Annotated in this window: 94 protein-coding genes, 1 other RNA gene and 3 pseudogenes (1 of these 98 running past the window's edge); 64 read left to right on the top strand and 34 right to left on the bottom strand. The window is 39.8% G+C overall.

The window, feature by feature from the left end:
* Positions 1–72 precede the first annotated feature (72 nt).
* Positions 73–687, top strand: a complete 615-nt coding sequence (locus tag SANK73390_RS07685) for a trimeric intracellular cation channel family protein (RefSeq protein WP_462765154.1) — start codon at positions 73–75, stop codon at positions 685–687.
* 146 nt (positions 688–833) lie between these two features.
* The gene (locus tag SANK73390_RS07690; protein WP_462765155.1) at positions 834–2,345 is read left to right on the top strand and encodes a YifB family Mg chelatase-like AAA ATPase; all 1,512 of its coding nucleotides are present in this window, start codon (positions 834–836) and stop codon (positions 2,343–2,345) included.
* Here the strand turns inward: SANK73390_RS07690 and SANK73390_RS07695 are convergent.
* Entirely contained in the window at positions 2,342–3,049 is a 708-nt protein-coding gene (locus SANK73390_RS07695) for a response regulator transcription factor (protein WP_462765156.1), read from the bottom strand. The two genes, SANK73390_RS07690 and SANK73390_RS07695, sit on opposite strands and share 4 nt — an antisense overlap.
* Before the next feature lie 223 nt (positions 3,050–3,272).
* On the bottom strand, positions 3,273–5,726 hold the full coding sequence (locus SANK73390_RS07700) for an alpha/beta hydrolase family protein (protein ID WP_462765157.1): 2,454 nt from the start codon (positions 5,724–5,726) through the stop codon (positions 3,273–3,275).
* Positions 5,727–5,834: 108 nt separating this feature from the next.
* Between SANK73390_RS07700 and SANK73390_RS07705 the strand changes: the two genes are divergently transcribed.
* A complete protein-coding gene (locus SANK73390_RS07705; RefSeq protein ID WP_462765159.1) occupies positions 5,835–6,899 on the top strand; it encodes a CNNM domain-containing protein in 1,065 nt (354 codons plus the stop codon).
* On the opposite strand, the gene SANK73390_RS07710 is transcribed toward SANK73390_RS07705, so the two are convergent.
* A complete protein-coding gene (locus SANK73390_RS07710) occupies positions 6,896–8,104 on the bottom strand; it encodes an EAL domain-containing response regulator (protein WP_462765161.1) in 1,209 nt (402 codons plus the stop codon). The two genes, SANK73390_RS07705 and SANK73390_RS07710, sit on opposite strands and share 4 nt — an antisense overlap.
* 142 nt (positions 8,105–8,246) lie before the next feature.
* Here SANK73390_RS07710 and SANK73390_RS07715 point away from each other — a divergent pair, with 142 nt between their 5' ends.
* Positions 8,247–9,260: a site-2 protease family protein gene (locus tag SANK73390_RS07715; protein WP_462765163.1), complete on the top strand. Its 1,014-nt coding sequence runs from the start codon at positions 8,247–8,249 to the stop codon at positions 9,258–9,260.
* Positions 9,261–9,273: 13 nt separating this feature from the next.
* Here SANK73390_RS07715 and SANK73390_RS07720 read toward each other — a convergent pair whose 3' ends face one another.
* On the bottom strand, positions 9,274–10,593 hold the full coding sequence (locus SANK73390_RS07720; protein ID WP_462765165.1) for a short-chain fatty acid transporter: 1,320 nt from the start codon (positions 10,591–10,593) through the stop codon (positions 9,274–9,276).
* A 203-nt stretch (positions 10,594–10,796) separates the two neighbouring features.
* Here SANK73390_RS07720 and SANK73390_RS07725 point away from each other — a divergent pair, with 203 nt between their 5' ends.
* Complete coding sequence (locus tag SANK73390_RS07725; protein ID WP_261594597.1) at positions 10,797–11,036, top strand: hypothetical protein; 240 nt, start codon at positions 10,797–10,799, stop codon at positions 11,034–11,036.
* On the opposite strand, the gene SANK73390_RS07730 is transcribed toward SANK73390_RS07725, so the two are convergent.
* Positions 11,016–11,927, bottom strand: a complete 912-nt coding sequence (locus SANK73390_RS07730) for an AEC family transporter (protein WP_462765167.1) — start codon at positions 11,925–11,927, stop codon at positions 11,016–11,018. The genes SANK73390_RS07725 and SANK73390_RS07730 overlap by 21 nt on opposite strands.
* Positions 11,928–12,035: 108 nt before the next feature.
* Here SANK73390_RS07730 and SANK73390_RS07735 point away from each other — a divergent pair, with 108 nt between their 5' ends.
* On the top strand, positions 12,036–12,404 hold the full coding sequence (locus SANK73390_RS07735) for a YacL family protein (RefSeq protein WP_462765426.1): 369 nt from the start codon (positions 12,036–12,038) through the stop codon (positions 12,402–12,404).
* Between the two features lie 23 nt (positions 12,405–12,427).
* Here SANK73390_RS07735 and SANK73390_RS07740 read toward each other — a convergent pair whose 3' ends face one another.
* Entirely contained in the window at positions 12,428–13,132 is a 705-nt protein-coding gene (locus SANK73390_RS07740; protein ID WP_462765169.1) for a 2OG-Fe(II) oxygenase, read from the bottom strand.
* Between the two features lie 28 nt (positions 13,133–13,160).
* On the opposite strand from SANK73390_RS07740, the gene SANK73390_RS07745 reads away from it, so the two are divergent.
* Positions 13,161–13,559, top strand: coding sequence for an acyl-CoA thioesterase (locus SANK73390_RS07745; protein WP_462765171.1), 399 nt, complete (start codon positions 13,161–13,163; stop codon positions 13,557–13,559).
* Here the strand turns inward: SANK73390_RS07745 and SANK73390_RS07750 are convergent.
* Together SANK73390_RS07750 and uvrA are read right to left on the bottom strand one after the other, a co-directional pair.
* The gene (locus SANK73390_RS07750) at positions 13,540–14,559 is read right to left on the bottom strand and encodes a hypothetical protein (RefSeq protein WP_462765173.1); all 1,020 of its coding nucleotides are present in this window, start codon (positions 14,557–14,559) and stop codon (positions 13,540–13,542) included. The two genes, SANK73390_RS07745 and SANK73390_RS07750, sit on opposite strands and share 20 nt — an antisense overlap.
* Before the next feature lie 53 nt (positions 14,560–14,612).
* Entirely contained in the window at positions 14,613–17,432 is a 2,820-nt protein-coding gene (gene uvrA / locus SANK73390_RS07755) for an excinuclease ABC subunit UvrA (protein WP_462765175.1), read from the bottom strand.
* Positions 17,433–17,615: 183 nt separating this feature from the next.
* Between uvrA and SANK73390_RS07760 the strand changes: the two genes are divergently transcribed.
* The 12 genes and pseudogenes from SANK73390_RS07760 to SANK73390_RS07815 all read left to right on the top strand — a co-directional run bounded on the left by SANK73390_RS07760 (position 17,616) and on the right by SANK73390_RS07815 (position 37,493).
* Positions 17,616–18,335, top strand: a complete 720-nt coding sequence (locus tag SANK73390_RS07760) for a substrate-binding periplasmic protein (protein WP_462765177.1) — start codon at positions 17,616–17,618, stop codon at positions 18,333–18,335.
* A gap of 51 nt (positions 18,336–18,386) precedes the next feature.
* Positions 18,387–19,755: pseudogene (locus tag SANK73390_RS07765) on the top strand (MFS transporter).
* A 20-nt stretch (positions 19,756–19,775) separates the two neighbouring features.
* Positions 19,776–20,477 carry a single-stranded DNA-binding protein gene (gene ssb, locus SANK73390_RS07770; RefSeq protein WP_261594589.1) on the top strand — a complete coding sequence of 234 codons (702 nt, stop codon included), beginning with the start codon at positions 19,776–19,778 and terminating at the stop codon, positions 20,475–20,477.
* Between the two features lie 217 nt (positions 20,478–20,694).
* The gene (locus SANK73390_RS07775; RefSeq protein WP_462765179.1) at positions 20,695–21,885 is read left to right on the top strand and encodes a site-specific integrase; all 1,191 of its coding nucleotides are present in this window, start codon (positions 20,695–20,697) and stop codon (positions 21,883–21,885) included.
* Positions 21,886–21,896: 11 nt separating this feature from the next.
* The gene (locus tag SANK73390_RS07780; protein WP_462765181.1) at positions 21,897–23,465 is read left to right on the top strand and encodes a hypothetical protein; all 1,569 of its coding nucleotides are present in this window, start codon (positions 21,897–21,899) and stop codon (positions 23,463–23,465) included.
* Entirely contained in the window at positions 23,465–25,477 is a 2,013-nt protein-coding gene (locus tag SANK73390_RS07785; protein WP_462765183.1) for a hypothetical protein, read from the top strand. Before SANK73390_RS07780 ends, SANK73390_RS07785 begins: the two co-directional genes overlap by 1 nt.
* Positions 25,467–25,946 (top strand): hypothetical protein, encoded by a 480-nt coding sequence (locus SANK73390_RS07790; protein WP_462765184.1) that lies wholly within the window; start codon positions 25,467–25,469, stop codon positions 25,944–25,946. Before SANK73390_RS07785 ends, SANK73390_RS07790 begins: the two co-directional genes overlap by 11 nt.
* 1 nt (position 25,947) lies before the next feature.
* Positions 25,948–31,068 (top strand): hypothetical protein, encoded by a 5,121-nt coding sequence (locus SANK73390_RS07795; RefSeq protein ID WP_462765186.1) that lies wholly within the window; start codon positions 25,948–25,950, stop codon positions 31,066–31,068.
* 1 nt (position 31,069) lies between these two features.
* Positions 31,070–34,453, top strand: coding sequence for an AAA domain-containing protein (locus SANK73390_RS07800; protein ID WP_462765188.1), 3,384 nt, complete (start codon positions 31,070–31,072; stop codon positions 34,451–34,453).
* An 859-nt stretch (positions 34,454–35,312) separates the two neighbouring features.
* Entirely contained in the window at positions 35,313–35,747 is a 435-nt protein-coding gene (locus tag SANK73390_RS07805) for a winged helix-turn-helix domain-containing protein (protein ID WP_462765190.1), read from the top strand.
* A 203-nt stretch (positions 35,748–35,950) separates the two neighbouring features.
* Complete coding sequence (locus SANK73390_RS07810) at positions 35,951–36,637, top strand: TolB family protein (protein WP_462765192.1); 687 nt, start codon at positions 35,951–35,953, stop codon at positions 36,635–36,637.
* Positions 36,638–36,677: 40 nt separating this feature from the next.
* Positions 36,678–37,493, top strand: coding sequence for a hypothetical protein (locus tag SANK73390_RS07815; protein WP_462765194.1), 816 nt, complete (start codon positions 36,678–36,680; stop codon positions 37,491–37,493).
* Between the two features lie 317 nt (positions 37,494–37,810).
* On the opposite strand, the pseudogene SANK73390_RS07820 reads toward SANK73390_RS07815, so the two are convergent.
* A pseudogene (locus SANK73390_RS07820) lies at positions 37,811–37,984 on the bottom strand (ISAs1-like element ISPsesp1 family transposase); the annotation flags it as partial.
* Positions 37,985–38,624: 640 nt separating this feature from the next.
* Here SANK73390_RS07820 and SANK73390_RS07825 point away from each other — a divergent pair.
* The 12 genes from SANK73390_RS07825 to SANK73390_RS07880 all read left to right on the top strand — a co-directional run bounded on the left by SANK73390_RS07825 (position 38,625) and on the right by SANK73390_RS07880 (position 52,689).
* Complete coding sequence (locus SANK73390_RS07825; RefSeq protein WP_462765196.1) at positions 38,625–38,978, top strand: hypothetical protein; 354 nt, start codon at positions 38,625–38,627, stop codon at positions 38,976–38,978.
* Positions 38,979–39,115: 137 nt separating this feature from the next.
* Positions 39,116–39,304 (top strand): helix-turn-helix transcriptional regulator, encoded by a 189-nt coding sequence (locus tag SANK73390_RS07830; protein WP_462765198.1) that lies wholly within the window; start codon positions 39,116–39,118, stop codon positions 39,302–39,304.
* Between the two features lie 263 nt (positions 39,305–39,567).
* Positions 39,568–39,750 (top strand): hypothetical protein, encoded by a 183-nt coding sequence (locus tag SANK73390_RS07835; RefSeq protein ID WP_462765200.1) that lies wholly within the window; start codon positions 39,568–39,570, stop codon positions 39,748–39,750.
* Between the two features lie 194 nt (positions 39,751–39,944).
* A complete protein-coding gene (locus SANK73390_RS07840) occupies positions 39,945–40,118 on the top strand; it encodes a hypothetical protein (protein ID WP_462765202.1) in 174 nt (57 codons plus the stop codon).
* 82 nt (positions 40,119–40,200) lie between these two features.
* The gene (locus tag SANK73390_RS07845) at positions 40,201–41,223 is read left to right on the top strand and encodes a radical SAM protein (protein ID WP_462765204.1); all 1,023 of its coding nucleotides are present in this window, start codon (positions 40,201–40,203) and stop codon (positions 41,221–41,223) included.
* Positions 41,224–41,229: 6 nt separating this feature from the next.
* On the top strand, positions 41,230–41,937 hold the full coding sequence (locus tag SANK73390_RS07850; protein WP_462765206.1) for a hypothetical protein: 708 nt from the start codon (positions 41,230–41,232) through the stop codon (positions 41,935–41,937).
* A 5-nt stretch (positions 41,938–41,942) separates the two neighbouring features.
* On the top strand, positions 41,943–44,042 hold the full coding sequence (locus SANK73390_RS07855; RefSeq protein ID WP_462765208.1) for a peptidase domain-containing ABC transporter: 2,100 nt from the start codon (positions 41,943–41,945) through the stop codon (positions 44,040–44,042).
* Between the two features lie 44 nt (positions 44,043–44,086).
* Positions 44,087–45,316: an efflux RND transporter periplasmic adaptor subunit gene (locus tag SANK73390_RS07860; RefSeq protein ID WP_462765210.1), complete on the top strand. Its 1,230-nt coding sequence runs from the start codon at positions 44,087–44,089 to the stop codon at positions 45,314–45,316.
* 10 nt (positions 45,317–45,326) lie between these two features.
* Positions 45,327–46,037, top strand: coding sequence for an ABC transporter ATP-binding protein (locus SANK73390_RS07865; protein WP_462765212.1), 711 nt, complete (start codon positions 45,327–45,329; stop codon positions 46,035–46,037).
* Positions 46,031–48,439, top strand: coding sequence for an ABC transporter permease (locus SANK73390_RS07870; protein ID WP_462765214.1), 2,409 nt, complete (start codon positions 46,031–46,033; stop codon positions 48,437–48,439). Before SANK73390_RS07865 ends, SANK73390_RS07870 begins: the two co-directional genes overlap by 7 nt.
* A complete protein-coding gene (locus tag SANK73390_RS07875; RefSeq protein WP_462765216.1) occupies positions 48,432–50,870 on the top strand; it encodes a S9 family peptidase in 2,439 nt (812 codons plus the stop codon). Before SANK73390_RS07870 ends, SANK73390_RS07875 begins: the two co-directional genes overlap by 8 nt.
* Positions 50,871–51,072: 202 nt before the next feature.
* A complete protein-coding gene (locus tag SANK73390_RS07880; RefSeq protein ID WP_462765218.1) occupies positions 51,073–52,689 on the top strand; it encodes an EAL domain-containing protein in 1,617 nt (538 codons plus the stop codon).
* On the opposite strand, the gene SANK73390_RS07885 is transcribed toward SANK73390_RS07880, so the two are convergent.
* Positions 52,675–53,589 carry a 1-aminocyclopropane-1-carboxylate deaminase/D-cysteine desulfhydrase gene (locus SANK73390_RS07885; RefSeq protein WP_462765220.1) on the bottom strand — a complete coding sequence of 305 codons (915 nt, stop codon included), beginning with the start codon at positions 53,587–53,589 and terminating at the stop codon, positions 52,675–52,677. The genes SANK73390_RS07880 and SANK73390_RS07885 overlap by 15 nt on opposite strands.
* 214 nt (positions 53,590–53,803) lie before the next feature.
* Here SANK73390_RS07885 and SANK73390_RS07890 point away from each other — a divergent pair, with 214 nt between their 5' ends.
* The 9 genes from SANK73390_RS07890 to tldD all read left to right on the top strand — a co-directional run bounded on the left by SANK73390_RS07890 (position 53,804) and on the right by tldD (position 66,475).
* Positions 53,804–55,840: an SUMF1/EgtB/PvdO family nonheme iron enzyme gene (locus tag SANK73390_RS07890; RefSeq protein WP_462765222.1), complete on the top strand. Its 2,037-nt coding sequence runs from the start codon at positions 53,804–53,806 to the stop codon at positions 55,838–55,840.
* Between the two features lie 69 nt (positions 55,841–55,909).
* Complete coding sequence (locus SANK73390_RS07895) at positions 55,910–56,953, top strand: rod shape-determining protein (RefSeq protein WP_261594585.1); 1,044 nt, start codon at positions 55,910–55,912, stop codon at positions 56,951–56,953.
* A complete protein-coding gene (gene mreC, locus SANK73390_RS07900) occupies positions 56,953–57,795 on the top strand; it encodes a rod shape-determining protein MreC (RefSeq protein ID WP_462765224.1) in 843 nt (280 codons plus the stop codon). Before SANK73390_RS07895 ends, mreC begins: the two co-directional genes overlap by 1 nt.
* On the top strand, positions 57,788–58,267 hold the full coding sequence (gene mreD / locus SANK73390_RS07905; RefSeq protein ID WP_462765226.1) for a rod shape-determining protein MreD: 480 nt from the start codon (positions 57,788–57,790) through the stop codon (positions 58,265–58,267). The genes mreC and mreD overlap by 8 nt, the downstream gene beginning before the upstream one ends.
* Positions 58,267–58,848, top strand: coding sequence for a Maf family protein (locus tag SANK73390_RS07910; RefSeq protein ID WP_462765228.1), 582 nt, complete (start codon positions 58,267–58,269; stop codon positions 58,846–58,848). The genes mreD and SANK73390_RS07910 overlap by 1 nt, the downstream gene beginning before the upstream one ends.
* Positions 58,838–60,310 carry a ribonuclease G gene (gene rng, locus SANK73390_RS07915; RefSeq protein WP_462765230.1) on the top strand — a complete coding sequence of 491 codons (1,473 nt, stop codon included), beginning with the start codon at positions 58,838–58,840 and terminating at the stop codon, positions 60,308–60,310. The genes SANK73390_RS07910 and rng overlap by 11 nt, the downstream gene beginning before the upstream one ends.
* Positions 60,311–60,326: 16 nt before the next feature.
* On the top strand, positions 60,327–64,184 hold the full coding sequence (locus tag SANK73390_RS07920) for a YhdP family protein (RefSeq protein WP_462765232.1): 3,858 nt from the start codon (positions 60,327–60,329) through the stop codon (positions 64,182–64,184).
* A gap of 34 nt (positions 64,185–64,218) precedes the next feature.
* Positions 64,219–65,043, top strand: a complete 825-nt coding sequence (locus SANK73390_RS07925) for a carbon-nitrogen hydrolase family protein (RefSeq protein ID WP_261594579.1) — start codon at positions 64,219–64,221, stop codon at positions 65,041–65,043.
* A complete protein-coding gene (tldD, locus tag SANK73390_RS07930; RefSeq protein WP_462765235.1) occupies positions 65,036–66,475 on the top strand; it encodes a metalloprotease TldD in 1,440 nt (479 codons plus the stop codon). Before SANK73390_RS07925 ends, tldD begins: the two co-directional genes overlap by 8 nt.
* Before the next feature lie 62 nt (positions 66,476–66,537).
* On the opposite strand, the gene yjgA is transcribed toward tldD, so the two are convergent.
* Positions 66,538–67,059: a ribosome biogenesis factor YjgA gene (gene yjgA, locus SANK73390_RS07935; protein ID WP_261594577.1), complete on the bottom strand. Its 522-nt coding sequence runs from the start codon at positions 67,057–67,059 to the stop codon at positions 66,538–66,540.
* Positions 67,060–67,191: 132 nt separating this feature from the next.
* Between yjgA and pmbA the strand changes: the two genes are divergently transcribed.
* Positions 67,192–68,541, top strand: a complete 1,350-nt coding sequence (gene pmbA, locus SANK73390_RS07940; RefSeq protein ID WP_462765237.1) for a metalloprotease PmbA — start codon at positions 67,192–67,194, stop codon at positions 68,539–68,541.
* 360 nt (positions 68,542–68,901) lie between these two features.
* On the opposite strand, the gene mgtE is transcribed toward pmbA, so the two are convergent.
* From mgtE to SANK73390_RS07995, 11 genes are all read right to left on the bottom strand, one after another.
* Positions 68,902–70,260 carry a magnesium transporter gene (gene mgtE, locus SANK73390_RS07945; RefSeq protein WP_261594575.1) on the bottom strand — a complete coding sequence of 453 codons (1,359 nt, stop codon included), beginning with the start codon at positions 70,258–70,260 and terminating at the stop codon, positions 68,902–68,904.
* A 174-nt stretch (positions 70,261–70,434) separates the two neighbouring features.
* Positions 70,435–70,707, bottom strand: coding sequence for an HPr family phosphocarrier protein (locus tag SANK73390_RS07950; protein ID WP_261594574.1), 273 nt, complete (start codon positions 70,705–70,707; stop codon positions 70,435–70,437).
* Between the two features lie 4 nt (positions 70,708–70,711).
* Positions 70,712–71,557 (bottom strand): RNase adapter RapZ, encoded by an 846-nt coding sequence (rapZ, locus tag SANK73390_RS07955; protein ID WP_261594573.1) that lies wholly within the window; start codon positions 71,555–71,557, stop codon positions 70,712–70,714.
* A gap of 18 nt (positions 71,558–71,575) precedes the next feature.
* Entirely contained in the window at positions 71,576–72,028 is a 453-nt protein-coding gene (ptsN, locus tag SANK73390_RS07960; RefSeq protein WP_261594572.1) for a PTS IIA-like nitrogen regulatory protein PtsN, read from the bottom strand.
* Between the two features lie 2 nt (positions 72,029–72,030).
* The gene (hpf, locus tag SANK73390_RS07965) at positions 72,031–72,318 is read right to left on the bottom strand and encodes a ribosome hibernation promoting factor (protein ID WP_261594571.1); all 288 of its coding nucleotides are present in this window, start codon (positions 72,316–72,318) and stop codon (positions 72,031–72,033) included.
* Between the two features lie 27 nt (positions 72,319–72,345).
* Positions 72,346–73,857, bottom strand: coding sequence for an RNA polymerase factor sigma-54 (locus SANK73390_RS07970; protein WP_462765241.1), 1,512 nt, complete (start codon positions 73,855–73,857; stop codon positions 72,346–72,348).
* Positions 73,858–73,913: 56 nt separating this feature from the next.
* Entirely contained in the window at positions 73,914–74,639 is a 726-nt protein-coding gene (lptB, locus tag SANK73390_RS07975; RefSeq protein ID WP_261594569.1) for an LPS export ABC transporter ATP-binding protein, read from the bottom strand.
* A 2-nt stretch (positions 74,640–74,641) separates the two neighbouring features.
* Positions 74,642–75,169 carry a lipopolysaccharide transport periplasmic protein LptA gene (gene lptA / locus SANK73390_RS07980; RefSeq protein ID WP_462765243.1) on the bottom strand — a complete coding sequence of 176 codons (528 nt, stop codon included), beginning with the start codon at positions 75,167–75,169 and terminating at the stop codon, positions 74,642–74,644.
* Positions 75,159–75,713, bottom strand: a complete 555-nt coding sequence (lptC, locus tag SANK73390_RS07985) for an LPS export ABC transporter periplasmic protein LptC (protein ID WP_462765245.1) — start codon at positions 75,711–75,713, stop codon at positions 75,159–75,161. Before lptC ends, lptA begins: the two co-directional genes overlap by 11 nt.
* A gap of 143 nt (positions 75,714–75,856) precedes the next feature.
* Positions 75,857–76,828 (bottom strand): KpsF/GutQ family sugar-phosphate isomerase, encoded by a 972-nt coding sequence (locus SANK73390_RS07990; RefSeq protein WP_462765247.1) that lies wholly within the window; start codon positions 76,826–76,828, stop codon positions 75,857–75,859.
* Positions 76,829–76,839: 11 nt separating this feature from the next.
* Positions 76,840–77,796 carry a calcium/sodium antiporter gene (locus SANK73390_RS07995; protein WP_462765249.1) on the bottom strand — a complete coding sequence of 319 codons (957 nt, stop codon included), beginning with the start codon at positions 77,794–77,796 and terminating at the stop codon, positions 76,840–76,842.
* A 181-nt stretch (positions 77,797–77,977) separates the two neighbouring features.
* Here SANK73390_RS07995 and SANK73390_RS08000 point away from each other — a divergent pair, with 181 nt between their 5' ends.
* Genes SANK73390_RS08000 through murA form a run of 7 tightly spaced genes read left to right on the top strand, consistent with a single transcriptional unit; the run spans position 77,978 to position 82,653 of the window.
* A complete protein-coding gene (locus SANK73390_RS08000) occupies positions 77,978–78,820 on the top strand; it encodes an ATP-binding cassette domain-containing protein (RefSeq protein ID WP_462765251.1) in 843 nt (280 codons plus the stop codon).
* Positions 78,820–79,596, top strand: coding sequence for a lipid asymmetry maintenance ABC transporter permease subunit MlaE (gene mlaE, locus SANK73390_RS08005; RefSeq protein WP_462765428.1), 777 nt, complete (start codon positions 78,820–78,822; stop codon positions 79,594–79,596). The genes SANK73390_RS08000 and mlaE overlap by 1 nt, the downstream gene beginning before the upstream one ends.
* Positions 79,597–79,611: 15 nt before the next feature.
* The gene (mlaD, locus tag SANK73390_RS08010) at positions 79,612–80,154 is read left to right on the top strand and encodes an outer membrane lipid asymmetry maintenance protein MlaD (protein WP_462765253.1); all 543 of its coding nucleotides are present in this window, start codon (positions 79,612–79,614) and stop codon (positions 80,152–80,154) included.
* A 2-nt stretch (positions 80,155–80,156) separates the two neighbouring features.
* Positions 80,157–80,834 (top strand): MlaC/ttg2D family ABC transporter substrate-binding protein, encoded by a 678-nt coding sequence (locus SANK73390_RS08015; RefSeq protein WP_261594561.1) that lies wholly within the window; start codon positions 80,157–80,159, stop codon positions 80,832–80,834.
* Complete coding sequence (locus SANK73390_RS08020; RefSeq protein WP_261594560.1) at positions 80,821–81,120, top strand: STAS domain-containing protein; 300 nt, start codon at positions 80,821–80,823, stop codon at positions 81,118–81,120. Before SANK73390_RS08015 ends, SANK73390_RS08020 begins: the two co-directional genes overlap by 14 nt.
* 5 nt (positions 81,121–81,125) lie before the next feature.
* The gene (ibaG, locus tag SANK73390_RS08025; protein ID WP_261594559.1) at positions 81,126–81,383 is read left to right on the top strand and encodes a BolA family iron metabolism protein IbaG; all 258 of its coding nucleotides are present in this window, start codon (positions 81,126–81,128) and stop codon (positions 81,381–81,383) included.
* A 10-nt stretch (positions 81,384–81,393) separates the two neighbouring features.
* Complete coding sequence (murA, locus tag SANK73390_RS08030; RefSeq protein WP_462765256.1) at positions 81,394–82,653, top strand: UDP-N-acetylglucosamine 1-carboxyvinyltransferase; 1,260 nt, start codon at positions 81,394–81,396, stop codon at positions 82,651–82,653.
* 76 nt (positions 82,654–82,729) lie between these two features.
* Here murA and SANK73390_RS08035 read toward each other — a convergent pair whose 3' ends face one another.
* The 3 genes from SANK73390_RS08035 to SANK73390_RS08045 form a co-directional block, all read right to left on the bottom strand.
* Positions 82,730–83,815 carry a trypsin-like peptidase domain-containing protein gene (locus SANK73390_RS08035; RefSeq protein ID WP_462765258.1) on the bottom strand — a complete coding sequence of 362 codons (1,086 nt, stop codon included), beginning with the start codon at positions 83,813–83,815 and terminating at the stop codon, positions 82,730–82,732.
* Between the two features lie 89 nt (positions 83,816–83,904).
* Positions 83,905–85,257, bottom strand: a complete 1,353-nt coding sequence (locus SANK73390_RS08040; RefSeq protein ID WP_462765260.1) for a DegQ family serine endoprotease — start codon at positions 85,255–85,257, stop codon at positions 83,905–83,907.
* A gap of 125 nt (positions 85,258–85,382) precedes the next feature.
* A complete protein-coding gene (locus tag SANK73390_RS08045; protein WP_261594555.1) occupies positions 85,383–85,841 on the bottom strand; it encodes a Z-ring associated ZapG family protein in 459 nt (152 codons plus the stop codon).
* 155 nt (positions 85,842–85,996) lie between these two features.
* Between SANK73390_RS08045 and zapE the strand changes: the two genes are divergently transcribed.
* The 8 genes from zapE (at position 85,997) to SANK73390_RS08085 (ending at position 92,432) form a co-directional block, all read left to right on the top strand.
* Entirely contained in the window at positions 85,997–87,085 is a 1,089-nt protein-coding gene (gene zapE, locus SANK73390_RS08050) for a cell division protein ZapE (RefSeq protein WP_462765262.1), read from the top strand.
* A gap of 260 nt (positions 87,086–87,345) precedes the next feature.
* Positions 87,346–87,774: a 50S ribosomal protein L13 gene (rplM, locus tag SANK73390_RS08055; RefSeq protein ID WP_261594553.1), complete on the top strand. Its 429-nt coding sequence runs from the start codon at positions 87,346–87,348 to the stop codon at positions 87,772–87,774.
* Positions 87,775–87,785: 11 nt separating this feature from the next.
* Positions 87,786–88,175, top strand: coding sequence for a 30S ribosomal protein S9 (rpsI, locus tag SANK73390_RS08060; protein WP_261594552.1), 390 nt, complete (start codon positions 87,786–87,788; stop codon positions 88,173–88,175).
* A gap of 527 nt (positions 88,176–88,702) precedes the next feature.
* Positions 88,703–89,293 (top strand): ubiquinol-cytochrome c reductase iron-sulfur subunit, encoded by a 591-nt coding sequence (gene petA, locus SANK73390_RS08065; RefSeq protein ID WP_261626814.1) that lies wholly within the window; start codon positions 88,703–88,705, stop codon positions 89,291–89,293.
* Entirely contained in the window at positions 89,293–90,558 is a 1,266-nt protein-coding gene (locus tag SANK73390_RS08070; protein WP_261594550.1) for a cytochrome b, read from the top strand. The genes petA and SANK73390_RS08070 overlap by 1 nt, the downstream gene beginning before the upstream one ends.
* The gene (locus SANK73390_RS08075) at positions 90,555–91,292 is read left to right on the top strand and encodes a cytochrome c1 (RefSeq protein WP_462765266.1); all 738 of its coding nucleotides are present in this window, start codon (positions 90,555–90,557) and stop codon (positions 91,290–91,292) included. The genes SANK73390_RS08070 and SANK73390_RS08075 overlap by 4 nt, the downstream gene beginning before the upstream one ends.
* Before the next feature lie 97 nt (positions 91,293–91,389).
* Positions 91,390–92,016, top strand: coding sequence for a stringent starvation protein SspA (gene sspA, locus SANK73390_RS08080; RefSeq protein ID WP_462765268.1), 627 nt, complete (start codon positions 91,390–91,392; stop codon positions 92,014–92,016).
* Entirely contained in the window at positions 92,016–92,432 is a 417-nt protein-coding gene (locus SANK73390_RS08085) for a ClpXP protease specificity-enhancing factor (protein ID WP_462765270.1), read from the top strand. The genes sspA and SANK73390_RS08085 overlap by 1 nt, the downstream gene beginning before the upstream one ends.
* Before the next feature lie 75 nt (positions 92,433–92,507).
* Here the strand turns inward: SANK73390_RS08085 and SANK73390_RS08090 are convergent, their stop codons facing one another.
* From SANK73390_RS08090 to SANK73390_RS08105, 4 genes are read right to left on the bottom strand one after another with little or no spacing between them, the layout of a single operon-like run.
* Positions 92,508–93,074: a BON domain-containing protein gene (locus SANK73390_RS08090; RefSeq protein WP_462765272.1), complete on the bottom strand. Its 567-nt coding sequence runs from the start codon at positions 93,072–93,074 to the stop codon at positions 92,508–92,510.
* Complete coding sequence (locus SANK73390_RS08095; protein ID WP_462765274.1) at positions 93,074–93,661, bottom strand: SIS domain-containing protein; 588 nt, start codon at positions 93,659–93,661, stop codon at positions 93,074–93,076. Before SANK73390_RS08095 ends, SANK73390_RS08090 begins: the two co-directional genes overlap by 1 nt.
* A gap of 1 nt (position 93,662) precedes the next feature.
* Complete coding sequence (locus SANK73390_RS08100; protein ID WP_462765276.1) at positions 93,663–94,028, bottom strand: YraN family protein; 366 nt, start codon at positions 94,026–94,028, stop codon at positions 93,663–93,665.
* Between the two features lie 11 nt (positions 94,029–94,039).
* Positions 94,040–95,926, bottom strand: coding sequence for a penicillin-binding protein activator (locus tag SANK73390_RS08105; RefSeq protein WP_462765278.1), 1,887 nt, complete (start codon positions 95,924–95,926; stop codon positions 94,040–94,042).
* A gap of 62 nt (positions 95,927–95,988) precedes the next feature.
* Between SANK73390_RS08105 and rsmI the strand changes: the two genes are divergently transcribed.
* Positions 95,989–96,849, top strand: a complete 861-nt coding sequence (gene rsmI, locus SANK73390_RS08110) for a 16S rRNA (cytidine(1402)-2'-O)-methyltransferase (RefSeq protein WP_462765279.1) — start codon at positions 95,989–95,991, stop codon at positions 96,847–96,849.
* Positions 96,850–96,889: 40 nt separating this feature from the next.
* Positions 96,890–97,250, top strand: an RNA gene (gene rnpB / locus SANK73390_RS08115) — RNase P RNA component class A.
* A 776-nt stretch (positions 97,251–98,026) separates the two neighbouring features.
* On the opposite strand, the gene SANK73390_RS08120 is transcribed toward rnpB, so the two are convergent.
* A complete protein-coding gene (locus tag SANK73390_RS08120) occupies positions 98,027–102,088 on the bottom strand; it encodes a hybrid sensor histidine kinase/response regulator transcription factor (protein ID WP_462765282.1) in 4,062 nt (1,353 codons plus the stop codon).
* Between the two features lie 330 nt (positions 102,089–102,418).
* Here SANK73390_RS08120 and SANK73390_RS08125 point away from each other — a divergent pair, with 330 nt between their 5' ends.
* The 3 genes and pseudogenes from SANK73390_RS08125 (at position 102,419) to SANK73390_RS08135 (ending at position 105,269) form a co-directional block, all read left to right on the top strand.
* Complete coding sequence (locus tag SANK73390_RS08125) at positions 102,419–103,102, top strand: hypothetical protein (protein WP_462765284.1); 684 nt, start codon at positions 102,419–102,421, stop codon at positions 103,100–103,102.
* Positions 103,103–103,291: 189 nt separating this feature from the next.
* Positions 103,292–103,564, top strand: a pseudogene (gene tnpA / locus SANK73390_RS08130) (IS66 family insertion sequence element accessory protein TnpA); the annotation flags it as partial.
* 232 nt (positions 103,565–103,796) lie between these two features.
* Positions 103,797–105,269, top strand: coding sequence for a serine hydrolase (locus tag SANK73390_RS08135; RefSeq protein WP_462765286.1), 1,473 nt, complete (start codon positions 103,797–103,799; stop codon positions 105,267–105,269).
* Positions 105,270–105,628: 359 nt separating this feature from the next.
* Here SANK73390_RS08135 and SANK73390_RS08140 read toward each other — a convergent pair whose 3' ends face one another.
* The gene (locus tag SANK73390_RS08140) at positions 105,629–108,175 is read right to left on the bottom strand and encodes an Ig-like domain-containing protein (protein ID WP_462765288.1); all 2,547 of its coding nucleotides are present in this window, start codon (positions 108,173–108,175) and stop codon (positions 105,629–105,631) included.
* 318 nt (positions 108,176–108,493) lie between these two features.
* Here SANK73390_RS08140 and SANK73390_RS08145 point away from each other — a divergent pair, with 318 nt between their 5' ends.
* The 3 genes from SANK73390_RS08145 to SANK73390_RS08155 all read left to right on the top strand — a co-directional run bounded on the left by SANK73390_RS08145 (position 108,494) and on the right by SANK73390_RS08155 (position 113,225).
* The gene (locus SANK73390_RS08145) at positions 108,494–109,870 is read left to right on the top strand and encodes a DEAD/DEAH box helicase (protein ID WP_462765290.1); all 1,377 of its coding nucleotides are present in this window, start codon (positions 108,494–108,496) and stop codon (positions 109,868–109,870) included.
* A 268-nt stretch (positions 109,871–110,138) separates the two neighbouring features.
* Positions 110,139–111,332: a cation:proton antiporter gene (locus SANK73390_RS08150; protein WP_462765292.1), complete on the top strand. Its 1,194-nt coding sequence runs from the start codon at positions 110,139–110,141 to the stop codon at positions 111,330–111,332.
* A gap of 234 nt (positions 111,333–111,566) precedes the next feature.
* Positions 111,567–113,225, top strand: coding sequence for an alkaline phosphatase (locus SANK73390_RS08155; protein WP_462765294.1), 1,659 nt, complete (start codon positions 111,567–111,569; stop codon positions 113,223–113,225).
* A 144-nt stretch (positions 113,226–113,369) separates the two neighbouring features.
* Here the strand turns inward: SANK73390_RS08155 and SANK73390_RS08160 are convergent, their stop codons facing one another.
* From SANK73390_RS08160 to SANK73390_RS08170, 3 genes are all read right to left on the bottom strand, one after another.
* Positions 113,370–114,068 (bottom strand): transglutaminase-like domain-containing protein, encoded by a 699-nt coding sequence (locus SANK73390_RS08160; RefSeq protein WP_462765296.1) that lies wholly within the window; start codon positions 114,066–114,068, stop codon positions 113,370–113,372.
* A 120-nt stretch (positions 114,069–114,188) separates the two neighbouring features.
* The gene (locus SANK73390_RS08165; protein WP_462765298.1) at positions 114,189–114,914 is read right to left on the bottom strand and encodes a helix-turn-helix domain-containing protein; all 726 of its coding nucleotides are present in this window, start codon (positions 114,912–114,914) and stop codon (positions 114,189–114,191) included.
* Positions 114,915–115,126: 212 nt separating this feature from the next.
* Positions 115,127–115,343, bottom strand: partial view of a manganese-dependent inorganic pyrophosphatase gene (locus tag SANK73390_RS08170; RefSeq protein ID WP_462765300.1) — the final stretch only. It continues 704 nt past the right edge of the window; the window shows 217 of its 921 coding nt (coding positions 705–921); the start codon falls outside the window, past its right edge — the gene reads right to left on this strand; the stop codon is at positions 115,127–115,129.

Consider the following 115,343-nt stretch of genomic DNA (forward strand, 5'->3'; position numbering starts at 1 on the left):
ACGATAAAACACTTCTCGCTTTGCATCGTTTAAATTAATATTCTTAAATTAAATTTTATGTAGGGGATATATATGCCAGAATTGATCCATTGGTTTGATTTATTGGGGGTAATGGTTTTTGCGATTTCAGGAACATTGATTGCGCATAGCAAACACATGGATGGTTTTGGTGTGGTGGTTTTAGCTACGGTGACAGGAATTGGTGGTGGTACATTACGAGATATTATTTTGGATGTTCCAGTTTTTTGGTTAAATGATACTCACTATTTTATGGCAATATTTGGCGCTATTTTTATTTGCGTTCTATTTTTAAATAGTCAAAGAACGATACCAAAGCAAATGCTGCAGGTAGCTGATGCCTTTGGGTTGGCATTTTTTGCTGTTATGGGTGTTAAAAAGGCCTTGGATATAGGTATGCCAGATACGACAGCGATTATTATGGGAGTTTTAACAGGGTGTTTTGGAGGGTTAATACGTGATGTGTTAGCTAGAGAAATTCCACTCCTTTTAAAAGGCGAGCTTTATGCAATTACTTGTATTGCTGGAGGTATTGTTTATACACAAATGATATATTGGTCATTTTCGTTAGAAGTAACGATGCTGTCTGCTATGGCGGTTACACTATCTCTTCGGCTATTGGCTATGCGTTTTAACTTTGTACTACATATTTTTAAATATTCTGAATAGTCATAGGCGTTCAATTGATAATATGAACTTCGTTAGCAATTTTTGATAAGTTAATAGCAAAATTAGTACTTTGTTGTAGAGTGGACTTGCTTTCTTTATAAGGTAGTACTTAACTACGCTGGTTGGTATAAAATTAGGACAGGGATATGTCACTTGCAAAAATATATACACGAGCCCAAGTTGGGATCAGCGCGCCACAGGTATGTGTTGAGGTGCACCTTAGCAATGGTTTACCTGCTTTTCATATTGTGGGGTTACCTGAAACTTCAGTGAAAGAGGCGAAAGAGAGAGTTCGCTCAGCCTTAACCAATTCTCGCTTTTTGTTTCCAGAGCAACGTATAACCGTAAATTTGTCTCCTGCAGATTTACCCAAAGAAGGCGGTCGATATGATTTAGCAATTGCAGTCGGGATCCTTGTTGCATCTGGGCAACTAGTAAGTAAAGAGCTAATGCATTACGAATTCTATGGCGAGTTGGCGCTGAGCGGTGAAATATTAGGAGTTCAAGCCATTTTACCAAGTGTATTGGCGGCACAAAATGTAAAGCGATGCTGTTATCTGCCAATAGAAAATGATGCATTAGCTAGTTTAGCGCCGAATGTGAATAGAAAAGCAGTGGCATCGCTCGAATCGCTTTGGTTGGATATGCAAGGTCAGCAACCTTTGCCGTTAAACTTACAATATCAACAAGCGACCCCTGCAATGTTAAACGATATTGATATGGATGAGGTGAAGGGCCAAGCAAGCGCAAAAAGAGTACTTGAGATTGCAGCAGCTGGCGGTCATAACTTACTTTTTCTGGGCCCTCCAGGTACAGGGAAATCTATGCTGGCGCAGAGAATGCCTACTATAATGCCAGAGCTTTGTGCTGAAGCTGCGCTAGAGACTGCGTCTGTTTATTCACTAGTGGGCAAGCGCATTGACACTGATAATTGGCGCAAGCGTCCATTTAGAAGTCCGCATCATACTTGCTCAGCTGTAGCTTTAGTAGGAGGTTCTTCAAAACCCAAACCAGGAGAAATTTCTTTAGCGCATAATGGTGTATTGTTTTTAGATGAGTTACCTGAATTTGAAAGGAAAGTACTTGATTCGTTAAGAGAGCCTATGGAAACAGGTCTCGTGACTATATCGCGTGCGGCTCAGCAAGTCGACTTTCCTGCACGCTTTCAATTGATAGCGGCACTTAATCCAAGCCCAACTGGGAGCTATGATGATAAACGAGCTACATCAGAACAAATTTTAAGATATTTATCAAAAATATCAGGGCCATTTATAGATCGTATAGATTTACAAATTGAGCTGCCGCGCTTATCAACGGCACAATTGCAAAGTGAACAGGCAGAAGAAACAAGCGAAGCGATTAGGCTGCGTGTTGAAAAGGCTAGCTCTATTGCATTAAAGCGACAAAATAAAAATAACGCGATGTTGAGTAACCGTGAGCTTGCATACTACTGCCATTTAGCGGAGAAAGAAAAGCAGTACTTGGCCAAAGCAGTTGATAAATTACAATTGTCTCCACGTTCTTATCACCGAATTTTAAAAGTTGCACGTACCATAGCTGATTTAAACAGCGAACCAAATATTACTTTAAATGCATTAAAGGAAGCGTTAAGTTATCGAGCATTTGAGAGGTTACTCAGTCAGCTAACGCGCTATTAGGCTGAAAGCATATAGCCTTTACCACGAACCGTTACAATTCGTTTTTGATCTTTTTCATCACCTAACTTTTTACGGAGCCGACCAACCAGTACATCTACTGTTCTATCGTTGGGGCTCCAATCTGGTTGGCCAATATCCTCTGATATTTTTTCTCTTGATGTGGCTTTACCTGCGTTCGCTATTAAGCAGATAAGAACTTTATGTTCAGCCTCTGTTAAACGTGACTCTTCACCATGTTGATTTATTAGCGTTCGATTATCTGGGTGTAGTTTAAAATCAGCATATTCAATAAATTCTTCTGATTCATCTTCCTCTTCAGAGTTTTGTGAAATACGTTTGTAGAGTGCGCGTACTCTAAGTTCAAGCTCAAGCAAATCTACAGGTTTACAAACATAATCATCCGCGCCTTGAGCTAGCCCTGCAATGCGATCAGCCTGTGAATCGCGACTAGAAAGCATGATCACACCTATATCTGTTAGTGTATTAATTTCTTTGGCCAGCTCTAATCCATCAGTAGCAGGCAATACAATATCAATGATTGCTAAAGAGATCGGCGTGTCCGTGCGGCCAGCTTGATGAATATGTGAGAGTGCATTTGCACCGGTATTATCAACTTTTATTGTAAATTCTGTCTGTGCGAAATGGCTTAAAATACGTTTCGCTAATAGCGCATCGTCTTCCACTAATAATACTTGAATACTCATAATGTCGTTATCTATTCAATAATTACGTTTATATTAGCACTGTAAAATCATGACTGAGAAGCTTAAGGTGATTTTTTTGCAATAAAAAGCGTTAAAAACATGCAATTGAGAAAATTTATAGTTATTTAAGGAGTGTTTCAGGGAGGTGCGTCCGAATAAGTATGCGAGCTTCAAATTAATGAGTAAATATGAAAGTGGCGGTGGCCACTTTCACAATACTTAATTACTTTTGATAAATGTGTTGCCACCATTGAGGTTGATTCTTTAGGTGCATATCAAAATAGGCGAGCATGGTGTCCCACCACTGAAATCTGCGGTCACGGGCCAAAATTTGATGGTTTGCGCCTTTGTATTCTATTAACTCTACATCCTTACCCAAAAGTTTCAATGCAGTATACATATTATGGCTTTCACCTGGTGGTACGTTGGTATCAGCATCGCCATGTATTAGTAGTAGTGGCGTTTGTATCTTGTCTGCGTGAAATACCGGACTATGCTGAGAATACAGAGTTGGGTTATTCCAAGGGAAGCTGTTTTTCGATGCTTCGCCAGAGTAGCTGTAGCCCCACCAACCCTGCCCCCAGTAAGAGGTAAGATTTGAAATACCTGCATGGGCGATAGAGGCACTAAACATATTTGTTTTTGTTGCCAATAGCATAGTCATAAAGCCACCATATGACGCCCCTAAATTACCTATACGCTTCGGGTCTACAAATGAATAGGCTTGAGTGAATGCTTTGGTACCATCGATGATATCTTGCGCCGTATATTCTCCCCAAGCGTTAACATGCTTTGCCGAAAATGCTTGACCAAAGCCTGTGGCGCCGGTTGGTTGTAACACATATACAACGTAACCATTTGCAGCCCAGAGGTTAAAAGGGTAACGACCAGTAAAAGCTCTAGATACGGGTGATGTGCCTCCATAGTAATAAACAAGCGCAGGATATTTTTTAGTTTTGTCTAAGTTGTTTGGAATATATACTCTGCCTGTTATCTCAACGCCGGAGCGATTAGTAAAGTTGAACTCTTCTAAGCTAGCTATGCTTGTGTGCTGGTATGCTAATTCTTTGGAGTTCCATAATTGCTTGGTATTATTATTTTTTAAAGAGATACGCTTTAGCTGTTGTGGAGCAGAAGCCTGCGTGCCTTTGACCAATATGTCAGCGTGTTTTGTATGTGTTACAGCAAAGTCTTCAACAACGTCTAAATCAGTTTTAATGTGTTTATAATGAGATTTACTTTCATCAAATAAATACAACTGCTTAGTATCCTTATCAGACACATACAAGATCAAGTCATCGTTATCTAGTATTGTAATATCACCGACCGCAGGATCGAACGCTTTACTTAATGCCTTAGCGTTTTGCCCTTGACGGTCTAACCAATAAAGTTGTCCATCATAATTGTTGGCAAGTGTGCCTTCAGGTAATGCTCTTCCTAGACCGTTCGCAAAATCTGGCCCTGCTACAACATAGAGGCCATTACTGGCGTATTGTGCTTGATTAAAGGTTCGATAAGCGCCAATGGGTATTTTTTTACCATCATTTAAGTTAATTTCAATGAGCTCTGTGAGCATATGAGGGGGGGCTTGATAGTCTTGTGGATTACGACTTACTAAAATAGTGTTTCTTTGTGCATCATGATCTTGAAGATAATGACTTAACTTCCCTTCAGTAAGCCCGTTAATCAGCCCTGAGCGAATATCGAGCAAGTATATTTGACTGTTGGTACGTGCATACGACCACCTATCTTCTAAACCTTGGTAGTGCTTAACAAGTGATTTTGAATCTGATGGCTTTTTAGACCAAGAAAAAATTAACGTATCGTCGTTAAAATATTCAAACCCGCTGGCACCTTCAAGCGCTGATGTAATAGTGTTAGTGGTTAAATTTTCAAGATTGAGTACTTTGAGTTGCTGCTCTTGCATGTAAGCGAGTTGTTTAGAGTCGCTGCGCCATGTAATACTATCAGCAGTAACGCCATCGAAACGATAGATAATCTTGTTATTTCTATCTTTAAGCACCGTCTCTGTTATTGGTGTGTTCCCACTATTATCTGAATAGTGTCGCTCAGTGGTAATATAAAAACGACCATTAGGTGACAAACCAATAGCGCTTATTGTTGGCGCATCAAATAATTGCTTTGCCGAGAGCGAAAATGGCTTATTGTTATGTAACGCGATACTATCGTGCTCAGAATTAGGCGTGTAGTCAATCTTTACCACATGCCAGTTATCTACTTGTTCAGCCACGATGATTAATTGATGGTCACCTGTAGTGGCATGAATATCATAGCTTTCTTTTCCAGAGAGAAGTTCTCCATTGAGAAATACCTGCGCCTTTTTAATGCCACTGAGACTTAACTTACCTTGTATAAAACGATTCGCTGCGAAGTTAAATTTGAGTACTTGGATACCAGCCATAGTCAACGCATCAACATCAGCCATGCGTTGCCATTTTAAATCATTTCCAAAAATCGTTAGTGCTTTTGTTTGCTTTTGCAAGCTGGGCAATAGCGATTCGATTATTTTACTCTGATGTGCGGTATTATTAGGTTTTATACTGTTATAAGTCGGAATTGGACCAATAAACTGGATTTTCTTTTCATCTAAAGGTGCTGCATTCAGTTGCATTGCGAGTGTTGAAAAGAGTAAAGTGGCTGCGGTGCGTGAAATCATGTCTGAGCCTATTGTAGGTAAATATTTTGACCCAATATAGCATATATATTGGTCACGTCAGCAAAGTTGCGATTAGTGTCGATTCATTATTAAGTTAAGGAGTTTAGGTTGTTTTTATTGGTTACGTATATGGTGTTAGCCATTGGTATTTCATTTTTATGTTCAGTGATGGAAGCGGTGTTGCTCAGTATTACACCCAGCTATGTTGCTGTTCTAAAAAAAGACAAACCTAAACTAGCTAAACGAGTCCAGCAATTGAAAAGTAGTGTGGATAAACCGTTAGCGGCTATTTTAACGTTGAATACAGTCGCACACACTGCTGGTGCAGCGGGTGTAGGCGCGCAAGCCGCAGTGGTATTTTCTGATACTGCGGTAGGAATTGCCTCTGCAATCATGACTCTACTGGTGTTAGTATTATCAGAGATTATCCCAAAAACACTAGGTGCAACCTATTGGAGAGCACTCACTCCAGTCGTAGCTGGCGCTTTAGTATGGTTGGTGAGGATACTGAAACCATTTGTCTTACTCTCTGATATGCTTACGCGTTTAATGGGGAAAAAGGAAAGCGAAGCTCACTACATTCGTCAAGAGATAGAAGCGATGGCTGAAATAGGTTCAGAAGCAGGGGCATTACAGCAAGAAGAAACGGAAACCATAAGAAGTTTGCTACGCTTTCGTCATGCAAAACTAGAACACGTTATGACGCCTCGTACAGTGTTATTCAAAGTGCATAAAGATTTAACAGTAAACGCATATTTATCTGAGCATGGATCAGTTGCTTTTTCGAGAATATTAGTTTTCGATAAAAATAGTGATGATATTGTCGGTTTTGTACATAAAAACGATATTATGTTGGCTTATCACAGGCTTGGTGAAGATTATAAAATAGGTAAGCTAGTAAGGTCGTTGTACACCGTACCAGAGACACTTGATGCGCCGTCACTATTTCAAACGTTACTAGAGAAGCGTATTCATATAGCGTTAGTTATTGATGAGTATGGAGATATTCAAGGGATCGTAACGTTGGAGGATATGCTTGAGTCGTTGATGGGAATGGATATTATTGATGAACGCGAACAATCAACTAATATGCAGCAGGCGGCCAAGCGAAAATGGCGCGAGCGCGTTGATGCGCATAGCCACCTAATCGAAACTGATAAAGAAGATAACTAGGAATTTGAGTTCATCATACGAAGCCAAGAGTGGATCCAGCGAATGAATTCAGTCTTGGCTTTTGGTTTACTTATCAAAAAGCCTTGCATTAATAAGTTATGTTTATACCTATCTAAGTATTGTAACTCTTCAATGCGCTCAATGCCCTCAGCAACAATGCCAATTTGCTCACTTTGCGCAATGTCTATTAGGCTATCTACAATCACTTGAGAAAAACGATCTGAATCGATATGAGTTATTAATGAGCGGTCTATTTTTATTTCGGTAAATGGCAGTGTTTTTAACTGCTGAATATTGGTAAACCCAGTACCAAAATCGTCTAATGAAATAGAAAAACCACGCATTCTTAGTCGATTGAGTGTTTCAAGTTGCACACTACTGTTCAATGGTGAATGCTCAGTTATTTCTAAAATAACATCTTCTGGTTTTAAGCGACTTAGCTCTAAGATTAATGCTAACTTATTTGGACAATTAATATCATCAAGCTGAACGGGTGAAAGGTTAAACGCGAGAGTTACGTTATTGGGTAGCTCCGTTCTTATCTCTTTAAATTCTTCTGTTGCTTTTTCAAATAGTTGAAAGGTAATTAAATTTATCAGGTCTAAATCTTCGGCTAATGTAATGAATTGCTCAGGCAAGATAGTATGAGTATGCTCAGGGGTTATGATTCTGGCTAACACTTCTACACTGTCGATAGATTTATTTGCACGATTTACTTTTGGTTGATAGTAAGGAGTGACCTGGCGATGGCTGATCGCATGAAGCAACTCAGACTGAGTAATAGGTGCAATATGACGTTTTTCAGGTGCAATAAAAGACTCTAATTTTTTAAGTAATCTAGCAACTTCTTTTAGCTGTACAGGTTTAGAAATATTACCAATTAGATGGGCATTTGACTGGCGAGCTAAGTTTGCAGCAAGGTCGATGATCTTGGTATCCATATCAGAGATGATGACAACGCCACCTGGATATTTTATTTCACCCAATTGGCGAATAAACTCCATCCCGTCCATTTCAGGCATATTCAAGTCAGTGAATATGGCATCAAAACGGCGAGGGGCTTGCACTACTTTCTCCATTGCTACTATGGCGCTGGTACACGTGGTAATGTTATTAATTCCTAACTCAGTTAGCATTGCCTGCATGACCATAAGAATTGCCTGTGAGTCGTCAACGACCATCACTTGCCTTGTTTCTGTAGTCATATTCATATCCTTTAATTCACACACACTTCATTCAAGTCTAGTACACAGATATAAAATGTGCAGACGACAAAATCGGTAAATGTATCGTTTGTCAGTATCATTATTAGCTGGGATAATACAAAAAAAGCTAACGTTTAAGATCATGACGAGAATTGAATTTACTGTATTAAGCCAAACATTTTCAGTGTTGTTGCACGGTGAGCAGCTAGTACAAGTGTTTTGTGAACAACAGGCCTTGCCTATAGATAAGCAGTCACCAGAAGTTGTTCAGTGTGCTTATGAACAAGGTATTTTGCAGTTTGATGTAACGCAATTAAAGCAGCAGCAATTAGGCGTATCAGTCGATGGTGCAACTTGGCAATGGTTAGCACTGCCAGCACCGCATAGTGAAAATAAAAAAAGTCTTATTGGACTTGCCGCCTTGGGCTTTAAAGTTTTTAAAAGTGCGAAAGTCATAAAAGCAGCATTGGCAGGCGCATCGGTTGCGGGATATGCCTGGTTATTCTCTTGGCCTTTTGCATTAATGCTAGTGGCATGTTTGGTAATACATGAATATGGTCATGTTCGTGCTATGCAGTATTTTAATATTAAAACGAAAGGTATTTATCTTATTCCGTTTGTGGGTGGCCTTGCTGTTAGTGATGACAAAATCACGACTCGTTGGCAAGACGTCGTGATATCTCTAATGGGTCCTGCGTTTGGCTTGATCACCTCTGTTTTGGGCGTGGTGTTGTATTATGCTACGGATATGGAGATTTTTGCTGGAGTTGCAGTACTTAGCGCATTGCTTAACTTATTTAACTTATTGCCTATTTTGCCGTTAGATGGCGGACACGTTTTGAAAAGTATTAGTTTTTCGATGAAGTCTTGGGTAGGCTTAACTGTTTGTATGGCAGGTGTTTTATTTGGCTTGTGGATAAGCTACATATTCGGTTTAATGTTGCTGGTATTCTTTTTATTTATTGGTAGCTTTGAAATACTATTTGAATGGCGTGCTCGACATGCTTCGCATTTATTACCGTTAGATAGGTATGGACAGGTGTTTTCAGCGATAATGTATATATTGGTTGCTACTGGGCATATCGCTGTAATGATGCACTTTGCAGACTCAGAAAACGTGATTTTGAGTCTGCCTATGAAACTACTTTCTAGTTAAGCAAGGTTCGCAGCTATGCCCAAGTGAGCATAGCTGCAATGACAATGCCACTGAAAATTAGCTGAATCAAACAAAACCCCATAATGTCTCTGGCTTTTAAGCCTGCGATAGCGAGCACGGGCAGGGCCCAAAAAGGTTGGACTAGGTTGGTCCACGCATCACCCCAAGCTACCGCCATTGCCACGCGTGCTATATCGGCATCTAACATTTGTGCTGCTGGTATCACAATAGGGGCTTGCACTGCCCATTGACCACCTCCTGATGGCACAAATATATTAACTAAACCAGCACTAAGAAAGCTCCAAAATGGTAGTGTTTCAGCATTACTTATTGAGACAAATGCAGAGGAAATTTGTTGCGCTAGTCCTGATTCAACCATAACAGCCATAATACCTGCATAAAAAGGAAATTGGATCACAATACCGGCCCCACCAGCAATGGCACTATGTAAACTTGCCAGCAAACGCGCAGGGGTTTGATGTAGCAAAATAGCTAAAAATAAGAAGATAGTAATCACGCTATTTAAATTTAATTTACCACTGGCAAACACAAAGTAATGGAATAGGTATGTACATCCTAAAATCCCAACAAGGACGCCCAACAGTTTACTGTGTTCAAGTTTTTGAGCTGGAGTTAAAGTGCCCTTAATCTTGGATTTTTGCCCTGTTTGTTCTGTTAACTTGGCTTTTTCTATGAGCACTTGCTGCTCTTTTGGTGGCAATAGTAGCGTATTCAAAATAGGTAAAAATAGTAATAACAAAGCTAAAATGAGTAAATTAAAAGGCGAAAATAATGTACTTTGCGTCGTGATAACGCCAATATCTGAGTATGAAAAGTGACCTTCACTAGCAATAGTTAGTGGTACTGAACCAGACAGGCCACCATGCCAAACAATAAACCCTGAGTAGGCACTAGCAACTAAAACTCTATAATCTACTAAAACATGCTTTGCTAGCGCTTTGGCAAAAAGCGCGCCCACAACTAACCCAAAACCCCAGTTTATCCAGCTTGCGAGCATGGCGACAACGGTGATCATGATGATAGCAATAACCGGGGTTTTGGCTTGTTTGGCTAATGTGTTTAATGCTGCTATACACAAAGGAGCACTGGCAAGCATATATCCTGCAAGTAAAATTAGCAGCATTTGCATGGCAAAGCTAAGTAGTTGCCAAAACCCTTGACCCCAAACTTGTACTGTTTGCATTGGTGATAATGGGGTGACGATACTGGCTAAAGCGAGTACGATAATAGTTAACAACAGTACAAAGATGTATGGATCGGGCAAATAACGCTCTACGAAATTACTGAGCGGGCGAGTAATACGGTATAACATAGGTCATCCTAGTCTTATTTTTGTTCAATGATAACTAACATTTACACCAAAAGTTAGCCTTTTAGGCTAACTTTATAATTAGATAGGAAGGCTGCTTTTTTATTAGTTGTTGATTTTTAATCAAATTAAAATTGGCATAGTAAGTGTATTGAATTAGTCAGAAATATAATTTTTAGATTTAGTAAATAACAAGAGAGGATGCCATGGCAGAACAAGGTTCAGGCGGTAACGTAATTGCGGCCATTTGTAATATATTTTTTCCTGGTTTAGGCCAGTTGGTACAAGGGCGCATTTTAGCGGCGTTGATTTTTGCAATTGTTGTGTTTGGTGGTTATGCCTTATGGTTTTTAGTTGTACCGCCAGTCATTGGCGCAGTGGTACATTTGTGGGCAATTATTGATGCGGCTAAATATACTCATTATTCAAGTTACGAGCGCCGTTAACCATGCGGCTAGCGTAAATATACTTAATACGGTTGATAACACAACACTACTTGCCAACACTGCCTGTTGGCATTTTAGTTGGCGAGCGACTAGGTAGGCATTTACGCCCAATGGTGACGCACTCATTAAGGTCAGCACTGCTACGTGTTTTGAAGGAAGTTGCATTGCCCACTTGGCCATGACAAATACAGTTAATGGTAATAAAACCAATTTAGTTAAACTGATAAATAAGGCACTTTGCCACGCGTGTTTTATTGAGTAATTGTTTAAGCTTGCTCCCAAAGCAAATAAAGCCCCAGCGATTGCGGGTTCAGATAGTAACGTTAGGGCTGTTTGAATGGTATCTGAAATGGGCATACTGAGGTAATTACATACTAAGCCTAAGCTAATACTCATAACGATTGGATTCAGTAGTAAGGGCTTAATGGTATCTATAAAACGACTTTGAAAGTTGCTCGCAAATATAAAAGTACAGCTAAATAATAAGGCACTATGAAAGGTAATAATCATAAATACCATGGCGCCATATTCGGCACCTAGGCTTGAAATAATGACAGGCAAACCAACTAATATGGTGTTTGAGTAAGTACTTGCTAACGCAATTGTAGCACTATCCGCTAGGCTTTTATTCATAAGCAGTTTTAAGACGCCACAACTTATCAAGTACACCGCGAATACAGGTAGGTAAAAACTCAACATAACCGAACCCGATAATGCTTGGGTAAGATCAGCCTGATACATGTTGATAAAAAGAAAAACAGGTATTGCTAAGTTAAATATGAATTGCCTTAATCCATCTAATGCTGAGGTACTAAAGATGTTTAGCTTGGCACAGGCATAACCACTAAATACAACGAATATGATTGGAAATAGAATACTAAAAGCGGTCATTATTTGACTCATTAATAATAAAGAAAGCACATTATCCTAGTTTGCGTAGTATGTCTCAAGGTTAGCAGCGTATAATAAGGAATAAACAAAACTAGATTGAGTGGTATTTTGGAGTATCAATTTATTCGCGACCCAATCACAGGGTTTAAAATTAGAGTGAGTGATGAGCATGCATTGGTCGGACGTTGGCTTAATGAGGAGCTTGCATATGACGATGTATTATCGCTTATCAATTTAGCAAAGGCATTGCCTCAAAATAAACAAACATTAGTGATCGAAGGTACTGAAGTGCGCCTTACGCTCTCTTGTGAAGAGGCATTATTTGAAGCACATGCATTGTTTCACCAAGCAGATGATATCAGTCATTATGCCGATGACGCGCTTGAGCTTGACGAGCATGGTTTAGTCAGTGGTTGCGGCTTTGAGGACTTTATGGACTTATTACAAGCGTGGTACCAGTTCATCAATCGTATTTAATTTAGGTACCACGATTTTATTTGTTAGCTCGTAGGGGCTCCGTATATTTGTTCAGCCTGGTTGAATAATACCCAAGATGTTAGGATATACTTATCATTTGAAACTGGCTTATTACCTCGGTGGGTATGGGTAAAGTAGCCTGGGGCGATAACCATAGAGCCTTTCTTTGGTGCTATTTTTTTCTGTTGATAATAAAACTCGGTTTCACCGCCTTCGCTCACATCGTTAAGATAAAACATAAATAGCAGCACTCGGTGTAGCGCGTTATTGTGATCGTGTTGTGGGTAGACTTCACTGTGCCAATAAGGGTATCCACCTTTGTTTATTTCATACTTTTGCGCTTGAATGTTACCAAGTCGAAACAGCTGCTGAATTAGTACAGGTAATTGCGGCTTACCAACCTCAGCAAAGTTCTCAAAGGTGACATCAACAGGCTGCCCGGTTTTTGGGTGATATACTTTGAGGCCAAATGCACCAATGATCATAAATAAGTGCTCTTCAATGTATTTATACACATGCTCGGCGGTAACTTGTTGTATATGCTGAAGAGGCTGAGCATACTCTTGGTAGGAGTTTAAATACAGATCTTGGCTCACTTTTTTGGTAAGGTCGACACCGCCTGAGGTTGTCCCTTGTTTTAAATGTGGACTTTGCTCAAAAAGGTCTATGAATTGATCGCAAAATTCAGCGCTTAGCGCATTGTCATAAACGCGTATAAAATCTGTCATTCTTTTACCTACAGTTATTGGAATTATTATGTTGTCTGAAAAATTGATGCCGCGATTTAGCGAAACCGATGTACTTGGTCATATAAACAATACCGTACTCCCCGTGTGGTTTGAAGCGGCAAGAGTGCCTATTTTTAAAATATTCACCCCAGATCTTAATCCACATCAATGGAAATTGATTGTCGCAAAGGTTGAGGTACTCTTCAAAGGCGAATTATTTTATGGCCAAGAAGTGGAAATTAAAACCGCCATTGAGCACATCGGTAATAGCTCTTTTGTGATAGTACAGCAAGCATGGCAACATGGAGAGTGTTGCGCTGAAGGAAAAACCGTTATGGTGCGTTATGATTTTGCAGCTAAGCGCTCTAGGTCTTTGTCAGAGCAGGAGCGCGAGCCGTTATCTGGTTTTATGGTTTCTGAGGCTTAAATTGATGGCCGATAGCGGCTGAGATGCAAGGCTTAACTTGGTAAGTATAGTGTGTATCTTCAGTCGTATTGTGCCTTATAATTTCAAGTATTTCATAGTCATTAAGCTCAATAACTCGACTGCCCTTGGTATGATCACAGCGAGAATATAAGTCGGCTTCGTGATCAAAAATAAAGTGACTTAAAATGTTGGTAATCTTTTGCTCATAGGCAGTGGCTCGTTGACTCAATACGTCATTTTTTGCGTTTAATTCAGACAACGTTGTTGCTAACTCTGGATTTTCTTTCAACGCAGAAGCTTTCTTTTGTGCTGACGGGACTAGTATATTTACAGTTAAATCTGTCTCAAGGCCATTGATTATATTAGTTACGGTTTTACTTACTTCCTTTAAAGCACCTGTATAGGTAGATAATAAGGCTAATTGTACAAGCAAAAATAGACCCGCACCAAAGCGAATGAGTCCCGTGATAATTGCAAAGCGATAATTCGGTGCATGCCACATTGTATGTAAACCAAAGGGACGCAGTAGTAGCAGGAGAAAAATGTAGATAGGAATCGCGAATTGAATAATAAGCAATACGACTAAGCTGGTTATAAAAAACCACACAGGTACTGAAATGAGTACGGCTAAGTTATGAGTATAGGGCAGGTGTTCTGCACTGACTCCTGCAATGTTGTTAACTGCGCCTGACGCTTGAACTAAAGCGTAATTTGCAACAAAACCGTAAAATAGCAAAATAATAGCCTTACCTGGCAAACTATCCCAAACTTGAGCAAACCTAGGCCAAAACTCGCTGATCATTGCAACAAGTACCAAAGTCGTTATAGCCGTTATCAAAGTGGTGCTTGGTGTATCACTTTTAAGGTAAAGTATGCTGCAGAGTATAGCGAGAAAGTAACAGCGCTGAGCTAAGTTGAGCGATGACCAGAATACGGTTAATTGCTGATGGTAGTGTTTTAGTTTATCTTTGAGAGAGAAATAATGAGGTAGCTGTGACATAAATTATTGTTATTGTGGAAAAGGAATGTAGTTAAACTACATTCCTTTGCTAATTAAAGTAAAGGCTTTAGGTAAGTCCCTGTATGCGATTGCTCACACGATGCTACTTCTTCGGGTGTACCTGCAATGAGTATTTCCCCGCCTCCGGCACCACCTTCAGGCCCTAAATCTACAATCCAATCAGCCGTTTTGATCACATCTAAGTTATGCTCAATAACTACGACCGTATTGCCGTGGTCACGCAGCCTATGCAGTACCACGAGTAGTTGCTGAATATCGTGAAAGTGAAGACCTGTCGTTGGTTCATCTAAAATATAGAGTGTTTTGCCAGTATCTCGTTTCGATAGTTCTCGCGCTAATTTAACACGTTGCGCTTCACCACCAGAGAGAGTGGTCGCAGCTTGCCCTAAACGAATATATGATAAACCAACGTCCATTAACGTTGTTAGCTTGCGATTGATCGCAGGGATTTTATCGAAAAACTGTTGTGCATCTTCCACTGTCATTTCTAACACTTCGTGGATATTTTTGCCTTTATACAGTACCTCTAATGTTTCACGATTATATCGTTTACCGGTACATACATCGCAAGGAACATAAACATCAGGCAAAAAGTGCATTTCAACCTTGATCACACCATCCCCTTGGCAAGCTTCACAGCGGCCACCTTTTACGTTAAAGCTAAAACGACCGACCTTATAGCCGCGAGAACGAGCCTCTTGTGTGCCAGCAAACAGTTCACGAATAGCGGTGAAAATACCGGTGTATGTGGCTGGGTTAGAACGAGGCGTTCGGCCTATTGGGCTTTGATCTATATCGATCACTTTATCAAAATGATCCAGCCCTGAGATTGATTTATGTGCTGCTGGTTCTGCGGTGGTTGCGCCATTGAGTGCAGTATGGGCAAGTTTAAACAGGGTATCGTTGATCAAAGTTGATTTACCAGAACCTGAAACCCCTGTAATACAAGTCATTAGCCCAAATGGAATACGCAAGTCAACATTTTTTAGATTGTTGCCTGACGCGCCAAAAAGCTCTAGCCACTTATCGTTGGTTTGATGGCGTTGCTTTGGTACATCAATGGCTTTAACACCACTGAGATATTGCCCGGTGAGAGAGTCTGGGTTATTTACAATGTCATCTCTGCTACCTTGTGCGACGACATAACCACCATGTACACCTGCTCCAGGACCAATGTCGATAATATGATCAGCAGCTCGAATGGCATCTTCATCGTGTTCAACCACGATAACGGTGTTACCTAAATCGCGTAAATGCGTTAAAGTGCTTAATAATCTGTCGTTGTCTCGTTGATGTAAGCCTATTGAGGGTTCATCAAGTACGTACATTACCCCGACCAAGCCTGCGCCAATTTGACTGGCTAAACGGATCCGCTGAGCTTCTCCACCAGATAAAGTATCAGCACTGCGATCAAGTGATAGGTAGTTTAAACCGACATTAATCAAAAAAGACAAACGGTCACGTATTTCTTTGAGTATTTTATCAGCAATTTGCGCCTTTTGACCCTCTAATGTGAGTGTTTCAAAGAGGTGCATTGTTTCACCGATACTCATGGTGGTCACTTCAGGTAAAGTTGTTTGACCAATAAATACGTTTCGCGCTTCTTCGCGAAGGCGAGAACCATGGCAGCTTGGGCATGCTTGACTGGTTTGGTATTTACTTAGCTCTTCGCGTACAGAGCTTGACTCAGTTTCGCGATAGCGACGATTCATGTTGTTTAACACGCCTTCAAACTCATGATTGCGCGTAATAAGGTCACCACGGTCATTACGATAATTAAAGGCAATTTTAGTGTTGCCTGAGCCTTGTAAAATTACGCTCTTTGCATCTTCACTGAGCGCTTGAAAAGGAACCTCTAAATCGAACTTATAATGTTCTGCAACGGCTTGCAGCATTTGAAAATAATAAAAGCTGCGTTTATCCCAGCCTTTAATTGCACCACCACTTAGGCTAAGTTCTGGATTTTGAACCACTCTGTGAGGATCAAAATATTGGCGGACACCTAAACCATCGCAACTTTGACACGCACCAGCAGGGTTATTAAAAGAAAACAATCGAGGCTCTAATTCGGTCATAGCATAGCCACAGGTTGGGCAGGCAAAATTAGCCGAAAATATCATTTCTTCAGCGCCTGCATCGTCCATATTGGCAACTACAGCGATACCTGAAGACAACTCAAGTGCAGTTTCAAAAGATTCAGCGAGACGTTGTTGTAAACCCTCTTTTACTTTGAAACGATCAACAACCACTTCAATAGTATGCTTTTTATGTAGCTCTAGTGTAGGCGGATCGGATAAATCACATACTTCACCGTCGATGCGAGCACGTATATAACCTTGGCTAGATAGCTGTTCTAACAATTTAACATGTTCACCTTTGCGGTTTTTGACCACCGGTGCTAGCAACATCAGTTTACTACCCTGTGGCTGCTCAAGTACTGAGTCTACCATCTGGCTGACTGTCTGAGCGGCTAAGGGTAAATCATGCGTTGGACAGCGAGGTTCACCCACTCGGGCAAAAAGTAAACGCAAATAATCATAAATTTCGGTAATAGTACCGACCGTGGAACGCGGGTTATGAGATGTTGATTTTTGCTCAATAGATATGGCAGGAGATAGACCTTCAATATGGTCAACGTCTGGCTTCTCCATTAAAGAAAGGAATTGCCGAGCATAGGCAGATAAGGATTCAACATAGCGCCTTTGGCCTTCCGCATAGAGCGTGTCAAATGCCAATGAAGATTTTCCGGACCCAGATAACCCAGTGATAACGATGAGTTTATCTCGCGGAATAGTGAGCGAAATATCTTTTAAATTGTGCGTACGAGCGCCCCTGACTTCTATTTTATCCATTTTGACCTAATTACAGAGTTGAGTGGCAACAATTGTTAGCGCAACAGTATCGCATACTTTGCCAAAAATTAACTTATCTTTACTAAACGAACTAAACTTGGTGTTAGGATCAACTTGAGAGTAGTTACTTTGTTAGGTATAACCCGGCCACTTTTTATTGTGCTGTTATGCTGTTTTTTTAATATGGCGATAGCTAAAGCGCATGATTGTGAGCTTATTGTACGCTTTGAAAATTATTCAGCACAATCTCAACAAGATGCGCAATTACGGTGGCATGGTCTAGATGTTGACTTTGCCAAGGCGTTGTTAGATGACGCAGGGTGTGGTTATCGGTTTATAAGTATCCCCTGGGGGAGAGCATTAAAAATGCTGGAGTCGGGGGAGATAGACCTCATGCTCAGTGTATCTAAAACAGCTCAGAGAATGCGATTCGCTTATTTTATAGGCCCCCAACGTCAAGAAAACATTATATTTGCCACGAATGCGAAAACGCCTTATTACGTAAAGTCAATTGAAGCGTTATTTTCTTTGCCAAAACCCGTTGCAATTCAAAGGGGCGCTTATTATGGTGCAAAGTTTGAAGCGCGTATGAAGCAGGAAGTTGACTCTGAAAGTCAGTTTCTTTATGTGCCTGATAATCAACATAAGTTAAATTTATTGCGCCATGGGCGTATTTCTGGCTTCTTAGAAGAAAAGTACAATATTATTTACCAAACACAGCACAATCCTGATTTTGTTGAAATTGAAATAGCGCCGCTGATTGTTAATCAAGAGCCAGTTTACATTGCATTAAGTAAGCAAAGCGTCAGTCAGTCTACTATTGAACAGTTAAAGAATGCTTTTGAGCGTTTAGATCATGCAGGAAAGTTCGATCAAATCTTAAAAAAGTATCAGTTAGACTGAATTTTTTTGATAGACTGTTGCGCGCTTAACTAAGCTGAATAAACGGGTAATATGTCAAATCAATCTTTAAACCTTCTTGAGAAACGTGCTGCGTTATCGCTTGCCAGCGTATTTGCTTTTCGCATGCTTGGGCTTTTTATGCTTATGCCTGTATTGGCCATTTATGGTCAATCACTTGAGCATGTATCGCCAATGTGGATTGGGCTGGCAATTGGGGCTTACGGTTTGACACAAGCCCTACTACAAATTCCCATGGGGTGGTTATCAGACAAGTTTGGGCGTAAACCTATTATTGTAGTGGGTTTGCTTATTTTCGCATTTGGCTCAGTGATAGCCGCATTAGCCGATTCTATTTATTGGGTGACGGTTGGTCGAGCATTACAAGGGATGGGTGCCATTGCCAGCGCATTGCTTGCACTGGCTGCTGATTTAAGCCGTGATGAACAGCGCCCCAAAGTAATGGCCGTCATTGGCATGTGTATTGGATTAAGTTTTGCTTTTGCTATGTTGTTAGGCCCTATGGTTGCGGCCTCATTCGGTATTTCAGGTGTATTTTGGTTAACGGCAATACTTGCACTGTGTGGCATTGGGATCATTCTTTTTGTCGTGCCCAGTGCAGTTAATAAAGCCCCTAAAGGCGATACAATTGCCACGCTTAGCGACATTCGAAAACTGAGCCGCCATCCCCAATTATTACGTTTAGATTTAGGGGTGATGTTATTACATTTGTCGCTAACAACCTTATTTGTGGTATTACCAGGGCAACTCATTGCCGACGGCTTAAGTGCTGATGTACATTGGAAACTATATATTCCGGTACTATTATTAGCCTTTGTATTGATGGCACCGCTTATGATTATTGCGATTCGTAAACAAAAAGAGAAACAAACCTTTTTAGCTGCTATCGGCTTACTGATAATAAGTTCATTTAGCTTAATGCTATGGGCTAACTCAGTTATAGGGATTGCGGTTTGTATGCTACTGTATTTTATTGCCTTTAATTTTTTAGAAGCCACGATGCCTGCGTTAGTTTCTCGGATTGCGCCCGCATCACAAAAAGGTTCTGCGATGGGGGTTTTTTCATCGGGGCAATTTTTTGGCGCATTTTTTAGGTGGGATATTAGGTGGTTACATTGCTCAATACAGTGAAGTTAATGCAGTGTTTGCGGCGGTGGCCTGTGTTGGGGTAATATGGTTGTTTATTGCATGGCGAATGCAGATCCCACCAAAAAGTAAAATTATTAGTTTAATTACTGAGCTGTCTGACCCACAGCAAGCGGAGGTAGTGGCTGACAAGCTTGTTGCGCTACCGGGTGTGATCGAAGCGATAGTCGTTAGTGAAGAAAATCGCAGCTATCTTAAGATAGATGATAAACAGTTTGATTTAAACCAAGCTAAGCAAGTACTTGGCTTGCATTAATAGTGTGAGGAGAGGGTGCCATGGCACGCGGTGTTAACAAAGTAATTTTAGTAGGTAATCTAGGACAAGATCCTGAAGTGCGCTATATGCCAAATGGCAATGGTGTTGCAAACATCAGTATTGCCACTACAGATAGCTGGAAAGATAAAAACACAGGCCAGTTACAAGAACGCACCGAGTGGCACCGAGTGGTGTTATTTGGCAAATTAGCTGAAGTGGCGGGTGAGTATCTACGTAAAGGCTCACAGGTTTATATTGAAGGCCGTTTGCAGACACGTAAATGGACTGATCAAAGTGGTCAAGAGAAGTACACGACTGAGATTGTTGTCGATATGGGCGGCCAAATGCAAATGCTAGGCGGCCGTGGCGAGCAACAAGGTGGTGGTCAGTATCAAGGTGGTGGTCAGCAACAAAATAACTATGCTCAACAGCAAGGCCAGCAGCAGTACGCAAACCAAGCTCCACAGCAGCAAAGTAGCTCAAACCAAGGTGGTTTTGCACCTAGTCAGCAGCCTGCACAGCAAAGCGCACCACAGCAGCAAGGCAGCTATTCGCCACAGCAGCAGAGTAGTTCAAATCAAGGTGGTTTTGCCCCGCAGCAATCAGGGCAGCAAAGTGCACCTCAACAGCAAGGTGGTTTTGCACCTAAGCCTGCTCAATCGGGTGGCGCGTCAAACCCAATGGAACCGCCAATTGATTTTGACGACGATATTCCATTTTAAATGATATAAAGTTATTAGTGTTAAGTTAATTTTGATTTATAATTAGATTAGTATTTATAAAACAAATGAATAGATTAAAATAAAAGCCTCTTTTAAACGTTAAGTTTAGAGAGGCTTTTTTATTATTCAATAAAAAGTAAATATAAAAAATCGTATAAGTAATATTTTGTAAAGTTATTTGTTTTCTACTATCTTTAGTTCAAAGTTAGGAGAGACTATGAAAGTAGAAACTATTACACATGAATCAGGGGATTTACTTCCATTGCTACTTGATAGTAATGATATGCCTATTCCTGCTCCTAATGAGTTCATTATAAGTCGTCGGTCATTAAGCCCAAACACACTTGTTCGTAATCTTCGAGAGTTATCTGTTCTTTACCTTTGGCTTGAAAATGAGAGCATTGATCTAGAACTACGCATTACAAGTAAGAGATTTTTTAATGAAGCTGAGATTAAAGGTGGATTGGTTGAGTATTTAAAGCGGGATCATGAAAAACGCAGAAAGGTAAAAAAAATAATTGTTACACCTAACACTTTCAATCAAAGGTTAACAACAGTAAGGCAATTCCTGTCTTGGTATATTGATGTTGTTATGGGAGCAATTCCTTTTTCATCTAGTTTATACGAACAAACCCTTGCTAATAAGCAAAGATTACTAGGGTTCTTAGAGACTTCATTCATAAATGCCCCTCCAACTAATAGATCACAAAGCAAAGGTTTAGATGGTAGAGAAATTGATTTCTTACTAACGATATTGAACCCAGACAATATACAAGCATTTGGCAGAGATCCTGCTGTGAAATATCGTAACTACATACTTACGTCGATAATGCTCTATTACGGTTTAAGACCCGGTGAGTTGCTAAGCTTAAGAGTTGAGGATATTACCATTGGAGCTATATCATCTATTCGAGTGGAGCGAAGACCGCCTGATCCGCAGGATACGAGAAAGCCAAGACCACAAATAAAACGTAATGGGCGTATTCTACCAATTGAAGATCCTAACTTCGCTAAAAGCATAGATATTTATATAACTGAATGGAGAGATGTACTGGAAGAAAAGTCAGAGCAAGAATCTGATTATCTAATATTAAGCGATGACGGAGAGCCTTTATCTCAATCATCTATTACTCAGTTTTTTCAATTATTACGTAAGAAATATTCAAATGATCTTCCTTCTCATTTAACGGCAAAGGCTTTGAGGCATAGTTTTTCGTCACAAATGGAAAGAACTCTTCGCTATTCTGGTATGGATGAAGATAAGCGAAAGCAAGCATTGGCGTATCTTCGGGGCGATAGTAGTTTATCGTCACAAGATGTCTACATTGCTCAAGAAGTTGAAGAACAGGCTAAAGTAGCCTTACAAAAATATCAGCGTGATTTAATAATGGAGGATATACCTTGGTGAGAAAGTTAAATATGCAAGAACTTATAAGCTCTCAGGGTTGGCAAGGAATCTCTTCAACTATATTAACTCGGGAAGGATTATCCTTAAATTCATCAACGGATGTATGGGATTTACCCTATTCTATAAGGGGTAATTCGACACTCGATTTTTCAAAGATAGTGTTAGATGGAGTTCGGTGGGGTCTTAAATTCTATATTAAAGACCGTATTGAGCGAGTTTCAACGCATGCAGGTTATGCTGCTTTTCAGGATGTATGGAGAGAATTTCTTCGTCATGATACTTTGCTACTTCAATCAGCAGAAAGCACCTTACAAGATAGGCTAATATCTTTAATAGAGTCGTCTATTTCAAGCGCAAGAAAAAAGCACCGTCTTTGGGCACTTTATAGACCAATACAATGGTACATTTATTGTGCGGAGAATTATCCGGAGCTTGGCTTTAGCCCTGCTTATGCATTAGAACTTGAGGGCATGAGTATTCCAAGTAATCCAAAAGGTGAAGCGGTCAGAATGGAAGATCCTGATAAAGGGCCACTTCATAGTTCACTCGAATTGCCTCTTCTCATAGCTGCGCTGAAAAATGATGCAAGCCAAGAGTTAGAACACTTACAACAAAAAGTAGCGGTTGCATTATCAATCGCCTTTGGTCGAAATCCTGCAAATCTCACGTATTTACGTGAAGAAGACTTTATTGATTTAACTCCTGAATCTAATGGGCGTTGCTTTATCTTGAAAATGCCAAGAATCAAAAAAAGGCAGCTAAGTCCGCGAGACGATTTTTTAGATGAATACCTTGAACCTTTGTACGGTAATTACATAACGGAGTTAATCCAAAAGAACTCCTCAACTAACGTAATGTTGAGAGTCAACGGCAAGGCTATTTCAAACCCTAGGCCACTGTTTTTGAATCAAAAAGGTAACAGTGCAGCTTTAGCATCCAAAGACTTTGAGAATGCGTACAGTGTAACTAGCGCTGATATAACAACTTTATTGAAGGGATTTGTTACAAGGCATAAAATTATATCTCCTATTACAAAAAGCCTGTTACAAATAAATACTCGACGATTGAGGTATACACTAGCCGTAGGATTAGCCTCAGAAGGCATTAGCAAAAAAGAGCTAGCTAGAATATTGGATCATACGGATACCCAACACGTTCTCGTTTATTTTGAAATGGCAGGAAAGATTGTCGAACATTTAGATAAAGCCGCAGCGAAAGGGCTATCACGTTATTTGCAGTTTTTTAAAGGGCGAGTAATAGATAGTGATGAAGAGGCAGTCAATGGCAACCGTGTTGACAAGCACATTGCTTTCGTTGATGATGAAAACCCCAAAGAACAAGCTGAAATTGGCGTTTGTGGCGAAGGCAAGCTATGTCATTTAGACCCACCTTATTCATGTTATTTATGCCCTAAATTTCAACCATATCGACATGCTGACCATGAATACGTACTCGAATGCTTACTGCAAAACAGAGAAAAAAGGCTCGAAAAGTATGAGAATTCACGCTTAGGAGTCCAGTTAGATGACGTAATTACCGCAGTCGCTCAAGTAACTGAGTTATGTTCGGAGGCGCAGTAATGGCTGATGGGCGTTCAAAAAGAAAAAATAAAGTAATTGCTTTCATTGATCGCCTTGGACAAGACCGCAATGAAAACTTTAATATATTAATTTTAAAAGCAAAAATATTGGAGTTAGAGGGGTTTAATGCAATAACTTGGAAAGATGACACTTGGAAAGTAACAGCTGGAAGGCTAACTAAGCTAACAGGAAAAAATACTAAATCATCATCATTTAATTTTATATATTCACCAGCATTAGGTGGGCGCACTATCACTGGTAAATGGGCTGATCTAGCAAAAGCATTGTTTATCTTGAGGTTTCATCGCAAACACCAATCAGCACCAAATCAAAGAAATTTTATAATCGCCCTAGGCTACATATCCTATTCGGCAAATTCGCTAAACCAAGATCTTCAAACATTATCTCCTGAATCGCTTGATCAAGCTTGTAATGACATTTCCAAGCATTACATTGATAGCACTGCATATAATCTCCACAAAGCCATAGCCGAAATAGCAGGGCATTGTGATGCCAATGGGCTGTGTCGAATAGTTTTTAAATACAAATACGCTAAAATGAAGCGTCCTGAAAGCACTGGAGGGATCGGTCATAAAAGATTAGATGATCCTGAAACAACCGAAACTAAAAGCGACAAATTAATAGAGCCAGCCGTATTTAAAGTTTTGGGTGAGCTGTACCAAAAAGTTCCAAAAGACCATAAGTATCGATTCTACGTATTATTACTGACTTTCTTAGCTTGTTTGGGAAGGCGCTTTAGTGAAATTGCACTTTTACCGCATCAAAAAATCAAAACGGATTTTGACGGTCGAGAATATATTGAATATTTTCCGAGAAAGATCTCACAAGGCGATACATTTACGCCTAGACGTAAGTTATATATGCCAAGTGACGTACTACCGATAGTTCGCGAAGTAATGGAAGAACTCAACAAACACTGCCTAGCTGCTCGTGATACTGCTGCTGAAATGTTTCGAGTTAATGGCGCAGATATTAGATTTTTAAACAAACTTACTGAAGACCAAAAATTATATAAATCGGATCTCGAAGCTTTAGGCATATCACCTACAGTGCTAGGTGTTAATGGCTGGATAAGAGAAAATGGTTTTGCCGTCAAGGACACACAGAAACTGACAATAGAAGGAAAAATTGCATCCCGGCAGCCCTTTTATACTTTAAAGCAAGGAATAAAGGAGTACTGCGAAAAAGATTATGCAAGTGAGTTGATGGTGCCAATTCATATAGATCAAAATGGCAATGAATATTTTATTAAGGACCTAATGTTGGTAAAGCATCAAGGACTCTCTAGCGGAAGTTATTCTCATTGGATAGCGACGCAATGTACACATTCTATGTTGACTACTTTTCTGCGCTATTTCCCTAAGTTAGCAGAAGAATATGCATCATCAAGTATAGAGGTCGATTTCACCAGTCATCATTTTAGACACACATTGAACACTCTTCTGGATGAAGGTGGCTTAAGCGACCTTCTTCAAACCGAATGGTTTAACCGTTCAAATCCGAAAGATACCAAAGCTTATCAGCATACTAGCCGTGAAAAACGAGCGTTAATGTTAAGAGAAGATATAAAACGCGGCCGAGTAGGTGGAAAGCTTGCAGATCAAGTTAAAGCTGTTCCGATCACAGTTCAAGATGCAGTCCTAAAAGCTCGTGTACAAGCTGTTCATGACGTTGGTACTGGAATATGCGTACATAACTTCTCTCAGACACCATGTGAACGTCATTTACAGTGTTCAGCTGATTGTGACGACTATGTATGGGCTAAGGATGATAAAGGTCGGTTAGAAGAGCAAAAGAGACAGCTAACTCTAACAAGTTTAGCGAGGGAAACGGCAGGGGAACGCTTGAAGGCTAAAAAGCCTAAAAAAAGCAGTGATTGGCTTGCGCACAACGATAAGAAAATTAAAACGCTGAAAGCCCAACTTAATGATAATGGGGTGGTTAATTTTGATCCTAAAGAATACCTTGAGGAGTTAGCTGGTGACAAATAAGCGATTTCGAAGAATGAGTGATACCGATATTAAAGGTATTATTGCAGATTTAGACCGTTGGGCATTAGGACATTTAGGTTCAAAACTGACGTGGTCTATTTTGGAAGAAAGGTTTGGCTTTTCTAGGCAGTCATTACAAGCTAAATCTGAGATAAAAGCGGCATATGACAATGCTAAACATGCATTGTCAGGTGGTTTAGTTAAATCGAAAGAGCAAACAGATAAAGAGAACGAACAATTAATTTGTGAAATTGAACGCCTAAAAAAAGAAGTTGAAGAATTTAAACGTAAAGAAATTAACTGGAAAAAACGATGGCAGAGAATTGCTTTCCACATAAGACAAAAAGGAATGCAGGTTAGTACTATTGATCGAGATGTAAATGCCAATGCTATTGTGCCAAAGGAACGAGAAACTTCAAATATATTAAGGCCGTTCGACAAGGATATTCCACCTTCAGGGAGAGTTTAAAATGAGTTCGGAGTTAAAGAAACAAAGCAATCCATTTTCTACTGGAGGAGGTGGTGTCAATTTTGAAACAAGGGTTCAAGCCGCTTTTGCCCTCTCACTGTTAACAAAATCTTGTATGCCTTGTTTATCACAAAATATGAAAGGCAAAAAACTGAAGTTTCAGAACAAATATGAAGGTATAAATACTGATGATTTTGTTCTAGTTGCGACAGATAGAAATAATAACGAAAGTAAGCTTTATGCGCAGATTAAGCATGAAATAACTATAAGTGAATCTATTGATTCAATGTTTGCGGAAGTTATTAACAGTGCATGGAAAGATTTTAATAGCACCGATTTTAGTATTGAAAATGATTCGATAGCACTGATTACAGGAGTGTTACCCAAGTTAGATGTTAATAATACCCTTCCAATACTTGAGTGGGCTAAGTATTCATCAGACTCTGCTGACTTTATAAAAAAATCAAAAACCAAAGGCTTTACCAGTGACGCGAAGATTAAAAGAATAGATATATTTAGGACACAACTAACTAACGCTAACGAAGGGAATGCTATTACTGATGATGAATTATGGCGTTTCTTAAAGATATTTCAGGTTATTTCTTTAGATTTAGATGCTAAATATTCAGTTGTCGCAAACTTACTGTGCTCTTTAATTCAATGTTATACAGATGAATCACCATCCCTAGTTTTAGCTAAGTTGGTTACTTGTGTGCAAGAGATTAACCAGAATGCAGGGGTTCTAACTCAAGATAATGCCCCCAAAGAAGTTAAATTACTATTTGGGTCGTCAAGTAGAGTAAGTTTTGAAAATGATTTCTTAAAACTTAAAGAGCGTGGCGACCATATATTTGATGGAATATCGAACACTATTAATGGTTTTCATATAGAAAGGGTTGAGCAGATTGCAGAAATATCTGTGCTGTACGAGGTTAATGACTTTCTTTTTGTTACTGGTGCTAGAGGTGTTGGCAAATCTGGAGTTGTCAAAGACTTTATCTCAACGAAAGGTAAAGATGTTCCTGTTTTCTATTTAAGAGCTGAAGACTTAGATAAAAGTCATCTTAACGATGTATTTACATCTATCGGAATGAATTCCACGTTAGTGCAGATTGAAGGGTACTTCTCGTTACTTAAAGAAAAAATACTTGTTATTGAATCTCTAGAAAAAGTTTTAGAGCTAAATTATCAAGATGCATTTGTGGATTTACTTCAATACATAAAAAGACAAGCGGGTTGGACTATTATTGCTACGGGCCGTGATTATGCATATCAACAACTTACTTTTAATTATCTTCAACCTAGTGCTATCCAGTTTGACAGTGTAAATATAGAGGGGCTTACTACGGATCAAGTTATCCAAGTCTGTGAGCATATTCCTGAGCTAACAGAGCTAATATCTAATGATTCGTTAGCTGAATTACTTAAAGTACCATTTTTTATTGAGATTGCAGTAAGAGCCATTGGAAATGGCGCACAATTTAAATCTGGTGATACTGAAGTCGATTTTAGAAATACTGTTTGGGCAACAGTGATTTCAAAAGAGACAGATAGAAAATCAGGAATGCCGGATAAACGAAGGACAACTTTCATTAATATTGCAAAACAACGTGCGGAAAAAATGCTGTTTGGTATCAGAGCTCGTGAGTTTGATCCTGAAGTCGTTGCGAAATTGGAAGAAGATCATTTAATTCACCGTGACCAGAGGTCTGCCACTATCAGTCCAATGCACGATGTATTAGAGGATTGGGCATTAGAAGAATACATTGAGAGTGAATACGTTGAAAATTCACATGACTTAGTTAATTTTTTATTAACTATTGGTAATGAACCAGCAATCAGTAGGGCCTTTAGGTTATGGCTATATAGGAAATTAAAATCTGATGATGCAATTAATGAATTTGTTGAAGAAGTATTAACCACGGATGGTATAGAAAGTTACTGGAAGGATGAGGCTATTGCAGCGATCATGCAACATTGCTCGCCAGAAGGCTTTCTCTACTCTCTAAAGTCTCAACTTGTAAAAGATGATTGTGCGTTACTGATCCGCTTTTGTTTTATTCTCAGAATAACCTGCCAAAGACCAAACTCACTATATAACGATTTACTGATTAAAGATGAAAAATCAGGGATGTTAAAGCCTTTGTTTTTGCAACCCTATGGTAATGGTTGGGAAGCACTGTTTAATTTTATTTATGAAGTTAAGCACGATTTGAGCAACTCTATGAATAATCAAGTTGTTGAGGTGATAAATGAATGGTGTGGTCTCATTAATATATATGATGATCTGCCAAAAGCGTCTCACAAAGTTGGCTTGTTGAGTATATGGCTGCTTGAACAGGTTAAAGATTTTTATCGTGATGAAGGGCGACGAAAAAAGATACTTAATGCTCTATTAAAAGTTTCAACAGCAGTTAAAGAAAAATTTGATGAATTAATGGAGCAGGATGTTTTCATATCCAAGGTAAAGCCAAGAAGATTAAGCTATGTTGACGAGCTGACGAGTTTGGCCCTTGTAGGCACTAATGTACCTATGTTGTGTAAACGTAACCCTGACTTTGTTGTTAAACTTTCATTGCACGAATGGTTATTGCAAAAACCAGAAAAAGATGAATTTGGTTACGGTTCTTATAGCCGAATAGATGTTGAAGAATCTTTTGGTTTAGATAAAGAACGAGATTTTTTTCCTGCAAGTGGTTCTAAAGGACCTTTTAAGTATCTTCTCCAGTCAAAACCTAGACTAGCGTTAGATTTTATTATCAAGCTATGCAATCTAACGGCACAAAAATATTCGGAATCTGAATTTGCTAAACCTTATGATAATGAAGAAGACACTATTTATGCCTATGAAACAGTCGTAAAGCAAGTAGATATAACACTCTATGATGGCACAATAGTTAAGCAGTATGCGTCACCTCACCTTTGGAAAGGCTATCGAGGACAGTCTACGTTGCCTTACCTGCTACAGTGCGGGCTTATGGCACTGGAGAATTGGTTAGTTGAATATATTGATAAGAGTCGCGAGAACAATGAAATAGAATGGATTTATGATTACTTGCTGAGAAAGAGTAACTCTGTAATGCCTACATCTGTTTTATCTTCGGTGGCTACAGGATTCCCTAATAAAGTAGGGAAAGCAGCATTACCTTTACTGAAAACTGCTGATTTATATCATTTAGATTTGATTCGAATGACGCAAGAAATGGGCGGAAATGAAATGCATTTCTTTGGCCTTGATAGAGATGTATTGTCGAAAATCTACATAGAAGAGAGAAGAGAAGCTGCACTTAGACCATGGAGAAAAGAGTCATTAGAAACCTTATTAACAAGGCTTCAGTTCGTAAATGACCTAAGGGATGACGCTTTAAAAATTGTCGATGATTTGACAAGTGAAGCGACGGCTCGTAATGAAAAAAACCTTCGGTATATGGTACACCGAGTTGATACAAGGACTTGGGAGGCTGTTGAAGACAAAGATAATGATCGAATATTGCTTCAAAGCTCGCCTGACCTTCCGGCAGATTTAAAGCAAGATCAACAAGAGTTTAATGAAAAACATGCAATTGATAACACCGTAACTAGTTTAAATTTATGGGGACGAAAATTATTCGAAGAGAAATTACTCGAAGAAAAATATTTCTCTTCATATCAAGATGCAATAATAGCAGCAAAAGAATTACTTATTTCCTTTCAAAAAGGTGAAATTCACAGCTTTGCCGATATGGCGGTTGGTACAATCACAACTGTTGCTGCTGTTTGTGTTAGAGATGACCTTTTGAACTTAAGTGATGGAGATAAAGAGTGGTGCCTAGGAGTTATCCTAGAGTCAATATTTATGCACGCAGATAATATGGATGGAACAACAGCCCATGATAAGACTGATTATTATGGCTCTGGGGCGTGTGCATTTGTTCTGCCTAAATTATTTGATTTAGAGCTAGGTTCAGAACAAGAAGAGCATTTGAAGTTTGCTTTGGCCACAGCGTTAACACATGAGAACCTTAATGTTAGTGCTTATGCTGCTAAGGGCGTAAGGGAATTTCTTTGGTCAAGAGACGCTGAATTAGCATCCCGTTGTATAGGTGGAATAGTTGAGTATGCTAGGTTACGAAGAGAAGATAGTATGGTACGTAGGTTTTATCATCTACAAGGTGATGAGTTGCAAGCAGCTATCGAAAAATGGAATGCTCTTATAACAACATTTCGCAATGAATTAGTTGATGGAAAATTTAAGCTTTCTGTTAACGATATTTCTTTGGAAAGCCACTGTTCATGGTTTCTTCATTTACCAATGTTAATGGTTCCATATTGTACTACGGATGATATTCAGATTCAGTTGGTTAACAGGTTAGTGAGTTTTGTATTTGATACTGAATATCAAAATCATCGTTCAAGTGGTGATGAAAAAATAAATCATGACATAAAAAAACAGATGCAAGATTGCCTTTCTGAGCATGTTATTTATTCAAGAAATAATAATTTTATGCCCTTTAAAGAGTTATTGGTCTTGGGGTGTCCAAAAGCACCGAGCTTTATTTATTCGTTAACATTGTCATATCATGTCGCTGTGGAAAAAGAAGATGATTACGATGCCATATGGTCACTATGGTCTTTACTTGCGCCAGAAGCACATAAGATTGCCTTGAATGATGTAAATGATAGGTACATGGGTTTACAGAATGATTTAAATATATTACTTCGTGGAATGTTGTACGCAGACTGCCCTTGGCAAGGGCATGAAAATGAAGAAAAGGACATGAATCGGGGAGCTAGTTATTTGTTAGACTTTGCAAAAAAATCTTCTAATAACAGTCATGTATTTGAAGCCCTATCCTCCTTAATTTACAACTTCCACGATGTCTTTTTTGACAAAGGTATTCAGGTGTTAGCGGAAAAGTTTTCTGCTAATCCACAATTGATAGCTAAGCAAATAAACACAGCTTTTTATTTAGAAATGTCGGTTGGACGATATTTGCAGATAGAGAATAGAGGTATGCTTAGCCGTAAAATGTACGATATTTGCTTACTCTTGCTGACAGGTATTGTTGAAACTGGTTCTGCAAGGGCTTATTACCTTAGTGAACATTTGATCAGGTCCAGAAAAATTAAAGTAGGAAAGTAGTATGAAAGGGATTCTTAAAAGCGTATTAACAGCATTATTTGGTAGAAAAAAAGAGATACTCGCAGAAACCTCCACTATTATAAATAGTGTAGTACAGAGAGATACTACTTCTAAGAATCGGGTAACCTCAAAAGTAACAAATAACCAAGAGCATGAGTTGAAAGATAAATTGCGTTGTGAACGCATTTTGAATTACTGGTTAGATACAGAATTGTTCGACTTACCTGAATGTCCAATGGATTATAAAAAGCAACTTATTAGCGAACCTGCTGATGATTTTTCTAATTCATGGGGGCTGCAAGCTCCCAAAAAAATTCATGCAGGCAAGTTAAAATTTAATAAAGATAGCCGCTTATTCGTTATGTTTCAGTGCCATATAGCTGGATATATAGCTAAAAGCGATGAAAAACATCCAAATTACATAACACCGAGAACTTATTTAGTCGCACAAGCTTTAATACCTAAATGGGACAATGAAACAAATCAAATCAAATGGACGCGTTCAGAAGATGCTGAAGATCTTGTAATCAACTTGGCGACAATTAGGACACTATATCGACGTTGTCGTAGTTCAATTCCTGATTCGATGAGTCTATCTGATTGGGTAGAAGCAAGGATGAAAGAAATTGAGTCCATGCTTCATAAAGAACTAAGTCCAGAAGATGAAGGTAACGGACTAGATACAGAAGAGCTTCAGAAAAAGATAATACATCTTAATAGAAAGATAGCAGAACAATTTTGGCCTGATGAAGGTGCAAGAAAATTTATGCTGAATCAGTGCCAGCCAATTGAAAGCCGATTTGCTGATAAATTGGATCAGCCTAGTGAGTTAAAAAGTGGGGCGGTGACCTTCCGTTGGCGCTACTGCTACTATCCAGAAGGCAATGAAAATCAACAGCTAGGTCCATTTTTTGTTGATGATCTTGAGCGAGCTATATCTTTAGTTGGGAAGAAAGGTGTTCGTGGTTTATCTAAGCCATTGCAAGCCTATCTGCTCGGTAGAAAAAAACAAACTGAAATTGGCAATGCTGTTAATCAAGGTGAGTTGTTTTGGCCACTGACCAATAAACTGATTAAAGGTCGCTGGCCAGAAAACCCAGATTATGGTCTCAGTTTACTTCAATCGGTTGCTGTTAATGTATCTATAGATTTTTCAGAAAACCCAATTGTGGCTGTAAATGGTCCACCGGGAACAGGGAAAACCACATTACTAAAAGATGTAATCGCAGATAGATTTGTTACCCGTACTAAAAACCTTAGTGAACTTTGCAAAAAAGAAGAGTGGCTTTCTGATAGCGAAAGCATCGCTACAATTATGCAATACAGTATGGTTGTTGCATCAAGCAACAACAAAGCGGTTGAAAATATATCAAAAGAGCTACCATCATTAAGTAAGTTACCAGAACAATATAGTGACACAATAAAGCACTTTCAAAGTATCGCTCCGGAAGGTGATTGGGGATTGTTTTGTGCGGTATTAGGAAACTCTAGCAATCGTCGTTCTTTCAAAGAGCAATTATCTAAATTGAAAGATCATTTTCGAAATATTAAGGATTATTTACAGCTTCAATTTCTCGTTAACTTGCTAAAGAAAAAAGGACCCGAAAAAGCTGATGAAGTTTTTAATCAGTTTGTCAGTGATTGGAAAAATAATAAAAAAATATCACTAATAATTGGAGACTTACAAGAGTGCCATGCAAATCAGAAGTACCAAGAGTTTTTTAAACCATTTTCTTCAGCGCTGCAAAAAGTCCAGAGCAATGAACTAACTGTTGAGCAATTCTCTGCAAGCTGGAAAGGGCTGAATGAGCAACAATGGAAGTTATCGATAGAAGCATTGGAAGCTTTTAAAAAACAGTGGTTTGGTAAAAAGCTTTATAGCAAGCATTTGACAAAAAATTTAGATATTGCCCAAAAAAACTTTAATGAAAAGCTAGCTAGAGTTTCAAAAGTATTAACGAAAGACAACCAAGAATTTAAATTGGATCAAAATAAGCACTTAGTAGGTACACGGTTTTATTCACCAATTGGCAAAGAATCAGAAAAAGAGGCGGAAAAACGACTTCAATTATCTTCTCCCTTGGGTAGCTCTGAACTCAATGGGCGCAGAAGCCAGTTGTTTATAGCGGCATTAGCTTTAAACGAAGCGATACTAGAGTGTACTGCAAGTCAACTTTCTAAGCATTGGGACAAACTCGATGAGCTAATTGATGGGTACCTTGAAACAAATGAGAGCACTCCTGAGCATCAGCAACTATGGTCTATTTTGTTTTTGTTTTTTCCAGTGGTCAGCACGTCGTTATCATCGGTTGAAAATCAATTTAAGCTAATGCAAAAAAAGGAAGGATTCGGGTTGGTAATGTTTGATGAGTCCGGTCAGGCCGTAAATTATCACGTTGCTGGGTTGTTACAAAGAAGTCGACAGGCAATTTTCGTCGGAGATCCCATACAATTGGAACCAGTTGTAACTATGCCTTCGTCAGTTGATTTAGCAATTGCTGAAGACTTTTTTCCCATATCAAAAGAAGATGGTAATCATTGCTGGGGGGACGATTATTTAATTAGTTCTAATTCTGCCCAATCAATTGCTGATAAAGCTGGAAAATACATAGCAAAAATTGGGGAGCGAAAAGTTGGGATTCCACTGCTTGTACATCGACGCTGCACGGAACCAATGTTCTCGATAGCAAATAGGATTGCTTATGATGATAAAATGGTTTTGGCTAGCAAGCCATTTGGCTGGAACGCGATTCAAAGTGGTTGGATCAACGTTAATGAAGATGCAGAAGATATAAAAAAAGCTGGGTATGCAAATTCGCTTGAGGTGAGTACTGCTCTAGATTTAGTGAAATTTTTAGTAGAAGAGCATCCTGATATGGTTCAAGGTGGGGTTTATATTATTACACCTTTTTCGATTATGAGGCGCGAGCTGAAACTTCAGTGGAAAGCAGCTTGTAATGACTCTTTTAATCACAGTTGGATGCAAAGTGCTTTTGGTGCCGATAAAGCTGGATTAGATGTAGAGTCTTTCTCTGAGCATAACATTGGAACCGTTCATACGTTTCAAGGTAAAGAGGCATCCACTGTTATTCTATGCACATCAGCTTCCAATATTCGCAACAAACAAGGAGGCATTACGTGGGTAAATAGCAAGCCAAATTTATTAAACGTTGCCGTCACACGTGCTCAACATCATCTACTTGTTATTGGTAATCAAAAGGATTGGTCCAAAGGCACATTATCGTCTGTCCTACAAAACGGTGGGATGCAATGCTATGCAAACTTAGAAGAGTTTAAGAGGCAAGACGCCCGTTTAATTGATGATCATTTAACAGAGACTAGAGCCGTAGAAAAAGCTAGCGCTATTAACTTTGATTTTGGCTAACTCATGCTAGAAAGTACAGGAGTGGGGGTTTAACTTATCGAAGGTGTAACAACTAGTATATAAACAACATTACGTCTTTAAAAGTTAAATTTTAGTACATATGTTTGATAGCTTGGTTTCAATTGTGTAGTTGAGATAAAATGTAAAGTTAGGAAAGAGGTATTCTAGTTAAATATGGATTGTTTCTAATGTTAACTTTACAAAAGCAACAAAAAGAACTGATTAGCCCAATGAAAACAATGTGTTATTGTTTTGTTGTGTTAACTACCATTTTAGGAATACATAAATAAAAATTGTAGATTAAAATTATTAAGGGCTTGTTTATACAAGCCCTTTTTTATTTTTGTTATTCAACATAAGCAATTTGTAATACCAATGCGCACAATTAAGCTTATCTATTATGAGGCAATGAAGCCTTGGTGATAGCCATGCTCTTACACCTTGCTACAGCCTAGGTAGCTATGTTCATATAGGCAGACGGTAATTTTGTTATTCCGTTTTTTAAAAAATAAATTTTTAACGCAGCTAGCGTTAGGTTTAGTCCCTTAAAATAATTGAGTATTATTGCAGATTGGTATAACGAAGTTCATGAGATGTTTAACTCAAAGATCAACACGCACTAGAATTGGTCAATATTTCAAAAACTGGTATCAGAAGCTTTCAATTAAATACTGTGGTTAAAAGCATGCTGCTATTTAGAAAAAGGTATACATCAAGGTTGAACGGCTCGACAAGGCTAGAGTTTTTAACCTATAAGATTTATTAGTTGTAAAAATATTATCCTTTAATGTTATTTTTTGTTAAGGTGCTGCGTATCTGTTTTAGGGATGATTTTGGCTAATGGAGTCTAAGATTCGGTATGTTTGATGCCACAGCAAGCTGTAGTGACAAAGTCACAGCATATCAATTTGGTTTATTTGTTTTATCGGTCAAACAAAAAGCGCTATATAAGAATGACTGTGAGATAATTATTGAACCAAAGGTATTCGATGTATTGGTTTACTTTTGTGAAAATAATGATCGCTATATTCAATTACAAGAATTACACGATCAAATTTGGCATGGGCGCGTGGTTAGTGATGCAGCTGTTCGCAGAGCAATTAGTAAACTACGAGTGCTATTGGGAGATGATGTTAAAGAGTCTTCTTATATCAAGTCTGTATCTAAACGTGGATATAAATTTATTCATGATATTCAAGTGATTAATTTAGATATAAAATCTAAAAGCTTAGCTTTAAAGCCACCTGAAGAAAAACTAAACACGCATACTGCTGCTCATTTACCCCCCATGTAGACCGTTCAACACTTGAGAGTAAAAAAAATAACACGTTTTCTTTTAAACGGCGCACATTTTCTGCTGCTTTAGTAAAGAGAAAGTATTTAATTATTACGTGCCTATTTTTGTCTGCTTCGCTCCTGTCTTACTATTTAATTAGTTATTTACCAAAGCGGAATATTGCCAACTCACAAGTGGTTTTAGATTTTCCCGGTGAAAAAATGGACATTGATGTGAGTCAAGATGGTGCCTTATTGGTTTTTAACGCTCGTATGACAGGCATGCCCGGAGCTCAGGTTTTTTTAGCTGACTTATTAAGTGGCAAAGTGCGGCAATTATCAGTAGGAGAAAACCATGCCCTTCAGGTTGCGTTATCACTTGATAATAAGAATGTTTTTTTTAGTGACTTTAGAATAGGCAACTCCTCAATTAAGCGGATACCATTAGCTGATGATAGTGATCAACCCAAGGCAGAAAGCATCGTTTCGGGTTATTATATGACTTTTGTTCTTAATGTGGCACCGGATAACTCCGGCCTTTATTTTAATGCAGTGAAAAATAAAGGTAACAATGAGAAGTTGTACTTTTATGATTTTAAAGAAAAATCTACTCAAGAGGTAACAAATCCAATTCAAAAAGATTTTCATGATTATGTGACTAGTGTGTCACCTGATAATCAAAAATTAGCGTATGTAACTTTTCAGGGTAAATTTGGTGAGCAACAAATTTCTATTCGTGATTTAGTAACGCCCAGTGTGAATAAGCGCTTTTACCATGATACGCCTATTTATGGCATACAGTGGCTGGATGTTAGTCGGTTACTAGTGATGGATGAGGAAAAAATGTTTTTAATGGATATTAGAGATGGCCAAAAAAACGTTTTAAATGGTGAAATTTTTCCATGGTAATCACGCTTTTCGTTTGCAAAGTAATGGGGCGCTTATACTTTTGACAAACCCATCAAGAACAAGCTTGTTTCATGAAGTTGATTTACCTGAATTTAGTCTTGAGGTAAGGCGTTTTTTTGCGACTGATTTTGATACATTGCAAGCTATATACATTGGTGAAGCCAATGATAAACTTATTTTAAAAAAACAGGGAGAGAATTACATCATAAGCTCGGTTAAAGGTGATAAAAGTATAACTCACCTTAGAACTCAACAAAGAATTGAGTTGTATCAAGCTACTGCTAATGGTAAATGGATTTTATTTAAGATGGGAGGGGTGCCATTATTGCTAAATTTAGAAAATAACAAAATATTGTATTTTACGGATAAAGAGCAATCTCCTTCTGGAGACATTGCTTTTTCGACTGATTTTAAACAAGTTATCTATAGTGATCAAACGAGCCAGGGCTGGCAAGTAAAGTCTTTCGATATACTCACAAATACCCATAAGGTAATAATCTCTGGTTATAAATCTGCGCGTCAAACGGATACTGGTTTTATTTTGGTGGATGAGCAAGACAATGTTTATCGATACGATAGTCAATCTAAAAAGAGTGAGCCATTAAACGTACGGTTAGCGTTAGATATTAATACACGCTGGTATGTACACAACTCTATTTTGTATTGGAGTAAGTTTAATTTTAGGAATACTTTTTTTAATAAGTTTAACATAAAGACCAAGACAATGAGCTCAAATAAAGTCAATGGTGCTGAGTTTTCACCTCGCTTCAGTATTAATTCAGAGGGAACTCAGGTTCTAATTGCCAATAAAAAAGTACCAAAAACCAAAATAATTAAAGTATTTGAGTGGAGATGAAAAGCGTTACTAACTAGAGGGGAAACTCAAACCGAAGTGCGCCTCTCTCTAAATTAAGCAACGTTGCGTAACTTTTTGAATATGACCGCTGGGTGCCTGTGACTGAAGTGTCTTCTCGGACTTGCTCGATGTGCGTAACCTGCTTGCCTACCACGGTTCGTAAAACAGCCCTTTTACGTATTTTTTGTCGTAACAATTGTTAAAGTTTTCATTCAAGCCCGTTGTTTCTATGATGAATGGGGTTTTGAAGTCGATAGCGAAATCACATATCTATCATCGTTCGACTAAAAGGACGCGAGCACACTTTGTTAAAGATATTAACCAAACCAAAGTTCTTCCCTAAAAGCATCATCATAACAAGCTCTTACACAAGAACTTCTTATTGAGCTCCTGCTTTTAGTATGTTGTTTGACTATCTGCCTAACGACGCCTTTAAATAGTGCTATAAGTTGCGCACTTAGTGACTCATGTATTTGATAGGCATATTCTTTAATGCCATTTTTTAAAGAACGAAACCCTCTTAACAAATCAAGCTTATTTCACTATGTAATTCAATGTTTTGCGAGTTTTCACACCCCGATGTAGCGGCTGTAATAATGAGAATAAACACATCAGCTAAGTTATGACTCTGATTTATATGTAAGTGATAGTCCTTAACGAGTTCTAAATGTGAGAAGAATGACATAGTGAGTTTAAGATAATGAAATTTATAGTATTAGAGCATAAATAGTGTTTATTCACGAAGTGTGATCCTGCCCTGATTCGACTAACCTCAGCTACACTTTTTGAGTTGCAAGAGCTTTGCCAAAGAATAGTTTTCTTAGACGCTGAATTAATAAGATAAATGAAGGTTATAATTTAGTTTCATTACTGTATGAAAAAAGTCACTGCATGGTCGTTTTGGTTACACCGTCAATAGATAAAAATCTCTAAAATACGAAACATTAAAGAGAAATGAGCGATGAAAGTTAAAAATAAAAAATATTTACCATGTGTTTTTAAAGTTATTAATCCAATAATCCTATCAGTAGTTTTGCTTTTTCCTGCTTTAGGTCACAGTGAGGGCATTAATATTGATACTCTAGGTGGCTCTTGCCGTCACATTCCTAAATTATGTGAAATTTTTATAAAATGAAAAAAATAGAATCCTTAGTACGTCAGTTAGAGCTAATTAAATCAAATAGAGAGCTTTGCCAGTTTTTTGAAACTCTGGTTGATGAAAGTAATTATAATTGGAGTGGGATGCTTATTTTTAAGCCTATTACCACCACCAGTTATGAGCTAGAAATGCTGGGACAGATTCCTGATTTTTTAATAGGAAAATTTAGCAAAGAGAATGGTATTAAATCTTACTGCACCTTAAATATAAAGCCTAATATGCTGGTTGATATAACCCCAGAGATTGATGAAAGTACAAGTTTTGAGTATTTGGCGATTTATAAAAGTACCTTGTTAGTACCCGTTAAGGGGGGGGTAATGAAATAGGGGCGGTAGTCCTAAATTTATCTCGCAAGGCACAGCAAGGTATAAATCAAGTAGCTGAAAAAATAGGCTGGTTTTGGCTTATTATTGCACCGTATCTTTATCAGGCATATAAACGTACCAGTAATAGCCGAGTAAACATGATGACAAAGAGAGAGCGAGAATGCATTCAATGGGCTTGCGAGGGTAAAACATCGTGGGAGATCAGTCAGATTTTGAATATTTCACAGGCAACGGTTAACTTTCATCTTGCAAATTGTATCGAAAAAACACAAAGCGTTAATCGTCAACAAGCTATCGCAAAATACCTGCTTCAAGGGGGCGTATAAATCAGCGGGGGCTCGGATAGTTTCAACTTGTTTAGATAGCAGTAAGTTTTATGATAATTTTTCTTAGTGAAGCATGTTTTATAAATAAACTTCAACTTATTGATAGTTAATCAAATAATTTGGTAGCAAATTGGTCACAAATAAGTTTCGCTCATTTTATCGTTACTTGTGTGTAATTCACGTACTGTTTAGAGAGTAGATAGAACAGACCTACATTTGGCAGTAACTAGGTGGCTCATACTCACAATAATAAGGAGATAGCAATGCATGTTAATAAAAACGAAAACTCACTCACAAAAATAGCCGCAGTAAGAACAAGCGAAGGTTTTTTTGAAGTTACCTCGTTAGATGAATTAGATGATGTAGTGGGGGGGATGTTGTCTCCAGAATCTATTATTTGTGAAATAAGCGATGAGAACATTGATGTTGACTATGAAATTAAATAAGAATGCTTTTCTGGTTAGCTAATTCCATTGTTTTTAGATATCAAATATTTTATATATCTTATTTTTAATCCTTTGTTTTAATTTTTATATACCTAATACTTTTGCTAGTTAAAAAAGAAGGTGATATTTGTTTAAATTTAGTTGTCCTGTTTAATCAGGGTTTAAACTTAACTTAAATAGATATGGTGAACATTATGAAAAAAACTTTAGAAAACATCGATTCAAATGAAATTGTACTTAGTGAAAGTGGTGATGTAGAAGTAAGTCAAGAGCTTCTTTCAGAAATAGCTGGTGGTGTTAACCCAGAAGAGCTTGAAGAAGAGGGCAATAATGGTTGTCAAATAAATGAAATTAACGTTGCTTGTTAAAATTAATGTTTGTTTTTGATTTTCCTATATCTGGTTTGGATGATACTAAACCAGATATAATGATGATGGTGGGTTGTTAAAAATGGATGAATTAGTTAAAGGTTTTGGAAAAACAGCTTTAGTAAACTCGCTTTCAAATGAGCTTTTTAATTTAATCTTGTTTCCAACAGAGCAGTGTAATTTTCGTTGCGTATATTGTTATGAAGATTTTGAAATTGGAAAAATGCCTGATTGGTTAGTTAATGCAACTAAGATTTTGATTTCTTCAAAAGTGCCAAAGTCAAAAAAAATTTTATTAAATTGGTTTGGTGGTGAACCTTTATTAGCTAAAAATATCATTTTTGATATTGCAAAACATACAAAGGTATTGGCAGAAGAACATAATTGTATTCTTCAGGGAGATTTAACTACCAATGGTCTTTTATTAGATATAAAAACATTGACTCAATTAGTTTCATTGAATCAAAATTCATTTCAAATTTCAATTGATGGCGACCAAGAGTCACATGACCAAACACGAATTACCCGAAATGGTAGAGGAAGTTTTAAAAAAATATGGCAAAGGTTAATTGATGCCGCCAAAACCGACTTAGATTTTTCTATAACCTTAAGAGTTCATGTAACTGATTTGAATCAGGGAAGTGTTGTAAGTTTTTGTGATTTATATGAGCAATATTTACAGCAGGACACTCGGTTTAAATTGTTTTTTAAAGCGATTGAAAATTTGGGTGGAAACGAACAACAACAAACAAATATCAGCAAGTTGATAGCTAAAAAAAGTGCGGCTGAGTTGGTTTTTGAGTTAAATAAAAAATATCACCTTAATAAAAAAAGCGTAGGGCATTATATTTGCTATGCCTCTAAGCCTAACTCTTTAGCAATTAGGGCTAATGGAAACTTAAATAAATGCACTGTTGCGTTAAAGGATGATATCAATAACGTGGGTAAGATTAACCCGGATGGTACATTATCGATTAATAATCAACATTACGGCACTTGGATTAAAGGCTTTTCAACACTAGACAGCTGGCAAATGGGCTGCCCTCATTCATACATGAAAAATAATAGTACAATTGGGGATATCCCAGTTAAAAAACTGGGTTAATTGCCAATGTCATCGTTAAAGCTTTTTCGTAAGGAAGCCCTTAGGCAACAATATCAAAGCCAAGAGTTTGGACTCGCGGTGATTGAGCAACCAAAAACGTTAAGTAAAGCTGTTATTTATCTACTGGTGTTTTCTTTGGTTTGTATTTCAGGGATGGCATATTGGCCGCTCTCAAGTGAACAAAACTATTCATTAAAAGTCAGCTCAGATAACTTTAATCCAGTTGTTTCATCTAAACCTGCCGTTATTTTACAACAACTGGCTGGTGACAAAGTGTATGTGGATCGAAATCAAGCGCTGGTGAGTCTTAAGTATTTTAATGACAATGGTGAACCCGTTATTGCAGAGCAACTGTTAACCAGCATGCAAGGGTTATATTTTCATGCTGCTACGCCAGGTAAAGTCATTCGTCCATATCAGCCACTAGGTTATGTGCTCTATAAGTCAAACGATGGCAATGCAACCTACTATTTTTGGATAACTGAAAAACCGCGAAAAAATATTGAGCTGGGTCAAAAAGTGGTAATTATGAATCAAGATATTAGAGAAGCTGGAGTCATCAGCACTTTAATTGGTAATTATATTGAAGGTAAAGGTATTAAAGTTGGTATTGCCTTTGAAGGCAGTATTAATTATGAGTTGCTAAGACCTCAAACGCAAACCTACCTTAGGGTGAAAGAGAATTCAAAGAACTTACTAAGCTTGTTGAGGTGATTAGCATGCAATTATCTGACTATCTAGAGTTTGGCTCAAATAAGTTACCCAGTTATGTACAAAGTGAAGTCGCCGAGTGTGGTATCACCTGTGTTGCTATGGTTGCTAGTTATTATGGGCATAGAACCAATATGCTTGCAATGCGGCATAAATACCCAGCGGGTATGCAAGGGATGACGGTCAAGCAAATGATAGCCGTAGCGGATGATCTGAATTTGACCGGTCGAGTATTAAAGTTAGATTTGGGTCAACTCAGTAAGTTAAAAACGCCGGCAGTTTTACATTGGAACTTTAATCATTTTGTTACTTTAGCTTCGGTTAATCGAAAAGGTATTGTCATCCATGACCCAGCAAAAGGTAAACGCAAAGTTGATTGGAATGAAGTATCTGACGCCTTTACGGGTATAGCTATCGAGCTTACACCAAACAGTGATTTTCAAATAAAAGACGAAAGGTTAAAAGTGCCTTTACGCAGCTTTATTGGACAGGTTGAAGGGTTAGGACATTCATTACTGAAGATCTTTTTGGTGGCAGTGTTGGTACAAGGTTTTTTGTTGATCTCTCCATATTATATTCGCTTGGTAATTGATCAAGGTGTAAACCAATCTCAACCTGACTTGCTACTATGGTTCTTTGGCGGTTTTATATTAGTCACATTTCTCGCTACGTTGAGTAAGGTATTGCGAGCAGCTGCCATTATGTACTTAGATAAATCACTGGGGTTTCAGGTCAAAGCAAATATACAAAGGCACCTATTGCATTTGCCCTTATCTTTTTTTGAGGCTCGTCACGTAGGAGATATTAAGTCGAGATTTGAAGCTTTTAATGAAGTGCAAAGGATCATCAGCCGAGGATTTATAACTGCTGTAGTCGATGGCCTACTAGGTGCGACAACGCTGTTTTTGATGTTTTCTTACCAATCAGATTTGGCATTCATTTCATTGCTGTCATTAGTGACTATTTATACTGTGCGGTTTATTTTAACCGCAAAGGAAAGTGAATGTCTTGAGCATGTGCTTACCCGGCAGGCAAAAGAAAACTCGCACTTTATTGAGACAATTAGGGCCATTATGCCCATTAAATGCTATGTCAAAGAAAGTAATCGCCTTGCTACGTGGATGAATTTATTTGCTGATTCTACTAATGCAAACATTGAGCGTGAAAAAATAAGTATAGCAGCTATGACTTCAAAAGACTTTTTAAGCAAAGTGGAGTATTTACTTATTATTTTAATTGGTGCGCAGGCAATTATCGATGGGGGCTTGAGTTTAGGCGTTTTTTTAGCTTTTTTAGCATATCGCCAACAGTTTGCCGACAGCGCGCAATCATTAGTTGAACATCTTTCTAAATTTAAATTAGCGACAACCTATTTAAGACGTATGTCTGATATAGTTTTGCAAGAAAAAGAACAAGATAGCGGTGGAGTTTTATCACATAGCATAGCCATGAGTGGCAAAGTAGAAGTACAAGATTTGTACTTTCGCTACAGTTCATCTGCACCATGGCTCTTTCAGGGGCTGAGCTTTAAGGTGAAGGCAGGTGAGTCGGTGGTGATTACTGGTCGTTCTGGGCTGGGTAAGTCTACCTTGTTAAAACTGATGATGGGGTTAATTCAACCTCAACAGGGGAGCTATGTTATTGATGGTCAGTCGATAAAGGCCATAGGAATACGTAATTTTCGATCAATGACGGCATCCGTGATGCAAAACGACCAGTTATTTAATGGTTCGCTCATTGAAAATATCAGCTTTTTTGAACCTACCCCTAATATTGAAAAAGTAAAAGAGGCCGCTCAGGGAGCATTTATCTGGCAGGAAATTCAAGCGATGCCGATGGGTCTGCATACTCAAGTTGGGGACTTAGGTAGCAATTTATCAGGTGGACAAAAGCAACGAATTTTACTTGCTAGGGCGTTTTATAGTGAGCCGAAAATACTCTTCCTTGATGAAGCCACAAGCCATTTGGATGTAAATACGGAAAAACAGGTGAATACCTATCTAAAAAGCAAAAAAATTACGCGAATTAGTATTGCTCACCGACAAGAAACCATTGCAGTGGCAGATCGTGTTATCGATTTGGCGGAATTGGTTAATAGGGATTTGTAAGTTGTTAATGGATGAAGTTACAGAAATTAGAAAGGGCATATTAAATGAAAAGTAATATTTCAAAGTGGGTTTACAGCCTACTATTTGCTATATCGGGTGTATTGATACTCAGTGGCTGGAAGGTGGGTTACTCAGACTCAGCACAGAATATAAATGCCAATAATATTAAGATTGCCACTGTGCAATCGGGAGATTTTTCAATCCAAATTAATGGTTATGGTACTTTAGAATCTCTTAATCAGCGACTTATTACTGCAAGCAGTAGTGCCATAGTGGATGATATAAAATTAAAACCGGGCGCAGAAGTAATGCCTGACACCGTTATTCTCACGCTAAAAAATCCCAGTCTAGAAGCTGAATTTAAGCAATCTTTAGCCCGTTTACAAAATACAAAAACTAAACGGCGTCAGCTTAATTTGGAGCAACAAAGGGAAGTGTTAGATCACGAGTCAAATTTTGCATCGTTAAGAGCTGAGGCTGAAATTGCCGCATTGCAAGTTAAAGCTGAGCAAGATTTGGCGCAATCAGGCGTGGTATCTGGAATGCAATTTGCGCGCAGTAAGCTTAAGGCTAAGCAGTTTTTTGAAAGAGTAGAGCTTGAAAAAAATAAGCTGGCCAAATTAAAAGAAGTACATAACGAGTACCTCATTATTCAAGATGAGTTAATCGCTCAAGCCAGAGCTGAGTTTGAAGCGGTTAAAGAGCAATTAGCAACACTATCAGTAAAAGCTGGCATTGCTGGTGTATTGCAAAGGCTGCCGATAGAGCTAGGACAAACAGTTGAAATAGGTGGAGAGCTAGCTTTGGTTGGTAGTATGTCGCCGCTGATTGCAGAAGTAAAAGTACCCCAGCTACAGGCTCATTTAATTGAGCCTGGTGCTCAAGCAGATATTGATTCTAGGCGTGGCATAGTGACAGGTCTAGTTATGCGAGTTGACCCAGTTGTTGCCGATGGTTCAGTGCAGGTTGATATTCAGCTGCCTGAAAATCTCAGTGAGGGGATCAGGCCAAAACAAATGGTAGATGCCACTATATTAGCCAAATCACGTAGTCAGGTACAGTTTATCACTAAGCCGAGTTTTGCTCATGAAAGCAAAGTGGCTCGTGTATTTAAATTAGTTTCTGATAATAGAGCCATGCGGGTGGATATTCAATTTGGTAAAGTGTCGGGTAAATTGATCGAGGTTGTATCTGGTGTAAAGCCAGGAGATCGAATCGTGATATCTAAACTTGACCTGTCTGATGAAGTTAATGAAATCGTTTTAAAAAATTAAAGGAATGAAAATGAACACTGAAGTACTAAAAATTAACAATATAGAAAAATCATTTTCTTCAGGACAAAAAACGACAGCGATTTTAAAAGGGGTCAGTTTTTCAGTTTATGACGGCGAATATGTATCTATCACTGGGCCCTCTGGCTGTGGTAAGTCGACATTGTTAAATATTATGGCGCTATTGGATACACCTGATAAGGGGGAGTATTACATAGATGGTATGCAGGTATCAGACATGGATGCCAAACAAAGAGCTAATTTAAGAAGCCGTCGTGTAGGGATTGTTTTTCAATCTTTTAACCTAATTGATGAGTTTACTGTTTTAGATAACGTAGCATTACCTCTTAAATATAAAGGGGACTCTACCAGTAAGCGCCATATCAGAGCCAGAGAATGTTTAGACAAAGTTGGCTTGGCCGACAAAGCAGAGTTATTTCCAAGTCAGCTTTCTGGCGGTCAACAACAAAGGGTATCTATTGCGAGAGCATTGGCGGCAGATTCTGGCATCTTATTGGTCGACGAGCCAACGGGTAATCTCGATACAAAAAATGGTGATGCTGTTATGCAACTCCTCAAAGAGCTCAATCAGCAAGGAGCGACTATTTGCCTAGTAACTCATGATCCTAGATATGCAGATATGGCAGATCGGAAAATAAATTTATTAGATGGTCGTATTGCGCATGAAGCCTCCGTGAACCCTTTGAGGGAGCAAGCATGTTAGATCGCGCGCAATTAAGGAGTATTAAAAAAGCTAAACAGTATTATATTACCATCATTGTTAGTTTGTCGTTAACATTGAGTGTGCTGTTTAGCGTATTTAGCCTGACAAATGTGGTGTTTTTTGAAAAGTTACCTTACCAAAAGGTAGAACAGCTGTTTTGGCTTGAAGGGACATTAGAATATCAAGACCGAGTAATGGGGGGAACGAACACTCAGAACTTACTGTATTTGCAAAAAAACAATGAAAACTTTAAAAACATGGCGATTTATTTCCCATGGTCTCAATATAAACTTTACGATTTAGAATCACGTCCAATAGTACCTGTATTAATGGCTTCTCATAATACTTTTAGCGTACTTCAAGTTGAGCCTTTGTTAGGGCGTTTTTTTAATGAATCTGAAAAAATAGGTAATAAACAACCTTCAGCTATATTGAGCTATCAAACTTGGCAAAATCACTACCACGGCGACCCTGATATTATTGGGAAACAAGTTCGCTTAAATAGTCGAAGCTTTACCGTTATAGGCGTTACGCCGGATCACTTAGTATTACCTGAATTAACAGATGTTCATCAAGCAGTTTGGGTGCCATTAGATATGGATGAGCAACTTAATCCACGTAATTTTCCTGGCTATGGTGGTGCAATAAAAGCGGTAGTGCGATTTAATAATACAGAGCAAGTTGATGTTGCTAAAAAGAATATTGCTACTTTAATGAAACAAGCGGCTGAGCTCAATACACCACAAGTCGCTAGCCAATTCATACTTTCCGCGAACTTGATTAACTTACCTCAAGCTATTCGGGGTGATAGCGGTGAAATCATTATTATGTTGGTGTCTGGGGCTTTGCTGCTTACATTTATTACACTTGTAAACATCTCAAGTATGCAATTAGCACGTTCAGTGTCTCGCTCCTTTCAAATGGCTATTTCTTATGCATTTGGTGCATCCAGCCATGCTTTGTTCAAAGAGGTTTTTATTCATAGTTGCAGTGTGGTTGGCGGTGCTGTGGTACTTGCACTTATTATGACGCAAATAAGTTTCAATTTGATTCAAACGGTTGCACAAGGCATGTTGCCTAGGCTGGATGCTTTGTCACTCAATTTTAATATACTGCTTTTTGCAGTTGTTAGCACTTTGGTCATTGCTGCTGTACTGACTTTAGTGGAATTAAAAGGGGTTAAAGAAGATAACCTCAAGTCTAATTTACAAACCAGCGGTAAAGGTACTAGTAAGCAATTTAGTAAAGGCACTGGGCATCTACTTATTGGGTTACAAATTATGTTTTCTGTTGTCACCTTAGTTGCGGCTTTTACTACCTTGAAAGTTACACTTGATGAAGCTCTTAGGCCTACAGGGGTAGATAATAAGGATGCACGCTGGTCAGTCGTGGTTAATTTTTCTGAAATTGAGACTAAATCAGCAAGAGTTGCTGCAAACAGAGACATTGTCACTAAATTAGCTCAATTACCTGGTGTACTTTCTGTAAAGCAGACATCGATGCCACGTATTCCTAATCCCCTTAACATGGATAGAGTGTATGACGATAAATATCAAGTTATTTCGTCTGCGCGCAGAACGGGTGTAGAAACTGGATATTTTGAACAGCTGGGTATAAAAATATCAGGTGCTGACTTTAACCATACAGATAAAGAAACGAAACACTTCCCTGTTTTACTGAATGAGCGTTTGGCTAGAAAGTTTCAGTCAAGTCCACAAAGTTCTGTAATTGGCACAAAAATAGCGCTTAGTAGTACGGGTGATCTACATGAAGTGATTGGAGTGGTTGAAAATACGTACACTCCAGGCGCACAGCATTATGAAGTGGATGAGGTTTATTTTCCTCTTCAGTATGCAGGAAGCAGGCAAAATGCATATTTACTCTCTACTGAACCTGATGTTGAGTTTAGTGATAAACAAATGTTGCAACAACTTCTTGAGGTCGATCCCCGTTTAGATTTAGCGCAGCAGGACTCATTACAAACACAGTTTGATGATTTACGTAAAAAGCATATTATTTCTGCATTTTTATCTGCGGTTATTGCGCTTGTTTCTCTTATTATGGTGATGGCGGGTATATTAGGCATTGTTAATTATATGATGCGGATGAAGCGTTATGATATGGGTGTGAAAATGGCGATGGGAGCTGATAGGGATAAGTTGGTACTGTCTGAGATGCAGGAGCTAAGTTCTCCTGTTGGTGCAAGTTTTATATTCGGCTTTTCAGTGATCTTTTTTTGCTTTTCATATGTTCGTTCATTGCCAGATATGAGTTATGAACCAAGTTGGTTACACATTGTATTTATTTTGGTGTCATTATTTTTATTCATAGCTATGTGTAGTTATTTACCAATCCGTAAAATATTGTCAACAGATCCAATTAAGGCATTGCGAAATGAATAAGCTTTGCTTATCAATTCTATGTTTTAGTTTAATTATCTTAAACTCCTGGGTGGGTGTAGTTAAAGCTCAGGAGCCAATATCAGATAAGTGGTTGCGAATACTAGAAGATACAAGTTATCAAGACTTGTCTTTTTCACCTGATCAGCAAAATGTCATAATTGCACACAGAAGCTCTTTTAAATCAATTTCGGTATTGTCGCAGCCACAGCTGACTATGGCTGGCTTGCGTATAAACCTCAATAAAGAAGTTCAACTGGATAGTACTCGCTATAGCCATTTAACAATCAAAAATGTACAGACCAACCAAAGCAATAGTATCAAAGTTACACAGGGAGAACTTATAAATTACTTATGGTCACCTGACGGACGTAAAATCGCGCTGTTAGTGGACTCTGTGGATGGCGCGCAACTTTGGATATACAGCCTATTTAATCAAACAATGAAACAGTTATCTAAAGTCAATCTTTTTGCACGTTTGGGTGATAAACATATGAGTTGGTCTGCTGATGGCCAATTCATTTATGCTAAAACAAGCTTAACTGATATAGATACTATTAATAGTACTGAAGCGCCAGTGGTGGAGTTTGTAACCAAAAGTACGCAAGGGGAATATCATGGCCGGCGAACGTATAAAGGGCTACTTAGAACTGAGACTGAGAAAAAGAAGTTTAAAAACTTACTGCATAGCGCAATTATTAAAATTGACATGACAGGTCAATATAAGCTACTCACAAAACCGCAATTAGTTGAAAGTTTTGTACCATCTCCTGATGGGAACTACTTGTTAATAAGCAGTTTAAACGAGAGTTTGCCATCTGATGCGCCTTTTAAAAAAATGGCGCGTAAATATCTGGTTTGGTCATTGAAGCGTCACTTGTTTGTTGCTCAGTTGCCCATACAGACTGATGCCATTAACTTACCGAAAGGAAAAGATGCGACAGTAATCGGAAGCCGTAAAGCCCATTGGCTACCTTTTAAGCCTGCTACGTTAGCTTGGTTTGAAGCAACAGATGGTGGGGATATGGGCAAAAATATAAATGTTCACGATAGGTTATGGCAATGGAAAGGTCCTTTTAATGGCGATAAAGAGGTGCTCCTAGATGTTCAATGGCGTCTTTTTGATCTTAAATGGTCAGCATCAGGGCAGGCTGTCTTTTTTGATTGGAAATATGACGGTCAGCAATTGAGGACTTGGCGGTTTGATTATAAAACTCCAACAGAGCTTACTTTGCTTGATCAGCGAAACTATAAAAATAATTATGCTGATATTGGTGATCCTATTATTACTAATACATCATATAGTGGGCCATCATTAATAGAGGGCCCAAATAGAGAAATTTACTTTATGGGTAATGGTCAGACTAAAGAAGGAAAGCGTCCATTTCTCGATGAACTTAAATTTAATCCTTTAAGAAAAACAAGGTTGTTCCAAAGTAGCAAAGAAATGCATGAACAGCCGGTTTATCTTCTACCTAGTGAAGAACCAGTTGTTTTCTTATCGAAACAGGCAAAGAAGATTAAGCCACATGTCATTACTCGCACGGGTAACAAGCTGGCTAAAGCATCTGTATTTTTTCAAGATAGTCATTTTGAAGACTTGCCAGTGTCTTTGCAAAACATTTCTACAATAGAGTTAAACTTCAAACGCAAAGATGGGGTTGATTTATCTGGGGTATTACATTTGCCTGACAATAATCGTTTTAAAGGCAATGAAAGTCAGTTGCTAAAATCAAAAAAGTTACCCGCAGTTGTTTGGGTTTATCCTAAAGAGTATAAATCTTCCAAGGCAAGTTCACAAAGAAGAACCACGAATAACTTGTATACTTCGATTCACCCTATGAGTCCAAGAGTCGCATTAAGTGAAGGTTATGCTGTTTTTGAGTTAATGGGTATGCCAATTCTCGGCGGAGACAATGCCAACGATACTTTTGTCGAACAGTTAGTCAGTGGTGCACATGCAGCTGTATTGGCGCTAGAAGAGTCTGGAAAAATTGATATTAATCGATTAGCGGTTGTTGGTCACTCTTATGGTGCATTTAGTGTTGCAAACTTGCTTGCTCATACTGATTTATTTCGCGCAGGCATCGCTAAAAGTGGCGCATTTAATAGAAGCTTAACTCCGTTTGGATTTCAGGGAGAAAAAAGAACGTTTTGGCAGGCTAAAGAAGTTTACTTAAAAATGTCTCCTTTTTTATATGCGGATAGAATCAATGAACCGTTACTTTTGATCCATGGGGAAAATGATCAAAACTCAGGAACACATCCTGAACAATCGCAGCGTATGTTCGAGGCATTGCAGGCAACGGGAGGTACATCCAGGCTATTAATGCTCCCTTATGAGGGGCATAGCTATCAAGCTAGAGAAAGTTTAATTAAAGTGTTGCAAGAGCAGTCACAATGGTTGAGCCGTCATTTAAAAGAGAGTGGGTGAATGCAACATAATTTTGGTGATAGAACTACTTGGTTAATTAACTCAAGTAGTAAGGCTTTTTGGTACAACATCTAATTACATGATAGTGATATCCTTTCGCTTTAATTGCCCTACGACATTGTTCTATAACTTGAGTTTTAGCCACACGTGTACAACACTTAAGTAATGTTGTTAGAGCCAAATGGCAAAGGTGTGACTCAAGGTGCAGTTTAAGTTCAAGCCAAACCACTGGTATATGGTCGCAGTGGCGCTGGTTGTGGTGCTCATTTTAAATATGCTGTTGTTGCATTTACTGCATTTACAGATACACCAGCGTGGCGAAGCGGTTGTGCAAAGGGTGGCAAAACTACCAGAGGACTTAAGGACGCAAAAGAATATTACCGCAATTGCACAGCAATACAAATTTGAATATATTCCTAACGGGCAAGCTATGCCTGATGACGCAACGCGTTTTTCATCGACAGGTTTATCTTTAGCCCTATCACACCCACAGCCTTATAAAAAGCATGCTTATATTGTTATATTTTTTAATATTTTATTTGTTGGTTTATTAGCATTTTTTTACCGTTGGTGGCAGGTATATCGAGTCAGGCCAAAACGCTTTTTGCCCGATAATAGTATTAATATGGAAGAAAGTTCTGCCCTAAGCGCTGTGGACCCCAGATCTGTAGATAATAGTTTGTTTAAGGTTTTTTTGTTGATCCGTTGGACTATGAAGTTAGATAATACACTGGATGAAAAAAACCACTTTGCTGTGGCCATACATAAGCAGCTACCTAATACCATGAAGTGTTCAGTAAAATACCTGAACTCTGGCGCATTAGCGGTCACATTTGAGCAAGTTGCTTGGGGGGATGTCATTGAGCTTGGCAAAAAGCTTCATGAGATTATGTTTCGTATTTTGCGCTCATTACGTGCTGATCTTTCACGTAGTCAAGTTAAAGTGGGGGGGTGCTTCTATCAATATGAAGCTGAGCAAGCAAATGTTTATCAGTTAGCTCGGGCTGCATTAGAGATTGCAAATAATAATGTATGGCAGCATACCCATATGATGCCTCTTGATAAAACACACGCAAATGCAATGCAAAGCAGCGAAGATGACTTTATTCGATGTATTGACAATGGGCAGTTTGTATTATTCTTTCAACCATTATTTGGTTTTGAACAGCAAGATATTATCCAAAGCGAAGTTTTGCTGAGGGTGCGTCATGCTCAGTTAGGGTTAATTGCCGCCAAGCAGTTTATTCCTCAGCTGCATAGTAGAAATAACTTGGAAACTTTAGATAAAAAGATTATTCAACAAGCTATCACTATCTTGACAAAAGAGCCTCAAAAATCGAATGTGAGTATCAATATTCATATTGAGAATTGGTTGGACATTGATTTTATCCATTGGCTTACTGCTGTCGTACGGGAGGCCAGTGAAGATAAAAAACTCATGTTTGAATTGTCAGCAGATGAATTTTATAAATATCATCAACAAATTAACGCACAACAGCTCTTTTTTACAGGGGTGAATATTGCGTTGCTCATTGACCATGTTGAATCACCATTAATGGTCAACACTTTACGTGAAAACCAATTAATATCAGGCATAAAGTTAGGTTACGGCTTGGTCCATAAAGTACAGCACAGTTCGCAACAGCAAAAAACAATAAAGCAAATCGTATATCAAGCAAAGCGTTTAAATATTCCGGTTTATGCTGTCGGTGTAGAAACACAACTTGAACTTGATTGCTTGAAATCACTGGGTGTTCATGGCGCACAAGGGTACTATTTTGCAGAGTTGCTACAGCAGCTTGAGTTAGTTCGTTATTAATTGCCGATAACGTAAGCCATCTAAACCTTGCAACCCTCCTGTATGTATGGCTGTGATATGGCTACCAGGAGCGAAAAAATCTTGTTCTAATAATTGCCATAAAGCATAAAACAGCTTGCCCGTGTAAATAGGCTCTAAAGGGAGTTTACAATCTTTTTTCATCATTTTGCAGAACTGCCAAAGCGCAGTTGAAAATTTGCCATACCCACCATCATGAAAATCACACATGAGTTGCCAGTTTGATTTTTGTTCAGACTCTGGTGTCAAACGGATAATTTCATTAATTAAATATTCAGCTTGCTTTAATACCGCAATGCCAATAACAGAGGTTGTTTTTGGGCAAGAATCTATTAAGCCTGCAAGCGTTCCCCCGCTGCCTGTTGCGCATATGACGTAATCACTTTTTGGTAAGCTTTTTGCCAATTCTTGAATGCCGATTAATGCATGCTGATTACTGCCCCCTTCTGGGATTATGTGGCAATGTGCAAAGCGTTTTTGTATCTCCACTAGGTACTCATCTTGATGTCGTAATCGATAAGTTGCCCTATCAACCATATGTATTTTGACTCCACAGGCACGTGCCATGCGAATTGTTGGATTATGGATATCTAGATGCGGCCCTCTGACAATTGCATGGCCCTCTAATGCAAATAATTTACACGCCATACTGGCTGCATATAAATGATTCGAAAAAGGCCCTGAAAAGGTGACGAATGCTGACTTGTTTTGCTGTTGCATGGCAATGAGGTTGTATTTTAGCTTTCGCCATTTGTTACCTGCAATATGCGGGTGCAATAGGTCATCTCTTTTGACTTTTAGTATCACTTGCTTTTGTGCTAGCAGTGGGTGTTCAATTATCTGTATCGGAGACTCTGGAAAGTCAAATTTTTTAAAACTCATCCTATTTTCCGATTTATGCGAGTATAGAAGATTAATTCTAACAGCTATCTGTGAAAATATGTCTAGATTACTAGCAAGGTTGTAGTTAATAGTTGTAAACTCAGATATTAATGGCACAAAGCTTGTGTTTTGCTTTGTAAGTACATAGCATTAAGAACTAACTATAAAAAATAACAAAGACCAAATAATTGCCGCGTTTTTGGGAATGGAATATATGCGAATAGCTCCTTTATCTTTTTTTGTCTCTGCCACATTTATGGCTGCCTGTGCGACATTCAACGTAACGGCGCAAGACACAGTCACGGTGAATGCCATTGAATCAGAATTTTCGGTTAAACAAACTGAATTAGATAACTACACGCAGATATTGGACAAGCATCTTAGTGAAGAAACGCGTTTACAAGCGCAATTAGATTTATTGAGAACACGTTCTTCAGACTTGGATAAAGAGAAAAATCAAGCTCTCGATGCGATGAATGATTTATATCGCCGTTTAATTGATGACCCGTCTCTTGATATTTCTAAAGCGCAAACGCGTTATAAAGAATCAGTTGTTGATCATAAGAAAAACAAAGATGACATTACGATGCAGCTTGCGGCGATAGCTTCACATCGTAAAGATATCGAGCAAATTCGTATTACTAAGCATACTCTAGTTAATACATTAGAGAGTTTAAAAGATCAACTAAGTACTGCGCGCGTGGAGCGTTTGCGTAACGAGTTTACACGAGAGGGTACGTTAGAGGTCGATCATACTATTAACTGTAAACGCACTGAAACCTTGGCTGCATGTGAGCAGCGAGGCCAACAAATGGCATTACAAAAATCCACCAAGCGCTTTGTTGATCAGTTGTTTGCAAATTTAACAGAGCAGCGTCTTGTTGAACCAAAGCGAAACTTAGCTGGTGCTCAAGTACAAGTATTAAACAGCCATGTTGTTAGTAGTGCTTTTAGCGGGCAGGGCAATTACAGTGTTAACCTGAGTGTGAGCATGCGAGGCGATGTGAATAATAGTCGATTATGCAGCTTAATTAGCGTTGATAATCGTTTTTGTGCAGAGTACGGTACACCTATGGCTGGTAGTGTTGGCGCTTATCAAACCAATTACCCCACTGTTTACAGTGACAGTCAACTGAGCTTTTCAGAACAAGCTGCAACATCAAATAATGTGCAAGTCGCCAGAATTAATTCTCCTGCGGTTATTGAGGTCACACACTCAAGTTTATCGAATCAGCCAGCGAAGAAAGCGCCAGCAATGGTTCCTGTAACACTGCGCTCTAATGTGTATGACGACGAAGTTTTTATCAACGGGGTTAGTTATGGTTCAACTAAGTTATCAGTGAACATCCCATCTGGCACATATGATATTGAAGTTCGTAAACTCGGCTACAAGCCATATAAGAAACGTGTGACTATTCGCAAAGCACAAACAATCAATGCTAGGCTTGTAAAAAAGCCTGAGTCGATTGCTGTACCGACACCCAAAAGAGAGCAAAGCAACACAAAAGCATCACCAACTATTGTATCTCAGACCCCAAAAAATCAAATTGTGATTGTACCAGCAGGTACATTTAAAATGGGTGATTTAGTTGGTAACGGGCTAGCAAATGAGCGTCCAGTTATTGAGAAGGTGCTTAGTAACTCCTATGGTATGCAAAGCACAGAAGTCACGGTTGGTGAGTTTCGCCGGTTTATTGAAAATACGAGTTATCAAACTGCAGCTGAAAAAGGTCGTGGCTGCGCATACTATAAAGATGGTGAACCAGTTTGGGATCTAGATTATAGCTGGAAAGCTCCAGGCTATGAGCAAGCTGAAAGCTTCCCTGTAGTTTGTGTGTCTTATGATGATGCCAAAGCTTATGCAAACTGGCTATCCGCAGAACAAGGTGAGCAATTTCGTTTACCCAATGAAGTTGAGTGGGAATACGCGGCACGAGCGGGCACAATGTCTGAATACCCTTGGGGTAATGAAATCGGTAAAAGCCTAGCGAACTGTGGTTGGTGTGGTAGTGCATGGTCAAATAAAAGCGCATCGCCCGTTGGAGAGTTTTCTCCAAACCATTATGGGCTCTATGACACGGTAGGCAATGTTTGGGAATGGACTCAAAAGCGTGCTTCTCAAAGCGGTGTAACAGTGCGTGGTGGCGCTTGGAATTTTGCACCAAGTTTAGCTCGTGTGTCTACTCGTTTAGAGTTAGCAACCGACTTTCGAGCAAATTATATCGGCTTTCGTTTAGTACGAGAGCGATAGAACAATATAACGATGGGTGATGCATTGCATCACTTAATTTAAGGTATTTCTTTAAGGTTACCCAGCCTCATGTTTAAAAAATTACGCGGATTATTTTCCAACGACCTATCAATTGACTTAGGTACAGCTAACACTCTTATTTATGTGAAAGAAGAGGGCATTGTTTTAAATGAACCTTCGGTTGTTGCTATTAGACAAGAACGAGCAGGCGGTCCCAAAAGTGTCGCTTCTGTAGGTACGGCAGCAAAACAAATGTTGGGTCGTACCCCTGGCAATATTAAAGCAATAAGACCGATGAAAGATGGTGTGATTGCTGACTTTTATGTAACAGAGAAAATGTTACAACACTTTATTAAACAAGTGCATAATAATAATTTTATGCGACCTAGTCCGCGTGTATTAATTTGTGTGCCTTGTGGTGCAACTCAAGTTGAAAAACGTGCGATAAGAGAGTCCGCAATGGGGGCTGGTGCACGCGAAGTTTACTTAATTGAAGAGCCTATGGCTGCTGCGATTGGTGCAGGATTACCTGTTTCTGAAGCAACAGGCTCAATGGTCGTTGATATTGGTGGTGGCACCACTGAAGTCGCTATTATTTCTTTAAATGGTGTAGTTTACTCGTCATCAGTACGTATTGGCGGTGATAAGTTTGACGAAGCAATAATCAATTATGTGCGCCGTAATTTCGGTAGCTTAATTGGAGAAGCGACTGCTGAGCACATTAAACATGAAATTGGATCCGCATTTAAAAGCGATGAGCCCATTTCAATTGAAGTGCGAGGTCGCAACTTGGCCGAAGGTGTTCCACGCTCGTTTACACTTAATTCCCATGAAATACTAGAAGCTTTACAAGAGCCATTAATGGGGATTGTAAGTGCGGTTATGGTTGCATTGGAGCAGTCACCACCTGAACTGGCGTCAGATATTTCTGCTCATGGTATGGTACTAACGGGTGGTGGTGCGCTATTAAAAGATATAGATAGACTGCTTATGGAAGAAACCGGTATTCCAGTCGTGGTTGCAGATGACCCGCTAACTTGTGTTGCTCGTGGTGGCGGTAAAGCGTTAGAGATGATAGACATGCACGGCGGCGATGTATTTAGTTACGACTAATGAACCTTTTATTTGGCCGCACCATCTCTTTGCAGCTGCGACTCACAGTCGCAGTGATGCTGAGTATTATACTTATTGTTGGGGATCGCTTTACACACGGCGGCACTTTGATAAGGACTAGTTTGCACACCGCTGTTAGTCCTTTGTTGTATTTAGCGAGTATGCCTTATGAAGCATTTAATAGTGGCGCGAGAAGTTTGCAAACTCGCGAACAGTTAAGTGAAGAAAATAGCGCACTTAAACATCAACAGTTATTACAAAGTGAGCAGTTACAGCAACTACAATTTTTGCAAAGTGAAAACCAAAAACTCAGAGCTCTTTTGAGTGCCTCCGCAAGAGAGAAAGCGACTCGAAAAATAGCACAAGTTTTATCTGTTCATTCTAATCCTTATAGTCATCAAGTTGTTGTTAATAGGGGTACAATTGATGGTGTAACCGAAAGCCAACCCGTTATAGATGAAATGGGCTTAGTTGGGCAGTTGACTCAAGTAGGCACAACTACCTCTAGAGTGTTGTTGATGACAGATATAACACATGCGACACCAGTGAGAATTTTACGTAATGACGTACGAACTGTAGTTGAAGGTATTGGTAAAATTAATAAGCTAAAACTATCTCATGTACCCCATAGCTTGGATGTTCGTATTGGTGATGTATTGGTGACATCAGGGCTGGGAGGTGTTTTTCCTGAAGGCTACCCAGTTGCTGTGGTTACTGAGTTGCACCGTGATGAAGGCCTACCCTTTGCACAAGTTTATGCAGAGCCAATTGCGCAACTGGATCGTATTCGTTTATTGTTGATATTAGGGCGAACCGTACAAGAGAGCTTAGACAATGATTAAGCGCTACTATTTTCTCATTGCTTTGAGTGTTTTTTTAGCGCTAGTAATGGCTTTAATGCCATTGCCCATCTCTGCGGAGCCTTTTCGCCCTGACTGGGTGTTGTTGGTACTAATGTATTGGTCTTTGGCCGTACCACATCGAGTCAATATTGGTTGGGCATGGGTTGCTGGTTTATTAATGGACTTAGCAATTGGTGCACCACTGGGCGTTAATTCATTAACCTACTCAATTTGTATTTACATCACGGTAAGTAATTTTCAAAAAATACGAAATTTTTCAATCTGGCAGCAAGCTATTTTGATAGGGTTATTCTTAACTTTATATCATTTACTGTTGTTTTGGTTAAATCACTTTTTACTCGACGTGTATTTTAGCCCTCATTACTTGTGGCCAGCTTTGACTGGTATGTTATGTTGGCCGTGGATGTTTTTATTATTACGTAAATACCGTCGCCAATTTAGGATACGTTAATGGCCCCACATTTGTATTTGGCGTCAGCTTCCCCTCGGCGCAAACAACTCCTCAGTCAACTTGGATATGAGTTTACTCAATTTGCTGTAGATGCAGACGAAACGCAATTGGATAATGAACCACCGCTGGAGTATGTTGAGCGTTTAGCACGGTTGAAAGCGCAGTCAGCAGTCGCCAAAGGCTATACTGATAAACCGGTACTGGGCAGTGATACGGTGGTGGTTATTGATGGTATTGCTTTAGGTAAGCCAATAGACCTAGAAGATTTTATGCGCACTATGACGCGTTTGTCTGGACGTACTCATCAAGTTTATACTGCAATAGCTATGGCTGATGCAACGAAGATTTTAAGCACCGTGGTATGCACCGATGTCACCTTTAAAACGCTGACAGAGCAAGAAATGCAGCAATATTGGCACACTGGTGAGCCATTAGATAAAGCTGGTGGTTATGGTATTCAAGGGGGAGGTGGTAAGTTTGTGACTCAACTATCAGGTAGCTACTTTGCAGTAATGGGTTTACCCTTATATGAAACCGAACAATTAATTCAAAAATTTACCGAAGGCTATTATGAGCAGTGAATTACTAATCAATGTGACACCAAGTGAAAGTCGGGTAGCACTGATTGAAAATGGTGTGCTGCAAGAAGTGCAAGTAGAGCGTATTGGTAATCTTGGTATTGTTGGTAATATTTATTTAGGCAAAGTGAGTCGTGTTTTACCTGGTATGCAGGCTGCTTTTGTTGATATAGGCTTAGATAAGGCCGCGTTTTTGCATGCCTCAGATATTGTTAATAGTGCTTCTTTTGAAGAGGGTGTGGACGAGCAACCAGTCAAAAAAGTACAGGATATCAGAGAGCTCGTTAAGCAGGGCCAGTATATTATGGTACAAGTGGTCAAAGACCCTCTTGGCACTAAAGGTGCGCGCTTAACAACAGATATCACGATTCCTTCTCGTTATTTAGTTTTTATGCCAGATGCTACGCACGTAGGGGTAAGTCAACGCATTGAGACTGAACAGGAACGAGCACGACTTAAAGAAATTGTTTCACAATATAATGATGAAAATGGTGGTTTTATTGTTCGCACTGCAGCGGAGGGTGCCATTGAGGCTGAATTACAGCACGACGCTGAATTTTTAAAAAAATTGTGGCAAAAAATAATTAGTCGCCGTAAAAAAACCAGTAAAGCAGCTATTTTACATGAGGATCTAACGCTTGCATTTCGCACACTCAGAGATTATGTCGGTGAAGATATGGAACGCATTCGAGTCGACTCTAAGCTGACTTATCAAGAGCTGAAATCTTTTACTGAAGAATTTGTGCCTCTACTGGGAAGGACGTTGGAGTATTATCCTGGTGAACGACCTATATTTGATTTGTTTGATGTCGAGACTGAAATACAAAAAGCACTACATAGAAAAGTTGAATTAAAATCAGGTGGTTATTTAATCATAGATCAAACTGAGGCAATGACTACCGTAGATGTTAATACAGGTGCCTTTGTTGGACATCGTAATCTTGAAGAGACAATTTTTAATACCAATGTAGAGGCAACCTCTGCGATAGCACGACAATTACGGTTACGCAATCTAGGTGGTATCATCATTATTGATTTTATCGACATGATTTCGGATGAACATAAACGCCGCGTGCTACATTCATTAGAAACAGCACTGGCCAAAGACAGGGCTAAAGCTAACATTAATGGCTTATCGGCATTGGGTTTGGTAGAAATGACGCGTAAACGTACAAGAGAAAGCCTAGAGCATATCTTGTGTGGAGTATGTCCTGCTTGTGCAGGAAGAGGCTCATTAAAAACGGTAGAAACCGTTTGCTATGAAATTTTACGAGAGATCGTGAGGGTGAATCGTGCATATGATGCAGATAAGTTCATGGTCTATGCATCACCTGCAGTGAGTGAAGCTTTAATCAATGATGAATATCATAATCTTGCAGAATTGGAACTCTTTATCGGAAAACAGGTCAGTATTCAAACAGAGAGCTTATATAGCCAAGAACAGTTTGACGTCGTAATGATGTAAGGTGACGTAACGTCCAATGCAAGTTAAAACTTTTTGTTTCTTTTGTATTCGTAAAGTGTGGCAGGTGTTCGCAATTACCCTTGTAACACTTGCTGTGCTTGTTTCCGTTGTTAAGTATAGCTTGCCGTATGCAAATGATTATCGTGAAAATATTGAAGATATTATTCATCAACAATTTGGTGTTAGCTTAAGTTTAGGTGCTATTAGTGCTAGCTGGGAAAGTAATGGTCCAGCCTTGGTGCTAGAAAATCTAACCTTTGTTGATAACGAAAGCTCACCCATTGCGCTGTCAATCACCCGCACGAGTTTACAACTCAATGTACTTGAGTCATTTAAAAACTGGCAGATCCGCTCAAATTACTTTGTATTGGATGGCTTTTCTGCACAAGTCGATTTAACAGAGTTTGACCGAGTAAATGATTCTGATAGCACTGTATTTGAACAGCAATCCCTTATTGAAAGCCTATTTTTAGGTGATACTGGTCACTTTTCAATTCAGTCTAGCCAACTAAATTTGCGTACTCAAAGTGGTTTTGTACATACTTTATTATTAAATGATATTACTTGGCAAAATAGTCCAAACAGTCATAAAGGTGAAGGTGAAGTTGCAATTCCAGGGTTACAACAAGGGCGATTCTCTGCGCGCTTGGCGTTAACAGGGAACTCTTTAAGAGACTTAGCTGGACAGGTGTATTTAGAGGCGAAAAATGTTGATATCGCTGAATGGTTAACAGAGCAAGTACCAACTCAGGAAAAACATATAACAACTGAGTTAAATGGCGAACTTTGGCTAATGCTTGATGCTGGAAAAGTACAGGCACTTACGTTGAATACGCTACCTAGCAAAGTGCAATGGTCAGAGGCTGATTCAGCACACGAACTCATACTTGAGCAAGGGCAGTTGCAGCTGCAGCCAGCGAAACAGCAATGGCAGCTGCGCAGTTCAGAGCTGCTATTTAGTTTTGATGGAAAATCTTTTATTCCCGCCAAACTTGAGGGAACATTTGCAGAAAATAAGAAACGAATTTGGTTTGAAGATATTAGTGTTGGACTGGTAGCGCAGTTAGCACAGTTGATGCAAATTGACGGTATTGAAGCGCTAGCCAATGTTAATGCGACAGGCGTACTAGAGGGACGAGTAAGTTGGCAACCGCAAGCAACTCCTGAAGTTTGGTTAAGTATGAACAATTTAAGCTGGTCTTCGTTCAATGGAATTCCAGGTATAAATGATGCCAGAATTGAATTGATGTGGAGCAATGGTGACGCGACATTAAGCTTTTTTAATGAGCATTCGCAATTAGCCACACCAGATATGTTCAGAAAGCCACTTGCTTATGAGCAGATTAATGCTGAGTTACAAATTTATCAGCATGATGATGTATGGCACATTAGCAGTGATTCTTTATGGTTCAATAGCCCCAACTTAACCGCTGCCGCAGAAATGCACTTAACCTTAAATGAGACTGCGCAATTAGATTTATATGCAGAAGTGTTCGGTGGTGATGCGCAAACTGCAGGTGATTATTACCCCCAGTCTGTTATGTCTGAAAGTTTAATTGAGTATCTTAATCGTGGCATTATTGCCGGTCAGCACATGAGTAGCCAAGTATTATTGTCAGGCTCGTTAGCAGAGTTTCCTTTTGAGCAAGGAAATGGGCACTTTGAGGTGCTTTCACGTATTAACCAAGCAGATTTCTTATTTGCACCTGATTGGCCAGCAATAACCAATGCTGATGTTACACTACACTTTGCTAATGAACGGATGGATATTTTTGCTAACAGTGGCAAACTTATTAATCAGCAATTAACTAGTCCAGTGGTGGTTAGCTTACCAAACCTCAATCATGCCGATAACCTCTACGTGGCAATTGATCACATGACGGACGCACAAACCTTGTTACCATTTTTTGCAGCTACGCCGCTTAAAGAGCCACTGGTGGATATTTTTAAGATAGTTCAGGGGTCAGGAGAGGTAATTGGTAAGGTCAATTTAGATATTGATTTGCATACGCTCGATGTCAATGCTACAGGAGAAGTTGACCTCAATAATGCAGATATCTTTTTAGCGCAGCCAGGAATGACTTTGTCGGGTGTAAGAGGAACATTACGCTTTGATGATGACCGTATTGAGCTTCAGCACAGCTTTGCCAGTTGGTTGGATATGCCAGTGCAGTTTAGTGTCTCAGCTGACGGGGATAATCGTTTGTATGAGGTTCATGTTGATGCAAGCTTATCAGCGCAGGCTGATAAGCTTGTACCTTACTCATTGGGCCTGATGGATGGATTTGTTGAAGGTAATAGCCAATTTAATACCCAAGTTAAATTACAGTTTGCGGAACAAGGTTTTAATTATAATGCTCAGTTTGATACAAACTTACAGGGGGTTATTAGCCATTTTCCAAGTCCTTATCAAAAAAATAGAGAGAAGGAATGGCAGCTAAGTGGTCAAGTGAAAGGAGATGATATTTCTAATTTAATCACTGCTAATTTAGCTGACAGACTCTTTTTTAATGGTATTTTGGATAATTCGACAGGGCGATTAAGTCAGGCGCAATTAAGTGTTGGACGGCAAAATCGGGGGCTTGTTGGCAGTGGTTTTCATGTATCCATTTTACAAGATGATTTAGTATTAGATCCATGGCTAACATTTATTGAGCGCTTAATTGAGCTGCCAAGTAATAATAATGATGAAGGGGAGGGAGTGTTACCTAAGCTTGAGATGATAACGGGTCACTTTGGCTCTGCTCAAATTGCCGATATACCGTTTACTGATCTTGAAATGCGGCTTTTTCCAAGTGCCGATGGCATGACTATGCGTCTAAATGCTAAGGAACTTCGTGCCACTGTTTTGTTACCAGAAAATGACTCTAGTCGCCCAATTCAAATAGATAGTGACTATTTACGTATTAATACACATAAGCAGCAAAGTGAAGCTGAAGCAAAGCCAAATACCTCACTTGATTGGCTAACACGTACTCCTGCGATAGAATTTAACTGTAGTGACTGTAAAGTGAATAGTTACCAACTTGATAGAGTAAATATATCACTATTTGGCGATGGTAAGCAGCTTACATTAACAGAGCTAGTGATAGATAAAGATGATCATGTGCTGCGAGGACAAGGTCGTTGGTTTGAGGGGCACAGTTATTTTGATGGTATATTAAATAGTAAAGATATTGGAGAGCTGTTTGATGAATTTGATTTAACTTCCACCATAAAAGACTCGCGTTCTAATATTGCTTATCAGCTAAATTGGCAAGGCGCTCCATACGATTTTGATGTTGCAAGTCTAGCTGGAGAGATAAACTGGGAGCTAGGGGAAGGACATTTAACTGAAGTGAGCGACCAAGGTGCACGTGTATTTTCATTACTTAGTTTGGACTCTTTAATTAGAAAGTTAAAACTAGACTTCAGAGACGTATTTTCAAAAGGCTTTTTTTACAATCAAATGAAAGGCAGTGTTCAGCTCGATAAAGGCATTGCTTATACAAAAGACACTAAGCTTGATGGTGTGCCTGCAGATTTAAGCATACAAGGTTATGCAAACCTCAATACACAAGAGATCAATTATGACTTAGCCGTTGCGCCACAGGTTACTTCAAGTATTCCTGTGATTGTGGCTTGGATGGTTAACCCCGTATCTGGGCTAGCAGCACTTGCGTTAGATAAAGTCATTCATTCAGCCAGAGTGATTTCTGAAATTAAGTTTAAAGTGACAGGCACTATGAGTGAGCCAATTGTCAAAGAAGTTGATCGTAAAAGTCGAGAAGTAGAGATCCCTCAGGCTGCACAAAATCAGCCTCCTGTATCTGATGAGCCACTTTCCTCTCCCCCTGAAGATAACAATACGAGTGAGACTGCATCAGCTTCTTGAACAGGCTAAATTATAGGTAATATGGAGTTACTACATGTCTATTCCTCATGTGATAGCGGTACAAATGTGCTCAACAATGGATCCAGAACACAACTTTTTGCAGCTGAAACAGTGGTTACAACAATGTGATATTGACCAGCCCACATTAGTCTGTTTGCCTGAAACATGGCTTGCGTTTAACAAAACTGGCGAGCAATCTTTAGCACTGTCAAAAAATCACGAATATTGGTTAGATAAGCTGGCTCAGCTTTGTCAAGATTTTAAAATCTGGCTTGCGGCGGGCACTATGGCTGTGATAGGTGAACAGAAAAAGTATTATGCAGCGAGCTTTTTGTTGGATGATACTGGAGATGTTGTTGCACGTTATAACAAAATTCATTTATTTGATGCTGATGTAGCCGATGGCAGCTCAGGTTACCGAGAGTCAAAGTTTACAGTTGCGGGCAGTGAAGTGGTGGTGATTGATAGTCCATTTGGCAAAATAGGCTTAAGCGTGTGCTATGATTTACGCTTTTGCGGGCTATACCAAGCAATGCGTAATTTAGGCGCAGAACTTTTGTTGGTACCTAGTGCATTCACAACGGTCACAGGTAAAGCACATTGGATGCCTTTACTCCAAGCAAGAGCCATAGAAAACCAGTGTTATGTAATTGCAGCGGCACAATCAGGTACACATGAAAATGGCCGCAAAACACATGGACATAGCCTAATATTATCTCCATGGGGTGAAGTAATAGCGGATGCTCAGCAGCGGTTGGGTGTTATTAGCGCCAAAATAGATTTAGCACAGCTGTATAAGTTCCGTACGGATATGCCAGTGCAGGTCCACAACAGATTTAAGAGTGAGTTTTATGAATAATGTCGAGCAGCGTTTATTAACTGACAGTCAGCTCAATAGAGAGCAGCTGGAGCAAACATTACAGTATATACATCAACATAACGTCGATTACGCTGATTTATACTTTCAATCTAGCCATCACGAAACTTGGGTATTGGAAGATGGCTTGGTTAAAGAGGGAAGCTATAACATTGAACGAGGTGTTGGTGTAAGAGCTGTGGCAGGTGAAAAAACGGGTTTTTCATATTCGGATGCGATTAACTTAGAAGCGTTAAACAAAGCGGCTATGGCTGCAAGAAGCATTGCTCAATCAGGTGAAGATAAAAAAGTGCAGGTATTTAGTGAGCAAACTATCACAAGTCAATTTGCTCCTGTACAACCTATTCAAAGTATGACTGATGCAGATAAAGTCAGTTTACTACGAGAAGTAGAAAATGCTATTCGCGAGCTTGCTCCTGATGTTCAACAAGTCGTTAGTTCAATGTCAGCTGTATATGAGGAAGTATTAATTGCAGCCAGCGATGGTACTTTTGCCACAGATATTCGCCCGTTGATCCGTTTGAACTGTTCGGTATTATTGGAAAAAAATGGCCGTCGGGAACGAGGTAGTGCTGGTGGCGGTGCGCGTTTAGACTATGGTTATTTTAAAGAGTTAGTCAATGGTAAGCCACGTTGGCTTGAGTATGCGCAAGAAGCAGTGCGCCAAGCGAAAGTTAATTTGCAAGCTATTGATGCTCCTGCAGGCACTATGCCTGTTGTACTGGGTGCTGGTTGGCCGGGCGTGTTGTTACATGAAGCGGTAGGGCATGGTCTGGAGGGAGATTTTAACCGTAAAGGAGCCTCTGCATTTAGTGGTAAAGTCGGCGAGATGGTGGCTTCTAGTTTATGTACTGTAATTGATGATGGCACGATGGCTAATCGCCGAGGTTCGTTAAATGTTGACGATGAAGGGACGCCAGCTGGTTACAATGTATTGATAGAAAACGGTATTTTAAAAGGTTATATGCAAGATAAGTTGAATGCCCGTTTAATGGGGGTTGCGCCTACAGGCAATGGTCGTCGAGAATCTTACGCACATCTGCCAATGCCACGAATGACGAATACTTATATGTTACCAGGCCCAGATAGTAAAGAGGATATTATTAGCAGTGTAGAAAAAGGAATTTATGCGCCTAGTTTTGCAGGTGGCCAAGTTGACATTACCTCGGGTAAATTTGTATTTTCTGCCTCAGAAGCTTATCTTATTGAAAATGGTAAAATTACACAACCTATCAAAGGTGCCACGCTTATCGGTAATGGCCCTGACGTGATGACTAAGATCTCGATGGTAGGTAATGATCTAGAACTTGACCGTGGTGTTGGTGTTTGTGGTAAAGATGGACAAAGTGTACCAGTAGGAGTTGGCCAACCAAGTTTAAAAATTGACGAACTGACCGTAGGTGGTACGGCATAAAGCTTGATTTTGATGAAGTTAGAAAGACCAGCTATTAGCTGGTTTTCTAACTTCAAGATCACTTAAGGCATTATTACGTCTTTTAAATACTGGAATAGCTCTTTATATCCTTTTGCGGGTTTCTCCGCTTTAGCCTCTTTACTGGCTTGTCTAACCAGTTGTCGCATTTTTTGACGTTCAAGTGTTGGGTATTGCGTTAACAATTCATTGATTTTGCTATCACCTTGCTCAATCAACTCATTTCTGACAATTTCAATCTTATTTATGAGCACGTCAGCTTGATTGTTTTTGTTAAGCATTAGACCAATTGCTTCTTCTATTTCTGCAATATTTTCTGTTAGACGGAGCGTTTTAGTGATGTAGTTAATATGGCGTCGATACGCTTCACTCTTTTGACGAATTTTATCTGCAACTACCATGGCCTCTTTTAATTCATCGTTTAATGGTAATTTTTCACGTTGCTTTTTAGCCATACCAGCGAGGTCTTGCGCTAGTTGTTGGTATTGTTGCGCATCGCGTTTAAGTTCGCTTTTTGATACGTAGATGATTTCTTCTTCAATGTCTGGTTTATTTTGCTTCGCCATGGTCTATACAAGATTTGCTGATTTGTACTCAGTATACCAATTTTATGGCATAAATGCTTTGTCAGAATAGGGTGATAATTTAGATGTGTGTTAGCATTAACTTAGAGAGATAAGTTATAAGAGATAAGAGCGATGGCACAACCTCAGCAGCACGCGATTTATAAACAAATAGATGATATAAAACAAGCTGTTTCAGAAGCATTAAGTCATGCTAAGAAACTTGGTGCAACTGCTGCTGAAGCAGCAATGTCGAGTACTTCAGGGTTATCAGTGAGCACTCGAATGGGTGAAGTTGATACTATTGAGTTTAATCAAGATGGTGGATTGGGGATAAGCGTTTATGTAGGCAACCATAAGGGTAATGCGTCAACTGCTGATTTAAGCCCAGCGGCTATTAAAACAGTGGTAGAGAAAGCCATAGATATTGCCAAGTTTACATCAGATGACCCTTGCAATGGGGTTGCAGATAAAAACTTGTTAGAAATGTCACCACCTGATTTGGACTTATTTCACCCTTGGGAAGTAACACCTGAGCAAGGGATTGAGTTTTGTTTAGAAGCGGAAAAAGCAGCATTAAATGCGGATAAACGAATTGTTAACTCAGATGGTGCAAGCTTTGCGAGTCACCAAGGGTTGCGTGTGTATGGCAATAGCCATGGACTAATAGCAGGTTTTCCTCGAACGCGTCATACATTGAGCACGGTGGTAATAGGTAAAGACGGTGAACAAATGCAGCGTGATTCAGCCTATACGATATCTCGTGAGCAACAAGGCTTAAAATCTGCAACTGAAGTTGGCTTAGAGGCTGCCGAGTCTACGTTGGCGCGTTTAAATAGTCAGAAGATATCCACCATGAAAACGCCAGTAATCTTTCGCGCTGATATTGCTAATAGCTTATTTGGCCATTTAGTTTCAGCTATTGGTGGTGGTGCGCTGTACCGTAAGTCTAGTTTCTTGCTCGACATGTTAGGGGAGCGAGTATTTAGTCCATGTGTGAATATATTGGAGCGCCCTCATTTGCCAAAAGGGCTTGCTTCAAGTCCATTCGATAGTGAGGGAGTTAAAACCATTGATAGAGATATTATCCATGGTGGAGAACTGCAAACTTACCTATTAGCGACCTATGCAGCTCGTCGTCTTGGCATGACAGCAACAGGGCATGCAGGGGGTATTCACAACTGGTTAGTACAGCAAACTCATGAAGGTTTATCTGCATTGCTTAATGAAATGGGCACAGGCTTGTTAGTCACTGAGTTGATGGGTCAAGGTGTGAGTACTGTAACGGGTGATTATTCACGAGGTGCTGGTGGCTTCTGGGTCGAAAATGGGCAAATACAATACCCAGTAAGTGAAATTACAATCGCAGGTAACCTAAAAGATATGTTTAAAAGTATTCAAGCGATTGGTGGTGATATCGAATATCGCGGTAGTGTTCAAACTGGCTCTGTATTGGTGGAGTCAATGCAGGTGGCTGGTGCTTAGCCTCAAATAACACTATTAATACCAATTTTATTAAAACATTGCTCTTCTAGTGAGCTAAATGATTTAATAACTGAGTTAAAAGTTACTCATGTGGAATAACGACATACCGAAGTTTTCCTAGTTACTAAGCCATTTATCTTTTGCAATATTTGGCCATTTATTTAATCTAGTAGTTGGTATAAATTACATAAAAGGGCCGATATAGGCCCTTTTTATGAGGTAGGTTAACCTCATATAAGCATAGTTGAATTTGCTCACTAAAGTTTTATTGCTCTCTCAACGTTGCTTATGAACGAAATATCAGCATTGTGTCGCAAATAATCCCAGCTGAAAGAATATTTTCTATTCTCAAACCCTATCCTAAATTAGGAACCAAGTTGCGGTGCCTAAGAACGCAAAAATACCGACAATATCAGTAACAGTAGTTAATACCACACTGCCTGCCAGCGCAGGGTCAATTTTCATGCGCTTTAATACAATAGGGATACTTGCGCCTGCAATACCTGCTGCAAGTAAATTCATAAACATAGCAAATGCGATGACAGCACCGAGTACAAAATCCCATTGCCACAATGCCACAACACCAGCTATGAGAATAGACCACAATACACCGTTGAGTGCGCCAATCGCTAATTCTTTACCAAGAATAAAACGTTGGTTGGTTTGGTTGATGTGACCCAAAGCAATACCACGGATAACTAAGGTGAGTGTCTGGCTACCTGCTACCCCTCCCATACTTGGGACAATGCCGTTTAAAACGGCTAAAAATGGTAAGATATCAAGTGTGTTTTCAAAAAAGCTCGCAACAAATGCAGCGAGTAACGCAGTGAGTAAGTTAATACCTAGCCAGATGGAGCGGCGCTTAGAGCTTTTAAATACTGGCGCAAAGGTGTCTTCTTCATCATCAAGACCGGCCATACTCATCAAGCTATGCTCAGCATCTTCACGAATAACATCAACAATATCATCGATGGTGATACGCCCTAAAAGATGAGCGTTGTCATCAACAACTGCTGCCGAAATCCAGTTATAACGTTCAAATAGCTGTGCTACTTCAGTTTCATCCATGGTGATTGGAATTGACTCTTTGTCTGTGTCCATTAGCTCATGTACTAACTTATCTGGTGGGTTAGTCAGTAGGCTATTAAGCGACAGGGCACCGATAAAGCAATTATCTTTATCAACGACATAGAGGTCATCAGTACCATCGGGTAGCGTGCCACGCAGACGCAAGTAACGTAACACTACATCTAATGTCACATCGGGTCGTATGGTAACAGTATCCGTATTCATGAGTGCGCCAGCTGAGCGCTCTTGATAGGATAGTGCTTGCGTTGCACGCTCTCTATCTTGAGCATCCATGGCACCGACTACGTCTTGATAGACTGTATCAGGTAGACTACGAAGTACTTCACCGAGATCATCGTCATCCATGTCCTCGGTTGCCGCGGCGATAAGCTCAGGTTCCATTTGAACAATAATGCTCAAACGCACATCTTCTGATAGCTCTTCGAGTACATCCCCTTGAATATCAGGGTCTACAAGCTGCCATAATTGACGGCGCACTTTGTGTGGAGACGATTCGAGTAGTAAAGCCGTATCACACGGTGCTGTTTCCGCTAAAGTACGCCTGACTTGAACAAATTGTCCACTATTTAATGCCTGCGTTACTTGTTGCAGTTGTTGTAGTGTGTAGTCTTGTTCAAGAGCTTCAGGCATAGGCTTCCTTCAATTATTTTTATGTTTTTAATGTCTGCCTAAAAGAAAAGCTGAAGAGCCAGCTAGGGTATGATTTAGAAATTTAGGCGCAGTGCATGACTAAGAGTTTAACGTAAATACGCGTACCTTACCAAGCTCTGAGAAAATTTTAATTACTGAACTTGATTAGCTAACTTATTCTTGTTCATAAAACTTTTGTGCGATCAGCTCACCAATTGCGTGTAACGCACCTTTGGCATCTGGACCATCACATACCACTTTAACTTCTTTGCCTTGACTGCTTTCTAACAAAAGCAATGCGAGCACACTATTGCCATCTGCTGATTTGTCATCTTGATATAGGGTTATCTGAGCATCAAACTTTATAGCAAGTTGAGCGAGTACAGATGCGGCTCTTGCATGTAAACCACATTTATTTTGAATTAAAAAGGTGTCTTCACAACGCATAAGGTTAATTATCTTGCTCTCTGTGGCGAATTTTAATATTAGGATGAGTTCGCGCAAAGCTTTCACCAATCGTTTGTGCCAAATAAACCGAACGGTGTTGTCCACCTGTGCATCCGATCGCAATGGTTAAATAGCTGCGATTATTTCGCTCTAAGTGGGGTAACCAAGTTTGCACAAAAGTTTGAATTTGCCATGTGAATTTTTGCACGATGCTATGACTAGCCAGATAGTCTTTAACTGGTTGGTCTAAGCCTGTTAAGGGTTTTAGCTCAGGTTCCCAATGTGGGTTGGGTAAAAAGCGCGCGTCAAAGACATAATCAGCTTCTTTGGGTATGCCATGTTTAAACCCAAAAGATTGGAAAGTAACGATTAGTTGCTTATCTTTTTTTCCTAAAATACGCTCACGAATGGTTTCAGCCAACTGGTGTACGCTTAAATCAGTTGTGTCTATGAGCACATCGGCACGTGTAGTTAGCACATCTAGCAGTCGTTTTTCTTCTTGTATTGCTAAATCTAGGGGTAAGTCATTCACTGATAATGGATGCAAACGACGCGTTTCAGAAAAGCGTCGTATGAGCGTATTATCATCGCTGTCTAGATAGAACAGCATTGGGTTAGCAAAACCTGGCAAATATTCTAAAATATCATTAAAGTCTTGTTGCTCTTTTGGCAGATTTCTTACATCAATGCTTACAGCGATTTTATCGTAGTTATCAGAGACACTACGTACTAAGGACGGTAATAAATTGACTGGGATATTATCAACGCAATAATACCCTAAATCTTCTAATACACGAAGTGCAACTGACTTGCCTGAACCAGAGCGACCGCTGATGATGATTAATTCCATTATGCTTCTCTTAATAACCTAGTCTGCTGAGGCAATAATGGCATAAAGTTCCTCGTCATTGCTAGCGTTCCTTAGCTGTTTACAAAATTCTTTATTGTTTAGCTGCTGAGCTATCGATGACAAAGTTTTTAAATGTTGTTCGTTATCGCCATCAGGCACAATTAAAGCAAGAAATATATCAACAGGCCGATTATCAATGGCATCAAATTCAACCCCTTGTTGATTGACTAATAGTAAAGCTGTCACGACTTCAAGACCTATTATCCGACCATGGGGCAGGGCAATCCCTTTACCTATACCTGTACTGCCGAGTTTCTCCCGGGCCATTAATGCGCTAAGGATATCGTGCTGATTTAAATTGGGTAGCTGTTCGTGCGCTAACTCGCTAATGTATTCGAGTATACGTTTTTTGCTATTAAAAAGGACCGCAGCTTTGCTACAGTCCTTATTGATTATCGAGCTTAATTTCATAATTAATGTCGAATTAGCTTCTCTTTGTGCTTAATTACCTGACGATCTAGCTTATTAATTAGGCCGTCGATCGCAGCATACATGTCCTGATGTTCTGTCGAGGCAAAAAGCTCTCCGCCATTAACGTGCAATGTCGCCTCTGCTTTTTGTACTAGCTTTTCAACATCTAAGATCACATGTACATTGTTTATATGATCAAAATGCCTTTCTAACTTTGCAAACTTGTTGTTGACATAGTCTCTTAATGCATCGGTTATTTCTACATGACGACCAGTTAAATTTAGTTGCATAAGCATTTTCCTTCTTAGGTAATACGCCTAAATCAAGCTTTTACGCTGATTTGACGGTGGAATGGCTAACGACTCCCGATATTTTGCTATGGTGCGTCGGGCCACCTTAATTCCTTGCTCCGCTAATATATCTGCTATTTTACTGTCGCTTAATGGCTTAGCAGTATTTTCTGCAGCAATTAGCTTTTTGATTAGTGCTCTGATTGCTGTGGACGAGCACTCACCTCCATTTTCAGTACTAACATGACTTGAGAAGAAATACTTCAACTCAAAAATGCCTCTAGGTGTGTGCATATATTTTTGTGTGGTCACTCGTGAAATGGTGGACTCGTGCATTTCAACCATTTCTGCAACATCATTTAACACCATGGGTCTCATTGCCTCAGGGCCATGTTCAAAGAATGCCTGTTGTTGTTGGACAATGCAATTAGTAACTTTCATTAATGTTTCATTTCTGCTTTCTAAGCTTTTAATAAACCACTTTGCTTCTTGTAAATGAGAGCGAATGAATTGACTATCTGTGCTGGATTTCACTGAGCGAGACATTGCAGCATATTGATTGTTAACACGAATTTTAGGCATGCACTCCGGATTTAGCTCAACTACCCAGCGGCCTTTTATCTTCTTAACTGATACATCAGGAATGACATATTCAGACTCTTCACGAATAATGCTTGCCGCAGGTTTTGGGTTAAGAGTGTGAATTAATGTTACGATCTCCTTGAGCTCAGTCTCTTTGAGCTTGGTTTTTTTCATCAAGGTCCGATAGTCGCGACTTGCAAGTAGCTCAATGTGCTCATTGAGGATCATTTTAGTTTCGCTCAACCAAGGAGTTGTATGCGGGTCAAATTGATTGAGCTGAATACACAAGCACTCTTGTAGTGAGCGAGCGCCAATGCCAATAGGATCAAAAAGTTGAATTCGTTTTAATACGGCTTCTACTTCATCTAATTCAATATGTTCGCCACTGTTGCCATCATTCAAGCTCTCTAAGAGATCTTCGGTACTTAAGGTGAATGTACCGTTTTCGTCTATGGCTTCTACAATAGCGACTGCGATGCCGCGATCTGTTGGGCTAAAAGGCGTTAATTCGAGCTGCCACATTAAATATTCATGAAGCGTTTCCGTCGTCTCACCTTGATAAATAGTCTCGTCTTCAGGCATGGGTCCACTACTGGCAGCAGGAGCTGCACTCATGTACTCATCCCATGTCACATCCATAGCGAGGTCGTCGCTCACGGTCTCTTTACTTAGTGCGGCATCCGAATCTATTTCGTAGTCACTTACAGGCTCGATATCTTGACTGTCTAAATGCGTGTCCTCTTGGTTTTCATCTTTACCATTTTTATCTTGGGCACTGTTTTGCGCATCAGATTCTGGCTCTGACTCATCTACTTCAAGAAGCGGGTTGCTATCAAGAGCTTCTTGGATCTCTTGCTGTAGATCCAACGTGCTTAGTTGCAGCAAGCGAATAGCCTGCTGTAACTGTGGTGTCATGGTAAGTTGCTGCCCCATGCGCAGCTGTAACGATTGCCTCATCTACCTTTAACAATCCTTCTGGTTTTCTATTATTATTGTGACTAAACGTACATTAACTATAGCTTGAATTGTTCACCTAGGTAGACATCTCTGACAGTTTGATCTGCTAAAACATGTTCAGGAGTACCAGAGGCGATTAATTCACCATGTGAGACAATATAAGCTTTTTCACATACATCAAGAGTTTCACGAACATTGTGATCGGTGATTAACACACCAATACCTCTATTTTTTAAATGTTCGATAATTTTCTTTATATCTAACACTGAAATGGGATCAACACCAGCAAAAGGCTCATCTAAAAGGATAAATTTAGGATTTGCGGCTAAAGCGCGAGCAATTTCTACTCTTCTGCGTTCTCCGCCTGACAGTGCCATACCTAAGCTATCGCGAATGTGTTGAATGTTAAACTCATCCAGTAGTTCATTTAAAATTTGCTCACGGGCTATCTTATTCAGTGAGTTGCGAGTTTCCAAAATCGCCATTAAATTTTGATATACCGTGAGCTTTCTAAAAATTGATGACTCTTGAGGTAAATAGCCAATGCCTAAACGTGCTCGGTTATGCATTGGCAATAGTGTAATGTCATGATCGTTGATGCACACGGTGCCATTATCGCTTGGCACGAGACCTACAATCATGTAAAAGCTGGTGGTTTTTCCTGCTCCATTGGGACCAAGAAGGCCAACAATACTACCTGCTTCAACACTAAGGCTGACGTTTTTAACAACTTGTCGGTCTTTGTAACTTTTTGCCAGAGCAGTTGCTGTTAATACACTCATATTTAATTACCTTGACCCGCTTTTTTAGGTGTTTTTTCTGGTACGAGTATGGTGTGTACGCGCGCGTTATCTTGCTCACCTCTTTCGGCACTTATCAGTTGTTTATCCATATCGTAGGTAATAGACTGAGCTTGAATAATTTGCCCAGCTTGATTAATCGAGGCATCCCCTTTAATCACTAAAGTACGATTAGCAACATCATAGCGAATTTCTTGTGCGCTGGCAGTTAACTTGGTACCGTCAGCTTGTTGTTCTGAAAACTGAGCTGGAGAGCCTGTAGCAACTAACAGTTGTTTGTTGTCCCCAAGCTCTTCGCGCCGGTGAACTTCAAGTCTATCAGCATTAATTTTACGTTTGCCGTGAATGATCTCTACGTTTTTTTCAAATATACCAATATTGGTCTTGAGCTGAGCCTGTTGCTTGCCTGCTTTGATAGAAACTTCATTTGCAAAGTCGTTTTGTTTTGCGATGCTTGGTTGGCAAAATAACAATCCAACAAGCATAGCGGTAATACATAGTTTATTGGTCATAATAAATAGTTCGAGTATGGTTTATAAGTTCAATGATATCCGTGTTTAAATCAGCATAAAGCCCTTTGCCGTTAATTTTTAAACTAGGGCCTGTAATCTCTACAGGCCTTTCAGATTGCATCAGTCGTTCGTCTATTTCAACGCGTATATTGTCTGCTTTAATTAAAGTGATCATTGCGCCTGTAGTTAAGTTTTTGGCTTCAACATCACCTTCTAGCATCAATGTATTGTTTTCATATAAAGTTGCTTCTTGTGAAGAAATTAACCAATTTTGAGGGCCGTTATACAGTGTAAATACAGGCATAGTAAAATGGCTAAAGCCTAATTCTTGATAAAGCTCCATTTTATCCGCAGTAACTGTGTAGCTGCGAACACCTGTCTCATTATAAGACGTTTGTTCTAGCGCAGTTGCAATATAATCAGGTTTGGCAATAACATCACTTTGAGTGTCTGTTTTTGGTGTTGTTTGCGTCAAATAGGGGTACCACAGCCATACCATCACTGCGATAAAAACTAAAAATAGCACAACACGGTTACCACTCATCTTATATTTCTCAGTATTGAGTGAATATTATTGGCACAGTTTGTTACGTTAATAATTTTATCACTTACCAAAATAGGGGGAGTTGAATGAATTACCCATGAATGGATTTGCTGTTCATTTTTGATGTATTCCACAGCAGTCATTTACAGTACTCCGGCTCTTAATAAGTCTTGAGTATTAAGTGCACCAATAGGGTGTATATTACTATCTATGACAATTAAGCCATTGATTCGTTTCGTTTCCATAATATTTAACGCTTCGGCGGCTAACATGTCTTTGTTTGCTGTAGTGCAGTTTACAGTCATAGCTTTGTGGATTGGTGTTGTATGTAAGTCTACACGTTGTTCAATAATACGTCGTAAGTCACCATCAGTAAAAATACCGATAAGTTGCCCGTTTTCATCAACAATTGTTGTCATGCCTAAGCCTTTCGCTGACATTTCAAATAATGCGTCTTTGATTGTACTTTGATGAGAAACAATAGGAACTTGCTCGCCCTGATGCATAATGTCACTTAGCGTGAGTAGTAAACGTTTGCCCAGAGCACCACCAGGATGTGATAATGCAAAATCATCTGCAGTAAAACCTTTCGCTTCCAATAATGCAACCGCCAATGCATCACCCATCACCAGTGTTGCAGTTGTGCTTGCTGTTGGTGCAAGCCCTAAGGGGCAGGCTTCTTGCGAAACGGCAATACACAGATGCACATCAGATAATTGTGCCATAGAAGAGTTTTTATTGCCTGTCATGGCAATCGTTTTTGCTCCGATACGCTTGATTACGGGTATGATGTTTAATACTTCGCTGGTTTCACCCGAATTTGAAATAAGTAGTACGACGTCATGTTTTGTGATCATGCCTAAATCACCGTGACTCGCTTCCCCTGGGTGTACAAAAAAAGCGGGTGTTCCCGTGCTTGCAAGTGTGGCGGCGATTTTTTTGCCTATATGGCCTGATTTGCCCATTCCTACCACTATCGTTCTGCCTTGACAGTCAAAAATAGTTTGGCAAGCGAGTACAAAGTGTTGATCTATATACTGACCAATTTCTGTGATTGCTTGTTGTTCTATTTTAATAACTCGTTGTGCGGTATCAGTAAACTGCTTTGATAACATGAGTCAAACCTCTAGATAATGTAATACATATAGCCAACAAATGCCGCTAATAAAGCTCCGCCTTCAATACGATTTATACGTCGATTCCCTGTAAAGCTTAGACTCATTAATATCAGTGCTAAGGTTGCTCCAAGCATAATAAAGATATCTCGCTGTGCGATATTACTGTCGATATTAGCAGGATTCATAATGCCAGCGATAGAAAGCACAGCTAAGATATTGAATATATTAGAGCCAATAATGTTACCAAGTGCAAGGTCGTCTTCCTTTTTTAGTACGCTTGCTATACAGGCTGCAAGCTCAGGTAAACTGGTGCCAATAGCAATAATTGTTAGGCCGATAAGTAAATCACTCATACCAAAGAATTTAGCTATATCTACGGCCGCGTCAATTAAGTAACTTGAGCTGACAGGCAATAACACCATACCCACTGATAACCAAAGTAACGCTTTACCTGTTGGTACATTATTTGGCACTTCCTCACAGGCTTCGCTGACGAAAGGATCTGCATCTGGACCACTTCTTTTGGATATGATGATGAGTGTAAACAAAAATAATATAAAACCAATGAGTAAAGCCAAACCTTCTAACAAGCTAAAATGGCTGTCACTGACGATAAACCAAGCGCCAAGTGAGACTATAATGAGAAGTGGCATTTCGCGTTTTAATATACCTGAACTTACTGACAGAGGTTTTAGTAGTGCTGTGATGCCAAGTACCAGTAAAATATTAGCGATATTTGAACCAATGGCATTACCAACTGCCGTATCTGTTTTATCAGCTAGCGCAGCCTGTGCTGCGACCATCATCTCTGGTGCGGATGAGCCCATAGCGACAATGGTTAAACCAACAATGAGCGTAGGTACGCCAAAGTTACGAGCCAGCGCTGCAGCACCAAAAACGAAGCGATCAGCGCTCCATACTAGTGCAGCAAATCCTATGATCAAGATGACAAAAGATAAAAGCATAAAAAGCGAAGCCAATTGATAAAATTACAATGGCATAAATAGTAACAAATGCGTCTACAAAAGTATAAGTAAAAGAGGGCACTTAGTTATTCTGTTCTACAGTATTTAGTCTCTATTGTGACATCATATATTACAAAATTTTACGAAAACTTTTTTCCTTCATAAGCTAAAAAAACGTATTATGTCAGAATTAGTAAATGTAGATGTGGAGAGCGACTTGTCGCAAGCAATTGTAGAGATCAAGGATGTGACTTTTTCACGGGGCGAAAGGACCATCTATAAAAATATGAGTTTTTGTGTTCCAAAAGGAAAGATCACAGCCATTATGGGCCCAAGTGGTATCGGTAAAACTACGATGCTGCGTCTGATTGGTGGTCAACTCAAACCTGATAGTGGGGATATTTTGTTTGAAGGACAAAGTATTCCTAGTATGTCTCGTAAAGCACTTTATGATATTCGCACTAAAATGAGTATGTTGTTTCAAAGTGGCGCACTTTTTACCGATATGTCGGTATTTGATAATATCGCATTCCCATTACGTGAGCACACTCAACTTAGTGAAGAGTTGATTCGTCTTGTGGTATTAATGAAACTGCAAGCTGTTGGGCTTCGTGGTGCTAAAGATCTAATGCCTTCAGAGCTTTCTGGCGGTATGGCTAGACGAGCGGCATTAGCACGTTCTATTGCACTTGACCCTGAATTGATAATGTATGATGAACCGTTTGCAGGACAAGACCCGATTTCTATGGGGGTTTTAGTCAAACTTATTAAGTCACTTAATGAAGTTTTAGGGATCTCTTCATTAATAGTGACTCATGATGTAAATGAAGTTTTAAGCATTGCAGACCATGTAGTGATCATTGCTGAACAAGGTGTCATAGGCAGTGGTACTCCTGAGCAAATGCAACAGCATGACTCGGCGCTGGTGCAACAGTTTCTAAAAGGCTTATCTGATGGCCCTGTGCCATTTCATTATGAAGCGCAAAATTACCAAGAAGAACTGCTATCAGGGAGTCAACAGTGATAGATTTTTTTCAATCAATTGGTCATAACGTTCTCAGTCGTTTTGCCTCATTAGGCAGGGCAACACGTATGCTCTTAGGTGCGCTCATAAGTGTGCCAGATTTTCGTAAAGGACCTGGTCTTCTTATTCGGCAGCTTTATATGGTTGGGCATCAATCGTTGCTGATTATCATGGTATCAGGCTTGTTTATTGGTATGGTCTTGGCTCTACAAGGCTACACTGTATTAGTTGGATATGGCGCAGAAGATAGTTTGGGGCCGCTTGTTGCGCTGAGTTTACTCAGAGAGTTGGGGCCAGTCGTGACAGCTTTGCTTTTTGCTGGGCGTGCAGGCAGTGCATTAACGGCTGAGATAGGTTTAATGAAAGCAACTGAACAGCTTTCTAGTTTAGAGATGATGGCGATAGACCCGCTTCGACGTATTATTTCACCGCGTTTTTGGGCTGGTTTTATTAGCATGCCATTGCTGGCGTTGATATTTTCAGCGGTAGCGATAATTGGCGCACACCTTGTTGGTGTGGATTGGCTTGGAGTAGATTCAGGTAGTTTCTGGTCTATTATGCAATCGCAGGTTTCTTTTGAGAAAGACATACTAAACGGTATTATCAAAAGCTTTGTATTTGCATTGGTAGTGACATGGATAGCGCTATACAAAGGCTACGATTGCGTGCCCACTTCAGAGGGGATCAGTAAAGCAACGACCGAGACAGTGGTCCATTCTTCATTAGCAGTTTTAGGTTTCGACTTCTTATTAACTGCTGTGATGTTTTCAGGTTAAAGGGTTTTAAAACAAATGAATACACGGAAAATTGAAATATTAGTTGGCTTATTTGTGGCACTTGGTGTTGCTGCGTTTGCGGTGCTTGCTTTAAAAGTTGCCAATTCAGGAATCTCTGGCAGTGGCGAGACATATACACTCAATGCTAAATTTGAAAATATTGGCTCGTTAAAAACGCGCGCGCCCATTAAAGTGGGTGGAGTGGTAGTGGGTCGTGTAGATGGGATCAGCATTCATCCGCAAGAGTTTGTACCCGTTGTGGCAATGAGTATAGATGCGAATTACGAATGCCAGTTTTCCGATACAACATCGGTATCTATTCTTACTTCTGGGGTATTAGGTGAGCAATATCTTGGCATTTCTCCTGTCATTGCCTCTAAGTCTGCAAAACAAACATGTTTAGGTAATGAAGTGACTGACACCAGCTCAGATCTTGACGACTTATTTGGTGTTCAAAGTAAAGCACTAAAAGATGGAGATTTAGTGACTGATACTAAATCGGCATTAGTATTAGAAGAGTTGATTGGACAATTTTTATTTAATCAAGGTAGTGAGTAAATATGTTGGTAAGATTTTTAATCGTCGCTACCACACTGCTTTTAAGTTGTGTGGTGCATGCAGATGAGCCTGTTGATTTAACAGACCCTTATAAAATGGTACAGCAGGTAGCAGATAATACATTTAAGCGTATTACTAGAGATCAAGCGTTGATAGAAGTAGATAAAGAACACTTGAGAGTAATCGTACAGCAAGAATTGTTGCCTTATATCGATTATAAATATGCTTCTTATAGAGTCTTGGGAAGTTATATTCAAAGAGTAAGAAACATACAAGATAAAGAGGAAAAAGCACAAGCTGTTGAACACATAAAGCAGTTTATAGATGTATTCAAGAACTACTTAGTTGCTACATATGCTGGTGTTTTTACGCAATATACAAATCAAAAAGTTGAGTTCTCACCTGCTAGAGATTTTGAGGATGATCAAATTGCGATAGTTAAGACTAAGATAGTGGAGCCCGGTAAGCCTGATATTAGAATTGATTTTAAAGTGCGCCGTGATTCAAATAACGAATGGCGAGCTTATGATATGATGGCCGAAGGTATCAGTTTATTAGATGCTAAACAAACGGAGTTGCATGGTATTTTGCGCCAGCAAGGGATTGAACATGTTATAGGGTTGCTTGATAAAAAAAGCCGTTTACCTGTCCAGTTTAGGGGGGATGATGGCAGCAACTAAAGTTCAATTTACCAAGTTAGATGACGACCTTGTTCAAGTTAGTGGAGAGTTAACCAGAAATAGCTTGGTGAATGAACGGCTTCTTAATCATCAGATAGAAAATGTTCAGTCAGTACGTTATTTTGACCTTTCTGAGGTATCTAGGGTTGACACAGCGGGCTTAGCTTGGTTAATTCATTCTTTAGGTAAATTACAGCAGCAAGGCAAACGCCTTGAGCTTAAAAATGTGCCAGAGCAGCTTCATAATTTAATGGCGCTGGGTCAGGTATCAAACTTATTTGAGTGAGTCTAATGGAAACAAACCAAGTCGAAACTTTATTACGAGAAGCCCTGTCTTTAGAAGAAGCCATAGTGAAAGCTAACGGTAGTCACTATGAAGTGATAGCAGTCGGGGAGTGTTTTGACGGTTTAAGCCGGGTGAAAAAACAGCAGCTTGTATATGGGCCTTTAATGAATACCATCTCTGATGGCACTATTCATGCTGTCAGTATCAAGGCATTTACGCCAACTGAGTGGCAAAGAGAACGCAAATTTATTCTACCGCAATAACGGAGTCACAATGGATCAATTTGTTATCCAAGGTGGCACCACTTTAGCGGGTGAGGTCACGATATCTGGTGCGAAAAATGCAGCACTACCGATTTTATTCGCCGCTTTGCTTGCCGATGGTGAAAGCCACTTTTCCAATGTGCCGCAGCTTAGGGATATAGGTACAACTGAAGCATTATTGAAAACGTTAGGTGCGGGGGTTAAGTGGTGCTCTGATGTGCTGCATGTTGATGGTAGTTCGGTAGATAAAGTGCTAGCGCCTTACGAGTTAGTCAAACAAATGCGAGCGTCTGTATTAGCGCTTGGCCCGCTGCTTGCGCGTTTTGGTGAAGCACAAGTATCTTTACCAGGCGGGTGTGCAATTGGTGCCCGCCCTGTTGATATTCATATTAGTGGCCTAGAGCGTATGGGAGCAACAATAAGCGTTGATAATGGTTATATCAACGCCAAAGTTGAGGGGCGCTTAAAAGGCGCAGAAATTTACATGGAAATGGTGAGTGTTGGTGCCACAGAAAATTTACTGATGGCAGCGACATTGGCAGATGGCACTACGATACTTGAAAATGCTGCGCGTGAACCTGAAATTGTAAATCTCGCTGACTGTTTAACCGCTATGGGTGCCAATATAAAAGGTGCTGGGACGAGTCGCATTGAAGTTCAAGGTGTTGAAAAGCTATCAGGATGTGAGCATAAAATTCTGCCTGATAGAATTGAAACGGGAACTTTTCTTGTTGCCGCTGCAATGGCGAAAGGGGAAGTGCTCTGTAACAATACTGATCATGTGAGCTTAGAGCCTGTTTTGGAAAAATTACGCGCTGCTAATGCTTATGTTGAGGTAAGTGGAAGCAGTATATACCTTGATATGCGTGGCAGAAACTTGCAAGCTGTAAATATTAAAACGATGCCACATCCAGGCTTCCCTACTGACATGCAAGCACAATTTACCGCCTTAAACGTTGTTGCTCAAGGGAACGCAACTATTACTGAAACGATCTTTGAAAACCGTTTCATGCATGTACCTGAGTTACAGCGTATGGGTGCCAACATTCGCCTAGAAGGTAATACGGCAATTTGCGGTGAGACTGATAAACTCAGTGGTGCTCAAGTTATGGCAACGGACTTGAGAGCATCAGCAAGCTTAATATTGACGGGCATTGTAGCTGGTGGCGAAACTATTGTGGACCGTATCTACCACGTAGATAGAGGTTATCAACGTATCGAGAATAAATTGAGTAAGTTGGGCGCAAAGATAAAGCGTCGACATAATTAATCGTTTATCACTGCTAAATTGAAAGCGAGTATTGGTATATACCATTACTCGCTTTTTTATATACAGATTAAAGACACTAGTTAGCGCGCGTTTCCAGTTCTGCAACTACTAACGTAAAGGTGCGCAGTTCATCGCCTCTGTAAACTTCAAATTCAAGGCGAGTGCCAGGGCGTGTATTACCAATGAACTTGAGAGTTCGTTGTGGATTGGTTACTGGTTCACCTGCTACTTTGACGATGATATCATGCTCTTGCATACCAGCTTGCCAAGCAGGACCCAGTGGGTCTAAGTCACTCACTCTTAAACCAACAATTCGGGTATATAAGTCGGTCACTTCTTTACCTGTGCTATCTACTGCAGCACCACGAAAGCCTAAATAGCCGCGCACCACTCGACCATCGAGAATAAGTTTTTGCATCACTTCTTTGGCTAGCTTATAAGGAACTGCAAAAGAAATCCCCTGAATATCAATGTTATAGCGTGTACGAAATTGTGCTGACGTTATACCGACTAAAACGCCATTAGAGTTCACTAAGGCGCCACCTGAGTTACCAACATTGACCGCGGCATCCATTTGCAACAGGTTATTGTATGGGCTGTCGGTCAGAGTTTGCTTTCCTGTAGCACTGACAACGCCTTGGGTAATAGTTTGACCTAAGTTTAGTGGATTCCCAATAGCGAGCACTATATCGCCTACTCGGGGGCTAAAGTTGTCATCAATGGGAATGACTGGCAAGTGTTGCGCATTAATCTTGAGCAATGCTAAGTCTGTAATGGTATCAAAGCCTATGACTTGGACATCATTAAAACGGCGTCCATCTGTGAGAATGACCATGATCTGATCGGCATCATTAACAACGTGATAGTTAGTTAAAATATAGCCATCATGAGACATCAATACACCCGAACCCAATTCTTGGGTTGTATTGGTACGCATATAGCGTGGAATAGATGAAATACTCTCGGAAAAGATAGTAACCACAGCCGGTGCGGCTTGCTCTACGGCATCGGCGAAGCTCATATGACTGCTGGTATAATGACTTGTTACGTCAAATTTAGGCAATATCGTACTTTTTAAGTTTGGCGAAAACCAAATAATGAGAAAAGCGATACACAATCCCGCAAATAGCGGTGGGAGTAAAAAACGGATCAGTTTTAGCACGAGCGCAGTCTTAATAGTTTTTAAAGGTTTATCATGCACAAAGAAAAACACAGCGGCAAGTGCCACTGTGTTTTTAATACAAACTTATATTATTGAATAAGTAAAAATACAGAGTCTCGGCCACGTTTTATGCCTAAGACAATGTTGCCTTGAATGTCATCTATGAGGTTACTCATATCACGTATACTGTCGATACGCTGACGGTTAACTTGCATGATAACATCACCTTCTTCAAGGCCAACTCTTGCTGCAGGGGAGCGAGGTTCAACGGATGTGACTACCACACCTTTATTGCCATTTCGTTCGCCACTCTCAAGGACTGCACCGCGTAGCATAGGATGAACTTTGTCTGCAGGGGCCTGTGCTTCACCTTGGCCTTTGAGAGTAACTTCAATGGAGCGATTGCGGCCTTCTCTATAAACACCTAGCTCGACAGTTCGGCCTTCACCAATGGTCGCTATTTTACTGGCTAGTTCGGCAAAGCTGTGAATAGCATCGCCATTAACACTAGTAATAACATCATTAGCTAATATTCCAGCTTCGGCGGCGGCAGACTCTGTAATGACGCGTGCAACATAAGCACCTTGTTTGACATCAAAACCTTGTGCTTTAGCAATACCAGCATCAAGTGTACGCCCTTCAATACCTAAAGAGCCTCGACGAACTTGACCAAACTCGACGATTTGGTCAACTAGGTTTTTCATCATGTTAGATGGAATAGCAAAGCCAATACCAACATTACCACCAGAAGCACCTAAGATTGCTGTATTAATACCAATTAATTCACCTCGTAAGTTGACCAGTGCACCACCGGAGTTACCTTGGTTAATTGCAGCATCCGTTTGAATAAAATCTTCATAACCCTCTATATTTAAGCCGCTTCGACCCAGGGCACTTATGATCCCAGAGGTGACCGTATGGCTTAAACCAAATGGGTTGCCGATTGCAACAGCAAAGTCACCAACACGTAATTTGTCAGAATTTGCCAGATTGATTTGCGTTAAGTCATCGCCATCAATTTCTAATAACGCGATATCTGATTCTTTATCTGTGCCGACTAGCTCGGCTTCAAACTCGCGGCCATCTTCAAGCGTAACAATAATTTTTTCTGCATCAGCGATCACGTGGTTATTGGTAACCACATAGCCTTCACCTGCATCAATGATTACCCCAGAGCCTAACCCACTGAAGGGGCGTTTTTGACTACGAGGCTGCGGTTTGCCAAAAAAGTAATCAAATGGGTCAACACGGCGGCGAACTTCTTTTGCGCCTGAAACTTGAATGCTTACAACGCCTGGTGTGACACGCTCAAGCATAGGTGCGAGTGTTGGCATAGTTTGTCCATCTACTGCCATGGGTAATTTGGCCAAGGCAGCATTGGGGCTAACAAGAAGGGAAGTTGATAAAAGTGCTGCTGTTAATAACGATAATTTCAATTTCATAGTCAGAAAATACTCCGCAATAAGCATTAATGCATTGAAAAGGCAAACGCTTTAAAGGTGCTTGTTTGCCATTTCGCTATTGTAAAAAACTATACTTATTGACTATGGGGTCAAAAAAAAGTTCATCAAGAGGCTTTTGACTGCTCAACTTCTAACCGCTCTCCTGAAAATAATCCACTTTCGCCATCTACATAATCGCTTGGCTGGGCCACACCTGTATTTGCTCTGTCATTGCGACGACGTTCAGGACGACTTTTCAATGAGGCGTGCAATTGTTCGGTTGTTTCTTTAGAAAAAAATGGGTCGCTTGGATGATTTGGTTTTTCCGTTAAAAGCACTTGATTAGTCTCTTCAACATGTTGGATTAGCTGACTATAGCTATCTTGCATTTTGCCCATTAGCTTTTTGGTATTTGCTAGGTGATCAGCTACTTCTTGGCGATATTGTTCAAGTTCATGTTTAGCTTGCTGAGTTTGTTGTTCAAGATCGTCGTGTTTAAATTGCTTTTTAGTCCATACAGAGCCGAGAAAAAATGCGGCAATAGCAATAACTATGATAAGTCCCATCCAGGCAAATGAGGTCATATATCTCTCCTAATAAAATCGCGAAGCACGTAAGTTGTAAAAACTGGGTGAGTTTGCGATGAATGATAAAATCTAATGATAAGCTAAATATACGCTTAGAATCGATGCGTGTTAATATAATATGCAAATAAAAACGCAGAACTGTGTAAATAACTATGACACCTTGGGAAAAATATCAGCAAGATTTGCAGCGTGATGACTTTCAATACGATAGTGCGCAAGAAAATGCCGTAAAGCACTTACAGCGGTTATACGATGATTTAACGTCAGCGCCAAAACAGCCTACAGGGTTATTTGCTAAGTTATTTAGTAAATCAAAACCGCATGCTGTGAAAGGGTTGTATTTTTGGGGGGGGGTTGGGCGAGGGAAAACGTATTTAGTCGATACGTTTTATGAAGCATTGCCGAGTACACGCAAAATGCGTGTACACTTTCACCGTTTTATGCATCGAGTTCATGATGAACTTAAGCTACTTAATGATGTAAAAAACCCTTTAGAAGCGGTTGCTGACAAGTTTAAGCAAGAAACTGACATTATTTGCTTTGATGAGTTTTTTGTACAAGACATAACCGACGCGATGTTACTTGGTGGCTTGATGCAAGCCTTGTTTGCAAGAGATATTGTGCTAGTTGCAACTTCTAATATTGTGCCAGATGAGCTTTATCGCAATGGTTTACAGCGCGCACGTTTTTTACCGGCGATTGAATTAGTGAATGCCAACACTGACGTTGTGAATGTAGATTCAGGTATTGACTATCGCTTGCGCACGTTAGAGCAAGCGGAAATTTTTCATAGCCCTTTAGATGCCCAAGCAGATAAAAATCTATTTGAATACTTTGATAAGCTGTCCCCAGAGCCTGGTCAATTGGATGAAAAAATAGAGATTGAAGGGCGTTTAATTCAAACTCGAAAAGTGTCTGATTGTATCGTTATGTTTGACTTTGCTCAGCTATGCGAAACAGCTCGCTCGCAAGTAGACTATATGGAAATTAGCCGCCTTTATAATACGGTGATCTTATCCAACGTAAAGCAGTTGGGCCAGCATAATGATGATGCGGCAAGGCGCTTTATCGCATTGGTAGATGAGTTTTACGAACGCAATGTAACATTAATTATCTCTGCGGCAGCTCCTATCACTGAACTTTACACACAGGGTACATTGAACTTTGAATTTAAACGTTGCATTAGTCGACTGCAAGAAATGCAATCATTAGAGTACTTAGCTCGCGAACATCTTGCATAACGAGAAAATAGTTTAAATGACTGCAGAACAGAAAACAGGGTAAAGTTTTTTGTAGAAAAAACAATCTCACGCTAGTCAAGGCTAGCTAGAGTTGCTATAATCCGCGGCCTGCCACGTTGCGTTCTATTGCCCTCGTCGGCTTAGCCACTGACTTGAGCGGCAAAAAAGTCTTAAACTCGAAGGGGTTAAAGCACTCATATAGTAAGCGGTAATCGTGTTGATTACTTGTGGTTTTAAATTGAAAACATTGGATTTTTTAGATGAAAACGTTTGTTGCTAAACCAGAAACTGTAAAACGTGACTGGTACGTAGTTGACGCTGAAGGTAAAACTTTAGGTCGCATCGCTACTGAAATCGCTTCTCGCCTTCGCGGTAAGCATAAAGCTGAGTATACTCCTCATGTAGATACTGGTGATTATATCATCGTTATCAACGCTGAAAAAGTTACTGTAACTGGTAACAAAGCAAAGGATAAAATATACTACGCGCACACTGGCTTCCCGGGCGGTCTTAAGTCTGTGAACTTCGAGAAACTTCAAGCTAAAAAGCCTGAGATGATCATCGAAAAAGCGGTTAAAGGCATGTTACCTCGCGGTCCTCTAGGCCGTGAAATGTACCGTAAGCTTAAAGTTTACGCTGGTAACGAGCACAACCACGCGGCACAACAGCCGCAGGTTCTAGACATTTAAGGAGCACACTCATGGCAAATCAATACTACGGTACAGGTCGTCGTAAAAGTTCAAGTGCTCGCGTATTCTTACGCCCAGGCACTGGCAGCATCGTAATTAATCAGCGTTCTATCGAAGAGTACTTCGGTCGTGAAACTTCTCGTATGGTTGTTCGTCAGCCTCTAGAGCTAGTTGAAATGACAGAGAAGTTTGACCTTTACATCACTGTTGAAGGTGGTGGTATGACTGGTCAAGCTGGCGCAATCCGCCACGGTATCACTCGTGCACTAATGGAATTTGACGAATCACTTCGTCCAAACCTTCGTAAAGCTGGCTTTGTTACTCGTGACGCTCGTAAAGTTGAACGTAAGAAAGTTGGTCTTAAGAAAGCACGTAAGAAGACACAGTTCTCAAAACGTTAATTATTTACGTTTCAGAATTCAAAAACCCAGCTTTATGCTGGGTTTTTTGTTTTCTACTTTAGTATCTACCAATTGCAGGCTTTAAAAACTCGACAGGAAAAACCGATTTTTTGCTTGAATAATGAACCATTTTGCTAATGCTTGGTTTTCAAAATAAAAAAAGTGCAATATTTACGGTATTTAGTGCAAATCTGTCGATAACTCAGCGTATTTTTTTGCTACAATTGCATGGCAAGTAAAGTGAGCGAGTTTCAAACCCTTATTTGATGGTTATATAGCCTCAGTTGAGGTTGATCTTGGTCAGTATATTGTTTTTTTGATTGGCGTATCATATTTCATCGGCCTCATGCTCAAAGTAACCTAGCTAACTTATGTTCGGGTTTATTAGGGCATGGGACTGTAATAACCTTGTTTTAATCAAGGGATTTATTTATGATCGCGTCTATTTTGTAGTTTCTTAAAATTAACCTGCTGTAACTGATGTTCTCAATATAGCAAGTGTTGAGAATCATAGTGGAGATAAGTGGATGAGCAATGCGCCTGTAGACAATGGCCGACGTCGCTTTTTAACCATAGCTACCTCTGTTGTTGGTGGTGTTGGTGCGGCTGGGGCTGCTGTTCCTTTTATTGCGTCTTGGAGTCCAAGTGAGCGAGCTAAATCTGCAGGTGCGCCTGTAGAAGTAGATATCAGTAAACTTGAACCAGGACAATTAATTCGTGTTGAGTGGCGAGGCAAGCCTGTGTGGGTTGTTTTTCGTACGCCAAAAATGCTTGAACAAATGAAGGTTCATGAAGGTCAACTTCGAGACCCTGCATCTGATGAGCCTCAACAACTAGATTCAGCTAAAAACCCATATCGTTCTAAGCGCCCAGAAATATTTGTGGCGGTTGGTATTTGTACTCACCTTGGCTGTTCACCTAGCTTTTTACAGGGTGGGTTTGGTGAAAAGGTTGAAGGTACAGAGGATGGTTTCTTCTGCCCGTGTCACGGTTCTAAGTTTGACATGGCTGGTCGAGTATTCCAGTCTGTTCCGGCACCGTTGAACCTTGAAGTGCCACCGTATACCTTTATTGATGACACCACAATCATTATTGGTGAAGAAGAAGGGGTTGCGTAATGTTTGGTAATATTATCAACTGGATCGATGAACGTATTCCAATGACTCGCGTCTGGAATATGCACATTGCTCAATATCCGGCACCAAAAAACTTTAATTTTTGGTACTTATTCGGCTCTCTAGCCATTCTTGTTTTAGTAAACCAGATTTTAACCGGTATATGGTTAACTATGAACTATGTACCATCAGCAGAGGGAGCATTTGCTTCTGTTGAATATATCATGCGTGATGTTGAGTATGGTTGGTTACTTCGATATCTGCACTCAACAGGTGCTTCAGCGTTCTTTATTGTTGTTTACCTGCACATGTTCCGTGGTATGATCTACGGTTCTTATCAAAAACCGCGTGAGCTACTGTGGTTATTTGGTATGCTTATTTTCCTTGCCCTCATGGCTGAAGCTTTCATGGGTTACTTATTACCTTGGGGACAAATGTCTTTTTGGGGTGCGCAGGTAATTATTTCACTGTTTGGGGCAATTCCTGTTATTGGTGATGATTTGACGCTTTGGATCCGTGGTGACTATGTTATCTCTGGTGCAACGTTAAACCGCTTCTTTGCATTACACGTTATTGCATTGCCACTGGTGTTAGTTATTTTAGTTTTCCTACATATTGTAGCACTGCATGAAGTGGGCTCAAACAACCCTGATGGTGTTGAAATTAAACGCAAAAAAGGCAGTGTCGCGGAAGAAGATAAACCTAAGTTTAAGTTTCATGAATACTACACTGATAAAAAAGATATTGTCGATGCAATACCATTTCACCCTTATTACACAGTAAAAGATATTTTGGGTGTAGCAGGATTTTTAATTCTGTTTTGTTGGGTTGTATTTTTTATGCCTGAAATGAATGGTTTCTTCTTAGAAGCACCAAACTTTGAAGCGGCAAACCCACTTAAAACACCAGAGCATATTTTCCCTGTTTGGTATTTTACGCCATTCTATGCAATATTACGTGCTATCCCTGATAAGCTCATTGGTGTTATTGCAATGGGTGCGTCAATTGTTGTACTTGCGTTATTACCTTGGATTGACCGTGGCAAAGTTAAGTCGATTCGCTATCGTTGTGGCTTTCATAAGTTAAACATAGCTCAGTTTGTGGTAACGTTCGTTATTCTTGGTTGGATTGGTGCAACTCCACAGACAGACTTTAAAACTCTGCTATCGCAAATTACTACAGTGACATACTTCATGTTCTTCGTATTGCTTTTTGTATACTCGAAGAATGAAACGACCAAACCATTGCCAACGAGGTTGACGAAATGATGAAAAAGCTAGTTATCGGTTTATTCGCATTGTTGCCAACGTTTGCAATGGCAGCGGGTCCATCAGTGCCTTTGATGGACGCTGGCAATGATTTAACAGACAAAGCGTCATTACAACGTGGTGCAAAGTTGTTTATGAATTATTGCCTTGGTTGTCACCAAATGCAATATCAGCGTTACGAGCGCACATTTAGAGATATTGGTATTCCTACAGATATTGGTGAAGAACAACTTATTTTTGATGGTTCAAAAGTGGGTGGCCATATCTTGAATGCAATGGAAGAAGATGATGCAGCTAAGTGGTTTGGTGCAGCTCCACCAGATTTAACGCTGGTTGCTCGTGTGCGTGGTGCTGACTGGATTTATACATACCTGAAATCTTTTTATAAAGACGACTCTCGTCCGTTTGGCGTAAACAATACTGTTTTCCCATTGGTAGGGATGCCGCACGTGTTACAAGAGTTACAAGGTTTACCAATGCCAATTACTGAAGAAGTAGAAGAGCATGGTAAGGCTGTAACTAAAGTCGTGGGCACCAAGACTGATGGTTCGGGTGAAATGAGTACAGACGAGTACGATCAAGCTGTGCGAGATGTTACTAACTTCTTGGCATATGTCGGTGAGCCTTCTCGTCTTCAGTCGGAAGCACTCGGTATTAAAGTGCTAGGGTTTTTAGTTATTCTATTTATCCTGGCGTTTTTCTTGAAGAAAGAATACTGGAGAGACGTTCACTAAGTTGAACATTTCTAAGGTAATTTTGTAATAGGGGCTTTTGCCCCTATTGCTGTTTAAAGTGATTTATTACTTTTTGTAATTATTAATGGAGGTAGGCATGGCCGTTGCTGCCAATAAGCGCCCTGTAATGACTCTTTTCTCTGGTGCAAACTGCATGTATAGCCATCAAGTACGTATTGTATTGGCTGAGAAAGGGGTAAGTGTTGATATTCACCTAGCAGAAAAGGATAATCTGCCAGAGGCTCTACATGAGATAAACCCTTATGGTACTGTTCCTACTTTGATCGACCGTGAATTAGGTTTATACCAAGCGGATATCATCATGGAGTACCTTGACGAGCGTTTCCCACATCCACCTTTAATGCCTGTCTACCCTGTAATGCGTGGCCGTAGCCGTTTAATGATGCATCGCATTGAAACTGATTGGTACAGCCTAGCAGCTAAAATTGCTGAAGGTGGTGCAGAAGAAGCGCAAGCGCGTAAAGAATTAACTGAAGCATTACTTGCTGTTGCAGCTATTTTTACTGAAGCACCTTACTTTATGAGTGAGGAGTTTAGCTTAGTGGATTGTTATTTAGCACCATTGCTTTGGCGTTTACCACAATTAGGCATTGAGCTTAATGGTACAGGCGCAAAAGAGCTTAAAGACTATATGCTGCGTTTATTTGAACGTGACTCATTCCAAGCCTCATTAACAGAAGCAGAACGTGAGATCAGAGCATAATGACACCTAATCGCCCATATTTACTGAGAGCCTTTTTTGATTGGATAGTTGACAATGAGTGTACACCTCATCTCGTTGTGAACGCTGAATATCCAGCTGTTCAAGTGCCTACGCAGTTTGTACAAGATGGGCAGATTGTGTTGAATATCAGCCCTTCAGCTGTGACTCAATTTGCTATAGACAATCACCAATTGAGCTTTAATGCACGCTTTGGTGGTCAACCTATGCAGGTGTATGTGCCTATCGCTGCAGTACTGGCAATCTATGCACGTGAAAATGGTGAAGGTACTGTATTCACGCAAGAAGAGTTTTCTGAAGAGCAAGTGGAAGAAACGCCAGAGCCGCCAGTTACAGCAGAATCAGAAAAAAGCGAGCCAGAGAAGAAAAAAGGATCACATTTAAGAGTGATCAAATAACCTTTTACTTATTGCTTATCTTGATTAGTAAAAACCTGCTTTAAGCAGGTTTTTTTATGTCGAATTTTGAGTATATTATAAATATTCAAATGCTTTAACTACACGAGTCACACCGTTAACATGCCTCGCTATATCTACGGCTCTATTAGCTTCAGCTTGGCTTACTAATCCCATCAAGAATACTTCACCATTTTCCGTAACTACTTTGATGTTGTTGCCACTTACATCATCGGCTGCCAATAGCTTGGTTTTTACTTTAGAAGTAAGCCAAACATCATGGGTTTGCGTTGCAACACCAATGTTACTGATGATGCGCAGCTGATTATGTATTTGGCGAATTGCAGGAATGTTTTTTAATGCATTTTGCGCTTGTTGCTTCATTTCAACATTGGCAACTTGGCCAACCATTAATGCAATGCCATTAACACTAATTAGGCTGATATTTGCATGATCAGCTAAGCGCTCGATATTGCGAATTGCTATCATTCCTTTGATTTCGATATTGTTATCATCAAGCTGAGAGCCAATTGTTCGGCGGTCGTCAGCAGCTGAGATTGCACCAGCAGTGCCTGCAACAACCGCTGCTGCACAGCCTTGTAGTAGCAATGCACCTAGAAGTACCGCAACAGGTCTAATTAGCATTATTGCTCTCCTTGGGGAAATAAGACGTCATCAATTAATTGGCTTAGGCAATGAGTAATGAATAAATGCGATTCAACGATACGGCTTGGGCGCTTACTTGGCACTCGTATCTCTACATCATTAGGTCCTAATAGGCCAGTTAGCTCGCCACCATCATCGCCAACAAGTGCTAATACTTTCATGTCTTTAGTCAATGCAGCTTCTGTGGCACTTACGATGTCTTTTTCATTGCCATTTACAGCAATAACTAATAGCAAATCACCTTGTTGCGCGAATGCTCTTACTTGCCGTGCAAAACGGTCAGTATCATCTACAGTTGCTTGGTTACCTAGTTGTACTGAGGCCTGAGTCAGTGCGATAGCGGGCAAACAAGGGCGTTCAGTTTCATAAAAGTTAACTAATAACCCTGCCATATGCTCAGCTAGCATATGGCAGCTATTTACACCACAACATAGTAATTTATTACCATTTATTAAACCTTGCACAATCGTCAAAGCGGCTGACTCCAGCGCATCGGGCAGCACTTCACCTGCAGCAATTTGTGCTTGAATACTTTCTGTAAAAATACTCTTAATAGATTCTTGCATACTAAAAAACGTTTTTAATCCATTGTATATTAGGAGGGTTTTGGCCCTCAATTGCGACAAAGTCTACGCGCAATGGTGTATTATGCAACTGTTGTGCGCTCAAGTAGTGATAAATACTACGTCTAAGTCTTTGTTGTTTGGTATGACTTAGGGCTGATATTGCACCACCAAAATGCTTCGATTGTCGATATTTTACTTCAACAAAGACCCAGATATTGTCATCTTGCATAATTAAATCAATTTCTCCAAATGGGCAATAGTAATTGTTTTGTATAAAAACAAGCCCTTGATTGATTAAATAAGCTTTAGCTAGCTGTTCGTAGTGATTACCTTTATCTTTGCTACTTTTGAATAGTCCTTTAAACATGGGCGTCCTGCCTAATTAAGTGTTTGTACGTCTTCCATCTGAGTTTGGCGCATAAATAGCGGCGCCGGAGGTGTTTCATCGAGTCTGACTATACGGATTTTGTTCTTTCGATATTGAGCCCAACTTAACCTGCGCGTTAGGGTATTATCACGTTTTATACTGAGTTGACCTGTTAAGCCACTAAACTCTTTACCTGGGATATGTGCCAGTTGCTTGATATGTGGTATCAATCTAATTGAGTCGTATGCCATAGCAAATAGGCGTTGTTCAATGTCTGCTTGCTCAGGCCATAACTCAAGATATTGTTTTCTTAGCCCATTTTGTTGTACCGCATCAGGCAGCATCCATGGTTGCTCTGTAAAGTATAGGCCTTCTAAGTCGCCTTTATCAGTGCTATCAATTCTACGGCTATAACTTCTTGAAGTAGCATATAAAGGTATACGTTCAGCAAAGGTGCTTACATTAACGTCCAAATAGGGTTTTAGTAATCGAGTTTCTGTCGCATCACCTAAAATATAAACCACATCAATATCGCCTCGAGAGCGAGTTTCACTTTGAACCTCTTCTCTAAACAAAGACTTTATTGATTTAATTCGTTGTTTTGACTCATCCACTTCTAGTAAATCAGCTACGACCTTGGCCATATTTTTACTATCAGTGTAAAGCCCAACCTCAGGTTTGGCTTCGCTGAACCTCTCCCATTGCTGTTGAAAATGGTTAATCAGACGGTGACCTGAGCTATTGTCAGGGGCAAGCAGCATAGGTTTTTGGTACTCTTTGGATAAAAAGTGTACTAATGCTTGCTCAACTTCATGTTCTGGGTTGAGTGCAAAGTAATAATGCTGTGCCATATGGGTTAGTTGGCTGGGGGTATTTAGATAAATAGTGGGTAACGCAGTAACAATATTGCTACTTGCAAGCTTATCAATATTACTTTTTAACAGAGGGCCGATAACAAAGTCGACTTGGTTCAGAGCTAAAGCTTGCTCAATTTCTTCAATACTTTGTGTTTCATCAATAAAAAATACCTCTGTGATATTTTGCTTATCGAGCGCGGCCAAAAAGCCATTTTTGAGCGCTCGGCCAAAGCGTTCGCTATTGCCTGATTGTGGCAATAAAATAGCGAGTCGTTGTGCGTTATATGGCACTAAGCTAACGGCAGTTGATACTTCCTCTGGCAATAAGTAACTGGCTGGGTGGTTGACAAAACGGCGCTGCCAGTTATTAAGTGCTTGATGTAGTTGCACACCCGTTCCAAGATAAACGAGTTGATACTTCGCAAGTTTAATCCAGCCTTGCTGAATAACAGAGCCTGAGTTGAGTTTTTCTAACGCGAAAGATGAAAGTTGTTGTAAAGCCTGCCATAGCTCATCATTAAGCCCAGAAATAGTAAGGCTATTTTGTGCGCTTAGGTTTGCAGCATTAAAAAAATAGTGCAAAGCTTGATTAGGTAACCCTTCAGATGCATAAATGCTACCAATTAAATATTGGTGCCATGCTTGGTGCTCTGGTAACGAGAGTTGTTGTTCAAGATTTCTTAAAATTGCTAACGCGGCACTTGAGCGACCTTGCTGTTTGCGAGCAAGGGCAATATATAGCCTATTTTGTACGTGATCGACACTCATTTTACTTTCAAGTGCGAGACTTACTTGCTCTAATACGCGCCATTGCTGATTGCTAATGGCAGCATCTCGCGCTAAATACAGTAGCTGAATTCTGTTTACACCCTGCTTAGTCTTGGCTTTTTCAAATAAGGCTAGTGCATTAGACGTGTCTAATGCATCCTTTGTTTGCTGATTTTTTGGCTTGGCACTCTCTGTAGGTACTTTTTCAGTTGTACTACAGGCTGATAACCCCGACAATATAGCGATTACAAGACTAATTATTTTCAGTCGCACAACAACGCCCTAATTGATTTATTTTCTAAGGGCTATCTTACTGACTGAACTGGGAGAGCTCAATGATAAAAGCACAGAACACAGATAAAATAGGTACCCTTTATGTGGTAGCCACGCCAATTGGCAATCTTGCCGACATCAGCGAGCGCGCACTGGCTACTTTATCGAGTGTTGACTTAATTGCGGCTGAAGATACTCGCCATACAGGAAAGTTGTTGAGTCACTTTAATATTAAAGCAAAGACGTTCGCTTTACATGATCACAATGAAAAGCAAAAAGCCCAGCAAGTAATTGATTGGTTAAATGAAGGTTTGGATATCGCTTTGGTCTCAGACGCTGGTACACCACTTATTAGCGACCCGGGTTATGCGGTTGTTAACCTGTGCCGAGAGCAAGGGGCTCATGTTACCCCTGTGCCAGGTGCGTGTGCTGCCATCACCGCACTGAGCTGTTCGGGTTTGCCAACCGACCGTTTTCAATTTATAGGCTTTACGCCAGCAAAAAGCCACGCGAGACAACAGTTTTTTATCGAGGCCTTTGAAAGCGGCATTACCAGCATTATGTATGAGAGCACGCACCGCATTATGGCAAGCCTTAATGACCTGCAAGCTGCGCTTGGTGCTCAGCAGCAAGTCGTTTTTGCAAAAGAGCTTACAAAAACCTATGAAACGTTTTTTAGTGGTAGTGTTGAGCAACTTATTGAGTTTTTAACACAAGATCCGCAAAAGCAGCGCGGTGAGTTAGTACTTATGCTGCAGGGTAAGGCTAAACAGCAACAAGAGATCCCCGCAGAAGCAAAACGTATGCTGGCGTTGTTAGAATCAGAAATGCCACTTAAAAAAGCCTGCGGCGTGGTGGCCGAATACTTCGATTTGAAGAAAAATGCACTGTATAAGGCGGCAATTGCTGAAAAAGACGCGTAAAAAGCGTGAGCTTTGTGCTTACTTACCGTATAATCCGCGCCGAGTCAGCTGGATAATCGCTGCCTGTGACGAAAATGATCAGGGGGAGGAAAGTCCGGGCTCCATAGGGCAGGGTGCCAGCTAACGGCTGGGGGGCGAAAGCCCACGACAAGTGCAGCAGAGAGAAGACCGCCAACTTTCGAGTTGGTAAGGGTGAAAGGGTGCGGTAAGAGCGCACCGGACCACTGGTAACAGTTGGTTGCAAGGTAAACTCCACCTGGAGCAAGACCAAATAGGGTTCCTTAAGGTGTGGCCCACATCGGAACCGGGTAGGTTGCTTGAGCCTAGGAGTGATCCTAGGCCTAGACGAATGATTATCGCTCGCAAGAGTACAGAACCCGGCTTATAGGCTGTCTCATTAATTTTAGTAACCGCTTGATTTGCTTATGTAGATCAAGCGGTACACTAAAATTATTCTTTATCAAATTGCAAATCCATGTACCCATTGAAATAAGGCTTTCAATTTCAAAACGCTAAACTCAACTATGATATTTTTCAAAAAAATACTGACATATTAATGTTAATAACTTTACTTATTTGGTGGTATTGTTTCAAACAGTTTTGTCTACTTCCCCGTGAATTACATATCCACTTAAAGTAAGCTTTTTATCGGCATACCATACGATAAAGTCACTTTGACTTTTCTTTTTTATACAGCCCTAAGAGTTGGGTCATAAAAAAGACAAAATACATACTGAAGTCTTCATTTATGTGACTACCAAAAGTGTTGAAGATGTTCTCAAAGGCTTATACGGCGTCCTGGTTTAATTATGATTATTTTCATTTTTTGTTTATAGCATATGGTCGGCAGCAAGAATATGTAATATACGATTTTATGAGGCGCTATTATGAGTATATAAATAGGCGGAAAATAACGAGTGATTGAGTTATGATTACTTTATTATTAATAGATTATAGTAATATCAGTTATTTTAACTATCAGTAGTGTTAGGTCACCTTTAAGGTGGCACAGTAGGGGCTGTCAGGTTTGAGCTATGACATATTTTGATGCTAACAAGCAGCTTTGTCATAGCTTAGTGACGGTGACCCTTAACTGTGTTCTGCAAGCCTTTTGCATTTACTTTCGTGCTAAATTGGAGTCACCGTTACTTACCTCTACGATCTATTCTTTTGAGTTTTAAATATCTTGCTCATATCGTTTAACTGTTTTGCCATATTCTCTTTTAAAGCACTGGCTAAAGTAGGTCACGGAGGTGAACCCTACAGTCTCTGATAGTTGCTGAACTTGATAACCTTTTCCAAGTAAAGTTAGTGCTTTTTGTAATCGATATATCCGTAAATATTCAGAAAAATTATTGTCAAGTAGTGCTGAAAGTTTTCTGTTTAATTGCCGCTCGCTTACTGCCATCAAACTAGCTGCAAGGCTACGGTTAAAATCTACGCTTTGGTAATTCTGCTCGACTATTTGCTTAAATTTATTCATAAATTGTTTATCTCTTGGGTTGATGTAAGCAAGATCTTCGCTAACAGGTAGAGATATGTTAATTAAGGTTTTAGATAATTTTTGTTTTATTGTGTCACGTATTGCCAGTAAACGTTTTAGCCTGATATTTAACTCTTGGTAGTGGAAGGGTTTAGCAATGTAATCATCCACGTTTCTTTTCCACCCTTTAATTCGACTTTCAACATCACCTTTGGCTGTGAGCAAGATAATAGGAATATGACAGGTGAGTTCATTGTCCCTAAGCTGCTCAACGGTTGTATAGCCGTCTATATCAGGCATCATGACATCACATATAATTAAATCAGGTATTATTTTTTCAGCCAAGCTTAATCCTTGTTGTCCACCTCCAGCTAATACACAATTAAATTCACTACAAAGTAAGCTATCAAGGTAAGCTAGCATATCTTTGTTATCATCAATAATTAATACAATCTTACGCTCGCTATTGATTTTTGTATCGGCATCATTTTTTTGTTCACAAGCAAAGTTGAACTGTTTAGAACTAACATCTAATGAGTATGGTGCTTTAAAGGTAGAAGTATTGTGTGAGATATTGACAATATTACTATATGGAAATTTTAAGGTAAAAGTTGACCCTTCACCTGTTTGGCTTTCAATTGAAATAGTACCACCATTTGCTTGTACTAACTCTTTTACTACAGCTAAACCTATACCGGTTCCGACTTCATATTCAGTTTGGTTATTACTGGCTCTAATAAAAGGCTCGAAAATAGCAGCTTGATCTTGCTGATCAATACCTATACCTGTATCAGCAATGATTATATGTAAATGAGCGTTATCAATTAGAGTATCAATTTTAATCTTACCGTCTGAAGGTGTATATTTAGTCGCATTTGAAACTAAATTAATCAAGATTTTTTCGAAAGAGTCATGAATAAGCTCAATTTCTACATCAAGTGAGGGTCTAAAAATGAGTGTTTGTGATTTCTCTTCTAGCACGGGATTAAAAGAGGCAATGATAGAATATATAGTTTGGTTGATTTGGTAGTTATGCTTCATCGCAGCTAATGGGGAATCAATTTTTGCAAGTTCAAGTAGTTGCTCTACCATAGATAGTAACCGTTGTGCGCTGTGTTTGATGAGCGAAAGTTGCGACAAAGTCTGTGGGTCTTTATCTGTGTCTAGTAGTTTGTCTACAGGGCCAAGGATCAAGGTTAATGGTGTTCTAAATTCATGAGATACATTGGCAAATAGTTGCTTTTTTGTATTGAGTAGCGACTCGATAGTGGCATTACGCTCTTCAAGTTCGGCAGTGCGCGAGCGTATACCTGCTTCTAAGTCTTGAGTTCTGGCTTTTAAAACTCGGACACGCAGATGAACAAAGCAAAAAATTGCAGCTAAGACTAACAGTGCATAAACAGTATAAGCTTGCCATGTTTTCCAGTAAGGAGGGGTGATTGTGATTGATAAAGGTTTACTCATATTAATAATTTCGCCCTGTCTGTTTAGCGCCTTCACCTGAAAAGAGTATTGTCCCTCAGGCAGAGTTGTATAAGTTGCTACTTTGTTGGCAGAGGTTGTATAGACCCAGTCATCGTCTAACCCTGTTAATCTGTAGGCATATATCAACTCTTCACCTTTGAAGTTCAAATTTGTAAATGATAGTGAGAAAAAATAGTCCTTGTGCGACAAGGTAATATGTTTCACATCATGTATAGCTTTTTGCAACGGTGATTGGGGATCCTCGCTGATTAATGGCACTGTTTTGTTCTTTATTTTTAAGGCGGTTAGCACGGTTGGCGCCTTTGAATGCTCTGCCTGCAAAGTAATCAGATTAACTTTTACAATACGGTTAACCGCGGTATACAGAAGTTGGTTATCATGTGTCAACAGTGACGGTACCATCATAAACGCCTCAACATTTAAGCCATCTTTAGCACTCAATATTTGGGCTATATTTTGTGTTTTTGAATATCGTATAAGGCTACTTTCAGAGCTAAACCATAAATTATTATTATCATCTTCTGTGATACTCTGAAACTCTTTGTTTTTTATATGGTTTGGGAGTTTAGGAAACGATAACTTACGCGTTTTATGTGTATATTTTAAAAGGCCAACTTCAAAGATACTAAACCAAACATCATCATTGCTGTCTGTGAAATGTGAGTTAATCCTGCCAATCCCTGAAACATTATTTGTAGGGTCAATACGTGTCAGTTGTTCAGTTTTGGGAGTGTAGTTAAAAATACCATCGGGTGTCCCTAATATTAGGTTGCCATCACGCATTGGTGAGACACTGATCACATTGATATCAGCTATTTGTGGGTCAAATGTGTTAGTCGCTGGGTTAAATTTAAGGAGCTGCCCGCTTTTTTGTGGAATATGGGCTGCATAGGTACCAACCCATAATGCCCCATCTCGATCTGTGGCAACACCAAGAATAACGCCACCGAGTAAACCATTATCTGTATTAGGCTTAAAGTGAGTGTGCGTATTGTTAGTTGGGTTGTACTTGATTAAGTCATCACCTCTAAAAAAAGAAAGCCAAACATTGTCTTGACTATCGACATGTACTTTTGATATTTCATTGTGCCCTGTGAAGGACACCTTGGGTGTCATCGTCAAATCAATGTTGGTTGTTAGCAGTTGGTTATTACAGCTAAACCAATAAATATCGCCTAAACGTTGTTTCGTGCCCCTGATATAGCAGGGTTTGTCATTTGTGTTATGTAGGTGTGTAAATGACTTTGTTGAAGCGCTTTGCAGATAAATAGTATTATTAGACGCGAACCATAAAGTACCATGTTGGTCCTCAAAGGTATTGAAGATTTGTAGGTGTTCAATAATATTTTGGGCAGAAAGCATAGGCTTTATGAGTGCTGCTGAATGTGAACCTTCGGCAATTTTATATAACTTTTGCTCCCAAGTACCAACCCAAATATCCCCTTTTTTGTCAACATCTAAACTGCTGATAGACTTGTTATCTATGCCCTTTGCATCTATAAACCTGTTCGCTGTTTCATCAAAAAATTGGACGCCATTAAACGTACCGATCCAGATTTTTCCACTGTGATCTTCGGTGAGGTGGGTGATATTTGCGCTATTTATTTGACTTATAGCTTTAGTGGAGTCCAAGTAATGATGTAAGCGGTTATTACTAGAGTCCCACATATATAAACCAGACCCAAAAGTGGCTATCCAAAGCCGATTTTTTTTATCCATCAGAACTTCTTTAGTATTCAGTCCTTTTGGTAGATTTTTGTTTAGCAAAGGGTTGCTAGTGATTGAATCTGTGTTGAGATCAACTTGTGTGACACCTTTTGATGTTGCAACCCATAGTGCGCCTTGCGTGATAGAAAGTTGTGCTAAAGAGTTCGATGGTAAACGCTTCGTTTGATCTATTGTGCTTTGTGTAAATATTTTTGTGTGATGGGTCACTAAGTCAAGTTTATATAATCCGTGTTCTAGCGTTGATATCCATAGTGCATTGCCATAAACCTCGATATCAAATACGTCAGGATCATTTGCTAAGGTGTGCTTTGAAAACATGTCTCCATCATATCTAAACAGACCAGCTGCTGAGGTGAGCCAAATAAAGCCAAAGCTATCTTGCTCGATGGCTCTTATATTGCCAAGAGCAAGGTTGTTATTAGGAGATATCTTATGGACCAGAGGGGCTGATAGTTTAAAATGACTACTGAGTTCAGACGCTGCTAATTGTAAAGGATGTATAGCACAGCTTAGTAATAGTAAAATTAAATGCTTTAATTTCATAATCCTTGCCTTGTCAATTAGTCAAACTGATGTGTGGTTGAATAACTTGTACTTAGTTAAATGAAGCTTTCGCGCTTGCTGTTTGTGGGTGATGCATAAAAGTAAACGCTCTATCTTTTTGAAAATAAAGGTTATTTTTATTTAGTCCCGATATTGCAACTTATTGTCTCAATTTTTGTAATTGGTTTGCAAGAATTTATTTAACATGGGTAACAGTTCTGAAACCTGAAGTTCTTATTTGCAATAATTAGAGCAGTTCATTATTGCGATGGGATGAGGTTGATGTGTTAAGTAATAATTATGTGTTTGATCAATATAAGAGAAGTAAAGATGACAAATAAAGTGAAAGCAGTAACTAAGTATGGTGTTTTATTCGGGATAGCTTCGCAGTGTTTACTGTTGTCAGTAGGAGCCAGTGCGGGAAATGACCCCGTAAACTGTAAAAATGTCAAAGTTGCAGATCAAAACATTTACGCAGGTTATGCAACGTGTACTGCGACACATAATTATACGAGGTATGACAGTAATAGAAAGTTGCAGCGTCATTCTTATTCTGAGCTCTTGGGTCGTGATGTGCCAGAAACAACGAAAGAGTGGACCACGATAAGTGGAATGACGACGATTTCATCGAATACGTTTTTCTTAACAGAGTACACGTATCGAACGGGCATTTCATGCCGAGCAAAAGTGCCATTTTCTCATGCGGAGCCTGTTATGGAGCAACAGTGTGAATATACACCAACAGCAGGTGTTAGAGTTATTCGTGATGAGGGAACAACAGAAGCGTGGGTTAAAGCCCATGGAGTTGATAGCGATGGTCACATAGTGAAAGCAGAGCTTTGGGTGAATGGTGTTAAGCAATCCGGAGATTCATTGAGTTTATATGGTAATTCGGGTGACTCTTTTCACGTGACGGGTAAAGTAACAGACAACGATGGTCACACGGACCAGATATCTAAAACAATTACGTTGTTTGTAAACAAACCTAGAATGTGTGGTACAGAAATTTGCTAATTTAGTAGAGAGAACATCGAAAGATTGCTCTAGTGTGCATTACTTAAAGCGTAATTTTGCTTTTCAAGGTTATTAGTATAGGCCAAATGGATTGTTTTGAACGTAAGCGTCAAGTAAAGCGCACCTGCCAGTGACTCATTAAAATGTTAAGCTATTTCCTAATTTCAATTAGGAGATAGCCATGAGCAGTGGCGTAACATCATCGAACAGCAACAAGCAAGTGGTTTAACTATTACTGAGTTTTGCCACCAATATGCTTTATCAAAAACAACTTTTATGCGGCTCGAAGTAAACTTAATGGAGCAGCAGGTAACTTTGTTCACGCAAAAAGTGACTCAACAAATTGACATCATTGAGCAACAACCGCCTATGCTCCTTACCATTGGTAAAGCAAAAGTGAGCATCCCCTCTACAACGCAAGCATCTTATCAAAGCCACAAGCTAATAGATGTCGTTAGCTAGACGCTTACTATAAATCGCTCTAAATAAATTGCTTATTCAGCTAAGTGAATATTACATATTTCATCATTAATGTGTGAAGTTAACCACTGATGTATTTCTTTCACCATTATCTTACCTATCTCTCATTTACATATTTTTTCATTAATTGAAAATTAATAACTTTAACTTTTGATATGATACTTGAAATTGAAGTTACTATCTCTCAAACAATAATAATGAGAAAAGGATTATTATGCGTAAAAGAAACATTTCATTATTGGCTACTTTTTGGGTTAGTACACAGGTGTGTTTGGCCTTGGCTTCATTAGCAGTTAAGGCTGATGCGATTGATCAGTTAGTCAAAGCTAAGATGAAAGAGAGGCATATCCCTGGTCTTCAATTGGCAGTTGTCAAAAATGGCAAGCTGGTGAAGCAAGGCAATTATGGTTTTGCTGACCTACAACACGCTGTACCGGTAGTGAGTAAAACGCTATTCCCAATTAATTCGATGACTAAAGCTTTTACGGGGGTGGCTATTGTGCAGCTAGCTGAGCAAGGGTATTTAGCTATTGATGATGAAATTGGCAAGCACTTAGCCGATTTACCTAGTAGCTGGAAATCTTTGAAAATAAATCAATTGATGGGCAGCAGCTCGGGCTTACCTAATATCCTTGCATCAAACCATATGCTGGAAACTATCGTGTTAAAAGATGCACAGGCTTCGTGGAGGGAGGTGCAAAAAAAACCTTTTCAGTTTACGCCTAATTCGCGCTTTCGCTATAACCAAACTGGCTATGTAATTTTAGGCAAGATCATAGATAAGTATGTGCCAGAAGGCTTTGCTACTTATATAACTAACATGCAGCTCAATCCTTTGGGAATGAAACAAACTGCGCAAGCAGGGTTTGATTATTTAGAGTTAATGGTGCCCAATCAAGCTCGTCAGTATTTACATTTAGGTGAAAGGAAATATAAAAATTTCTATGGCGAGTTTCCGTATATGCTCAGAACCGCTGCAGGGATGAGCTCAACAGCCACAGAACTGGCAAACTATATGGTGTCTTTAGAGCAAGGAAAACTAGTTAGAAACCAAGATTTACTATGGACTCCTGTTAAGTTAAATAATGGTCGTACTGAAGGTTTTAATAACCGCGAAAATGGTTATGCCATGGGCTGGCAAGTTATTCAGCGCAAATATCACCCGGCGGTTAGTGCCAGTGGCGCTAATGCGACAACACTCATTACTTACCCTGAAGATAATGTCTCAATTGCGATACTCACCAATTTAATGGGTGCATTGCCTATTGAATTTGTCGATGATATTGCTGCACATTATATTGCGAACTTTAATGATGAAATTAAGCAAAAATCGTATCATCCGATGAATTACTTAGAAAAATTAACTGATGAACAAGGTTTTGATAATTTTCCTGCAACGTTTGCTCAGGCACAATCTGAAACTGGTGTGATGTATGACCTAGAAATACTTACTGAGTGGGGGAATCAGTTAGTAGAAAGAGGCAAGGTACAAGAAGGTATTACTGTATTTGAATTTGCGCTTACAATGAATAATGAGCAAACCTATTATCTCAGCAGCCTAGCCGAAGCATATGAAGTGACTAAAAAATATCCGCTGGCGCTAAAGTACTATGAACGTATCTTGGCAATTAGTCCCAAAAGCCAATATGCAAAAGATAAAATAACGGCGCTGAGAAAGCAGCTATAGATTTTACAGTTCGAGTAGGCTCATTATATTTATAATGAGCCTTATAGCTTAAGCATTTTCTTCAAGCGGAGTCTTCGGCGGTTGAAAAAGCCAGTATTATCTGATGAAGGTTGTTCTATAGCGAATGTATGGATTTTTTAAATGTTTGTAAAGTGAGTTGAGGTTGCTTGGCTTCTTTATGTGTTTGGGCAAGTGCTTACAAAGTATGCAAGGATGTAGGTTATCATGTCTTTGATGTGTTTTTAAAATAAAGCGGGTTTCAAGCTGTAAAGTTATATGTTTGGCGGGTAATGATAGTAAAGCAATAGCTCATAACTTAAAGTTGACTTGGCAATCGATGCCAAGTCAACGTTACAAGATTAGTTACCTTGGTTTAACTGGGTTAGTTTCTCTCCAATCGGCTTTGAGAAGTTATAACCATCATACTTATCCCAATTGATAGACCACGTCATTACACCGCCAAAGTTGGGGTAGGTTTTACTTGGTACCACACTAGAGCAACTTACACCTTTAATTAAGCAATCCAGCGCTGCGGTAATATTACCTATGGGTGCTTGACCAGAGTTTGCTGACTGTGGCCCTGAGGGTAAACCAATTGCAACTTGGTCATCGCGTAGCGGTGCAAACTGGGTGCCATTGGCAAGTTCAAATCCTTCAATAAGCATTTTGGCATGAGCAACCATCATGTTGATGGAGCCTTCAGGTGCACTTCCTGAAAGATAAGGATTGGGCAAACCACCATTGTTGTAAAGCTGCACATGCAGTAAATCTAAGGTGTCACGTAGTTCATCAATTAGAGGAATATACGCGCCCCAAATACCTGAGTAGGCAACCATACCACCATGCACATAAGGGTGCTCCGGTGCCATGGTTAAGACCATATCACCACCCATATTTTGCTCAATTTGCTTTAAGGCTCTAGGTAAGCGGGCTTGAATTTGCGAACCATGAACAAGATTTGAGCCGCTTTCCAAGTCAATGTCTAAACCATCAAAACCCCATTCATTGATAATTGCGCTTAAACTCGCAACAAAGTTGGCTTCATCACTGTCGGTGTTCAGAGTAATAGTGCCCTCAGCGCCACCTAAACTTAGTACAAATACTTTGCCTTGAGCCTGTAAATTTTGCATATCTTGTTTGAACTGTACTGGGTCTACGGCTGGGCAATTTGAATGAATGTCACTTTCAAACAAATTAAAGTGCACTGTGCCATTAGAGTTACGATCGTTATCTGCAAAGGCAATGTCGATGACATCCCATGCATCGGAGATCTGGTTAAGTGGTAATGGGCAACCAGCTGGATTAACAAAGTTATGCCAGTAACCAATCAGTTTGTGGGTTTTGCCAAGTGGTTTGTCTATGACCTTAACACTCACCCCTTCGCTGGTGGCTTCATTGCCTAGGTTGTCTTTGGCTGTTGCTATAATGGTTTTCATACCTAGGCTTGCTGGTGTATAAGGCACTGAGTAAGGTACTGTAGTATCAGTTGCAATCACTACGCCATCAACAGCAAAACTCACTTGCGTTACTTGACCAATCAAAGCTGATGCACTCGCTGCTATTTGTACTGAGTTACCTAAAGTGAGCTGCGTACCAGCGCTTGGTGCTGTAATCGAGGTGACCAGTGGTTTATCTGTGACAGAGATCGTTTGCGAGAAGCTACCTGAGTTGCCTTCATTGTCAATGGCTGTAGCTCTGAGTGACACAGTACCAACTTGCTGGGGTTGCCAGCTAACCGTGTAGGGGGCTTGCGTTAGGCTGGCTAATAAAGTTTGATCTGCGTAAATATCAACTTGGTTTATTTGGCCATCTGCATCAGTCGCATCGACGGATACATCATATTGATTGCCTTTAAGTAAGGTGCTGTTAGGTGCAGGTGAGGTAAAGGTAACCGCTGGTTTAATCGCGCAAATACCTTGCTCAGTCCAGGCTTCTTGCCAGTGTTGACCAACTCCTGGTTCATATGCCCACAATGCGCTTGAGCTACACCAAGGACCAATATCGCATTGATACTTATAATTATTATGAGAAACCATATCTCCATTGTTATAACTACCACCCGCTTGATAGGCAGGCACATTAGCGCATCCACCTGAGCTTGGTTCAGTAACATCAATTGAAACTATAGCAGTTGCACTTGCATCTTTATCGTCAGTTGCTACCACTTTAAGTTGTTGTTTGCCAACATTCGCAATCCAGTCGTACTCAAAAGGAGAGAGTGTGTCAGTTGCCAATAAAGTGCTATTAAGCCAAAAACTCACAGACTTAATTTCGCCATCTCTGTCGCGTGCATCCGCACTGATTTTTACTGTTTCGCCTGTTTTGTATTGTGCATTATTGGCAGGGGAGAGTAGCTCTACAGTGGGTGGAATATTTCCCCCCCCGTCGCGTACAGTGATATTAGCAATACCACTGGGTTTAGTTGCACCTTGATCATCAGTTGCGATGGCACTTACTTGATATTGCCCTACGACAGTTTGCCAAGTCACTTCATAAGGGCTGATTAGGTCAATACCAATAGATTGCGCATCTACAAAGAACTCTACTTGAGTCACTTGGCCGTCAGAATCATTAGCTGTTGCACTAAAAACAGCGCTGTCATTGGCGGGCAAAATAGAGCCATCGGCTGGACTTGTAAGAGAGATAACGGGATGTTGGTTGCCGCCACATTGTCCTAAACTTTTCCATACTGAATACGGAGCAGAATTATTAATTGGTGTCTCTGAGCGTGTCCACCACTGTGCTTCAAATGCCGTATTTTGCTGTTGAACTAAATCGCCTTTAGTGTAAACCGTGGCGTTAGACCAAGTTGCAAGACCTTGGCAGTCATAAGCTAGCGCTTGTAGTGGCAAGACAGACAACCCAAGCAGGGTGTGGTGCAGTAATATTCGTTTGGTAATATTCATTTTTGTTCCTTTACAATTGTATTATTTTTGCACAAGGCAAGTTTCAGCATATAACCTAGGTACATGTTAAGCAATTGTGATTTAGTTATATGTGATGACAATTTGAGTATAAAGTGTGGATATCACTGTCAGTTAATAGGGGATAGGTAAGCAATCTGTTATACTTGTGCTCTTGCTTGTTTATAAGCTGTGCATCAGCGCATTTAGCAAGTGCAGTTGGCTGAATAAAATGACAGTAGAATGTGCTTTATTCGGGCTTATGCCACTGTAGTTATCCTATCTTCTGTTGACGATAAGCCCCAACACATGAGAGTTTAAATGACATTTTCTGATTTGGGGCTATCTCCCACAATTGTTCAAAGTATCAGTGAAAAAGGTTACACCACGCCCACTCCTATTCAGGCTAAGGGTATTCCTGCTGTTTTATCCGGTAAGGATGTGATGGCGGCAGCGCAAACAGGCACCGGTAAAACGGCAGCTTTTACGTTACCTATCATTGAACAGTTGTTACACCAAGAGCGTCCACGAGCTAATCAGGCGCTTGCTTTAGTACTAGCCCCCACACGTGAATTAGCACTACAAATTGCTGAAAACGTAGAGGCTTACAGTCAAGGTACACGGTTACGTTCAGCAGTTGTGTACGGTGGCGTTAAAATTAATCCGCAAATGATACAATTACGCAAAGGGGTGGACATTTTGATCGCCACACCGGGGCGTTTGTTAGATTTATTTAGCCAAAATGCAGTGAAGTTTAACCAGCTGCGTACATTGGTGTTAGATGAAGCGGATCGTATGCTCGATATGGGCTTTATTCATGATATTAAAAAGATCATTAAAGTGCTGCCTAAAGAGCGCCAAAATTTACTGTTTTCAGCAACGTTCTCTGACCCGATTCGTGATTTAGCAAAAGGCTTAATTTTTGATCCGGTAGAGATTTCGGTTACCCCTAAAAATACGGCATCAAAAACGGTAACTCAGTTTGCATACGGCATTGAGAAAGCGCAAAAAACTAAGCTGTTGAGCCATTTAATTCGTAATAATAAATGGCAGCAGGTATTGGTATTTTGTCGTACAAAACATGGTGCAAATCGCTTAGTCACGCAGTTAGAGCGAGACAAAATCAGCTCAGCTGCGATCCATGGTAATAAGTCGCAATCTGCACGTGTAAAAGCTTTAAATGGTTTTAAAACAGGTGAGATCTCAGTATTGGTTGCAACCGATATTGTTGCGCGAGGTTTAGATATTGCTGAGCTACCTTATGTTGTGAACTATGACTTGCCAAATATATACGAAGATTATGTACACCGAATTGGCCGTACCGGTCGCGCTGGTAGTGAAGGTGTTGCGGTGTCATTTGTAACGCAGGATGATGCAGAAGATTTATATGGCATCGAACGTTTTATAGGGGCATTAATTCCTCGTGCGCAAGAATCAGGGTTTGAACCAAACAATCCTGTGCCTGAAAAGGCCTTAGATACGAGACCAGTCAAACCTAAAAAGGCTAAAAAACCAAAGCCTCAAAAAGATCATCAAGCCATTGACCATAATAAACGTCAGCAAAATCCAGCGGCCAAAAAAGCAAACCCAAATGGTGCAAATAAAGGTAAACAACAACGGGTAAAGTCGGCAATTGATAATCCGACCAACGCTAAACCTAAGCGTCGTCGCTTTAAGCCAAAGCCAACAAACACTTAATTATGTGTTAAAAGGGCATTGTGTTATTGCCTCGTTTATCTCATGCTTGAGGTATTCAATTATACCAACTTTATTAAAACATTGATTATTCTAGCGAGCTAAATGACTTATTAACCGTGTTAAAAATGACCCATGTAGAATAACTACATAGCGAAATTTTTGCTTGGTTACTAAGCCATTTATCTATTGCAATATCTGGTCATTTATTTAATACAATTGGTATTAAACCCTTGCTAAGCAGCGTTTTTTTGCTCTATAAGGAAATAACATGACTGATTATGCATTAGCCTGCGTTGGCGTTGCCATTTTTGTTTATTCAATCAGTGTGCGCCAGCTTAACCGAGCCGAGTTAACGGGTCCTATTTGGTTTGTGTCTTTAGGGGGGCTGCTGGGTTGGTGGTTTACAGAGACTTGGCAGTTTCAGGTTCAAGATAGTACAGTATTATTACCTATTATAGAGTTAACCCTTGCAATAGTACTATTTAGTGATGCAGCAAAAACGCGCTTAAGGGTGCTTTTTCACTCCTATAAATTACCACTTCTTATGTTGCTAGTAGCACTGCCTTTGACTATGGCAATAGGTACCTTATTAGCCTACTGGTTACTTGCTTTGCCTTGGCTATATGCGGCATTACTTGCAGTAATCATTAGTCCCACAGATGCCGCTTTGTGCAAAGGGTTTATTACGCAAAAAAAAGCTCCTGCGAATTTAACAGAGGCGATCAATGTAGAAAGTGGTCTCAATGATGGGTTGTGTATTCCTATATTTGTATTCTTATTGGCTGTTATAAAAGGCCAAACAAAAGCTAATGGACTTGAGTTATTAATCTTATTTGGTCGTGAAGTGGGCATCGCACTATTAGTGGCGGTGGTATTAGCATGGGCAGCTATTGCTGCAATTAAAGCAGCTCAGAAAAGGCATTTATTTGCTTTAAACTCGAGTCCATTCTTATTTGCAGGTATTGCTATTGCGATATTCTCTTTCACTGAAATTCTCCATGGCAGTGGTTTTATTGCCGTATTTTTGAGTGGCTTACTTTTTGACAAGTTTTACCAGCACAGCTTTAAAGAACAGCTGATTGAAGACAGTGAACTTATCGCTGATTTTGCCTCGTTACTGATTTGGGTGCTTTTTGGCATTGTTGTGAGCCAGACATTTAGCTTTGATAACAATTTATATGCTTGGCTATACGCTTTACTGGCAGTAAGTGTCATCCGCGTAATTCCTGTGTTATTAAGCTTGATGCCTGTTGATATCGGTATGAATGAAAAGCTTACACTTGCATGGTTTGGACCAAAGGGTTTGGCTTCTGTGGTACTTACTTTAATGTTGTTACAGGCAAATATTGATGGCACAGAACTGATAGCCCATGTTGCTGCCTACACTATTTTACTCAGCGTGTTTTTACATGGGATAAGCACTCGGCCTATTGTGTTGCGTTTTTCTAAAAAAAAGCGATAAAAGGAATAAAATGCCTTTATGCTGATATTTGAAATAGTCGGTATGTCACAATTTAATTTTTATTTGATTGAAATTATTAAATAAAAAACATTTACTAACTGCTTTTAATTTAGAGCTAGCACTCAAACTGTCATTTTACTGCAATTAAAAAGTCATGATCTGTCCCTAAACTGTGCCGCAATTAATTCAGTTGCGATTTTGGCAACTGAGTGCTTACGTTACAGGAAATTTACCATGAATAAAAAGTTGCTGGCAGTTGCCGTATCGGCGGTTTTACTTAGTGCATGTAATGACACCGACACAAAAACAGTTGAAGTTATTAAGGAAGTTGAAGTCATTAAAGAAGTACCTGCAAAGGCGGTTACTTCTGTTAAAAATGTGATCTTAATGATTGGCGATGGCATGGGTCCACAACAAGTGGGTTTGTTGGAAGAATACGCAACGCGTGCGCCTAACTCTACTTATAATGGTCGTGGTAATCAAACAGCGTTATCTAAACTTGCTCATAATGGCCACTTAGGGTTGTCATTGAATGCGCCACACGGTGCTAATGGCAAGCTGGTTACGGACTCAGCGTGTTCAGCAACACAGCTTGCGACGGGTATTGCTGCTGGTTCTGAAATGATTGGCTTAGATGATCAAGGTAATATTGTTGAAACGATTTTAGAAAAAGCCAAAAAAGCAGGTAAAGCAACAGGTTTAGTGTCGGATACACGTATTACGCACGCAACACCAGCGGCTTTTGCTGCACACCAACCTCACCGTTCATATGAGCCTGAAATTGCAGAGCAATTAATTGAAAGTGGTATGGTGGACGTATTGTTATCAGGTGGTGCTCGAGTATTTATGCCATCTGATATTAAAACTGATGAAGCTGATAGAAAAGCGATGGCGGATTTAGGCGCGCCTGAAAGTGTTTATAAAAAATCAAAGCGCAGTGATGATAGAAATTTAGTTGTTGAAGCTAAAGAACAACATGGTTATGCGTTGGCTTTTGATAATGCGCAAATGCAAAGTAGCGATGCAGATAAGCTGTTAGGTTTGTTCGCTAACTCAGGTATGGCTGATGGCATTGCATATAAAGCCTGTAAAGCAGACAACAGCTGTACGCAACCATCATTAAAAGAAATGACAGTTAAAGCACTTGACGTATTATCTAAAGATGAAGACGGCTTTTTCTTGATGATTGAAGGTGGTCAAATTGATTGGGCTGGTCATGCAAACGATGCCGGTTGGATGCTTAATGAATTACTGAAATTTGACGAAGCTGTAGAAGCTGTTTATGCGTGGGTTAAAGACCGTGATGACACATTAGTAGTTGTTACAGCCGACCACGAAACAGGAAGTTTTGGTTTTAGTTATTCGAGCCATAACAAGCCAGAAGCCGTTACATTACCTGGCGATGGTATGAATGGTAAAGACTATAAGCCTAAGTTTAACTTTGGTGGCCTAGAGATACTAGATACCCTTTACGCGCAAGAAGGGACTTTCTATGACGTTATTGGTGAAGTAAATGGTAATTACGATTACTCAAATGCAACTGACCAACAGTGGAAAGAAGCGATTGAGAAATACACACCATATACAGTGACTTATGAGCAAGCAGCAAAAGTAAATGCGACGCAAGACGTTAATAGCAGCGGTTATCCATTACCTCAGTTTGATGATTTCTCTGATTTCTATGTATATGACACTGAAGACTTTACTGCTAAAGTAGGCCGAGTGCTGGCAACGCAGCAAAATGTAGTGTGGGGTACCGGTACTCACACAGCCGCGCCAGTACCCGTGTATGCATTTGGTCCTGAAGGCGTAACTAGACAGTTCTCAACCATGCAGCACCATGTTGATATTTCTAATAAGATGATGGCTGCACTTGGCCTTATTGAAGAATAGCGGTGGTAACAGCACTCAAAAAGGTGCTTGAGCGGAAGTAAGTATGGCTCAAAAAAAAGTAAAATAGTGAGTTTAATGTTTGCAATTATACTCTAGCAATCAGCCGCATTTTGCGGCTTTTTACTGGGTGGCGCTTTTTGTTCGCTAAACTGGGCGCCTTAATCGCTTTATATTCAGGTTAATAATATGACGTAGCAGGTATTTGTATAGGCACTTTTTTATCCCTGTTAAATTACTAAAGAGTGGGTAAAATGAGTCAGGGTCGTTAAAATATCCAAGCGATTTTATAATGCTATCTCGTTGAATATAAGTATTACCACCGTTAAATTCGTTATCTGGAGTCTGTAAACAAGGTGTCGCAATGCCGTAGCCAACAAAAGGTCCAGTGTGGTTTTTAAAACGAGTTTGAATTGCAGTTAAGTAATTTTTATCAATAATATAGCCCTCTAGTTCTAGCCATTGTTCATTAATATAAACCTCCACCCAGCTATGAATGATTGCTTTAGGGGCAAACCACAATAGCCAATTTGGTATGACCCCCGCTTTGAGATTATTGCTGATGGTAAATCCTTGCAAACGACAGGGAATATTAACGGCTCTTAGCAAAGCCATTAGCAAGGTGCCCTTGGTATTACATTGCCCATAGCCATCTTTTAACACTTGCGAGGCACTGAGTGTGTCGTCGCTACTGTAGCCAAACTTAACCTCATCTTTTACAAAGTCGTAGATGCTTTTGAGCACATCAAAGGTATTGAGGTGCTGCCATTGCTGTGTTTTAAGTAATTTCTGTATTGCGGGGTGTGTAAAGTTTAATAATGGGGTTGGGGATAGATATTCTTTCATGGTTATACTCCTTCGCTGTTATTAGGAGTATGCCAATGCGCTGAAGGAATAAATTGAATAAACTGGCTATTACCAAAGTAACGTTGAATATTAGGCAAATTCGCTTATCTAAACTTGAGGTTATATATTATTTTTTGGCACCGCCACTAACGCATCACGTAAAGTAATCCCAAACTGCTTTTTAAATGTGCGGCTAAGGTGGGCGCTGTCGGAAAAACCAGCAATATATGCTGCCTGTGTTGCGTTATGCCCTTTATTGATGGCTTGTATTGCACAAATTAAGCGCCGCCAGAGTAAATATGGGCGCCATGGTAGCTGCATATTTTCTTTAAATAAGTGCAAGAAACGGCTTTCGGATACGTTTAGCGAGTGAGCAATATCTTTGGCTAGCCAATGTTCGGGTTTGATACACGCTTGATTAAAGCACTGATTAAGCTTTGCAAGCAAAGCGGCAATACGAGGGTCTAAATGATGGTTTTCTTCACTTGTGAGTGGTTGGTAATGAAGTCCGACAGTTTTGAATAACTCACTGAGGTTAGTTATGTTTGAAATGTCAGCTGGTGGCCACGTTTTATAATGATTTTTATTGAGTATGGCATTTGCCTGAAGGCCTAATTGGCTGCTCGGCTCTATTAGTATCACCCAGCCTTGTTGCATACTAAGTTGGTGTGGAGCACTTGCTTTTAATAGGCTAATGAGATTATGAGTGGTTTGCTGGTTTTCTAATGTGAGGGTAGCGCGCTCGACAGGGATGGTTAGTTGAATAAGTGTATGCTGGTGCATTTGCGTATCCAGCACTTGGGTTTGGATAGCAAAAATACCGGGTTCAATAAATAGCTTTTTCATGCATTGAGCATAACAAAAAACCAAAGCATGTGCTTTAATGCAAATCGTGTAAGAGATCCTAGCCTTCGTCAGGAAGACTGCAAACGTCAGTTGGGCAGTGCCGTCTTCCAGATTAGCCTCATTAACCTACTCGTCATTGTGAACGTGTTTGAGGATCTCATTACTTGAAACGAGTGCATTTAGCATGTGCTTAGGCTTTTTATTTTAATATATTAAGCAAACGCGTTTTGTAGTGGCGGTACAACTTGCTTTTTACGGCTTAGCACGCCATCAAGCCATACGCGACTTTGCTCAGGCTTAATACCGTAAGCGGTTTCTATAATGCCTTCGTCATCAGAGGCAATCAGCATTTGTGAGCCTTCTTGCATAATATCTGTAAGCAATAACAATACAGAATGGCGACCGCCTTCTTCTTTTAGTTTGGCAATA

The sequence above is a fragment of the Pseudoalteromonas sp. SANK 73390 genome (assembly GCF_054966645.1).

Bases quoted from the DNA above. Each gene is read 5' to 3' on its own strand.
- SANK73390_RS07685 (WP_462765154.1), top strand. From the start codon at position 73: ATGCCAGAATTGATCCATTGGTTTGATTTATTGGGGGTAATGGTTTTT.
- SANK73390_RS07690 (WP_462765155.1), top strand. From the start codon at position 834: ATGTCACTTGCAAAAATATATACACGAGCCCAAGTTGGGATCAGCGCG.
- SANK73390_RS07695 (WP_462765156.1), bottom strand. From the start codon at position 3,049: ATGAGTATTCAAGTATTATTAGTGGAAGACGATGCGCTATTAGCGAAA.
- SANK73390_RS07700 (WP_462765157.1), bottom strand. From the start codon at position 5,726: ATGATTTCACGCACCGCAGCCACTTTACTCTTTTCAACACTCGCAATG.
- SANK73390_RS07710 (WP_462765161.1), bottom strand. From the start codon at position 8,104: ATGACTACAGAAACAAGGCAAGTGATGGTCGTTGACGACTCACAGGCA.
- SANK73390_RS07715 (WP_462765163.1), top strand. From the start codon at position 8,247: ATGACGAGAATTGAATTTACTGTATTAAGCCAAACATTTTCAGTGTTG.
- SANK73390_RS07720 (WP_462765165.1), bottom strand. From the start codon at position 10,593: ATGTTATACCGTATTACTCGCCCGCTCAGTAATTTCGTAGAGCGTTAT.
- SANK73390_RS07725 (WP_261594597.1), top strand. From the start codon at position 10,797: ATGGCAGAACAAGGTTCAGGCGGTAACGTAATTGCGGCCATTTGTAAT.
- SANK73390_RS07730 (WP_462765167.1), bottom strand. From the start codon at position 11,927: ATGACCGCTTTTAGTATTCTATTTCCAATCATATTCGTTGTATTTAGT.
- SANK73390_RS07740 (WP_462765169.1), bottom strand. From the start codon at position 13,132: ATGACAGATTTTATACGCGTTTATGACAATGCGCTAAGCGCTGAATTT.
- SANK73390_RS07745 (WP_462765171.1), top strand. From the start codon at position 13,161: ATGTTGTCTGAAAAATTGATGCCGCGATTTAGCGAAACCGATGTACTT.
- SANK73390_RS07750 (WP_462765173.1), bottom strand. From the start codon at position 14,559: ATGTCACAGCTACCTCATTATTTCTCTCTCAAAGATAAACTAAAACAC.
- uvrA (WP_462765175.1), bottom strand. From the start codon at position 17,432: ATGGATAAAATAGAAGTCAGGGGCGCTCGTACGCACAATTTAAAAGAT.
- SANK73390_RS07760 (WP_462765177.1), top strand. From the start codon at position 17,616: ATGGCGATAGCTAAAGCGCATGATTGTGAGCTTATTGTACGCTTTGAA.
- ssb (WP_261594589.1), top strand. From the start codon at position 19,776: ATGGCACGCGGTGTTAACAAAGTAATTTTAGTAGGTAATCTAGGACAA.
- SANK73390_RS07775 (WP_462765179.1), top strand. From the start codon at position 20,695: ATGAAAGTAGAAACTATTACACATGAATCAGGGGATTTACTTCCATTG.
- SANK73390_RS07780 (WP_462765181.1), top strand. From the start codon at position 21,897: ATGCAAGAACTTATAAGCTCTCAGGGTTGGCAAGGAATCTCTTCAACT.
- SANK73390_RS07785 (WP_462765183.1), top strand. From the start codon at position 23,465: ATGGCTGATGGGCGTTCAAAAAGAAAAAATAAAGTAATTGCTTTCATT.
- SANK73390_RS07795 (WP_462765186.1), top strand. From the start codon at position 25,948: ATGAGTTCGGAGTTAAAGAAACAAAGCAATCCATTTTCTACTGGAGGA.
- SANK73390_RS07800 (WP_462765188.1), top strand. From the start codon at position 31,070: ATGAAAGGGATTCTTAAAAGCGTATTAACAGCATTATTTGGTAGAAAA.
- SANK73390_RS07805 (WP_462765190.1), top strand. From the start codon at position 35,313: ATGTTTGATGCCACAGCAAGCTGTAGTGACAAAGTCACAGCATATCAA.
- SANK73390_RS07810 (WP_462765192.1), top strand. From the start codon at position 35,951: ATGGACATTGATGTGAGTCAAGATGGTGCCTTATTGGTTTTTAACGCT.
- SANK73390_RS07825 (WP_462765196.1), top strand. From the start codon at position 38,625: ATGAAAAAAATAGAATCCTTAGTACGTCAGTTAGAGCTAATTAAATCA.
- SANK73390_RS07830 (WP_462765198.1), top strand. From the start codon at position 39,116: ATGATGACAAAGAGAGAGCGAGAATGCATTCAATGGGCTTGCGAGGGT.
- SANK73390_RS07835 (WP_462765200.1), top strand. From the start codon at position 39,568: ATGCATGTTAATAAAAACGAAAACTCACTCACAAAAATAGCCGCAGTA.
- SANK73390_RS07840 (WP_462765202.1), top strand. From the start codon at position 39,945: ATGAAAAAAACTTTAGAAAACATCGATTCAAATGAAATTGTACTTAGT.
- SANK73390_RS07845 (WP_462765204.1), top strand. From the start codon at position 40,201: ATGGATGAATTAGTTAAAGGTTTTGGAAAAACAGCTTTAGTAAACTCG.
- SANK73390_RS07850 (WP_462765206.1), top strand. From the start codon at position 41,230: ATGTCATCGTTAAAGCTTTTTCGTAAGGAAGCCCTTAGGCAACAATAT.
- SANK73390_RS07855 (WP_462765208.1), top strand. From the start codon at position 41,943: ATGCAATTATCTGACTATCTAGAGTTTGGCTCAAATAAGTTACCCAGT.
- SANK73390_RS07860 (WP_462765210.1), top strand. From the start codon at position 44,087: ATGAAAAGTAATATTTCAAAGTGGGTTTACAGCCTACTATTTGCTATA.
- SANK73390_RS07865 (WP_462765212.1), top strand. From the start codon at position 45,327: ATGAACACTGAAGTACTAAAAATTAACAATATAGAAAAATCATTTTCT.
- SANK73390_RS07870 (WP_462765214.1), top strand. From the start codon at position 46,031: ATGTTAGATCGCGCGCAATTAAGGAGTATTAAAAAAGCTAAACAGTAT.
- SANK73390_RS07875 (WP_462765216.1), top strand. From the start codon at position 48,432: ATGAATAAGCTTTGCTTATCAATTCTATGTTTTAGTTTAATTATCTTA.
- SANK73390_RS07885 (WP_462765220.1), bottom strand. From the start codon at position 53,589: ATGAGTTTTAAAAAATTTGACTTTCCAGAGTCTCCGATACAGATAATT.
- SANK73390_RS07890 (WP_462765222.1), top strand. From the start codon at position 53,804: ATGCGAATAGCTCCTTTATCTTTTTTTGTCTCTGCCACATTTATGGCT.
- SANK73390_RS07895 (WP_261594585.1), top strand. From the start codon at position 55,910: ATGTTTAAAAAATTACGCGGATTATTTTCCAACGACCTATCAATTGAC.
- mreC (WP_462765224.1), top strand. From the start codon at position 56,953: ATGAACCTTTTATTTGGCCGCACCATCTCTTTGCAGCTGCGACTCACA.
- mreD (WP_462765226.1), top strand. From the start codon at position 57,788: ATGATTAAGCGCTACTATTTTCTCATTGCTTTGAGTGTTTTTTTAGCG.
- SANK73390_RS07910 (WP_462765228.1), top strand. From the start codon at position 58,267: ATGGCCCCACATTTGTATTTGGCGTCAGCTTCCCCTCGGCGCAAACAA.
- rng (WP_462765230.1), top strand. From the start codon at position 58,838: ATGAGCAGTGAATTACTAATCAATGTGACACCAAGTGAAAGTCGGGTA.
- SANK73390_RS07920 (WP_462765232.1), top strand. From the start codon at position 60,327: ATGCAAGTTAAAACTTTTTGTTTCTTTTGTATTCGTAAAGTGTGGCAG.
- SANK73390_RS07925 (WP_261594579.1), top strand. From the start codon at position 64,219: ATGTCTATTCCTCATGTGATAGCGGTACAAATGTGCTCAACAATGGAT.
- tldD (WP_462765235.1), top strand. From the start codon at position 65,036: ATGAATAATGTCGAGCAGCGTTTATTAACTGACAGTCAGCTCAATAGA.
- yjgA (WP_261594577.1), bottom strand. From the start codon at position 67,059: ATGGCGAAGCAAAATAAACCAGACATTGAAGAAGAAATCATCTACGTA.
- pmbA (WP_462765237.1), top strand. From the start codon at position 67,192: ATGGCACAACCTCAGCAGCACGCGATTTATAAACAAATAGATGATATA.
- mgtE (WP_261594575.1), bottom strand. From the start codon at position 70,260: ATGCCTGAAGCTCTTGAACAAGACTACACACTACAACAACTGCAACAA.
- SANK73390_RS07950 (WP_261594574.1), bottom strand. From the start codon at position 70,707: ATGCGTTGTGAAGACACCTTTTTAATTCAAAATAAATGTGGTTTACAT.
- rapZ (WP_261594573.1), bottom strand. From the start codon at position 71,557: ATGGAATTAATCATCATCAGCGGTCGCTCTGGTTCAGGCAAGTCAGTT.
- ptsN (WP_261594572.1), bottom strand. From the start codon at position 72,028: ATGAAATTAAGCTCGATAATCAATAAGGACTGTAGCAAAGCTGCGGTC.
- hpf (WP_261594571.1), bottom strand. From the start codon at position 72,318: ATGCAACTAAATTTAACTGGTCGTCATGTAGAAATAACCGATGCATTA.
- SANK73390_RS07970 (WP_462765241.1), bottom strand. From the start codon at position 73,857: ATGAGGCAATCGTTACAGCTGCGCATGGGGCAGCAACTTACCATGACA.
- lptB (WP_261594569.1), bottom strand. From the start codon at position 74,639: ATGAGTGTATTAACAGCAACTGCTCTGGCAAAAAGTTACAAAGACCGA.
- lptA (WP_462765243.1), bottom strand. From the start codon at position 75,169: ATGACCAATAAACTATGTATTACCGCTATGCTTGTTGGATTGTTATTT.
- lptC (WP_462765245.1), bottom strand. From the start codon at position 75,713: ATGAGTGGTAACCGTGTTGTGCTATTTTTAGTTTTTATCGCAGTGATG.
- SANK73390_RS07990 (WP_462765247.1), bottom strand. From the start codon at position 76,828: ATGTTATCAAAGCAGTTTACTGATACCGCACAACGAGTTATTAAAATA.
- SANK73390_RS07995 (WP_462765249.1), bottom strand. From the start codon at position 77,796: ATGCTTTTATCTTTTGTCATCTTGATCATAGGATTTGCTGCACTAGTA.
- SANK73390_RS08000 (WP_462765251.1), top strand. From the start codon at position 77,978: ATGTCAGAATTAGTAAATGTAGATGTGGAGAGCGACTTGTCGCAAGCA.
- mlaD (WP_462765253.1), top strand. From the start codon at position 79,612: ATGAATACACGGAAAATTGAAATATTAGTTGGCTTATTTGTGGCACTT.
- SANK73390_RS08015 (WP_261594561.1), top strand. From the start codon at position 80,157: ATGTTGGTAAGATTTTTAATCGTCGCTACCACACTGCTTTTAAGTTGT.
- SANK73390_RS08020 (WP_261594560.1), top strand. From the start codon at position 80,821: ATGGCAGCAACTAAAGTTCAATTTACCAAGTTAGATGACGACCTTGTT.
- ibaG (WP_261594559.1), top strand. From the start codon at position 81,126: ATGGAAACAAACCAAGTCGAAACTTTATTACGAGAAGCCCTGTCTTTA.
- murA (WP_462765256.1), top strand. From the start codon at position 81,394: ATGGATCAATTTGTTATCCAAGGTGGCACCACTTTAGCGGGTGAGGTC.
- SANK73390_RS08040 (WP_462765260.1), bottom strand. From the start codon at position 85,257: ATGAAATTGAAATTATCGTTATTAACAGCAGCACTTTTATCAACTTCC.
- SANK73390_RS08045 (WP_261594555.1), bottom strand. From the start codon at position 85,841: ATGACCTCATTTGCCTGGATGGGACTTATCATAGTTATTGCTATTGCC.
- zapE (WP_462765262.1), top strand. From the start codon at position 85,997: ATGACACCTTGGGAAAAATATCAGCAAGATTTGCAGCGTGATGACTTT.
- rplM (WP_261594553.1), top strand. From the start codon at position 87,346: ATGAAAACGTTTGTTGCTAAACCAGAAACTGTAAAACGTGACTGGTAC.
- rpsI (WP_261594552.1), top strand. From the start codon at position 87,786: ATGGCAAATCAATACTACGGTACAGGTCGTCGTAAAAGTTCAAGTGCT.
- petA (WP_261626814.1), top strand. From the start codon at position 88,703: ATGAGCAATGCGCCTGTAGACAATGGCCGACGTCGCTTTTTAACCATA.
- SANK73390_RS08070 (WP_261594550.1), top strand. From the start codon at position 89,293: ATGTTTGGTAATATTATCAACTGGATCGATGAACGTATTCCAATGACT.
- SANK73390_RS08075 (WP_462765266.1), top strand. From the start codon at position 90,555: ATGATGAAAAAGCTAGTTATCGGTTTATTCGCATTGTTGCCAACGTTT.
- sspA (WP_462765268.1), top strand. From the start codon at position 91,390: ATGGCCGTTGCTGCCAATAAGCGCCCTGTAATGACTCTTTTCTCTGGT.
- SANK73390_RS08085 (WP_462765270.1), top strand. From the start codon at position 92,016: ATGACACCTAATCGCCCATATTTACTGAGAGCCTTTTTTGATTGGATA.
- SANK73390_RS08090 (WP_462765272.1), bottom strand. From the start codon at position 93,074: ATGCTAATTAGACCTGTTGCGGTACTTCTAGGTGCATTGCTACTACAA.
- SANK73390_RS08095 (WP_462765274.1), bottom strand. From the start codon at position 93,661: ATGCAAGAATCTATTAAGAGTATTTTTACAGAAAGTATTCAAGCACAA.
- SANK73390_RS08100 (WP_462765276.1), bottom strand. From the start codon at position 94,028: ATGTTTAAAGGACTATTCAAAAGTAGCAAAGATAAAGGTAATCACTAC.
- rsmI (WP_462765279.1), top strand. From the start codon at position 95,989: ATGATAAAAGCACAGAACACAGATAAAATAGGTACCCTTTATGTGGTA.
- SANK73390_RS08120 (WP_462765282.1), bottom strand. From the start codon at position 102,088: ATGAAATTAAAGCATTTAATTTTACTATTACTAAGCTGTGCTATACAT.
- SANK73390_RS08125 (WP_462765284.1), top strand. From the start codon at position 102,419: ATGACAAATAAAGTGAAAGCAGTAACTAAGTATGGTGTTTTATTCGGG.
- SANK73390_RS08135 (WP_462765286.1), top strand. From the start codon at position 103,797: ATGCGTAAAAGAAACATTTCATTATTGGCTACTTTTTGGGTTAGTACA.
- SANK73390_RS08140 (WP_462765288.1), bottom strand. From the start codon at position 108,175: ATGAATATTACCAAACGAATATTACTGCACCACACCCTGCTTGGGTTG.
- SANK73390_RS08145 (WP_462765290.1), top strand. From the start codon at position 108,494: ATGACATTTTCTGATTTGGGGCTATCTCCCACAATTGTTCAAAGTATC.
- SANK73390_RS08150 (WP_462765292.1), top strand. From the start codon at position 110,139: ATGACTGATTATGCATTAGCCTGCGTTGGCGTTGCCATTTTTGTTTAT.
- SANK73390_RS08155 (WP_462765294.1), top strand. From the start codon at position 111,567: ATGAATAAAAAGTTGCTGGCAGTTGCCGTATCGGCGGTTTTACTTAGT.
- SANK73390_RS08160 (WP_462765296.1), bottom strand. From the start codon at position 114,068: ATGAAAGAATATCTATCCCCAACCCCATTATTAAACTTTACACACCCC.
- SANK73390_RS08165 (WP_462765298.1), bottom strand. From the start codon at position 114,914: ATGAAAAAGCTATTTATTGAACCCGGTATTTTTGCTATCCAAACCCAA.